The organism is Micromonospora arida (genome assembly GCF_042873195.1).
GTDB lineage: Bacteria > Actinomycetota > Actinomycetes > Mycobacteriales > Micromonosporaceae > Micromonospora > Micromonospora arida.
The window spans coordinates 57,489-170,930 of sequence record NZ_JBIALC010000006.1; the positions used below are offsets into that span (position 1 = coordinate 57,489).

Here is a 113,442-nt window from a genome sequence, read left to right on the forward strand (position 1 = left end):
TCACGCTGAGCACGAACAAGGCAGACGTGGAGGTCGAGCCGATGGACAGCGAACGTGACGTCCTGCCGGACGTCAACAGAGCCGACAACCTGGTTCAGATGAGGTTGACCTACGGCTGACGGTCGCCGGCTGCGTCGTACGCCACGGGGGCGTACGACGCGGCCGGCGCTCCGGTCACCAGGTGGGACGTTGCAGCAGCCCGACGAACTCGACCAGCAGGCGCTCCCGCAGCGCCGGCGGCGCGGCGTCGAGCAGCGTGTTCACCATCGCCATCCGCTCCGGCAGCGGCGCGCCATCGGTCTCGCCGCCCATGCCCAGCCCGGCGGCCAGGCCCGCGACCAGTTCCGGGGTCAGCGCGTCCGGGGTCAGCGACGCCGCCAGCGCCGTCAGTTCCGGTGGAAGGGCGACCGGACCGACCGCCTGGGCTGCGGCCACCGCGTCGGTCAGGTCCGGCCCGAACTCGGCGACCCGGGGCGCTACCGCGGCGGTCACCGTGAGGTGCACGCTGGCGGGCAGACCGTCGTACGACAGCTGGGGTTGGGTGTGCCAGCCCCGCGCGGTCAGCTCGTCGACCAGGACGAACAGGTCGGGGCCCCCCTCTGTGGCGGTGAAGCAGACGACTGTCGACTCCGGCTCGGCCATCAGCCGCAGCCCCTCGACGGCGCGAACCGCATCGGCCAGCCCGGCCACCGCGTCCCGGGTGATGGCGGTCAGCCGCAGGTAACCCTCGTCGCCGAGGTGCCGCAACGTGGCGTACGCGGCGGCGATCGGGCCGCCCGAGCGGGTGGAGGCGATCACTGGGTTGATCATGGTGTAGCCGGGCCAGTCGGCGTACGCGAAGTACTGCGGGGCGCGCAGCGAGGCGTCGCGGTGCAGCAGCACTGACACCCCCTTCGGCGCGTACGCGTACTTGTGCAGGTCGACCGAGATGGAGGTGACCCCGGGCACCGCGAAGTCGAACGGCGGCACCGGCTCCCCGAGCCGACGCAGGTACGGCAGGGTCCAGCCGCCGAAGCAGGCGTCCACGTGGCAGCGCACCCCGGCTTCGGCCGCGGCTGCCGCGATCTGCGTGACCGGGTCCACCACCCCGTGCGCGTACGACGGCGCGGAGCAGGCGACCAGCACCGTCTCCGGGCGGATCGCGGCGGCCATCGCGGCCGGGTCGGGACGCAGCGTCTCCGGGGAGACGGGCACGACGTCCAGCGCCACCCGTAGGTAGTGCGCTGCCTTGGCGAATGCCGCGTGCGCGCTCGACGGCACCACGATTCGGGGTGCGGCGATCTCGGGGTGGGCGTCCCGGGCCGTCTTGACGGCGAGGATCAGTGACTCGGTGCCGCCGCTGGTGACGCTGCCGACGACGTCCGGGGCGGTGGTCCCGGGGCCGGCGCCCAGCACCCGGCCGGCGGCGCCGACCAGCGCGTTCTCCATGGCCAGCAGGGACGGGAACGCGGTCGGGTCCAACCCGTTGACGTGCGCGCTCTCCTGGTGGGCGGCGGCGGCCAGCTCGTCCAGCCCGGGCACCGCCGGGTCGTAGACGTACGCGAACAGCCGTCCCCCGTGGGTGGGCGCGTCACTCGCCCGCAGCTTCCGCACCTCTTCCAGAACCCGTTCCGCCGAAACCCCGGTGGCGGAAAGCGCTCCAGCCTCAACCCTGCTCTCGTCGATCATGGGGTAACGGTGCCCTTCTCGTGGCGGTCAACGCTGTCGTCCCCCAGCACAACTCCAGGATCGACCAGGTCGCTGTGGGCGGTGAGGGTGTACTGGCGGAGCAGGAGGATCGGCGGGGCGATCAGCAGGGCCGGGATCAGCGTGAAACCGAGGAGGACGCCCAGCCTCGCCGTGTCGGACTGGGCCGCCGCCGAGCCGGTGTCGGAGGACACGTAGCCGGAGAGCTGGAGCACCAGTCCGTAGATACCGGGGCCGAGCGCCAGGCCGAAGGTCTCCCCGGCGGTCCACAGCCCGGTGAAGACGCCCGCCTGCCGTCGGCCGGTGCGCGCCGTCTCGTGCGCGATGCAGTCCGGCAACATCGCCAGTGCGAAGACCTGCTGTCCGGCGTACCCCACGCCGATCAGCGCGACCAGGAGATAGACGGCGACCGCCGGCAGCACCGGCGCGGCGACCAGGGCGAAGGCCCCGACGGCAAGGATCAGCGAGGCGACCACCAGGGCGGTGCGCTTGCCCAGCCGGGCACCGATCCGGCTCCAGATCGGCATCACCAGCAGCGCCGGCCCGACGAAGCAGACGAAGAGCAGGGTCGGTCCGCTCTCCTCGTCGCGCAGGATCTGCCCGGCGAAGTAGTTGACCCCGGCCAGGATCGTCGCCACCCCGGCGGACTGCACCACGAAGCAGATCAGCAGTGCCCGGAACGGGCGGTTGGCACCGGCCACGGCGAGCTGGGCGCGCAGCGTCGGCTCACTCTCGCCCACCGTGCCGGTCGGCGCGGACCGGGTGCCCAGGAACGCGCCGAGGGCGCCGAGGGCGATCAGCACCGCCACGAACAGGCCCATCCAGCGGTGCCCGGCCACACCGTCACCACCGGCGCTCACCACCAGCGGCGCGACCGCGCCGGAGACCAGGATGGCCAACGCCAGCACCGCGATCCGCCAGGTCATCAACCGGGTGCGCTCGGCGTAGTCGTCGGTCAGCTCTGCCGGCATCGCCACGTACGGCACCTGGAAGAAGGCGAACGCGGTGGCGGTGGCGAGGAAGGCGAACGCCACGTACGCCGCGGCGCCCGGACCGTTACCGAAGGGCGCGGCGAAGATCGACGCGAACAGCACGGCGAGCGCGAGGCCGGCGACGATCAGGTACGGCCGGCGGGCGCCCCACCGCGACCGGGTGCGGTCGGAGATCCGCCCGGCGACCGGGTTGACCAGCACGTCCCAGGCCTTGGGCAGCAGCACCAGCAGGGCGGCCAGCCCGGCGGCCACGCCCAGCGTGTCGGTCAGGTACGGCAGCAGCAGCAGACCGGGCACGGTGCCGAACGCGCCGGTCGCCAGGGAGCCGAGCGCATAGCCGGCGTGCACCCGTCGAGGCAGCGAGCCGGGGCCCGGCGGCGTTTTCATGGGCCCGAATGTTACTCACGTTGAGTCGGGGGTCACATCCCCTCATCCGGTGACCAACCCACCGGCCCGTCCCGGACAACCGCACAGTCGGGTAACCGGCAGCGGACCCCGCAACCACCTCCGCAGTCTCGGAGTGTTACCGGCGCCAAGGGCACTCCAGCCCGGCGCTGACGGGGGAGGGGCAGTGACAGCGATGATGGGGGCCCGCGCCAACGAGCCACCGGCGGCCCGGACGGCCGGTGCGGTGGTCGAGGAGACGATCACCTTCGACGACTTCTACCACGCGCACTTCGGCAGCGTGACCGCCCAACTGTGCGCGTACACCGGAGACCTGGGCCATGCCCAGGACCTGGCCCAGGAGGCGTTCTACCGAGCGCTCGCCCGCTGGGACCGGCTGATCCGCTACGACGACCCGGTCGCCTGGGTCCGGCAGGTCGCCTGGAACCTGGCCCGAAGCCGCTGGCGACGCCTGCGCACCGCCCGCAACCACCTGCTGCGGCAACGGCGCACCGAGGCCGAGGTGGCCGGCCCGACACCCGACCGGGTTGCCATCGACGCGGCGCTGGCCCAACTGCCCGCCAACCACCGCCGGGCGGTCATCCTGCACTACCTGGCCGACCTGTCGGTCAACCAGATCGCCGCCCAGGAAGGAGTGGCCGAGGGCACCGTGAAGTCCTGGTTGCACCGAGGTCGGACGGCCCTGGCCGGGCTGCTCGACGAGAACACCGAGGGGGTGTGCGATGTCTGACCTCGACCCGCGACTGCGCCAGCGGCTCGGCGCGTACCGCAATGACGTGATCAGCCATGTCGCCGGTCCCGGTCCCGACGAGGCCCGGCAGCTGCTGCGCCGACGGCGGCGGATGACGGCGGTGGCCGTGGCCGCCGCGGCTGTCGTGCTGGTGGTGGCTCCGGTCGTCGCCAACGCCGCGCTACGCGGTGACCGGAACCCGCCGGTGCCGGCGGAGTCCGTGCAACCGACCACCCCGCCGACCTCGGCACCGCCGACGCCCACACCGACCACGCCGCCGTCGGCGACCACGAGCACCCCGAACGCCCCGGACGGACAGATCAGTCGGGCCCAACTGCTCGCCACCCGGGTCGACCTGCCGAACTGGCCGCCGGGTGAGATGGAGGGCGGCTGCACCACCTCGAAGGTTCGGCTCAAGACCGACACGACGGACACCTACGTGTCGATGCTCACCGACGACGCGTTCGAACACGGTGACGTCGACGGTGACAGGGCCGTCGAGACCATCGCCGTCGTGGCCTGCCGGTACGGCGAGGCGTCGGCGAAGCAGGTGGTGGCCTTCGACCGGGATCGCGACGGCCACATCGTGACGCTGGGCCGTGTTGTCCGGACCGGCGACGGGTTCGACGACATTCGCGCGGTGGAAATCAACCGGAACGGGTCGGTCGAGGTGCGCGTGGCCGACATCGTGCCGTGCTGTGGCACACCGAGCTACCTGCGGCGAGAGCAGGTACGGACGTACCGGTGGGACGGGCAGCGATTCGGTCAGACCGACGGCCCCACGGCATTCGGCAAGGACCCCCGACTCACCGACCTACGGATGACCATGACGCACCAGCTCGTCGACGTTCCGGGGGCGGACACCCGACGCAAACTCACCACGGTCTTCACAGTGACCAACGCCGGGCCGGTCGACGCGGCCCAGGTCGCCTTCCACTCCATCGAGGGCGGCGAGCGGGCCGGCGGGGACTGGTCCCGGTGCGACCCGAACCCGGCGCCGCAGGCCGATCAACCGTCGTGCCTGCTGCCCGGGGTGCCGGTCGGTGAATCGCGTCGCTACACGTTCGTCCAGTTGGTGCCCGGCCGGCCGGGGCCTGACGCGATCACCCGGAGGTTCCTCGTCGTTCACTGCGACGCACAGGACCGCCATTGGCCCGACCTGAAACGGAACGACAACGAGGTGTCGTCCCCACTCCCACTCTGAACGACCGCACGGTGCCTCGCCCCGATCCCTGCCGGGGCGGGGCACCGTCGGTGCGGGGGCACGTCCCGGCCATCACGATCACGCCCGTCGGTGATCACAACCCCTCGTCAGGCGACCAGCCCGCCGCCGCGATGTCCACTCCCTCGCCGCGCAGCGGCACCCCCTCGGCCCGCAGTCGGGCCCGGGCCTCCCGCTCGTGCCCCGGCGGCAGTCGACCACCCGCGGTCACCACTCGATGCCAGGGCACCGAGCCACCGTGCCGGGCCATGATGTTGCCGACCAACCGGGCCGAGGCACGCCCCGAGCGTTCGGACAGGGCGTCGGCCACCCCGCCGTACGACATGACCCGGCCCTCCGGGATCCGCTCGACCAGGTCGAGCACCGCCTCGACGTACTCGTCTGGAGTCACAATCGGCCACCATATGGGAACGTCGCCGGGCGGTGCGGCCGTGACCACGCAGAATGGTCGGGTGCGCGACGCAGTCACGACGGCCCGGCGGGTCGTCGTCAAGATCGGATCCTCCTCGTTGACCACCGCCACCGGCGGGTTGGCCGACGAGCGCGTCGACACGCTGGTCGACACCCTCGGTCGGCTCACCGCCGAAGGGCGCGAGGTGGTGCTGGTCTCCTCCGGCGCCATCGCCGCCGGGCTCGCCCCGCTCGGGCTGTCCCGACGCCCGCGCGACCTGGCCACCCAGCAGGCCGCCGCCAGCGTCGGGCAGGGGCTACTGATCGGCCGGTACGCGGCCAGCTTCGCCCGCCACGGCCGCACCGTCGGGCAGGTGCTGCTCACCGTGGACGACGTGACCCGGCGAGCGCACTACCGCAACGCGTACCGGACGCTGCGCAAGCTGCTCGACCTGCGGGCGGTGCCGATCGTCAACGAGAACGACACGGTGGCCACCCAGGAGATCCGGTTCGGCGACAACGATCGGCTGGCCGCCCTGGTGGCCGCGCTGGTGCACGCCGACCTGCTGGTGCTCCTCTCCGACGTGGACGCGCTCTGGACCGGTGACCCCACCAACCCGCGCTCGACCCGGATCGCCGAGGTGCGCGACGACACGGACCTCGCCGGCATCACCATCGGCGGGGCCGGCCGGTCCGGCGTCGGCACCGGTGGCATGGTGACCAAGGTCGAGGCCGCCCGGATCGCCACCGGCTTCGGCATCCCTGTGGTGCTCACCGCCGCCGACCTGGCCACGCCGGCGCTGGCCGGCGAACCTGTCGGCACGCTCTTCCACCCGCAGCGGCGACGCCCGACGGCCCGGCTGTTCTGGCTGGCCCACGCCACCTCGCCCCGGGGGCGGCTGCACCTCGACCCGGGCGCGGTGGCCGCCGTCGTCGGGCGGCGCAAGTCGCTGCTCCCGGCCGGCATCACCGCCGTGGACGGCACGTTCACGGCCGGCGACCCGGTGGACCTGGTGGACACCGACGGCGCATCGGTCGCCCGAGGGCTGGTCAACTACGACGCGGTGGAGCTACCCGGGCTGCTCGGCCGCTCCACGTCCGAACTCGCCGCGGCGCTCGGCCCGGCGTACGAACGAGAGGTCGTCCACCGCGACGACCTGGTGCTGCTCTAAGGAGTCGACAATGAGTGAGCGTCAGCGAGCGAATCATCGAATCAGCGCGGTGGTGCCTCAGGGCGGCACGCAGCGCAGCGGAGTGCCGGCATGAGCGTGACCGAGCAGGCGCGACGGGCGAGGGACGCCGCCGCGGAGTTGGCCGTGGCCACGCGTACGGTCAAGGACGCCGCGCTGGTGGCGATGGCCGAGGCGCTGGTGTCGCGTACCCCGGAGATCCTGACCGCGAACGAGACGGACCTGGCGGCCGGCCGTGAGGCCGGGCTGAGCGCGGCCGTGCTGGACCGGCTCGCGCTCGACGCGGGTCGGGTGGCCGGCATCGCCGACGCGCTGCGTGAGATGGCCGCGTTGCCCGACCCGGTCGGCGAGGTGGTCCGCGGGTCCACCCTGCCCAACGGCCTGGAGCTGCGCCAGATCCGGGTGCCGTTCGGGGTGGTCGGCATCATCTACGAGGCGCGGCCCAACGTGACGGTGGACGCCGCCGGAATCTGCCTCAAGTCCGGTAACGCGGCGCTGCTGCGCGGGTCGTCGTCGGCTGCGCACTCGAACGCCGCGCTGGTAGCGGTGCTGCGTGACGCGGTCGCCGGGGCCGGTCTGCCCGCCGACGCGGTGCAGTTGCTCGACGCCAGCTCCCGTGACTCGGTCAAGGAGCTGATGCGCGCCCGGGGTCTCGTCGACGTGCTCATTCCGCGCGGTGGCGCGTCGCTGATCCGTACCGTGGTCGAGGAGTCGACAGTGCCGGTGATCGAGACCGGGGTGGGCAACTGCCACGTCTACGTCGACGCCGCCGCCGACCTGGCGAAGGCCGTCGCGGTGACGCTGAACGCCAAGACGCAACGCCTGTCCACCTGCAACACCGCCGAGTCGCTGCTCGTGCACGCAGGCATCGCCGATGCGTTCCTGCCGCCGGTGCTGGCCGCGTTCGCCGAGGCGGGGGTGACAGTGCACGGCTCACCCGAGGTGGCCGCCCACTCCGCCGCCGTGGTCCCGGCGACCGAGGAGGACTACGCCACCGAGTACCTGTCCGCCGACATCTCGGTGGCGGTGGTCGACTCGCTGGACGCGGCGGTCGCGCACATCCGCCGCTTCGGCACCGGGCACACCGAGGCGATCATCACGGACTCGGCGAGCGCGGCCCGCGACTTCGTCGCGAGAGTGGACGCGGCGGCGGTGATGGTGAACGCTTCGACCCGGTTCACCGACGGCGGCGAGTTCGGCTTCGGTGCGGAGATCGGCATCTCCACCCAGAAGCTGCACGCCCGCGGCCCGATGGGCCTGCCCGAGCTGACCAGCACCAAGTACGTCGTCACCGGCGACGGTCACGTGCGCTGAGGCTCTGGCCGCGCCCCCTCCCCCTCCCGCGATCTTGCAGTTTCTGTCCCGACATAAGGGGCATTTATTCGCGTATCCGCGACAGAAACTGCAAGATCGCCGAGGTCGGGCCGGGGCGAGGGCGGGGCCCCGGGGGCAGGGCGGGGGCCGGGCGGCTCAGCTGGGTGGTGCGGGGCGGGCGGCGCGGATCGCGGCCAGCGTGGCGTGCACGTCGAACTGGTGGCCGTCGTCGCTCTCCCAGCCGCCGTCGCTGCGCTGGGTCTCGGTCAGCCGGCGCAGCGCCCGCACCATGATCCAGTCCTGTGGGTCGACGCCGGCGCGGCGCAACGTGGCCGCCAGCCACGCCACGTCCCCGGAGGACATCTTCGGCATCCGCTCGGCGAGCACCACCTGGATCCGGGCGGACTCCTGGAACATCTCCTGCCGGTGCAGCACGGCCGCGCTCAGCCAACCGGCGGCGAGGTACGACGGCCAGCTACCGTCCGGGCGCAGCCGCGCGGCGAGCGAGTGGGCCGCCGCCTGCACCACCCCGGCGTACGCCCCACCGACCCGATGGTCCAGCGGACCCGAGGCCCGGGCGTCCAGGCCAGCGACGGTGAGCCAGAAGCCGGCGTTGGCCGACACGAGGAATCCGGCCTCCGGGTCGCCGGGACGGGCCCACTCCGGTGCCGAGTCGGCCAGCGACGCGTCCTCTTCCCAACCGCCGTCGGCCTGCTGCCGGGAGGCCAGCCAGTCCAGAGCGCGGCGGGCGGCGGGACGGCCGAGCGCACCCAGGTCGTCCAGCTCGACGAGCCGGAAGCAGGTGGCGTCGATCGAGGCGACCTCACCGCCCCAGGTGGCCGGCCAACCGCCGTCCGGTGACTGGCCGACCTCGGCAGTCTCCAGCAACTCGGCGGGCACGGCGGTGCCGTTGCGGAGCCAGGAGAGGCGGGCGCGTTCCACCGCATCCCCGTGCGCCACGACGAACCCGATCGCGGCTTCCAAGTCGACCACGGCGGAGACGCTACCTGCGCAGACGCGATGCCGCCTCAGAGAATCGGCCAGCCCGGAATGGCTGCGTCGCTCCGGCCGGACGGCCGCTCGGCGTCATCTGCGTCGATTTGCCGGGGCAGCCGCGTGGGCCACCCCGGCTCGATCGGTCAGTACGCGGGCAGCGACGGGTCGATCTGCTTGATCCAGGAGAGCACCCCGCCCTGCACGTGCACGGCATCCTTGAATCCGGCCGCCTTGAGCGCGGCGAGCGCCTCCGCCGAGCGGACGCCGGACTTGCAGTGCAGCACGATCTGCCGGTCCTGCGGCAGCTTCGCGAGGGCCTCACCGGAGATGATGTCGCCCTTGGGGATCAGGGTGGCGCCGGGGATCTGGACGATCTCGTACTCGGCCGGCTCGCGGACGTCGACGAGGAAGATGTCCTTGCCGGCGTCCTGCCACTCCTTGAGCTCCAGGGCGGTGATGGTCGAGTCGAGCGTCGCCTCCTGGGCCTCCTCGGAGACCGCGCCGCAGAAGTCCTCGTAGTCTTCCAGCAGGTCGGTGACCGTCGGGTTGTCGCCGCAGAGCGCGCAGTTCGGGTCATTGCGGACCTTGATCTTGCGGTATTCCATCTCCAGGGCGTCGTAGACCATGAGACGGCCGACCAGCGGCTCACCGATGCCGGTGAGCAGCTTGATCGCCTCGTTCACCTGGATCGAACCGATCGACGCGCAGAGCACCCCGAGCACGCCACCCTCGGCGCAGGAGGGAACCATGCCGGGCGGCGGCGGCTCCGGGTAGAGGCAGCGGTAGCAGGGGCCGTGCTCGGCCCAGAACACCGACGCCTGGCCGTCGAAGCGGTAGATCGACCCCCAGACGTACGGCTTACCCAGCAGCACCGCCGCGTCGTTCACCATGTAGCGGGTGGCGAAGTTGTCGGTGCCGTCGACGATCAGGTCGTACTGGGCGAAGATCTCGCGGACGTTCTCGCGGTCCAGCGCGGTGTTGTGGATCTCCACGTTGACCAGGGGGTTGATCTCGCGGATCGACGCGGCGGCCGACTCGGCCTTGGACCGGCCGATGTCGGAGACGCCGTGGATGACCTGGCGCTGGAGGTTCGACTCGTCGACGGTGTCGAAGTCGATGATGCCGAGCGTGCCGACCCCGGCCGCGGCGAGGTACAGCAGGGCGGGCGACCCGAGGCCACCGGCACCGACACAGAGCACCCGGGCGTTCTTCAGCCGCTTCTGGCCGGTCACCCCGACGTCCGGAATGATCAAGTGACGTGAGTAGCGGCGGATCTCGTCTACGGTCAGCTCGGCGGCGGGCTCGACGAGCGGGGGCAACGACACGGTGGACTCCCCGGGATCGGCGGTGTGACCGCGCCATTGTTGCTCGCGGGAGCCCTCCTCGGCCATGAGGGACGACACGTGGTCCGGTATGCGGGAGCGGGAATAACCGACGACCCGGTCGATCAGGGGACGATGTCCCCCGCGTAGCGACGACCGTCGAGGTACGGCCAGGCGTTGGCGACGCAGCCCTGAAGCCCGTACGTCTGCTGCTGCATCACCGGGGCGGGCTCCTCCGGGCCGGGGCACGCCTCGTGCTCCTCGCCGAACTCGTGGCCCACCTCGTGGTTGATGACGTAGGTCCGGTAGGTGTCCAGCGAAGCGCCGTAGTCGGGGACCGCCTCCATCCAGCGGGCCAGGTTGATGATGACCTGACCGGGCAGGCGACAGGAGGTGTAGCGCTCGGTGGTCAACCCACCCTCGGCGCACATCCGCTCGGACGTGACCGGGGTGGCCAGGTAGATGGTGAAGTCGGCGGCCCCGGCGTCGGCCACCCTTTGCACCCGCAGCTCATCGGACGCGATCCAACTGCGCGGGTCGGCCAGCACCTCGTCGACCCTGGCGGCGAACACGTCGACGTCCTGGCCGGTGCCTCGTTCGACGACGACCCGGTATCGGTGCAGCGGCCCGTCCGTGCCGTGCACGGGTGTCTCGCCGTCGGCTGCCGTGAAGCGTCCCGCTCCGACCGACGGATAGCCGGTGGGCGCCGGGTGCGCGGCCACCCCACCTCCGTGGCCCATGCCGCCCTGGGTGGTGGCCGGAGGCTCGGCCGGCGGCTCGCCGCCCCGGCTCACCGTCACCGCGATGGCGACCGCAAGCACGAGCACGCCGAGCAGCATGGTGCGACGACGACGCCGGTGCATCCGGACGAGCGCGGGACGCACGCCCGGCAACGCCGACCGGGGCTCGGGCGGCCGGGGCGGGCCGTAAGGGGACGACGGCGTCATAGGATCAAGCCTGCCAGATTATTCGGGCATTTCCCCGTTTTTATCGCTATTGACGCAAGACGCCTGATGGAGGGGTCAATGGCCGGCGTGTCAGGCCGATCAACTCAGCGAGCGGGACCGCTGTATCGACGCCCGTTCAGGTACGGCCACGGGTTGACCCGGCAGCCGTTGAGGAAGAGCGTCTGCTGCATCATCACCGGTGCCGGCCGGCCCGCGCCGGGGCAGCGCTCGTGCCGATGCCCGAGTTGGTGACCCACCTCGTGGTTGACCACGTACGTCCGGTAGACCGTCAACGGCACGTCGGCCGAGACGAAGTGCGGCACGGACAACCGCCACCGATCCAGGTTGATGATCACCTGACCGGGCGCCCGACAGGACGTGTACGGACGACCGTCGATCCGGATGTCCACCCCACCCTTCGCGCACATCCGACCCGCGGTGCGGGCGGTGGCCAGGTAGACGGTGAAGTCCCGAGGCGCAGCCCCCGGCACCTGCTGTAGCCGCAACCTGCCGCTGTCGACCCAACTGCCCGGCCCGGCGAGCGCCACCTCAACCGCCTGGGCGAACTCGGTGACGTCCTCGGCGCTGCCCGACTCCACCGCGACCCGGTAACGCCGCAGCTCACCCGCCCGACCCAGCACCGGGCCGGAGCGGGCGTCGTAGCCGAACCCGCCTGTGCCGGCGCTCGGAACCGCGCCGGGCACCCGCAACACCGGAGGCGGGCTGGACGGCACCGCGGCAGAGGGCGAAGGGTCGGGCGGCAGCGGCCCGGCCACCAGCGGCGGCGCGCTGATCTCCTCCGCGGCCAACCGGTCAGCGCCGGGATGCCCACCCGGCCCCTCGGCGATGACGGTCACCGCCGAGCCGACGGCCACCACCACCGCCACCAGTTGGGCGAACAGTGCGAAACGTCGCCGACGGCGAGCAGGATGGCGGGCTGAGCTGGGCATCCAGGTCAGCCTGCCAGATCAGACCGCCCCGCGGCGTCCTCCGTTTCGGCGAGCAGGCCGACCACCGCGCGGGCAACCAGCCGGGGAACCTCCAACTGCGCCACATGGCCGACGCCCTCGAGCATCATCAATCGGCTGTCCGGAATGACCCGGGCGGTCTGCGGCGCGACCCGCACGTCGACCAGACGGTCCTGCAGACCACCCACCACCAGGGTCGGTGCGCGTACCGCCTCGGCGAGGCGCCACAGCGACCCCGGCCCCGGCAGGTACGCCCGCAGGAAACTGGAGACCAGCCCACGGAACGTCCGGACGTACGCGGCGGCGTAGTGCTCGGCCTCGTACCGCACCCGGATCTCCTCCAGCGCCTCGGCCCGGCGCTGGTCGCAGATCCGGCTGAGGTCGGCGACGCAGGCCTCCAGCACCTGCTGGGCCATCACCTCGGGAGCAAGCTGGGTGAGGTGCCGGGCGACCAGCCGCTCACCTCGGGGAATGGCGAGCACCGGCAGCATCCGCCCCTGCAACGAGCGCCGGAAATCCAGGAACGGCAGCGCCGGGGAGATCAGGGTGAGGGTGCGGACCAGATCCGGCCGGAGCCCGGCGACCTGGACCGCGACCGCGCCACCCAGCGAGTTGCCGAACAAATGCACAGGCCCTCGACCGGAATGCTCGATCCAGCGGACGACCAGATCCGCGAAGGCCGGAATGGTGTAGCTCGGGCCCGGCTCGCTACGGCCGAAGCCGGGCAGGTCGATGGCCTGACCGTCCAGCCGGTCGGCGAGCAGCCCGGCCAGGTCGGTCCAGTTCTGCGACGACCCGCCCAACCCGTGCACGTACAGCGCCGGCTCCGCCCCGGCGGCGGTGGCCGGGGTGTCCCGGACGTACGTGACGCGGCCGTCGAGGCGGACTTCCCGGCCCGGCCACGGCGGCGGAACGCGATTGTCGGGGAGCAGGTGGTCCGGCCAGAGGGTGGCGCGTCTCATTGCTCCAGTCTGCCTCGAACCACTCAGGACAGCAGCGCCTCCAGCCGACGGTTGACCGCCGCCAGCGTCGCCCGGACCACCGCCTGACGCGGATCACCCGCGACCAGGGCCGACCCGGCGAGCTGCTCGACCCAGCCCTCGCAGACCAACAGCGCCACCACGGTGGCCACCTCGCAATTGCCGAACGGCACCACGGCTGCGTGTTCGACGAAACAGCGCCCCCGCTCGGCGTTCTCGGTACCGCGCAGCAACTCGTCCACCGCGGCCGCCGCCGCCACCGCGCAGAGCCGCAACACGTAGCCGTCCACCGCCGGCCCGGTGGCGTACCCGGAGGCGCTGTCGCCCCCGGCCAGCAGCCGGACCTCCACGTTCGCGTCCAGGCCGAAGGTGCTGACCTGCACATGGTCGATCACCACTCGGGGCCCCGGCGTACCGCCGGTCTCCAGTGGCCGGGACGGCGCCGACTCCGTCGTGGTCACCTGACCACCGGAGTACGACGTGCCCAGCGTCGCCGGGCTACCGGTCGCGGCGCCGGTCGGCGCGGACGAGACCGACCCGGGTTCCTCCACCGTGGCGCGCCCCCGGTGCGGAGCGTTCGACCGGCGACGGCGCGTCGGGTCCGTGCCGGTCCGCTGCTCCGGGCCGGCCGGCGGGGACTCGACCCGGCCGCCGGTCGGGCGGGCGACCGTCGGCGGCTCGGCCGACCGAACCTCGCCGGGATCGCGCGAAGCCGCGTTTCGAGTCTCCGGGGTACGCCGCTCGACGGGCTCGGCCGCGCGACGGCGAACCGGTGGGGGTGGAGTGCTGGGCAGGCCGGGCACGTTCTGCGGGGCCGCTGCCAACCCCATCCGCTCCTGGAGCAGCCGGGCCACCTGCCGGCTCACCTCGGCCGGGTCGGCGCCGTCGGCCAGGTCCAGTCGCAGACTGTGCGCTCCCGCCGGCGTACGGCGCAGAGCCGCGTCGCGGACACCGGCCACCTCCCGGACGGCATCCAGGATGGCGTTGACATCGAACCCCTCGGGGCGCTCGCGCAGGGGGGCTGGCTCGTCGTCCCGGCGCAGGTGAGTCGCGATGCGGGCGAGTTCCGGGGTTTCGGCTGGCGGCTCCACGGCTGGCGGCTCCGGCACGACGGGCACGTCCGGTTCCGCGGGGACGCGCTGCGGCAGCACCACCGCGCTCGCAGCCGACGGCCGGCCATCGTCGGCCGGCGACGTCGCGTCGGGTGCGGATCGGCGCGCCGCGTAGGCGGAGGCGGACACCGGTGCGGGCTGATCGCGGCGGCCGGAACCCTTCGTGGCGGTGGGCGGGACCGCTGCGGTGGCGTCAGTCGATGGCAAGCCGTTGACCGGAGCGGCCGGTGGGGGCGGCTCGACGGGTGACGGACCGGGCTCGGGTGTCGCCGGCCTGAGCCGGAACGGTGCGGTCGGTCGGACGTCGGGCCGGGACCGGCCGGGCGTCTCGCCTCCGTCGCCCCCGCCGGCGCTGGCCGACCGGCTGGCCGGCCATGACGGGCGCTCCACCGGGGTGGCCGGGAGCCGGCCCTCGGACCAGTCCGGCCGCTCGGCCTGGGAACTGCTCGCCGTCGGCGAACCGCCGGTCCAGGACGAGCGCTCGGCGACCAACGGGGGGCCTGCCGGAGCCGGTGGCGTGTCGGTCAGCGTGGGAGGTGGCCCGGCCGGAGCCGGAGGCGGGCCAGCGGGTGCCGGCGGTATCGCCTCGGCCGGTGCGGGCGGGTCGGCCGACGCCGGGCTGGAGGCCCACGAGGGCCGTGTCGGCGGGGAGCTGGCCGGTGCCGGATCGGCACCGGCGGCCCAGGACGGTCGCGTCGACGCCGCGCTGGTCGCGGGCGGTTCGGACCCGCCGGCCCAGGACGGCCGCACCGGCGGCACGCTGGTCGCCGCCTCGGACCCGCCGGCCCAGGACGGCCGCACCGGGGGCACGCTGGTCGGCGTCGGATCGGAACCTCCGGCCCAGGAGGGCCGCGCGGGCGATGCACTGGTGGGGTCGGGATCGGCGCCGCCAGCCCAGGACGGACGGTCGGGCCGGGGTCCGCCGGTCGCCCCGGACCCCGCCCACGACGGACGGTCAGCGGGCGGACCACTGGTCGGCGTCGCACCACCCGCCCACGACGGACGGTCGGCCGGTGGTGCACTGGTCGGTTTTGCGGGGCGTTCCGGGGTGGACTCGGATTCGCCCCGGCCGGGTTCGTACGCCCGGGGCGGATCGGCGCGTACCGGCTCGTACGGGCGCGGCACCTCGGCGCGCACCGGCTCGTACGGCTGGTGGGGTTCGCCGACCCAGTCCGGTGCCGACTCGTCCCGTGCTGTCGGGCCAGCCGGCTCGTCGTCCTGGCGGGACCAGGGCGGGGCCCACCCGCCACCCCAGCTCGGACGGTTCCAGCTCGGCCCCGACCAGTCGGGCTCGCTGGCCGTCGACTCCCCGGCCCGGTGCGTTTCGCCGGGACGGTGCGCGTCATCGCTGCGATGTGCCTCTGCCGGCCGGGAACCTTCGGCAGCGCGACCGGGCTCGCCCTCGTCGGCGGACGCGGCCGGGCCCGGGGTGCGTCCCGAGGTCGCCGCGGGCTCGGGCGCGAGCGGGTCCCGCCAGTCGCGTGGCGCGGTCGGACTCTCGTCGGCGGCCAGCCGCTCGCCGGTCGGCGCGTGGAAACCGGGCGGCACCTCGAAACCCGACGCCGCGGTGCCGACGGGCGGCACCTGGACGGCCGGCGGGGCCGAGGTGGGCAACCCGGGTTCGGCCCAGCGGGCACGGTGCGCGGCGGCCGGATCGACGGTGGAGTGTGGGGCGGGGCCCGGATCGGGCTCGACGGCAGCCTGCTCCGTCGGCGGTGCGGGACGTTGGGCGGGCACCACGAGCCGGTCGCCGGCCGCCCCGGGGCGACCCTCGGCGGGCAGCCCGGGCGGGGCGCTCACCGGCGTGGCGCGGCCCGCGGGCGCTTCGAGACCGGGGTGGTGGAAGCCGTTGACGTCGTCCGGGTGGTGCGCGCCGTTGACGTGGTGGCCGTTGGTGCGGGCCGGCGACTCGGGGTCACCCGAGCGCCCGACCAGCGGCGATGGCAGATCGCCGTGCCGTGTCGAGGAGGTCCGCCAGCCCGACGCGGGGTCGGGCTGCCAGCGCGGCGCCTCATCCCGGGCGTCCTCGCGGTCGGCGGCTCGAGGCCACCCACCCGCCGGAGGCGCCCACCCACTGACGGAACGGCTCGGGTCGTCGTGCTGACCCGCTCCGTCACCGTGCTCTCCCGGGGTGGCGGCTCCGGGTTGCCCTGTTTCACTCACCGCGCGCTCCTTGGTCGCCCCCGCTGAGGCTACCGTGTGCCGAGAGTGGCGATAAGTTACAGCGGCGGGCCATTTCCACGACCGAGGTCACGGGCCTCGCCCGGTCTGGGGGGAAAATGCCGGCTCGTACGGAGAACTCGGAGGATCCCATGACCGCTGCGGGGAACGGTGCACAGACCGCTGGCCGGCCCACCCGCCTGCCCCGCTCCGCGCGTCGTAAGCAGCTTCTCGCTGCGGCGCAGGAGGTGTTCGTCGCGCAGGGCTACCACGCCGCCGCGATGGACGACATCGCCGAGCGGGCCGGGGTCTCGAAGCCGGTGCTCTACCAACACTTTCCCGGAAAGATGGATCTCTACCTGGCGCTGCTCGACACGCACTGTGACGCCATCGTCGCTCAGGTGCAGGACGCGATGCGCGGTACCAGCGACAACAAGGAGCGGGTCAGCGCGTCGGTACGGGCGTACTTCGACTTCGTCGACCACGAGAGCGAGGCGTTCCGGCTCGTCTTCGAGTCGGATCTGCGCAACGACCCGGCCGTGCGGCAGCGGGTGGAGCGGGTCGAGCAGGGCTGCATCGCGGCGATCACCGACACCATCATCTCCGACACCGGGGTGAGCCGGGCGCACGCCGAGCTGCTCGCCTCCGGGCTGGTCGGCGCGGCGGAGACGGCCGCGCAGTTCTGGCTGGCCGGCGGCCGGCAGGTGCCGAAGGCCGAGGCCGAGGCGTTGGTGGCCGCGCTGTCGTGGCGGGGCATCGCGAGCTTCCCGCTGCAAGGTGAGTCAGCCTGACCGCCGGCCCCGTGATCGGATAGCCTTCGCAGGGCGGTTCTTTCGCCCCAGTTGAGGAGGCACAGTGGAGGTCAAGATCGGCGTGCAGTACGCGCCACGCGAGCTGGTAGTGGACAGCGCGCAGTCGCCGGCCGAGATCGAGCAGATCGTGACCGACGCCTTCGCCGGCAACGGCGGCACGCTCTCCCTGACCGACGAGAAGGGCCGGCGGGTCATCGTTCCGGTCGAGAAGGTCGCCTACGTCGAGATCGCCGAGGCGTCGTCCCGGGCGGTCGGGTTCACCGTCCGCTGACCGGTCCGGCCATCGCGGCAGGTCGGCAATCGGCCCACCTGCCGCAGGCCGGCACCGGCCGACCCGCCCGGGTGGTCAGTTGTTCAGCCCGGCGGCGGCCATCCGCGCGGTGTGCGCGGTGGTGAGCCTGCCGAAAAGCCCCGACACGTCGACCCGGCCGTCGCGTGCGATCAGCGCGGTGAGGGTGGCCCGCTCGGCGGCGACGCGGCCGGCCTGGGACAGCGCCTCGCCGACCAGCCGGCGGGCCCACATCGATAGCCGACCGGCCACCCGGGGGTCGTCGGCGACGGCCACCCGGATCTCCGCCGCGGCGAAGTCCGCGTACCGGGAGTCGTGCAGGACGTCCAGCACCAGCGCCCGGTCCGGTTCCTCCAGCGCATCGGCGATCTCGCGAACGAAGTCGTCGGTGATCGCGTCGCCCACGTACGCCTTGGTGACCACTTCCGCCCAGTCCCGTGGCTCGGTCGAATCGTGGTACGCCTGCAACGGCTCGACATAGGGCGCCATCGCATCCTCCGGCGGTACGCCCAACGCGGTGAGCCGGTCGGCGAGGCGCCGGTAGTTGGCGATTTCGGCAGCGGCCATCTCGTTCAGTGCGGCCCGGCGGCGCAGGTCCGGAGCGAGCCGGGCATCGCCCGCCATCCGCTCGAAGGCGAGCAGCTCACCGAAGGCGACCAGACCCAGCAGGTCGGCGTACGCGGAACCGGAGGCGGACACGAGCGGCAGGCTATCGTGTGCCGGCCCTCGCGCGTGTCCCGCGCACTTCGCCCCCCGGCCCAACTCCACCGTCAAGGTCGACGGGGTGAATGGCGCACAATAGGTGTGGCGTAGGTCACATTTACTTGCCCCGCGTGGCTGGTGACGGGCAGGGAATCGGGACGGGGGCATGCCTGTTCAGGTAACATGGAGCAGTTGCCGTGGGCGCCGATCTGATCGAAGCTCAGCCCGCGGCGCGCGTGCGGCCCGGTCCGGCTCGGCAATCTGCCGCCGACCGTGTGGCCCGCGTCATACCGAACGCGCCCTGAGGACATGACGGGCGCACCCACGAGAGGGCACCCCCACATCCACATGAGCGACCTGACTCAAGATTTGCTGGACGGCCAGGAACTGGCCCCCACCGCCCCGGTTCGACCGGAGGCCCCCACGTTCGCCGCACTCGGCGCCCGCGCCGAGACCGTCGAGGCCCTGGCCTCGGCCGGCATCACCCGCGCCTTCGCCATCCAGGAGTACGCGATCCCGATCGCGCTGCGCGGCGTCGACCTGATCGGTCAGGCGCCCACCGGCACCGGCAAGACCCTCGGCTTCGGCGTACCGCTGCTCGACCGGGTCTTCGCCCCGGGCGAGGGCAGCGACGGCGTCCCCCAGGCGCTGGTCGTCGTCCCCACCCGTGAGCTGGGCATCCAGGTCGCCAAGGATCTGGCCGCCGCAGGCCGGACGCGTGGCGTCCGGGTGCTGCCGATCTACGGCGGCGTGGCGTACGAGCCGCAGATCGACGCGCTGCGCAAGGGCGTCGAGATCCTGGTCGGCACGCCCGGCCGACTGATGGACCTGCAGAAGCAGAAGCACCTCCGGCTCGACCGGGTGCACGCACTCGTCCTCGACGAGGCCGACCGGATGCTCGACCTGGGCTTCCTCGACGACGTCGAGAAGATCCTGGCGATGCTTCCGGAAGACCGGCAGACGATGCTCTTCTCGGCCACCATGCCGGACCCGATCGTCACCCTGTCGCGACGCTTCCTGCGCCAGCCGATGACGATCCACGCCGGGCACACCGCCGAGACCGGCCCGTCGCCGCAGACGCAGCAGTTGGTCTACCGCACCCACTCGATGAACAAGGTCGAGGTGGTGGCGCGCATCCTCCAGGCGGAGGGGCGTGGGCTGACCATGATCTTCACGCGTACCAAGCGGGCCGCCGACCGGGTCGCCGAGGACCTCGACTTCCGCGGGTTCGCGGTCGCCGCGGTGCACGGTGACCTCGGCCAGGGCGCCCGCGAGCGGGCTCTGCGGGCCTTCCGGGCCGGCAAGATCGACATCCTGGTCGCCACCGACGTGGCGGCGCGTGGGCTGGACGTCACCGGCGTCACCCACGTCATCAACTACGACTGCCCGGAAGACCAGGACACCTACACCCACCGGATCGGTCGTACCGGCCGGGCCGGCGCGACGGGTGTCGCGGTGACCTTCGTCGACTGGGACGACATGCCGCGCTGGCGGATCATCGACAAGACCCTCGGTCTGGAGATGCCGGAGCCGCCGGAGACGTACCACACGTCGCCGCACCTCTACACCGACCTGCACATCTCCACCGAGGTCAGCGGCACCCTGCCCACGGCCGAGCGCACCCGGGCCGGGCTGTCCGCCGAGATCGAAGAGGATCTGGGTGGGACGACCCGCTCCCGCCGGGGCGACAGCGGTGGTCGGGGCCCCCGACGCGGCGAGAGCCGTGGTGAGGGTCGCGGCGAGCGCCGGGGCCGGGGCGATGGCCGCCGCGACCGCTCCGACGCCGGCACGCCGGCCGTCGCCGAGGCACCCGCGGTCGACGCCGCCGACGAAGGCACCCGTACCCCCCGCCGCCGGCGTCGCCGCCGGGCCGGCGAGGCGGTCGCGGCCGAGGCGACCGCGGTGATCTCCGCCGACGCCGGCCCCTCCGAGCCGGCCACCGCATCCGACGGCGAGGCGTCCAAGCCGCGCCGCCGACGCCGCCGCCGTGGTGGCGGTTCCGGTGCGGACGCCCCCGCCGAGGCGACCGCGGACTGACCACCAGCCACACCTGACATCCCCCGCACCGCCTCGCGCGGCGCGGGGGATGTTCCCTTCTCCCACCCCACCTGCCGAAGATGGAACGATGCCGCAACCACTGGACGCCGCCCTGACCGAGGTTCGGGCGCTGCTGCTCGACCCCGCGCTGACCCGGGCGGTCGCCGCCGGACGTCGACGCGGTCGCCGACCCACCGTTGAGCGGGCCGAGCTGCGGCCGGTGCGGCTCAAGGCCGGGCCCCGGATGCAGATCACCACGTCCGACGGTGCTCGCCCCTACACCCGCAACCTCGCCTCCGGTCCGGAAGCCGCTGCGGCGATCGACGAACTGCTCGCCGAGCCGTTCGGCAACTGGCACGTCGAGACGGCCGACGCGACCCTCCAACTGCGGGTGACCAAGTCCGGCGAGGCGCAGGTGCACCGGGCCGCGACGTCCCGTCCGGCGGCGACGCCCACCGGGAACGACCGGACGAAGGAATACCTGCTCGACCCCGGCGACCCGATCTTCGCCGAGATCGGCGGTTCGGCGGCCAAGCGCCGCCAGGTGGACGCGTTCCTGCGGGCCCTGGCCGCCACCCTGCCCGACGACCTGACCGGTCCGCTACGGGTGGTCGACCTCGGCTGCGGCAACGCCTACCTGACGTTCGCCGCGTACCGCTACCTGACGAGTCGGGGGCTCGACGTCCAGCTGGTCGGCGTGGACGTCCGGGAGGACCAGCGGCGGCGCAACACCGAGCTGGCGCAACGGCTGGGCTGGGCCGACCAGGTCAGCTTCGTGGCCGGGACGATCGCCGACGCCATCGTCGACCCCGCCCCCGACCTGGTGCTGGCGCTGCACGCCTGCGACACCGCCACCGACGAGGCGCTGGCCCGCGCGGTGCGCTGGGAGGCCCGCTGGGTGCTGGCCGCGCCGTGCTGCCACCACGATCTGGCGAAGCAGCTCCGCGCCCACCCCGCCCCGGCCCCGTACGAGCTGCTGACCCGACAGGGCATCCTGCGCGAGCGCTTCGCCGACGTACTCACCGACGCGCTGCGCGCCGGGCTGCTGCGGGTGCACGGGTACCGGACCGAGGTGGTGGAGTTCGTGGACTCGCAGCACACCCCGCGCAACCTGCTGATCCGCGCCCGTCGTACCGGTGCCGAGGCGACCGAGCCACAGCGCGCGGAGTACCGCGAGCTGGTGGACCAGTGGCAGGTCACTCCCCGGCTGGAGACCCTGCTGGCCATCGGAGAGACGCCCGTCTCCTAGCTGGCGTGGCCACCGTTGCGCTCGCTGGCACCACGGTCGAGGACCGACACCCGGTCGGGGGCGGGCCGCTGGGCGGCCCACTCACCGTCGCCCGGGTGCGGCCGGGAATGGTACGACCTTGCCCTCGGTCTCGGCGTTGCCGGCCGCCACGAACGCGTTCCAGGAGATGTCGACCAGCAGCTTCTTCACCTCGGCGTGCCGGATGGCGGCGTTGTGTTGCAACGCCATCCGGGCGCCGAGCAGGACCGCGACGAGCGTGGTGGTGATGGTGCCGGTGGCGACCAGCACCTCGAGACCGGTCGCGGAGTCGGTGCGGAGCACCAGGACCAGCAACCAGATCCAGAACGCGGCGGCGAAGACGCCGGCGTTGGCGACGAAGAAGAGGCTCACCGCACCGGGCAGGTACGGCTGGGGGCGGCTCGATTCGGCCATGGTGCTCCTCGGCAGTGATCCGGTCGGAGGCGGCAGGCGGCAGGCGACAGACGCGATGTCGGGACCGGCACCGAGCTTAATGGAAGAACGATGAAGATCGCTAAATGCAATTTTCGTTCTGCACACATGCTTCCGGAGAAAGTCTCGCCCACGGGACAGTTTGTGCGGTCAGTCAATTGTTTACAGCTCCGGGCGTACTACCCTCGGAAGGCGCATCGTCCCGGTGCTCCGGTGGGAGGGGAAGACACACAGGGATGGGATCCGCCGACGTATCACCGCAGATGGCCTTCGCCCGCTTCGTCCGGCGCGCCATCGATGACGCTCGCGACGAACGTGGCTGGACCGTGACTGATCTTGCCTCGCACACGGGCGTGGGCCGCTCCACCGTCTTCCGCTGGCTGGCCGGTGACTGGCAGGACTATCCCGAGTTGGCCAAGGTGCGCGGCTTCTGCGCCGCACTGGATCTGCCGGTCGCCGCCGCGTTCCGCGCGCTCGGGCTGCCCGACGCCGGCCCCATGCCCCGCCGCCGCCACGACGACGGCCCGGTCGAGGCCGACGTCCGGGCCATCCTGGACCGGCTGGCCGACCCCACGGTCCCCGCCGAGGAGAAGCACCACATCCGCGACCTGCTCCGCTACCTGGCCCGCCGCCCCATCCGCCGAGCCGGCTAAGGCGTGTCCTGCCGATCTGGCAGCGGCCGATCGTCGACGAGAGGCGCCGGGAACGTCATTCGCCCGATGCGCCGGTCGCGCCGTACCGTGCGGCGATGGTCTTGACTGCCTCGTCGACCACCTGCGCGATGCGTACGGCGCTCACCTCCCAGCCCGGCACGAGGAGCTTCGGCCAGAAGACGTAGTTGGAGATCATGCCCAGGAACTGGGTGGCTGCGACGTCCACGTCCTCAATCCGCACCGTTCCCGCCTCGTGCTCGGCGAGGAGGTAGCCGCGTACGGACTCGAAGTAGGGCATCTTCCCGTGCGAGAACTGCGCGTGGGCCAGTTCGGGGAACCGTGGCAGCTCGGCGATGACGATCCGGAACAGGTCGGTCATCTGGGGTCGGCTCAACAGCTCGGCGTAACGGCGACCGATGGCGCCGAGCCCGTCAACGACGTTGCCGGCCGGCGGAGGCTCCCCCTCGTCAGCGGTTGACCAGGACTCGGTGACGATGGCGTCGAACAGCGCGGCCTTGCTCGGGAACTGCTTGAACAAGGTGGCCCGCGAAACGCCCGAGCGCTCCGCTATCCGCGCCAGCGACGTCCGGTCGTAGCCCAACTCGAGGAACAGTGCGGTCGCGGCCGCCACGATCAGCGCGCGCTTCTCCTGGGCGACGCGCTGGTGGTACGTCGTCACAACCCTGCTCATGCACCGAGCATACGAGGTGAGTGGCTTGACTCACCATTGCCGCCGGCGTAGCGGGCAGTGGTGAGTCGCTCGGCTCACCATCGGCCGGCGTTCATCGCCGATGATCCCGGTCGGACACCCCCCGTGCCGAAGGAACATCTGATGAACCGCTTCGACAACCAGACCGTGCTCGTGACCGGCGGGACCGGCGGCCAGGGCTCGAGCCACGTACGCGCTTTTCACGCAGAGGGAGCGAACGTGGTGATCGGCGACATCGACGCCGAGCGCGGCGCCGCTCTCGCCGACGAACTCGGGCCCCGTGCTCGCTTCACCCGCCTCGACGTCACCGACGAGAGCTCGTGGTCCGCCGCTGTGCTGGCCGCCGAAGGCGCCTTCGGCGGCCTGAACGTGCTTGTCAACAATGCGGGTGTCCAGAACCCGCCGGTGCCGATCGAGAACACGGAACAGGCAACGTGGTCCCGCATCCTCGACATCAACCTCACGGGGACCTTCCTCGGCATCAAGGTCGCCGCCCCGGCTCTGCGCCGCGCCGCAGGGGGAGCCATCGTCAACATCGCCTCGACCATGGGCCTGGGCGGCACGGCTCACTACGCGCCCTACGTCGCCAGCAAATGGGCCGTACGAGGACTCACCCGGACGGCAGCGCTCGAACTCGGCCGCGACCACATCCGTGTGAACACCATCCACCCCGGCGTGATCTCGACACCCTTCGTCCTTGAACCGGCGGCTGGCGCCACCGCGGCGATCGCCGACTTCTACTCACCCGAGCCGTTCGCCATCCCCCGCCTCGGCGAGCCGACCGACGTCACCCGTCTTCTCCTCTTCCTCACGTCATCGGACGCGTCGTTCATCACCGGTTCCGAGTACGTCATCGACGGTGGGCTCCTCCTCGGTCCCGCTCTCCAGAGCGAGGCCGCATGAGCACTCCAGACACGACCGGATCGAACGAGTCCGACGCGCCTTTGTCCCACCTGCCCGATCCGATCCGGCGAGCCGTCGAGATCACACCCGCCGCGGGCACCAGGGAACGGATCATCGACATCACGACGCTGGGGCGTCGCACCGGCCGGCCACGCCGCATCGAGATCTTCTTCTACCGAGCCGCGGGCGCAACCTACCTGTGCAGCGGCGCCGGCGGCGCCGCGACCGACTGGCATCCTCCCGAGCGGCAATAGCTTCATGACGACCGGGGGGCCGGGGCCGAGGCCTAGGAGACGGTCAGGGTGAACTCGGCGGTTCGGACTTCGGCGTTCACCTGGAAGTCGAGATAGAGGCGGTAGCGGCCCGGGCCGGGGGTGGTCAACCAGAACTTGATCTGACCGTCCACCAGCTCGGTCTCCGGGTGCACGTGCAGATAGCCGAGGTCGCCCTCGCGCAACGCCACCAGATGCCCGTACGCCCCGAGGTACCGCTCCAGCGGGGCTGCGCCGCCAGCACCGTCGACCCGGAAGGTCAGCGGCACGGTCGCCCCCGGCTGCGGGGTGCCCTGGTAGCCGACGGTGAAGCCGTCCACGGTCGTCGAGGTGGCCGGCCCCGGCAGTGGACGGGGCCGGTAGTCGCCGGGTGCCACCAGGTCCGTGCCGAGGGTCACCGCGGTCTGCGCGCCGTTGTCGGCGACCACTGTGAAATCGGCGTACGCGCGCCAGAGGCCGGGCTGCCCGAGGGTCAGCGGCACCGACCAGGTGCCGTCCGCCGCCATGGTCGGGTGCAGATGCTGGTAACCGGTCAGGTCCCGCCGGACGACGATGAGGTGCATCGGCTTGTCGTGCACGATGGCGAACCGGGTCACCGGCCGACGTTGCGCGTCGCGCACCTGGAAGCGGAGCTGACCAGGGCGACCCGCCGTGAACTCGCTGGTCAGGGGCGTCAGGGTGAACCCGGCCGAGCTGACCGCCAGACCGCCCGGCTCGGTGGGCGCGCCCTGATCGGTGGTGATGGCACTGCCGTGGTTGTGCGGAGCGACGCCCGGTGGGTCGGTGTGCTCGGCGGCCAACGACGGGCTGCCGGTGGCGGCGCCTGTGGTGTTCAACCGGCCGAGGCCGAAGCCGAGCAGCACCGCCAGCACCAGCCCTCCGACGACCAGCGCCAGCCGGAGAGTGCTCCGGTCCGGCTCGGCGGGGCCCTGGTCAGCCATGGCCGACGCCCCGCGCCTGGCCGGCCTCGCCGCCAGCGGTCCTGCCCGCAACGGTGCGCGCACGGGTGACGGGCTGCTGGTCGGTCATGCCGCCCACGGTACCGCCGCGCCCGGCCGGGTCAGGCCGACGCCCGGACAGCGTGGCGACGATCGCACTCGACACCGCCCGGGAACTTTCCCACCCGACCGGCGTAGAGCGCGCCGCAGCGCCGGGCGACGGCACGGACGGCGGCGCGGACCCGAGCAGCGCCGAGGAGCAGCGTGAGGGCAGCGGGTCAGCCGGCCACGGCGAGGGCGAGCGGGAGCACGTCGGTCGCGCCGGCCCGGCGCAGGGCACGGGCCACCAGCGTCATCGTCCAGCCCGAGTCGATCAGGTCGTCGACGAGCAGCACCGGGCCGTCCAGCCCGGCCAGGGCCTCCGCCAGGTCGGTCGGCACGGTGAAGGTGTCGTGCAGCGCGCGTACCCGTTGGGCGCTGTTGCCGCGCGGCCCGGTCGGGCCGTCGGGGCCGGCCGCGGTGACCTCGCCGAGCAACGGCAGCCGGCCCACGGTGGCGATCCGCTCGGCCAGCGAGCCGAGCAGCCGGGGCCGCCGCCGGGAACCGACCGCGACCACCGCCACCGGCCGACGGGGCCACGGGGAGTCGCCGTGCGCCCACGCCTTCAGCACCTCCACGACCGCGTCGGCGACGTCGTCGGGCACCGGCGCGTCCGGCGCTTCCGGGCCGACGAGAGCGCGCAGCCGGCCACCCCAGCCCAGGTCGGAGAGGCGCCCGACGGCCCGGCCCGGCAGGGCCTGCTCCGCGGGGGCGATCCGGCCCTTGAGGGGTACGCCCACCGCGTCGAGCCCGGTCGGCCAGAGCTTCTTCGGCGCGATCTCCACGCCGGGTCGACCCAGGAAGGTCTGCGCGGCGGCGAGCGCGGCCGTCGACACGTCCGCGGCGAAGAGTGGGTCGGCGCACCTGTCGCATCGGCCGCAGTCAGCCGCCTCGGTGTCGTCCAGGCGTTCCCGTAGATACCGCATCCGGCAGTCGGACGTCGTCGCGTACTCCCGCATGGCCTGTTGCTCGACGGTGCGCGCCTCGGCGACGCGGCGCAACCGGGCCTCGTCGTAGACCCACGGCTCGCCGGTGGCAAGCCAACCACCGCGCACCCGGCGGACCGCGCCGTCCACGTCGAGCACCTTGAGCATCAGCTCCAACCGGGCCCGGCGCAGGTCGACGAGGGGTTCGAGGGCCTGGGTGGAGAGCGGGCGGTCGGTGTGCAGGGCGGCCAGCACGGCCCGGACCTGCTGCTCCGGTGGGAACGCCAGCGAGGCGAAGTAACGCCAGATCGCGGCGTCCTCGACGCCGGGTAGCAGCAGCACCTCGGCGTGCTCGACGGCGCGGCCCGCGCGGCCGACCTGCTGGTAGTACGCGATCGGCGAGGGTGGCGCGCCGAGGTGGACGACGAAGCCCAGGTCGGGCTTGTCGAAGCCCATGCCGAGGGCGCTGGTGGCGACCAACGCCTTGATCTTGTTGTCGAGCAGGTCCTGTTCGGCGGCCCGCCGGTCGGCGTCGTCGGACTGCCCGCTGTACGAGGCGACCGGGTAGCCCCGGGAGCGCAGGAACTCGGCCGTCTCCCCCGCTGCCGCCACGGTCAGCGTGTAGACGATGCCCGAGCCGGGCAGCTGGTCCAGGTGGTCGGCGAGCCAGGCCAACCGGTGCGCCGGGCTGGGCAGGTCGAGCACCCCGAGGCGCAGCGACTCGCGGTCCAGGGTGCCGCGCAGGATGAGGGCGTCGCCCAGCTGCTCGGCGACGTCCTGGGTGACCCGGGCGTTGGCGGTGGCGGTGGTCGCCAGCACGGGCGTGCGCTCGGGCAACTCGGCGAGGAACGTCCGCAGCCGCCGGTAGTCCGGCCGGAAGTCGTGCCCCCAGTCGGAGACGCAGTGCGCCTCGTCGACCACCAGCAGGCCGGTGGTCGCGGCCAACTTCGGTAGGACGCCGTCGCGGAAGTCCGGGTTGTTGAGGCGTTCCGGGCTGATCAGCAGCACGTCCACCCCGCCGGTCTGGATCTCGGCGGTGATCTCGTCCCACTCGTCGAGGTTCGCCGAGTTGATCGTGCGGGCCCGGATGCCGGCTCGCGCGGCGGCCTCGACCTGGTTGCGCATCAACGCCAGCAGCGGCGAGACGATGACGGTCGGCCCGGCCTGGTGGCCCTGCTCGCGGTCCCGGAGCAGGGCGGTGGCCACGAAGTAGACAGCCGACTTGCCCCAACCGGTGCGCTGGACGCAGAGCACCCGCCGCCGGTCGACGACCAGCGCCTCGATGGCACGCCACTGATCCTCGCGCAGCCGGGCGTGGTCACCGGCCAGCCGGCGCAGCACCGCCTCGGCCCGTTCCCGTACCGCTGCCCGCTCTGCTGTCTCCACCCGGCATTTCTACCAGCGCTGGACGCTTATCCCCCGGTACCCGCGGGAGGTTCGGGTCACGATCCCACCGGTGGCGGCGAAACGGGCACCGACGTCGGGGGCAGGAAGACCAGCAGCTCACGGAGGGGTTCGGTGGTGTTCGGAGGCAGCAGACAACGGCCCGCGAACTCTTCCATCGAGGCGTACGGGCCGCGCATCCAACGGTCCACCACGATCTGCCGGCACTGGTGCTCGGTCAGGCCGGGCAGCGTGGCGAGCACCTGCTCCGGGACGGCGTTGACATCGATCAGGCCGCCGTCGTCGAAGCTCCGGGCCAGGTCGGGTCGGCCGATGCTGAGCTCACCGCGCGCCGCCGGGTAGTGGTACAGCAGGTAGCGGGCGTGTTCCCGACGGACGCGCCGCTCGACGTCGACCTGATCGTCCGCGTTCACCCGCTGGCTGCCGGTGATCGCCGCCCAGAGGCCTCGACTGAGCAGGATCACGTGCACCGCGCCGACGACCCAGGTGATCAGCGCCAGGCCGAAGAACGAGAACGCCGTGACGCCCGGAACCTCGGCCTCCGGGTCCTCGACGTTGAGGAGGTTCACCTCGACGGTGATCAGGGCCAGGTAGCCGACGCCGGCGATGGCGAGGCGCCAGCTACGCCGCCAGACCGCGTACGCGAGGATCACGACCCAGGTGAGGCAGCCTCCGGAGAGCAGGACGAGTGCCGTACCGACGATCGTGGCAGCCCGGCTCGCCCAGCGCGGCGGCGACATCCTGGCGCGCTTCCCGCCATCCGGGGACGGCGGTGCGGTAACCAGGGTCGACAGGTTCGGCGGGGGGCCGTACACCGGGAACGGCTCCGGGGCGTGAGTCGACAGCGGCGGCGAGCTGACGGGTGGCGGGCCGGCCTGCGGCGGCACGGCCGCAGCTTCCGCTGTGAGCGGCGGCGGCAGCGCCCTGGTCGACGGATCGTCCGGTCGCGCTGGCACTGTCGTCGGCAACCCGGTGGGTGGCCCGGCGGCGGGCGATGTGGGGAGGGCCGGTGGCCCGGAGCTGGGCCTGGTTGGTTCGACGGCCGTCGACGGCAGTGACACGGCAGTGGGCGGCAGTAGCGCCGGATCGGCCCGCAGGACGCGGCGGTGCAGGTCCTGAAGAACATCGCCAGGCTCGATGCCGTACTCGTCGGACAACAGGCCACGAAAGTCCCGGTACTCGGCCAGCGCCTCGGCCTGCCGCCCGCTGCGATGCAGTGCCAACATCAACTGGTAACGCAGCCGCTCGCGCAGCGGAAACTCGGCGGTCAACTCCCGCAGCTCACCGACCATCTCCCCGTGCCCGCCCAGGCGTAGCTCCAGGTCGGCCCAGCTCTCCAGCGCGGTGGCCCGCAACTCCAGCCAACGCTGTCGGGCGGAGTCGAAGAACGGCCCGGCGAAGCCGCTGAACGGCTCGCCCTTCCACAACTCCAATGTGGTCTTCAGCTCGGTCACCGCCTCGGCCATCCGACCCTCGGCGCGGAGCCGCTCGGCCCGACGGATCCCCCGCTCGAATCTGAGGGCGTCGACCGCGTCCGGCCCGAGCCGGAGCTGATAACCGGCGTCGGTGAGCGTCAGCACCTGACCGGGGCTACGCGGAGTGCGCTCGGGCTCCAGCACCCGACGCAGCCCAGCGACATATTTCTGCACCACGTTCGCACCGTTGGCCGGCGGCTCCTCGGGCCACACGGCATCCACGATCTGCGTGGTGGTGACCGGACGGCCGCCAGAGAGCAGGAGCACGGCCAGGACGGCCCGTTGCTTGCCGGCCCCCAGGTCGAGATCCCGATCGCCGTGCCAGGCCCGCTGGGGCCCGAGAATCTCGAAGCGCAGCTCACCTGACATGCGAGTTCCCGCTCCTGACCCCCCACTGCCGGCGCCCCGTCAGTGCACCGCCGTCGAACCGCAGCATATCGGCAGTGGTTCGGCCGTACCGCCCGGCAGCATCTCTCCCGGCAGAAGCCAAGCACCGTCAAGGAAAGAGATTCTGTGATGACGAACGGAACCGGCCACACCGGCACCACCCGGCGGAAGTTCAGCACCCTGGTTGGCGTCATCGCCGCGACCACTCTGCTGGCCGGCTGCGGCCCGGATGCGTCCGGTCCCGCCGCTGGCGGCAGCCCGAGCCCAACCCCCACGCCGACGCCGAAGGAGGCACTGCTCGCCGCGGTGCCGGACGGCACCGAGGGTGCATTCCGGTTCACCGGCAAAGACTCCAGCTCGGACATCTCGGGTGTGGTGGACCCGGCCGCGAAGGGCATGGACCTCACCGCCGCGTACAAGGACCCGGAGCACGGGTTCACCACCCGGATGTCGTTCCTCCTGGTGAAGGAGCAGCTCTGGCTGAAGGTCAAGTTCACCGGCACCGAGGGGCTGACCGGGCTGCCGAAGCTGCCGAACCGCTGGATGGAACTGGACCGCGCCAAGCTGACCGATGGGGAAACGGCGCCGACGTACGAGGGCGCTGACGTCGGCAACGCCGGCCCGATCATCGAGGCCGCCACCTCGGTCGAGGCGAAGGACGACCGGACGTACACGGGAGTCGTCGACCTGACCAAGGGCCAGGCCGGCGAGGCCGTCGGCGAGGAGGAGGTGGCGGCCCTGGGTGCGGCGGCCGGGCAGGTCCCGTTCACGGCCGTCGTCGGCCCCGACGGCAACCTCGCCTCGCTCACCCTGGCCATCCCCGCCGCCGGCAAGGCAAAGGCCTGGAAGTACCTGGTGAAGTACGCCGACTACGGCTCGGCGCCAAAGCTCGCCGCGCCTTCCGGGAGCGCGGCGCAGGAGGCGCCGAAGGCGGCCTACGACATGCTCAACGGCTGATCACCAGGGGGTCGCGGCCACACGGGGGGCCGCGCCCCCCTACCCCCGTCGATCATGAAGTTGTCGCCGACCGGCATGGCGTGTCGTGGCAACAACTTCATGATCGACGGGGGTGTCGGGTGACGTCAGCGGCGTGGCGGGCGGAGGGCGCGGGTCAGGTGGGACAGGCGGGGGGCCAGGCTGGTCAGGCCTCCGGGGAAGAAGTAGACGGCCAGGATGAAGACAGTGCCCAGGACGAACAACGGCTGGCTCAGCGGACGGCTGAGGACGGCCGGCAGGTTGTCCACCGCGTCGCTCGTGCCGAACGCGGTCAGCCGGTGATCCAGGTACATGTAGAGGACACCACCGAGCACCGGACCCCACCGGGTACCCGGTCCGCCGAGCACCACCATGACCAGCAGCGACAGGGTCAGCTCGGAGGACGTGATGTGCGGCGACGCGCCGCCGACGATCAGGACGTAGACCACCCCGCCCGCCGACGCCAACCCGCCGGCCAGGGTGAACGCCACCAGCTTGTAGCGGTACGGGTCCAACCCGAGCACGCCGATCCGCCGCTCGTCGTCGCGCAGCCCGGCGAGCACCCGACCGGTCGGTGACCCGCTCACCCGGTGCACCACGAAGATCACCAGGGTCAGGTACGCCAGCGCCAACCAGTACAGGTTGACCGTGTTGGTGACCCCCACCAGCCCGGCGGGCAGCCCCGACACGTCCAGCGGCAGGCCCTCCTCGCCACCGGTGAGCCCTCCGAAGTCCCGGGCCACCAGGATCGCGCCCACCTGGGCGAAGGCCAGCGTGACCATGGCGAACGCGATGCCCACCGTCCGCAGCGCCACCGCGCCGAGCAGCGCGGCGAGGATGGTGCCGCCGGTGATGGTCAGCAGCGCCGCCTGCCACAGCGGCAGACCGGCCCGGGTGACCAGGATGTCGGTGCCGTAGACACCGGCGGCGAAGTACAGCGCGTGTCCGAAGGAGAGCATCCCGGTCCGGCCGAAGAGCAGGTCGTACCCGGCCGCCAGCCCACCGAAGATCAGGCAGATGGCGAGGATCTGCAGGGTTCCCGGTGAGTTGACCGGCCCCTCGAAGATCCCCGGCAGGGAGATCGTCGAGTACGGCAGGATCGCCAGCACGACCAGTGCGACCAGCGGCAGGAACGGGCGGACCCGGTGCCACCGCCCCCGTTGCGGACTCAGTTCGTCGGGCACCTGTGCGCGAGGCGCGTCGATCACCGTCATGCCGTTGCCACCTTTCCGGCGATGCCCTGCGGGCGCAGCAGCAGCACCACGGCCAGCAGCCCGACCACGCAGATGTCGCCCAGCCCGGACGTGCCGTAGTAGTTGACGAACTGCTGCACCAGCCCCACCACGACCGCCGCGTACGCGGAGCCGACCACCGAGCCCATCCCGCCGATCACCACCACGATGAACGCGAAGATCAGCAGCGAGCCGCCCTGCCCGGGCGAGACGGTGCCGAAGTAGACCCCGCCGAGCGCGCCGGCGAGCGCGGCGGCCGCCCCACCGATCGCGAAGACCAGGGTGAACGCCTTGCGGACGTCGATGCCCAGCGCGGTCACCATCTCCCGGTTCTCCACCCCGGCCCGGATCACCAGGCCGTACCGGGTCCACCGCAGGAACGCCAGGATCGCGCCGAGCACCAGCACTGCCGCGATGATCAGCAGCAGGCCGCCGTTGGGCACCTGCGCGCCGAAGATCCCGGTCACCTGCCGGGTCCAGTCCGGACGCGGGAACGGCCGGGCGTCCGCACCCCAGGTGGCCTGGAGCAACGCCACCCCGGCCAGCGACAGCCCGACGGTGACCAGCACCTGCTCGATGGTGCGGGAGTACAGCGGGCGGATCAGCACCAGCTCGACCAGGATCGCGACCAGCGTGCCGGCGGCCACCCCGAAGGCGACAGCGAACACGAAGCCGAACCCGTCCGGGCCGGCGCCCGGCAGGTTGCCCGCCGCCCACCAGGTGCCGTACGCGCCGACGCCGAGGAACAGCCCGTGCGCGAAGTTGAGCACGTCGGCCAGGCCGAAGACCAGGGACAGGCCGGAGGCGACCAGGAAGTACAGCGCCGCCAGGCCGAGCCCGGTCAACGCCAACAGGATCACGGTGCCCATCAGAGCTGGTCCTTCCCCGCCGTGGCGGCCCGGCCCGGCTCGACCGGGTGGTGCGACTCGCCGGTGCCGACGCCGAGCAGCGACTTGGTCAGCGCCGTCTCCAGCAGCAACTCACGGGCGTCACCGGTCCAGGCCACCTTGCCTGCGGCCAGCACCACCGCATCCTTGGCGAGCCGCCTGACCACTGCCAGGTTCTGCTCGACCAGCAGCACCGGCACCGACTCCGCGACCCGTTCCAACACCTCGGCCACCTCGGTCACCACCTTCGGCGCCAACCCCTTGGTCGGCTCGTCGACGAGCAGCAGCCGGTTGTCGTTGAGCAGCACCCGACCGATGGCGAGCATCTGCTGCTGCCCACCCGAGAGCGAACCGGCCCGTTGCCGTCCGCGCCGGTCCAGCTCTGGAAAGAGCGCGAAGACCTTGTCGTACGCCGGGGTGGTGCCGCGTCGCTCGGCGAGCCGCAGGTTCTCCGCGACGGTGAGCCCGGCGAACACGCAGCGGTCCTCGGGCACGTAGCCGAGCCCGCCGCGGACCAGCCGGTGCGTCGGCCGGGCCAGCAGACTCTGCGCGCCCATCCGGATGGTGCCGCGGACCTCCCCGGCGGGCGGGGTGAGGCCGACGATCGCGCGCAGCGTGGTGGTCTTGCCGACGCCGTTGCGACCGAGCAGGACGGTCACGCCGGTCGGGGCGACCGTGAAGGACACCCCCTGGAGGATGTGCAGCCCGGAGATCCGGACCGACAGCTCCTCCACCGTGAGAATGGGTTCCAGCTGAGCCGCTTCCGATCGCGACTGCGGGGCTCGCAAACCCGGCTCACTCCTCGCGCTCACAGCGACTCCCCCAGGTAGGCCTCTTGCACCGTGGGGTTGGCCATCACCGTCTCCGGGGTGTCGCAGGCCAGCAGCGCGCCGTGGTGCATGACGGCGATGCGGTCGGCCAGCTCCAGGATGACGTCCATGTGGTGTTCGACCATCAGCACCGCCCGGCCGCTGTCGCCGGTCAACGACTTGATGACGGCGACCAGCTCCGGCACGTCCTCGGCGCTGACCCCGGCCATCGGCTCGTCCAGCAGCATCACCCGCGGTTCACCGGCGAGCAGCAGGGCGATCTCCAGCTTGCGTTTCTCGCCGTGGGCCAGGGTGCCGGCGAGGGCCCCACCCCGGTGGGCGAGGCCGACCCGGTCGAGCGCCGCGTCGGCGGCGGCGGCGACCTCCCGGTCGGCCGCCGCCCGCCGCCACAGCGCCATCGAGCCCCCGCGGTGCGCCTGCACGGCGAGCCGGACGTTCTCCCGCACGCTGAGCGAGCCGAAGACCGAGGACGCCTGGAAGGTACGGCCCAGACCGAGGCGGGCCCGCCGGTGCGGCGGGAGGTCCCCGATGTCCTGCCCGTCCAGGACGATCCGGCCCTCGGTGGCCCGACGCAGGCCGGTGATCAGGTTGAACAGTGAGGTCTTACCGGCGCCGTTGGGCCCGATGACGCCCAGGAACTCCCCGGGCGCCAGATCGAGGTAGACGCTGTCGACGATGGCGACCTCACCGATCCGCCAGGTCAGACCGCGGGTGGCGAGCATGGTCAGCCCTTCATGGCCACGGCCGGCGGCGCGGTCTCGTCACCGGTGAGGCTCTTCTGCGCGGTCGCGGTGAACGCGGTGCCGCTGCCGGCCAGCTTGGCCTGGAACATCGGCTGGAGCAGCGCGTGGTCGGCGGCCCGGATGGTCATCTTGCCCTTGACCCCGTCGAAGCTCCAGCCCTCCAGGGCGGTGACCATCTTGTCGACGTCGTCCCCACCCTCCTGCGCGGCCCGAACCACCATCTGCGCGGCGGCGAAGCCGTCCGGGTGGAACAGGTCGATGGTGTTGACCTTGGCCTTCAGCGCCTTGCTGGCCTCGGTGTCGCTGGCACCGTCGAAGTAGTGCGACAGGAAGGAGATCTTCGCGCCGGCAGCACCGAAGGTCGGCCACGAGGCGCGGATGTCCAGGCCGGTGACGACAGTGGTGGACGAGAGGACGCCCTGCTGGTCGAGGGTCTGCCACATGGCCGGGGCGGTCGTTCCCGCCCACGCCACGAAGAGCAGGTCCGGCTTGGCGGCCTTGATCTGGCTGGCGAACGGGGTGAACTCGGTGGCACTGGCCGGGGCCCGGACGCTGCTCACGGTCGCGCCCGCACTGCCGATGACAGCCTTGACGGCGGCCTCGTTGGCGTCTCCGAACGCGCCGTCCTGGGCGAAGACCACGACCTTCTTGCCGCTGGGGTCTCCGATGAACGACTTGGCGGTCACCACATCCTGGTAGGACTGCCGACCGGAGCGGAAGGTGTACTTGTTCGCGCCGGTCACCGCGTCCGTGGCGGCCGGGCCGGAGATGAACAGCACCTTGTTCTGCGCCGCGATCGGCGCCACCTGGAGCGCCACACCGGAGGCGGTGGAGCCGGCGATGATCTTCGTGCCCTTGCCGATCAGGTCCTTCGCCGCGGAGACCGCCTTGGCCGGGTCGCCCGCGTCGTCGACCTCGGTCAGCTCGATCTTCCGGTCACCGACCTTGCCGGTGCCCTTGGTGGCGAAGTCCAGCCCCGCCTTGAACCCCTCGATGTACTGCTTTCCATAGCTGGCCAGGGCTCCCGACTGGGAGTACACCAGGCCGACCTTGACCGGCGCGGCACTGTCGCCGCCGCCGGTGGCGGTGTCCTGCGGGCTGCCACAGGCCGTGGCGGCCAGCGCCGCGGCCATCATCGTGGCGGCGGAGAGGAACGCCCGCCGCGTCGTCCGGACCGTCATTGCGACTCCACATGAGGACTCAGAGGGAGAGAACTTCTTCGTGACGGCTCACGCTAGAAGTGACGTCACCCACGAGCTATGTGGCGGAAACACACAAGTAACAGGAATGAGGTGGCCGGAGGTTACAACGGGCCGCACTACCAGCCGGGAGCCCACGCCCTCGATGGCCCGAACCCCCACGGACCGCCCGAGCGGTGTGTCGCCCCGCACCATTCGCCCGGTTCGGTCAGGGCCACCCCTTCAAGATCGTGCTCGATCCTGGTTGTAGTGGCCTCGGACGGGCGCGACACCACTACTTCCTGGATCGAGTGCGATCAGGAGTTGGTCGATGGCCGGCCGGCGGCTGAATCTCCGGAATGCCCGTTCCCACTCCAGGGCCGCGGGCGGACAGGAAGATTGTCTGGTGCGCCGGTTTTTCCGCAATCCCGTGCGGCTGGTGCCGTTCGCGTTCCTGGTACCGATCCTGCTCGGTGCCGGGCTGCTCATGACGCGCTGGGCGACCACTGAACACGTACGCCCACCCGTGGTCACCGCGCTCTTCACCTCCACCTCGGCCGTGTCGGTCACCGGCATGGCCATCACCGACACGCCGAACTACTGGTCCGGCTGGGGACTGCTGGTGATCACCCTGCTCACCCAGCTCGGCGGCCTCGGCATCCTCACCGTCGCGGCGTTGGTCATCCTGGTGGTCTCCAGCCAGCTCGGGTTGCGCAACCGGTTGCTGGTGCAGGCCGAGACGGGGGAGTTCGGCATCGGTGACGTGGGCCGGTTGCTCCGCCGGATCGCGCTGACCGTCTTCGCCTGCGAGGCGGTGATGACAGTGCTGGTCGCCGGTCGGCTCTGGCTGACCTACGACTACCCCTTCGGACGGGCCCTCTGGTCGGGCGTCTTCCACGCCGTGCAGGCGTTCAACAACGGCGGCTTCGCGCTCTACACCGACGGCCTGCTGGCCTTCAGCCGTGACCCGTGGGTGTCGCTGCCCCTGGCGATCGGCGCGATCATCGGCGGTCTCGGGTTTCCCGCGCTCTTCGAGGCGGTCCGCGAGTGGCGGCAGCCCACCCGCTGGGCGGTGGCGACGAAGTTGACCATCTGGGGCAGCGCGGCGCTGCTGCTGGTCGGCTTCGCCGGCCTGCTCGCCGCCGAGTGGACCAACGTGAGCACGATCGGCCAGTACGACGTACCCGGCAAGATCCTCGCGTCGTTCACCCAGATCGCGCTGAGCCGCACCGGCGGCTTCAGCGTCCTGAACATCGCCGCCCTCCAGGAGGAGAGCTATCCCCTGTTGATCGTGCTGATGTTCATCGGCGGCGGCAGCGCCAGCACGGCCGGTGGCATCAAGGTCTCCACGTTCTTCCTGCTGGCGTTCACCATCTGGGCGGAGTTGCGGGGCGAGCCCGACGTGACGATCGGGCACCGGCGGGTGGCCACCGCGAGCCAGCGGCAGGCGGTCACCGTGGCGCTGCTCAGCGTCGCGCTGGTGGCGGCCGGGACCATGCTGTTGCTGCTGCTCACCGAGGGCGTCCGCTTCGTCGCGGCCCTGTTCGAGATCACCTCGGCGTTCAGCACCACCGGTCTGACCATCGGTCTGGCCGCCGAACTGCCGGCCGGCGGCCAACTGGTGCTGACCGTGCTGATGTTCATCGGTCGGGTCGGGACGCTCACCCTGGGGTCGGCGATCGCACTGAACACCCGACGCCGGCTTTACCGCTATCCCCAGGAGCAACCCATTGTCGGCTAGGGCGTGTTTCGGAAGTGTCGGCCGGCCCGCACGTCGGAGACACGTCCTTGGAAGCAGGGAGGGCCGAGGTGTCGGCTAGACGGGCAGACAGCGGCGGCATCGTGGTGATCGGGCTGGGTCGATTCGGTTGCCACCTGGCCGGGTCGCTGGCCCGGATGAACCGCGAGGTGTTGGCCATCGACCGCAGCCCGGCGAAGGTGCAGCGCTGGTCGGCGCAGCTCGACCGGGTGGTTCAGGCCGACGCGACCGAGGAGGGGGCGCTGCGGCAGCTGGGCATCACCAGCTTCGGGCGGGCGGTGGTGGCCATCGGGGCTTCGGTGGAGGCGAGTGTGCTCACCGTGTTGGCACTGGTCGAGCTGGGTGTACCCGAGATCTGGGCGCGGGCCACCTCGCAGAAGCACGCCAAGATCCTGGCGTCGGTGGGCGCGCACCACGTGATCTTCCCGGAGGCGGAGACCGGGGACCGGGTCGCGCACCTGATCGTCAGCCGGTTGCTCGACTTCATCGAGTTCGACAACGACTTCGCCATCGCCACCGTCCGGGTGCCGGAGTCCCTGGTCGGGCGCACCCTGCTCGACCTGAAACCGGAGGAGCGCTTCGGGGTACGCGTGGTCGGCGCAAAGCTGCCGGGCGAACGCTTCCGGTACACCTCCGACGACACCACGCTTCCCCAGGGCGGGGTGCTCATCGTCGAGGGTGGGATCGACCAGGTGCAGCAATTCGCGGGGATGCGCTGACCTGCTCCGCAGGGGCGAGATCGATAGGGGCCGCCGGACCAACTGGTCCGACGGCCCCGAAGCATGGCGCCACGGTGTGGCCTGCTCACTTCCGGTGACCATGCGGCCCCTTGGTCACCTTCCCACTTTTCCCGGACCACCACCGGCGGCCTTCGCGGGCTTCGCCGGGGCCTTCGCAGGCTTCGGCGGCTTGGCCTTCGACGCGCCGCCGCCCGCGCCGGAGCCGCCGCGTGCCGTCGTCTTCTTCGGCGGGGCCTTCACCGTGGCGGCCTTGCTCGGCGGTGCCGTGGACGGCACGCTGCCGGCGACGCCGGAAACCCGGACCCCGCAGGTCGCCTCGCCGAGTCGGAACTCGACAGGCAACGGGTTCGCCCCGCTGTACTTACCCGTGAGGGTCACCTTCTCGGCCGCACCGGGGGCCAGCGTGGCGCGCTGGGCCGCCGGTCGGATCAGCACCGTGCTCCCCTGCTGGTGCACCGGCGCGGGCTCGGCCTTCGTCACCTTCTGCTGCCCGGGGAAGGTGAAGCTCATCGCCCAGTCCCGCAGCTCACGACCACCGGTGTTGGTCAAAGTCAGTTCGGCGGCGAACTCGGTGCCGGAGTCGGTGCGCAATGCGTACGCCACCTCGCAGGGCGCCGCCGCCGGCAGCCCCATCCGAGCCTCGGTCGTCGGCCGGTCCCCGCCACTGGCCGGGCTGCGCGAGGTGAACCCCCACATCGCCCCGGTGACCGCGATCAGCCCGACGGCGGCCACTCCGGCCTCGACCCGCCGACGCCGGGTCATCCGCTGCTGCGTCCGACGGTCCCGGTTGCGGGTCCGCGACAGCGGCAACGCGTCGGTCGCCGCCGACCAGGGCAGGATCGTGGTACGCGCACTGCCGAGCGTGGCCGCGTCCAGCGGCCCGGCGGCCGGGGAGACCGGCACCGCCGCGAGCATGCCGGCCGCCTCGGCGAGCGTCCGGGTCAGCTCGGCGGTGGCTGGCCGGTCGGCGGGCCGCTTGGCCAGGCAGCGTCCGATCAGGTCGGCCACAGCGTCGGGCAGCCCCGGGACGGTGGGCATCGGCTCCGGGTCGTTGTACATGTGGGCGCGCAGCATCTGGGTGGTCGTGCTGGCCAGCCACGGCAGTCGGCCGGTGAGCATCCGGTAGAGCAGCAGCCCAACGGCGTACACGTCGGTGGCCGGGGAGACCTGGCCGTTGTCCAGCCGCTCCGGGGCGAGGTACGCGGGAGTGCCCAACAGCGTGCCGTCCGGGCCTTTCTCACTCTCCCCGACGAGCGCGGAGATGCCGAAGTCGACCACCTTGACCCCGGTCGAGGTAAGCATGACGTTGCCCGGGGTGACGTCGCGGTGCACCACCCCGCGAGCGTGCGCGGTGGCCAGCGCCGAGCTGACCTCGGCGCCGATGGTCACCGCCTCCCGCCATGGCAGCCGGGTCTCCCGACCCAACCGGCTGGCCAGCGAAGCGCCGTCGACCAGCTCCATCACCACGTACGGCACGGTCAGACCGACCTGCTCGGACTCGCCGTAGTCGTACACGTTGGTGATGTTGGGGTGGCAGAGCCGCGCGGCGGCCTGCGCCTCGATCCGGATGCGGTGGCGGAAAGCCCGGTCACTGGCCAGCCGGGAGGCCAGCACCTTCACCGCGACCTGGCGGCCGAGCACCTCGTCGTAGCCACGCCAGACCACTGACATGCCGCCCGCGCCGAGCTGCTCGATGAGCCGGTACCGCTCATCGAGCAGTTGCGCGCCGTTTCGGTCCCCTCCACCCATGGTGAGCGATGTTGCCCAGGAACGGCCCGCCTACACCTGGGGGATCGGAATCGGTCAGAATTGTCACCCGATCAGGCGGTGGCCAGCAGTTGGTCCACCGGGGCGTAGTCGTCGGTCAACACCATCGCCCCGCCGACGAAGTCCGTCAGCGCCGCACCGGACAGCAGGCTGACCTTCGGGTCCACCTCGGCCAGCCGGGCCCGGACGGCTTCCAGCGGCAACGGCGCGTCGGAGCCGACGATGAGGAAGTTGGAGCCCTGCTCCTCGGCGAGCGCTTCCGGCGGCGCGATCAACGCGACGTGCCCGAACTCGGCGGCCACCGTGGCCAACTCGGCGCGGATGAACCGCAGCGGCGGGTAGTCGATCACGTTCTGCACGTACACGCCGCCGGGGCGGGTCACCCGCCGGACGTCGGCCGCCATCTCCCGGGTGGCCAGGTGCCAGGGCACCACCAGGTGCCCGAACGCATCACCGACCACCAGGTCACGGCTGTCGGTCGGCTCACCGGCGACCAGCATCCGGGCGTCACCCACCACCGCCCGCAGGTCCGCCCCCGGCCGTACGCCCAACTCCTGCTCACCCAACTCGACCAGCCCGCCGTCGATCTCGAACACCAGGTTGTCGGTGCCCGGCCGGGTCGCGGTCAGGTAGCGCGGCACGGTGAACCCACCGCCGCCCAGGTGCAGCGCGTCCAGGCGCTGACCGGCCGGCGCGGCGACGTCGCTGACCGCGCCGATCCACTTCGTGTACGCGTACTCCAGGTGTTTCGGGTCGGCGAGGTCCACGTACGAGTGCTGTGCGGAGTTGAGCAACAGCGTCCGCCCGCTGGGCCGGGCGGGATCCGCGGTGACGCGGGCGCAGTGGTACGCCGTCTCGATGTCGCACGGGTTGGGCGCCACTGTGGTCAGCCCCGCCCCGGCCAGGCCGAGCACTGCCAGCGCGGCCCGGGCCCGGGCCGGACCGGGCAGCTCGGTGGGCTCCTGCCGGCGCAGGTACCAGCCGAGGCCGATGCCGACCAGCCCGAGCGCGAGCGCCAGGGCCAGCAGGATGACGGTGCTGCGCAGCGCGGCGACCAGCACGAACCCGGTGAGCAGGGTTGCGGTGATGCCGCCCAGGGTGCCGATCCCGGAGAGTCGACCGACCACCTGGCCGGTGCGGCGCAGGTCGGCAAGCTGGAGTTTCACGACCAACGGGGTGACCGCGGCCAGCAGCGCGGCCGGCACGAACACCGCCAACGCGACCAGCAGCAGGATGCCGCTGGCCGCACCGCCGCGCAGCACCTCACCGGCGTACCGGACGACGGGCAGGGTGACCGCGGTGGCGATGCCGGCCAGCACCAACGCCGGTGCCAGCAGGCCCCGCGGGTTGCGCCGGTCGGCCAGCCAACCACCGGACCACGCCCCGTACGCGATCGCGGCGAGCGCGATGCCGATCACCGAGCTGGTCACCTGAAGGGTCACCCCGACGTACGGGCCGACCAGGCGGAGCGCGACGGTCTCCAGCACCAGCACGGCACCGCTGGAGAAGAAGACGAGGAAGGCGGCCAGGCCGTTGGGCAGCGCCCGGCCGGTGACCGGCACGGGCGGGGCCGGGGGTGCCGGTAGGGCCGCTACGTCGGACGGTGGGGAGCTCATCGTCGCGATGGTACGCAGCGAAGCTGGTGCTTCGGGTCAGTACATCGAGAGATGAACATGGTTCGTGTGGGACGCCGCCGGAGAGCCGCTTCCACTGTACGAGCGCCAACCGGTGCCGGGATGCCAGATCTGCCGGTACCAGATCACGTAGAGCACGCCCAGCCGGTCGGCGTTGCGCACGTGCCAGGCGGCCAGGCTGTCCCCGTACGCCTTGTCGCCGCCGGTCGCGTTCTTGTCCTCGAAGCCGTTCGTGGCGGCCGAGAAGTCGCAGGCCCGGCCCTTCGGATGCTCGCCGCTGCCACCGCTGCGCTTGCAGGAGACGTGCCGCTTGTAGCCGGCGGCCTGGGTCTGCTTGAGCGCGTTGAGGGTGCGCGGAGTGATGCACCCGGAGGTGGTCGGGTCCTTCACCGAGCAGGATTCCGACGGCCACGACCCGTCGGAGTTACGCGGCGCCGGCTTCGCCGAGGTGGAGCTGCCACCGCTGAAACCGTTGCTGCCGCCGGAGCTGACCTCGGCCAACGCGGCCTCGGCTTCCTTCTTCTTCTTCGCCATCACGGCGAGTTGCTTCTGCTGCTCGCGGACCTCGGCGTCGATGGCGACCTTGGCCTGCTGCGCCTGCTGCCGGGCTTCGGTGAGGTCACGCAGCCGCTTGCTGTCCCGCTGGGCCATCAGGTCGAGGTCGCCCGCGCGTTGCAGGAACGCCTCCGGCGTGGCGGTGTTGAGCAGCATCGAGACCGCGCTCAGCCGACCCACCCGGTACGACTGGGCGGCCACCTCGCCCACCTGGCTGCTGAGCCCGACCAGCCGACCCTCCAGCGTCGTCAGCTCGCCGGTCAGCGCCGTCTGGCGACGCTTGGAGTTGTCCAGCTTGGCCTTGGCCTCGATGTGACCCTTGGCGGTCAGCTCCAGCGCGTCCTGCAACTTCTTGCTGCCGCCCTCGCCAGGCTCCGCGTACGCGGGCACGGCGGCACCGCCGAGCACCAGCGCGACGGCGGCGAGCAGGGCGAACAGAGCGCGGCGACCGAGCCGCGGGCTGAGCCTGGTCCTGGGCACGAAAGCGTCCTTCCGTCGACCGCCGGCCCCCGATGAACACTGCACGGCGGCGCCGGTCGGCGGCCTGCTGGCGGAGACCGCCGGTCACGATACCGGATCGTGGGCCGGTGACCAGCCCGCTGGCCCTCGGGCTGCCTGGATGTCGACGGAGCGTCCCGACGTGGTCGCGCAGCGCGCGGATCAGGTGCTCAGGAGCGCGTCGCGCACCTCGGCCCAGACCTGCTCGTTGGCCGCGACGAGCAGACCGCGCCCGTCGTCGGCGGGGTGGTAGTCGATGCCGTCGAACCGGCGAGCGACACCCCCGGCGGCACGGACCAGCACGGTGCCCGGGGCGTGGTCCCAGGGCAGGGTGCGCCAGAAGAGGGCGAACTGCTGCTCGCCGGTGAGGATGTCCAGGTACTCCCGACCGGCGCAGTGCTGGCCGGGCAGTAGCTCACCGAGCCGCCGCCCGCCGGCGCGGACCTGGTCGCGGGTCTCCGGCGGCAGGAACCGGGTCATCGCCGCGCCGCGCAGCTCGCCGAGTGGCGGCACCGAGCCGGAGCCGTCCACCGGTCCACCGTTGAGCAGGGTGCCCTCGTCCGCCGAGCCGGCGGCGAGAGTGCCGGCGAGCGGGTCGAGGATCCAGCCGGCGGTCAGCCGGCCGTCGGTCAGCAGCGACACCATCAGGGCGAACGGCCGGCGACCGGCGGCGAAGTTGGCGGTCCCGTCGACCGGGTCGACCAGCCAGACGTCCCCGCTGTCGCGTAGGTGCCGCAGCAACCCCGGATCGTCGGCGACACCCTCCTCGCCGACCACCATCGAGCCCGGCCGCAGCCGGCGCAGCCCCGCCGAGAGCAGCTCCTCGGCCCGGCGGTCGGCGACAGTGACCACCTCGCCGGGCGCCTTCTCCGACACGTCATCGTCGTCGAGCTTGCGGAACAGCGGCAGCACGACCTGGTCGGCTGCCTCCCAGAGCAGGCCGCCGACGTCGTCCAACAGGGTGTCAGCCACGCGGCGGCAGCTTGACCACGCTGACGAAGAACTCGTCGATCTGACGGACCACCGAGATGAAGCGCTCGAAGTCCACTGGCTTGGTCACGTAGGCGTTCGCGTGCAACTGGTAGCTGCGCAGAATGTCCTCGTCGGCCTGCGAGGTGGTGAGCACCACCACCGGGATCCGGCGCAGGGCCTCGTCCTTCTTGATCTCTTCCAGCACCTCCCGGCCGTCGCGGCGGGGCAGGTTGAGGTCGAGCAGGATCAGATCCGGTGGCACCGCGTCGGCGTACTGGCCCTCCTGCCGCAGGTAGGCGAGCGCCTCGGCGCCGTCGGAGACGACGGTCAGCCGGTTCCGCAGCTTGTGTTCCTCGAACGCCTCCTGGGTCATCAGCACGTCACCCGGGTCGTCCTCGACGAGCAGGACCTCGATCGGGCTCTTGCCATCCGCCGGCGCGGTCATCCCACCGTCTCCCTCATGTCACCCGTTCTACCGCTTTCCAGCGTCTCGTCGGCCCGGTCCGGCTGGTCCGGCCCGTCGGCCTGTTCCGTCAGCGCTGCCGGAGCCTCGGTCGAAGGCGTCGTGTCGCCCACGGTCGGCGCGTTCGGCTCCTCCCCGGAATCGGCGGCGGCAGCCGCCGCGACGTCCTCGGGAAGTGCCGGCAGGGTGAACCGGATCGCGGTGCCCTCCGGCACGTCGGTGTCCACCCAGACGCGGCCGCCGTGGTACTCGACGATCTTCTTGACGATCGCCAACCCGATGCCGGTTCCCGGGTACGCGTCCTTCGAGTGCAGCCGCTGGAAGATCACGAAGATCTTGTCGGCGAACTCCGGCTCGATCCCGATGCCGTTGTCCTGGCAGGTGATCTCCCACTCGGCGCCCACCAGACGGGCCGAGACGTGCACCTTCGACGGCACGTCCGGGCGGCGGAATTTGATCGAGTTGCTGACCAGGTTGGCCAGCAGGTTGGTGAGCAGCGGTTCCTCACCCGAGATCACCGGCAGCTCGTCCCAGGTCAACTCGGCGTCCGCGTACTGCCGGGCGGCCTCGGTCTGGCCGGCCACGTCGCCCATCACCTTGTTGAGATCGACCTCGACGAAGCCGGTGGTGAGCCGCCCGATCCGGGAGAACGCGAGCAGGTCGTTGATCAGGCGCTGCATCCGTTGCGCGCCGTCCACCGCGAAGGCGATGTACTGATCGGCCCGCTCGTCGAGCTGCCCGGCGTAACGGCGCTGGAGCAGCTGGCAGAAGCTGGCGACCTTACGCAACGGCTCCTGCAGGTCGTGCGAGGCCACGTACGCGAACTGCTCCAGGTCACGGTTGGACCGGGTCAGCTCCTCGGCCTGCTTCTGGAGCTGGCTGTTGACCCACTCGATGCGCTCGCGGGCGGCCCGGACCTCGGCCAGGTCGGCGGCGATCTTCTGCCGCATCGCGTCCACGTCCTCGCCGAGCCGGATGAACTCCGGCGGGCCGACGGTGGCGATGCGGTGCTGGTAGTCGCCCTCGGCGACCTCGCGGACCTGGTTGGCGAGGCCGGTCAGTGGCCGAACCACCATCCGGTCCAGCGAGAGCAGCAGCACCGTACCGGCCACGACCACCACCAGGGCGGCCACGATCAGCAGGACGACCAGCACGTTGCTGCTGGTACGCACGTTGGTGGCGGTCTGCTCCCGGGCGGCCAGGACCTCCGCCTGGAGGTCGTTCACCGCCGAGCGCACCTCGTCGAACTGTTGCCGGGCCGCTTCGGTCACCAACGCCTGGCCGGCGGCGGTGCCGCTCTGCTCGGTGGTGGCGATCACCGGCTCCGCGACCGACCGTCGCCACTGCGTGACACGCTCCTCGACGGTCCGCAGCTCCTGGCTGATCGCTGGATAGTCGTCGAGCAGCGTCCGCATCGAGGCGATGACGCTCTGCTCCTGGGCCAGCCCTTCCTGGTAGGGGTTCAGGTCGTCCTGGTCACCGCTGACCGCGTACCCGCGGATCGCCGTCTCCTGGTCGAGCAGCGCGTTGAGCAGTTCCTGGGACTGCACCCGCAACGGGCCGGTCTCGTTCAGGACCGCGTCGATCTGGGTGCGGTTGCGGGCGGCCACCGCCGCTTCCGCGGCGGCCAGCCCGATCAGCAGGAAGCCCACGACGGTGAGCAGGGTGATCACCCGGCGGCGAAGACTCCAGCCGCCGACCACCGGCCTCACCGGCCACCGCCCCGGCTGACCAGCAGCATGGCCACGTCGTCGGCGAGCGGGCCACCGTTGAGCCGCTCGGCCCGCCCGACCAGCCAGGCCGGCAGCTCGGGCAGCGACACCGAGCGGTTGGCCGGCTCGTCCAGCAAGCCGCTGAGGCCCGGCACGTCGAGCCGTTCGTTGCCGGCACCCACCCGCCCCTCGATCAGGCCGTCGGTGTACATCAACAGGGACCAGTCATCGGTGTCGAACTCCAGGTCGTAGGCGATCGGCCGGCGAGGTCGTACGCCCAGCAGCAGGCCGCCGGGCGCGGGCACCGGGGCGACCCGGCCGCCGGAGAGCAGCAGCGGTGGCGGGTGCCCGGCCAGTCGAACGGTGGCCCGGTTGGCGTCCAGGTCCAGTCTGACGGAGGCCACCGTCGCGAAGATCTCCTGGAGGCGGCGCTCACTCATCAGCACCTGCTCCAGGGCGGGCAGCACCTCGTCGTCCGGCACCCGGGCGAGCACCAGGGCGCGCCAGGCCACCCGCAGCTCGACCCCGAGCGCGGCCTCGTCCACCCCGTGCCCACAGACGTCGCCGACGATCAGGTCGAGGCGGTCCGGGTGGGTCTGCACCACGTCGAAGAAGTCTCCGCCGATCAACGCGGCGTGCCGGCCCGGCCGGTAGAAGGTGTGCACCGCGACCTGGTCGGTCGTCATCAGCGGTTGGGGCAGCAGGCCGCGTTCGAGTCGGGCCGACTCGGCCTGGCGCAGCTCGACCTCGCGCAACCGGCGGGCGTTCTCGTCGGCGCGCTTACGCTCCACGGCGTAGCGCAGCGCCCGGGTCAGCAGCACCCCGTCGACCTGGCCCTTGACCAGGTAGTCCTGGGCACCCTCGGCGACCGCCACGACGCCCAGGTGCTCGTCCGTGCGGCCGGTCAGCACACAGACCGCGGCGCCGCTGGACATCTCCAACACCTGGCGCAGCCCGTCCAGCCCCTGCGCGTCGGGCAGGCCTAGATCGAGAAGGACGCAGTCGACGTCGCTGATCCGCTGCCGCGCCTCCCGGAGGCTGGTGGCGACCAGCAGGTCGATCATCGAGTTCGTCTCGGCGAGCAGCTCACCGACCAGGAAGGCGTCGCCCTCGTCGTCCTCGACCAGCAGCACCCGCAGCCGCTCGCCCGGCGGCAGGTTGGCGTGCCGCGCCAGGCCACCGTGCGGGTACGGCACAACTGGGGAACCGGCCAAGCCGGCCCCCCGGTGCGGCCGGGTCACCGCCGCCAGACGCGGGAGTTCGCTGGTGATGTCGGGCTCCTTCCGAGTGCCCTGCTGATCCTGTATTAGACAACGGTCGCACACAACACGATGCCTGCGGCGCGGGCGGGGATGGGGCGCATCACTGCTCGGCCGTGGACAAACCGGGCGGCTGATGGAGGCGGGACGTACCGGCCATCCCATCCGCGGCCCCCGACGGGCAGGATGATCCCACCCCAGGCCCCACCACCCCCCGAGGAGTTCCCGTGGGCGCACCCACCACCCCGGCCACGACGGGCACGCCGCCCCGTCCGATTCCGGGCGTACACCCTGCCAGCCGCGCGCTGACCCGGCCGCGTCGGCGGCTCGTGGCCGCCGCGGCGGCGCTGGTCGCGCTGGCCGCGGTCGGCGCCGGCAGTCTGCTCGACCTGCGCACCCCGGCACCGAAGCCGGCCGACGCGCCAGCCGACGCGTTCAGCGCCGGCCGCGCGTACGAGGACGTCCAGGTGATCGCCGCCCGGTCGCACGTCGCCGGCAGCCCGGCCAACGAACAGGTCCGCGCGCACCTGGAGCAGCAGTTGCGGGGGCTGGGCCTGGAGACCGAGGTGCAGGACACGGTGGCACCGGAGGCCGGTCAGCTCAGCGGGGCGGCGGGCGGGGCGACAGTGGCCCGGGTCCGCAACGTGGTGGCCCGGCTACCCGGCACCGACTCGACGGGTCGGGTCTTCCTGGTTTCCCACTACGACTCGGTACAGACCGGGCCTGGCGGCAACGACGACGCGGCCGGCACGTCGACCATCCTGGAGGTGGCCCGCGCGCTGAGCACCGGCCCCCGGCCGCGCAACGACATCGTCTTCGTGCTGACCGACGCCGAGGAGGCGTGCCTCTGCGGCGCCGCTGCGTTCGCCGCCAGCCATCCGCTGGCCGCCGACGGCGGTGTGGTGCTCAACCTGGAGGCGCGGGGATCCACCGGGCCGGTGATCATGTTCGAGACGTCCCGGAACAACGCGAAGTTGGTGGACATCTTCGGCCGGGCCGCCCCACACCCGGTTGGCACCTCGTTCGCGGTGGAGATCTATCGCGCGCTGCCCAACGACACCGATTTCACCGCCTTCCTCGATCAGAAGTTCGTCGGGCTGAACTCGGCGTACATCGACGGGGGCGCGATCTACCACACGCCGTTGGACACCCCGGCCGCCATGGACCGGGGCAGCCTCCAGCAGCACGGAGACAACGCATTGGGCCTGGCCCGGGAGTTCGGTGGCACCGACCTGACCGACCTGCGCTCCGGGCACGACGCCACCTACTTCCCCGTCCCCGGCGGGCTGGTCCGCTACCCGGGCTGGCTAACCCTGCCGCTGGCCCTGCTCGCGGTGGCCCTGGTTGCCGCCCTGGGCTGGCTGACCCGCCGGAGCGGCCGGGCCAGCACCGGCCGGCTGGCCGCCGGCTTCGCGCTGGCCCTGGTGCCGATCGTCGCCGCGCCGGTCGCCGCCCAACTGCTCTGGCTGGCCATCACCACGATCCGACCGGGGTACGCGGAGCTGCTCGACCCGTACCGGCCGATCTGGTACCGGCTGGCCGTCCTGGCGCTCGCCACCGCCATCCTGTTCACCTGGTACGCGCTGACCCGCCGCCGGATCGGCCCGGCCGCGCTCGCCGTCGGCGGGCTGGCCTGGCTGGCGCTGCTCGGGGTGCTGCTCGCCGTGGCGGTGCCGGGTGGGGCGTACCTCACCACACTGCCGGCGCTGGCCGGTGCCCTCGGCGGGCTGGTCGCGCTGCGTACCCGGCAGACCGGACCGTGGCCGGTGGTGGCGGTGACGGCCGCCGCGGCCGTGGGTGTGGTCATCCTGCTGCCCACCGTGGTGCTGCTCTTCCCCGCGCTGGGGATGGCCATGGGCGGGGTGGCCGCGCTGGTAGCGGTGCTGCTCGGCCTGGTCGCCCTGCCGGTGGTCGACCTGCTGCACCCGCAGGCCGGCGGCCAGCGTGGTCTGCTCGCGCTGCGGGCCCGGCGGCTCGCGGTGCTGCCGGCCGGCGCCACCGCCGTGGCGGCGGTGGTGCTCGCCGGAGTCGGCCTGGGTGTCGACCGCTTCGACGCCGCCCACCCGGTGCCGACCCACCTGATGTACGCCATGGACGCCGGCACCGGCCAGGCCCGTTGGCTCAGCCACGAGAGCGACCCGCAGCCGTGGACCGACGGTTACGTGGACGGGGTCACCGACGTCGGCGACGACTTCCCCGGGCTCGGCGACGCTGAGCTGCGAGCCGGCCCCGCGCAGGCGGCGAACCTTCCGGCACCGAAGCTGGAGGTGGTGGCCGACGCCACCGCCGGTGGCGAACGCACACTGCGGCTGCGGCTCACCCCGCAGCGGGTCGCCCGGATCGCCACACTGCACGTCGACACGTCGACCGCCACGGTGCTGCGCGCCGAGGTGGCGGGCCGGTCGGTGCCGGTGGAGCCCCGGGACGGCAAGTGGGGCTTCGGGCTGGTGTTCCACGCCCCGCCGGCCGAGGGCATCGAGGTCACGTTGACAGTGCGGCCGATCGCCGGGCAGGTGGCGCTGCGGGCGATGGACGCCAGTGACGGGCTGGACGCGCTGCCCGGCTTCCGCCCCCGGCCGCCGGCCGTCGGTGTCGTCGGATCGCACAGCTCGGAGATGCTGGCGGTCGCCCGCACCTATCCCCTCTGAGGTGAGAAGGGTGGTCCGGCGGGAGCGTTCTTCCGCCGGACCACCCTTTCCGGTCAGCCCACCGGTTCGGGTTGGCCGGAACCGATCCGATGCCAGCGATTGCCGTCGTGGTCGGTGAAGGTGAGGTCCACCAGAACGGTGTCGGCCGGGCGGAGCCGGTGCTCCGCCGCGACGGTGACGAAGAGGTCGTGCACGTCGCGGCCGGGGATCCGCCGGACCTGTTTCGCCGGGGCCAGCCCGACCGGCGGGGCGTCCGGGTCCTCGGGCGGGGCGAGTCGAGCCAGCACCACCACGTCCAGCACCGGGGCGTCGCTCTCGTTGGCCACTGCGACCCGCAGCACCGAGGTGCCGCGAATCTCGGCCACCGCCGAGACCAGCCGAGCCTGGGTGGCCCGGACCCGTAGATCGTCGTTGCGGCGGGCGCGGATTTCCCGCCGCAATCCGAGGTAGACGAAGAGCACGCTGGCTATTGAGCCGACCGCGCCGAACCAGTCCGGCACGGAACCCCAGTCGACGACGTCCTGGATTGGCGACCAGTTCATAGGTCCATCGTGGATCCCCGTGTCGAGTGCCGCGCACGGCGGATCGGCCGGAATCAGCAGCGAATTGGGAATTCCGGCACTGATTTTGGTCAGCCGGGCAGCCTAAACGGAGAGTGTGCAACCCGGTACGGGATGGATACGCTTGCGGTCGACATGGTGCGGGCGGCAATCCCTCCGACTGTCCATCAGATGGACAGGATCTTTCGCCGCCGCCCCATTGTGAATTCGCCACCGAAGGGGGACCGCATTGACTGCGGACGTTCCACCCGAGGATGCCGGCGTGACTCGGCCTGCCTACGACCGGCCGAGTCGTGTCTCCGTCGACCCACCGCTCGGGCGACTGGACAGCCCGCTGCACGGGCGCGACGACCTGATCGACGAGATCGTCCAGCCGGGGGAAACTGCCGGGGGCCGGCCCTCGGTGCACATCCTGTGCGGCATGGGCGGCTCCGGCAAGAGCCACGTCGCGCTGGAGATCGCCCGCCGGGGCCGGGCCGACGGCCGGACGGTCTGGTGGGTGCAGGCCGGGCGGCTCAACTCCGGGATGCGGGAGGTGGTCAGCCAACTGGGCGCGTCGGAGACCCAGGTCGACCAGGCGTGGGCTGGGATGATCAGCGCCACCGACCTGGTGTGGCGCTACCTCAACCAGGCCGCGCAACCCTGGTTGTTGATCTTCGACAGTGCGGACGAGCCCGCCAGCCTCGGCCCCACCGACGGAGTGCTCGCCGACGGCACCGGCTGGCTGCGCAGCCCGGAAGCCGACGACGGCATGGTCATCGTGACCAGCCGGGACGGCAACCGGGCCACCTGGGGCACCTGGTCGAGGCTGCACCAGGTGCGTCCACTCGACGCCGACGCTGGCGCGCAGGTGCTGATCGACCGCGCCGGCGACCAGGCCGGCGGCCTGGCCGACGCCCGGGAGCTCGCCCGCGAGTTGGGCGGGCTGCCCCTCGCCCTGCGCGCCGCCGGTAACTACCTGCGGTCGGTCAACGCCAGCCCGGTCTGGCGCGGCTCGTCCACCATCACCACCTTCGCCGACTACCGGACGGCGGTGCAGCGTCGGTTCCGATCACCGCGCGACGCCGCCGACGTGGACCTCGACGAGTCCCTCGGCCTGGAGATCGTCCGCGAGGTCGACGACATCTCACTGGACCTGCTGGCCCGCCGCCAGCTCCAACAGAGCCGGCCACTGCTCAACGTGCTGGCCTGCCTGAGCGTCTCCCCGGTGCCCTACGAGGTGGTGCTCAAGCCGGCCATCCTGGCCGAGTCACCACTCTTCAAGGGACTCACCAGCCGGCAGCGGGTAAAGGTACTGGAGGGCATCGGCAACCTGGCCCTGGTCGACTTCGACGTCCAGGAGGAGGTCACCGACCCGGCGTTCGCGCACGTGCTCTCGCTGCACCCGCTGGTGCACGCGATGTTCCGCGACCGCGACGAGGTGCGTGAGCAGATCGCCGAATACCACGGGCTGGTCATGAAGCTGCTGCTCGCCGCCACCGAGGGGCAGAACCCGGACGACTCCGCAGCCTGGACCAACTGGGACGTGCTGGTGCCGCACCTGGTCGAGGCCGTGCGGGAATACCTCGTGCCGCAGAAACACAAGCACGACCCCGAGACGGTACGCCGCGCGCTGGAGCTGACCCGACTCACCGCCCGCTACCTCATCGCGGTCGGCCTACCCGGCTCGGCCTTCGACATCCTCGACCCGATCGTGCGCGGTTGCGCCGCGTACGACCACGACCTGGACCGACCGCAGGTGCTGGCGCTGCGCCACGAGCTGGGGCGCACCTGGTTGGAGCGCAACCAGCCGGAGATGGCCGACCGGGTGCTCCGTGAGGTGATCGCGGACCGCACCAGGGTGCTGGGCAGCGACGATGCCGACACCCTCGCCAGCCGCCACAAGCTCACCAAGGCGATCATGGCGCAGCGGCAGTGGCCCGAGGCCGAGTTGGAGCTGCGGCAGATCGTCGCCGCCGAGGACCAGGTACGCGGCCCGGAACACTGGGACACCATGATCGTGCGGCACAGCCTGGCGCTGGCGGTGCTGGCCCAGCAACGGGCGCCCGAGGCCGAGGAGATGCTGCACGCCATCCTGGAGGTCCGCTACCGGTTGTGGCCACTCAACCAACCGGAGACCTGGCAGGCTCGGCACACGCTGGCCCGCTGCATGCAGGCGCAGGGCCGGCTCGCCGAGGCGGAGGCCGAACTGCGGGCCACCCTGGCCACCGTGGAACCCCGGCACGCCGACCGCAGCGAGGTGCTCGCCATCCGGTCCACCCTGGGCCTGGTGCTGCTGCTCGAGGAGCAGGTCGACGCGGCGATCGAGGTGTACGAGCAGTTGCTGGCCGACCGCCGGCGACTCCTCGGCGACACCCACCTGGACACCCTCCAGGTGGAGCACGCGCTGCGCCGGCTGCGAAACGGCGACTGAACGGTCAGTCCGACGCGGCCGGCGGTGCGGCTGATCAGTGCGGCGCGGCCGGGCCCAGGTCACTCGGGTCGGTGTTGCCACCGCAGATGATCACGGCTACCCGCTCCCCCGGCTGCGGCACGTACGCGCCGCCGACCAGCGCGGCCAGCGCGGCCGCGCCACCCAACTCGGCCGCGACCCGCAGCTCCGACCAGAGCAACCGGCGCGCCCGCACCAGGTCCTCGTCGCGGACCAGCACGGACACCACCTCGGTCCGGCGGGCGGTGTCGAAGGCGATCTCACCGATCCGCCGGGCACCCAGCGAATCGGTGGCGATGCCACCCACCTCGATGTCGACCGGCCGGCCCGCCTTCAAGGCCGAATGCAGGGTGGGGATCTGCTCGGGTTCGACCGCCACGACGCGTACCGACCCACCGAACCAACTGGCGATGCCGGACACCAACCCGCCGCCGCCGACCGCCACCAGCACGGTGTCGATCCCGTCCACCTGCCGCTCCAGCTCCCGGCCGACGGTGCCCTGACCGGCCACCACCTCCGGCTGGTCGTACGCGTGCACGACCAGCGCGCCGGTCTCTGCGGCCCGCTGGGTGCTCGCGGCCAGGGCCTCGGCGTAGTGCTGGCCGACCTGGCGCACCTGGGCGCCCAACCCGGCCAACCGCTGCACCTTCACCGGTGAGGCGGTGACCGGCACGAAGACCTCCGCCGGCACCCCCAACGACCGGGCGGCATACGCGACCGCGAGGCCATGGTTGCCACCCGACGCGGCGATCACCCCGGCCGACGGCAACGCCCCTTGGAGCATCCGGTTGAACGCGCCGCGCGGCTTGAACGAGCCGGTGTGCTGGTGCAGCTCCAACTTGAGGCTGAGCTGCCCAGGCACACCCAGATCGGCACCGTCGACGGCGATGACCGGGGTTTCCCGGACCCGCCCCTCGACGAGTGCCGCAGCCGCCTCGACGTCGCTTCTGTCCACCATGGGGAAACGCCCTTCACTACGACCAGAGGGCCAGTCGGCCATCGTCGGTGAGCCCGACAAAACATCCTATGGAGATCCGTCGACCATCCGACGCCTGACGCACCGTGTGATAGTGCCGCGGATCGAACAGAAAGCCCTCCCCGAGCGTGGGGCGCAACGTCAAAGACTGCGTGCCGGCGGCCACCGCCTCGTCGAAGCCGTACCCGCCGGGGATCCGCAGCGGCTCGTCGTCCGGCTGCCAGCGCCGCCGCCACAGCACGGTCTCACCGCCGGCCGGTGGCACCAGGATGTAGATGTTGAACGCCAACTGGGCCACCACCTCGCCGTCGAGCAGCCGGCCCGCGTACTCCCGTACCGCGTCGTCGAAGTGCACCTGGAGCCCCGCGTTGATCTCGCGGACGACGCCGACGTGCATCTCCCGACCCTGCCGCCGCCCGGGTGCCACATCGGGCCAGGCACCGCGGAACGCGGCCAGGCACAGGTCCCGGGGTGAGTCCGACAGGCCCAGCGTGGACCAGCTCTTCTCGGCCGCGCCGGCCGCGTCCCAGTAGTCCTCGCGGAGTTCGCCGGCGGACCGATGATCGTTGATGGCCGGGCCGAACTTGGCGACGACGGGAAAGACCCGGCTCTCGTCGTAGCGGTCCATCGGCGCGTTGGCGAGGGCGGCGGTGATCGCCTGGCAGCGGGCCGCGGAGAGCAACCCCGGCACCCGGACGGCGGCCAGCCGCCCCGCGATGAGCCCGGCGACGTCCGCTCGGGTGATCGATTCTGATTCGACGGCGACGAACAAGGGATCGGTCCTGCTCGAATGCTGCACGGCGGTCCTCCCGTAACGAAGATCCCTCACCGGACTTGTCGCGCCCCCGATCCGCGCACCGTGCAATGTACAAACCGCAGGCAAGGCGAGGTATCCACAGTTCCGGGCGAGTTGGCACGGCCACCGCTACCATCGGCGCAACCGGGGTACGCGACACCGAACCGTACGGCGGAACCTTTCCACCGATCAGGGAATGGTGACGATTCTCGGCGTGACGCATGATGCGACTAGTTCGAACGCTGACAAGGAGTTCGAGATGGCAGGCGCCGGCCCGACGGATCTTGACATGCACGTCGACCGCCTGGAAATGGCGCGTCGAATAGCCCGGGAAATGATCGAGTCCGACCATCAGGCCTTGGAGCTCTCCGTCCGGCAACGCCCACAGTGCTGGTCCCGACGCCCCGCCGGCCACGGCACCCGCGCCGACGCCCTCACGGGCTGACCCTGACCCCCTCCGGCGCACCCTCAGTGATCAAGTGCTGAAAAGTAGGTTGCGAGCGGTCCCGGGACCTACTTTCCATCACATGATCACGACAGTGTTCACAGGGCGAGCGGGACGGGTTGGGTTGGCACTCCGTCAGCGATCAATGCGGCCAACGGCGTGGCGAGGTCGCGGGGCGAGAACAGTTCCGGGCCGACGTACTCCCTGATCTCCGGCAGCGACCACCAACGCCAGCCGGTGACGTGCTCGGCGGCGAGTTCCTCATCGCTCATCGCACCGCGTGGCGTGAACGACGCGGTCCGAACGAGGAAGTAGTCGTTCACGACGCCATCGTGGCCGGGCGCGTGCCCGGGGGCGACAATCTCTTGGCGCCAGACCTGAGGCGGGTCGACATCGAGAGCAAGACCGGCCTCTTCGTGCAGCTCTCGCCGTAGGGCTGCCAGCGGTGTCTCGCCGTCTTCGAGGCCACCCCCGGGAGTGATCCACACAACGATCGTGCCAGCCGGATCGGGAATGGCGAGTCGTAGCAACAGAACACGGTCGTCCTCATCGACGACGATCGCACGCGCCGATCGCCGCAGGTTAACCGTAGACATCAGGACACCCTACGGGTCAGCGATCACCGTCGACGCCCGCGAGTCGTGGTGCACCTCCGCACGCTGACCGCTCCTGCGGGTCACCGCGGTCCTCCGCTGTATGTAGCGTGCGGGAATGACAAGGAGCGAGCGCATCGCGGACCAACTGGATCGGCACTGGCAGAAGAACCTGCGTTCGCGGCTGCACGGTCTTGCCGATGAGGAGTACTTCTGGGAGCCGGTGCGTGGCTGCTGGAGCATCCGCCCACGGGGCACGTCGGCCGCACCGATGTCGGCGGGTTCGGGGGAATGGACGATGGACTCCGCGTCCCCTGACCCGGTGCCGGCGCCGGTGACCACGATTGCCTGGCGGCTGGCACACATCATCGTTTCCTGCCTGGGCTATCGGGTCGGATGGCACTTCGGCGGCCAGGACGTCGACTCCCAGACATTCGCCTACGCGGGAACCGCCGACGAGGCACTGAACCAGCTCGATGAGATGTATGGGAGATGGAACGCCGGGGTCCGCGAGCTTTCCGACGCCGACCTGGAAAATCCGCCTGCGGTGGGTCCCGAGCGGTTCCCGATGGAGGGCATCGTCCTGCACGTCAACAGGGAGCTGATCCATCACGGCGCCGAGATCTCCCTACTGCGCGACCTCTACCGCTGGCAGGGCGAAGCCCCGCACCGCGATGCATGAACCGACATGCACCGAGGACAACTGGCTCGATGGCCCCGTGACCATGTGGTGGAGCCAAGCCGACGCCTCCAGTTACCGCTTTTGGCTGCAACAGGCGGGACTGACAATCAGCGCCGAGGATTTCGTCCCGGAGGGCGGCAGCGGGAAAGGCCTTCAATCTCGCTCTCCTCGCGTCCATCCACGCCCATAACGGCGAGCCCGATCGCGCCAGCGTCATCGGGGCCAAAGCCCTCACGCTGACCTCTCAACTGCGATCAGCCCGAGCCGTCCGGTACCTACGCGACCTGCAAACCGAACTCACAGCGCACCGCCGCCGGCCAGCCGTTCGGCACTTCATCAACCATGTCGACGTGACCCTCGGTCAACGCCGCTGACTACAGCTCACCCCGGGCTTTGCGCGCGACCAGTTCCAACACCGCGATCACCGTGCCGGATCCCACGATCTCACCCCGAGATACGAGGTCCCGCGCTTCCGTCAACGGCATCCAGACCACTCGCTCGGCCTCGTTGACGTCCATCGGCGAACCGATATGTGTCGCCTCGCGCGCAAGGAACAAAAGATTCTCGGCGTCCGCGGTCGCCACCCACGGCTGGAACGACAGCATCGGCTCCACCGCACCCGGACGCCACCCGGTCTCCTCCTCGACCTCCCGGACCGCACAGCTCGCCGGCTGCTCGCCGTCATCGACATAACCCCCGGGCAACTCCCACACCCACCTGTCGAACACGAACCGGTGCCGCCGCATCAGCAGCAGGCGCTCCTGCTCGTCAAGCACGGCGACCATGGCTGACCGGGGCGCCCGGATCACGTACTGCTCGAAACGGACCCCGTCCGGCAGCTCCACGTCGGCGATGCTCAACCGCGCCCGCCGGCTGCCGTCCACCACCCGCTCACCGTGAATCGTCCACCGCGTCGACTCGGTAACCTGCTCCTCCGTCACCCACCCAGTATCCGACCACTGGCACGGACGCATTGCTGGGCCTCGACACGAAGATTCAGCTCCAGACGGCAGGTCAAGGCCTGTCGGGCGCTACTTCCAACGGAAGTGGACGAAGAGGCGGCCGAAGTTCTTCGAGTCCTTCTCGACCCGGTGGTAGAGCTGCTTGACGTCCTTCTGGTCGAGGAACCGCAGCACCCGCTTCTTGAGCTGGCCAGACCCCTTGCCGGGGATGATCTCGACGAGGGTGGCCTTCTTCGCCACCGCCTCGTCCATGATCCCGCGCAACGCCCGGTCGATGTCCTGGCCCTTGTTGAAGATCTCGTGCAGGTCCAGCTTGAGCTTCATGCCGCAGCCCCCGGCCGGTCAGGTCCCATGTCCGCCATCCTAGGCATGTCCGGCAGGTCGCCCGCCAGACGACGAAGGGGCGGCCCCGAAGGGCCGCCCCGCACACGTCACCGGGTCAGGCTCAGCGCCTGCCGCCGAGGCGGGTCTCCACCCGCTCCAGCGCGGTCCGGTAGTCGTCGTTGGCCGCGTACATCGCGGCGGCGATCCGCAGGTGCCGCAGCGCGTCGGTGTGTCGGTTCAGCCGCTCCAGGGTCCGACCGAGCACGTGGTGCGCGTAGTGGTCGCTCGGGTCCCGCTCGACCAGCTCGCGCAGATGCTCCTCGGCCCGGTTGAGCTGGGCCGACTGGAAGTACGCCCGGGCCAGCAGTTGCCGGACCGCCGCGTTGCCGGGCTCGGCGTCGATGATCGGCTCCAGCAGTCGGGCTGCCCCACTGGGGTCACCGGTTTCGAAGAACATGGTCGCCCGCCGGTAGTCCGCCAGAAGATCCATCTGCCACCTCCTCGGGTCGCACCGTCACCTGTTCCGACGCTGGCACAACACCGGAAGTTTGGCGACTGTTCCCGGGGTCGAGATCAGGTCACTTCCGGCCGGCGAAGGCCGCCGAAGAGGCGTCGAACGGTCAGGTGCGGGCGTTCCGGCGTCCGGCGGAAAGTTCCCAGGCGCGGACACCGCCGACGATTCCGGCGGTGTTCGGCACCACCACCACGTCGTCGCCCATCCGGGCCAGTTGCTCGGGCCGGATCAGTCGGGAGTTGCCCCCACCCAGGTAGAGCCGGTCCCAGCGGAACACCGGGCGAAGCCCGTCCACCACCTGCCGGATCCGGCGGGACCAGAAGGCGTCGCCGAGCCGCCGCCGCTCCGGCTCGCCGACGTACGTGTCGTAGGTCGTGCCCCAGCGCACCGGCGCGTGCGACAACTCCAGGTGCGGTGCGAGCACCCCGCCGTCGAAGAGCGCGCTGCCCAGCCCCGTCCCCAGGGTCAGCACCAGCTCGCAGCCGGTGCCGGCGACGACGCCGGCCCCGTGCACCTCGGCGTCGTTGAGCACCAGCGCCGGCACCCCGAACGCGTCGGCGAGCGCGCCGCGCGCGTCCCAGCCGGACCACTCGGCGAGCAGGTCGGGATCGACCCGACTGCGGGGGCCGCTGCGGGTCACGTAGTGGGGCGTGCTCACTACCACTCCGTGCCGGATCATCCCGGGTACGCCGACCGTGAGCCGGTCCGCCGTTGGCAGGCGCCCGCCGAGATCCAGCAGGGTCCGGACAAACAGCGCGGGCGGCAACGGGTACGGGGTGGGCACCCGCAACGGCCGGGCCCGCATCGTTCCCGCCTCGTCGAGCACGGACGCCTTGATGCCCCCGCCGCCACAGTCGATCGCCAGTGTGGTCACCACGTCGTTGAGTCTGCCCGCTGCTGGCCGGTCGTATGCGGGCGGCCGGATAGGCTGCCGTCCTGATGAGCGCCACGATGATCGTCAAGGACCTGGCCGCCGGACACGGCGACCGCCCGCTCTTCGCCGGATTGGACCTGGTGGTCGCCCCCGGCGACGTGGTCGGGCTGGTCGGGCCGAACGGGGCCGGCAAGTCGACGCTGCTGCGTACCCTCGCCGGGTTGTTGCCGGTCGAGGCCGGCAGCGTGCGGCTCAGCCCGCCCACCGCGAGCGTCGGACACCTGCCGCAGGAGCCGGAGCGGCGGCCGGGCGAGACGGTACGGGACTTCCTGGCCCGCAGGACCGGGGTGACCGCCGCGCAGGCGGCGTTGGACGCGGCGACCGAGGCGCTGACCGCCGGTGCGGCGGGCGCCGACGACGCGTACGGCGACGCGCTGGAGCGCTGGCTCGCCCTCGGCGGCGCGGACCTCGACGAGCGCGCCGAGCAGGTGAGCGCCGACCTGGGGCTCGCGGTCGACCTGGACCACCCGACGACCGGGCTCTCCGGCGGTCAGGCGGCCCGGGCCGGGCTCGCGTCGCTGCTGCTCAGCCGGTACGACGTGTTCCTGCTCGACGAGCCGACCAACGACCTGGACCTGGCCGGGTTGGAGCGGCTGGAGGAGTTCGTCACCGGGCTGCGGGCCGGCACGGTGCTGGTCAGCCACGACCGGGAGTTCCTCACCCGAACGGTGACCCGGGTGCTGGAGCTGGACCTGCCGCAGCAGCAGGTCAATCACTTCGGCGGCGGGTACGCGGCCTACCTGGAGGAGCGCGACGTGGCCCGCCGGCACGCCCGCGCGGACTTCGAGGAGTACGCCGACACCAAGGCCGGGCTGGAGGCTCGGGCACGCACCCAGCGTGGATGGATGGAGAAGGGCGTGCGCAACGCCCGCCGCAAGGCCACCGACAACGACAAGATCGGCCGCAAGTTCCGCAGCGAGTCGAGCGAGAAGCAGGCCGCCAAGGCCAAGCAGACCGAACGGCTGATCGAACGGCTCGACGTGGTCGAGGAGCCCCGCAAGGAGTGGGAGCTGCGGATGGAGATCGCCGCCGCGCCCCGCGCCGGTGCCGTCGTGGCCACGCTGCGGGGAGCCGTGGTACGCCGTGGTGGCTTCACCCTCGGCCCGGTCGACCTCCAGATCGACTGGGCGGACCGGGTCGCGGTGACCGGGGCGAACGGCTCGGGTAAGTCCACCCTGTTGGCCGCGCTGCTGGGCCGGCTGCCGCTGGACGCCGGCACCGCCTCGCTCGGGCCCGGCGTGGTGGTCGGCGAGGTGGATCAGGCCCGCGGGCTGTTCCTCGGCGACGTACCGCTGATCGACGCGTTCGAGGCGGCCGTACCCCACCTGTCGCCGGCGGACGCGCGGACCCTGCTGGCCAAGTTCGGACTGCGGGCGGCGCACGTGCCCCGACCGGCGGCCACCCTCTCGCCCGGTGAGCGGACCCGGGCCGCGCTGGCCCTGCTCCAGGGCCGTGGGGTCAATCTGCTGGTGCTGGACGAGCCCACCAACCACCTGGACCTGCCCGCCATCGAGCAGCTCGAATCGGCACTGGCCAGCTATCCCGGAACGCTGCTGCTGGTCACCCACGACCGGCGGATGCTGGCCGCCATCGAGACCAACCGGCGACTGCGGGTCGACGCCGGGCGGATCGCCGAGGATTGATCCGTGCCCGCGGGTCGGCGCGGGGTGAGAATGACGCCATGCTCAAGTGGGAGTACGCCCTGCTGGTCCGCCGCCGCCAGGCCGCGACCAACGACCTCGGCTGGGAGGTCGTCTTCGTCTGGTACGGCCCGGACGGCTCGATGGTCGACGTGACGCCGTACGGCGACACCTCGCTGGCCCACCTGAACCGGGCCGGTGACCAGGGCTGGGAGTTGGTCGCGATGAGCGAGGACCCGTCCCTGCCCGGCAACCACGAACTGCACCGCTATCACCTCAAGCGGCCGAAGCCCGCCGACCCGCCACCCCGTCAGCGGATGCGCGGTGGCCGCCGTACCCTCTCGGGCTGACCCGACCCGATCCGGCGCGGTGCCGTGACGACGAGGCTGGCGGCCGTTCGCGGCTCGGCCCGTGCCGGCGGTGTTCACTTCGAGCGTGATGCCACACAGTCATCTTGATGCCTGTGTGGCATCACGACGATTGCGATCCTGCTTCGCATCCTGCGACACGCCCATGGCCCGCCGCGCCGGAGCAGGCGACGAGGCGGACGAGCGGGGCATACCGGGCGCGATTGCGGGTATCGCGCGGCGGGAGGTGGCCCGGATGGTCGCTTTGACACAGACTCCGCCCTCAGCCGACCGGCTGCGGGCGATCGACGATTTCCTCGCGCAGGCGTGGGCGGACCAGGTCCGCCACGATGATCGGTTGCGGGACCTGGCGGTCGAGGTGCGGTTCGACCGGGGGGTGGCCCATCTGAGCGGCGACGTGGCCGATCCCGCCCAGCTACGGCTGGTGCGGGACCTGGTGGGGCGGCTGGCCGGGGTCTACGGCGTCTGGTGCCGGGTCGGCATCGGCGGGCGGGCGCCCGTGGTGGTGGACCTCGGTTGTGGGCCGACCAAGCAGTGGTCGAGCAACCTGGGGCTGGACATCTACCCGGCGCCCGGCGTGAACGCCGTGGCGGACCTCTCCGGCTCGCTGCCGCTCGCCGACAACTCGGTGGACGTCCTCTTCGCGGTGCACATCCTGGAGCACCTGATCGACTTCCTGCCGCTGGTCGACGAGTGTCATCGGGTGCTCCGCCCCGGTGGGGTGCTGCACGTGATGAGCCCCTGGTGGGGGCATGTGAACGCGGTGGCCGACCCGACCCACGTCCGGCTGATGGACGTGCAGACGTTCAAGGGGATCTGCCAGCTGCGGCCACCGGGCACGCCTCGTTGGTACCCACTGCACGCGGGCTGCGACGGCGCCTCGATCTTCGCCGACCTGACGCCCCTCCCCCCGGACGCCGACCCCGCACCCCAGTCCCACCTGGCCCGCTTCTTCGACTAGCGGGTCTGGGTGGACTCGCGGAACACCAGGCGGTAGGGAGCCCGGAGTTCCCGGGCGGGGACGGTGGGGTCACCGCCCAGGCGGTCGGCGAGGAGTTGGATGGCCAGGCGGGCGACCTGCTCCTTGTCCGGGGCGACGGTGCTCAGGGTCGGGGTGGCGAACCTGCCGTCCTCGATGTCGTCGAAGCCGGCCACCGCCACGTCCTCGGGCACCCTCAGGCCGGCCTCGTGCAGCGCCCGCAGGGCACCGAGGGCCAGCGTGTCGTTGAAGCAGAAGACGGCGTCGGGGCGTACGCCGGAGGTGAGCAGGCCCCGCACCGCGGCCGCGCCGTCGGCGCGGTGCCAGGCCGACGCGGACGCCACCAGGGTCTGGTCGTAGCCGAGGCCGGCGGCGCGCAGCGCGTCGCGGTAGCCGGCCAGGCGCAGCCGGGCGCTGGCACCCTCGTCGGTGCGCTGCGCGCCGACGGCCGCGATCCGGCGGCGGCCCAACTGGATCAGGTGGCTGGTGATCTCCCCGGCCGCTGCCACGTTGTCGATCACCACTCGATCCGCCCGGCAGTGTTCGATCCGCTCGCCGAGCAGCACCATCGGGGTGCCGTCCAGACCGGCCAGGTCCGCCGCGGTGAGCGCCAACGGACTGAGGATGAGCCCGTCGATCAGGTGGTCGGTGATACCGGAGGCGAGCACCCGTTCCTGGTCACGCCGGCCGCCGGTCTGGTCGACCAGCACCGTCCAGCCGTGCTCGGCGGCGGCGCTGACCACGTGACGGGCCAGCTCGGCGAAGTACGGGATGTCCAGTTCCGGAACCGCCAGCGCGATCACGCCGGTGCGTCCCTTGCGGAGGTGACGGGCGGAGAGGTTGGGCCGGTAGTTGAGTTCGACGATCGCCTCCTCGACCCGGGCACGGGTGTCCGGTCGCACGTGCACGTGGCCGTTCACGACGTTGGAGACGGTCTTGACGGAGACGCCGGCCCGTTCGGCCACGTCCTTGAGTCTGTGTCGCACGCCGCAACCTCCCCGAGGTGACGGGCGCACCATACCGTCAGCAACTTCTCTGCGACGGCGCACAAGCGATGGAGGAAGGGCCCCTGCGGTCGCAAGGGGCCCTTCCTCCATCCCGTCGGATCAGCTGTCGGCGCTCGGCTCCCGAGGCGCCGGGGCGACGGCGGGCTCGTGCTGGGCCAGCCGGTTACGGCGGTGGCCGTAGCCGAAGTAGATCAACGCGCCGAGCAGCATCCAGGCCAGGAACCGCAGCCAGGTCTCCACCGACAGGTTGAGCATCAGGTAGAAGCAGGCCAACGCCGAGACGATCGGCAACACCGGTGAGAACGGCACCCGGAACGGCCGCTCCAGGTCCGGCCGCTTGCGGCGCAGGATCGGCACCGCCACCGACACGAGGACGAACGCGCAGAGCGCGCCGATGCTGACCAGGTCCGCCAGCGCGGACAGCGGCAGGAAGCCGGCCAGCAGCGCGACCGCCACCGTCATGATCGCCGAGATCCGGTACGGGGTGCCCCAGCGCGGGTGCACCTTCGCGATCGAGGGCGGGATCAACCCGTCCCGGGCGATGGCGAAGCCGATCCGGCCCATCGCCACCAGGTCGACCAGGATGACGCTGGTCAGGCCCGCGACCGCGGCGATGGAGACCAGCACGGCCGCCCAGCCCGCGCCGACCGACTCGAAGGCCGACGCGATCGGGGCGCCCCGGTCGATCTCGGTGTACGGCACCATCCCGACCACCACCAGCGAGACGCCGATGTAGAGCACCGTGGAGATCAGCAGCGTGCCGAGCAGACCCAGGGTGAGGTCCCGCTTGGGCTTCCTCGTCTCCTCGCCCAGGTTGGCCACGGCCTCGAAGCCGGTGTACGCGAAGAAGACCACGGCGGCGGCGCTGAGCACCCCGACGAAGCCGAAGACCGACGGCTCCAGCCCGAAGAGCGCCTGCGTGACCGGCTGCTTGATGCCGTCGTCGCCGCTCCCGGCGGGCTCGGCCGGCGGGATGAACGGGGTGAGGTTGGCGGCCTTGACGAAGAACAGCCCGGCCACCACCACGAAGACGCAGATGGCCACCTTGACCAGCACCAGCAGGTTGGTGATCCGCGCGGATTCCCGGATACCGACGATCGCCACGATGCCGAGGATCAGCACGATGGCGATGGCGCCCACGTTGACCGTGCTGCCCTCCTCACCGAACCAGCGGGTCGGCAGGTCGAGCAGTTCGGCAAGGTAGCCGGACCAGCCTCGGGCCACCACGGCGGCGCCGAGCGCGAACTCCAGCAGCAGGTCCCAGCCGATGATCCAGGCGACGATCTCGCCCATCGTGGCGTACGCGTAGGTGTAGGCGCTGCCGGCGGTCGGCACGCTGGAGGCCAACTCGGCGTAGCAGAGGGCGGCGAGCAGGGCCACCACGCCGGCGATGGCGAAGGAGATCACCACGCCCGGCCCGGCGCTGTCCCGGGCCTCGATCCCGGTGAGCGTGAAGATGCCGGTGCCGATCACGATGCCGATGCCGAAGCCGGTGAGGTCGGTCGCGCCGAGCCGTCGCTTCAGCCCCAACTGGCCGTCGCTGCCGTCCGCCTCACCCTGGGCTATCACGTCCTTGATTGGTTTTGTGCGCAGCACGGACACCCGGTCACCCCTCCCACCGTGCGACCACCTCCGTGGCGGCCGGTGACCGCCGTTGCTACCCACCGGTGCGATTGATCAACCACGAACTCTTGCGGCGATGGCCAGACTGTGAAAATTTCCTACCAGCAACGCGGACATCGACGGCGAATCTTGCCGTGCACCGTGTGAAACATCCGGGAGCCCCAACGGAGGGACAGACCGCATGAAAGCCACCCGACTCGGAGTCGCCGGGCTGGTCGCAGCCCTGCTCGGCACGTTCGTCAGCGCCACCCCCGCGAGCGCCGCACCCAGCGCGGCCGACACCACCAGCACCGCCACCTGCGCCACCGACCCGGCCACCCCGAAACGGCAGTTCCGGGCCATGTGGATCTCCTCGGTGGTCAACATCGACTGGCCCAGCAAGGCGTCCCAGACCAACCCGGACCGCATCGCGGCCCAGCAGGCCGAGTACCGCGAACTGCTCGACCTGGCCGGGCGACTGCACCACAACGCCGTCGTGGTGCAGGTCCGGCCCACCGCCGACGCGCTCTGGCCCTCGCCGTACGAGCCCTGGTCGGAATACCTGACCGGGATACGCGGCCAGGACCCGGGCTGGGACCCACTGGCCTTCCTGGTCGACGAGTCGCACAAGCGCAACCTGGAATTCCACGCCTGGTTCAACCCGTACCGCGTCTCCATGCCGGCCCCCGGCGGCGCCGGCGCGGACCTGACCCAGCTCGCCCCGGGCCACCCGGCCCAGCAGCACCCCGACTGGACCTTCGCCTACCCACCGGCCGGCGTGGCCGGCAGCCGGCTCTACTACAACCCCGGGATTCCCGAGGTCCGCGAGTTCGTCCAGACCGCCATGATGGACGCCGTCAAGCGGTACGACATCGACGGTGTCCACTTCGACGACTACTTCTACCCCTACCCCAGCGGCACCTACCAGGTGCCGGACGACGCGACCTTCGCGGCCCACAACCGGGGCTTCACCGACCGGGCCGACTGGCGGCGGGACAACATCAACCTGCTGATCCAGGAGATGAACGGCAAGATCAAGGCGGCGAAGCCGTGGGTGAAGTTCGGTGTCAGCCCGTTCGGCATCTGGCGCAACAAAACCGCCGACCCGCTCGGTTCGGACACCACCGGCAGCCAGTCGTACGACATCATCTCCGCCGACACCCGCAAGTGGATCAAGCAGGAGTGGATCGACTACGTGGTGCCGCAGCTCTACTGGTACATCGGCCAGTACCCGGCCGCCGACTACGCGCGCCTCGTGCCGTGGTGGGCCGAGACGGTGCGCGGCACCCGCGTGCAGCTCTACATCGGCCAGGCCGACTACAAGAGCGGCGATCCGGCGTACGGGCCGTACTGGCAGAACCCGCGTGAGCTGTCCGACCACCTGACGCTCAACCGGTCGTACCCGGAGGTGCAGGGCAACGTGCACTTCTCCGCCGTGCAGGTGCGCGCCAACCGGCTCGGCGCCACCGACATCTACGCGGCCGAGCACTACTCCCGCCCGGCGCTGGCGCCGGCCATGCCCCACCTCCCGGCGCGGCCGCTGCTCTTCCCGGTGGTCACCAAGGCGACCCGGCAGGCCGACGGTGTCCGGCTCACCTGGCGCCAGCCCGCCGACGGCGTCGGCCCGCTCGGCACCGCCACCTCGTACGCGATCTACCGGTTCGACGGCACCACGCTGCCCGGCCGGTGCGCCACGGCCGACGCCGCGCACCTGGTCGACACCGTCCGGGCCACGCCCGGCAACACCCAGTCCTGGGTGGACACCTCGGCCGAGCCCGGTCGGCGCTACACCTACCAGCTGACCGCAGTGGACCGGTCGGCCAACGAGAGCCCCGCCAGCCCGCCGGCATTCGTCCTGCGCTGACCGTCTCTCTGGATGCCCCGGACGCCTCGCGCGTCCGGGGCATTCGTCTGTTTCGACGTATGTCACCAATAGTTGGCGATGCGCATACCGCCTAGTTGATCAGCTGATCGACACTCATCGACATCCGGTAACCCGCCGGTAACTTCCGTCCCACCCGCTCACCCCCGCGGAGGTAACCCGTGCCCCGACGTCTCGCCACCCTGATCGCCTCGGGCGCGTTAGCGCTGCTCGCCACCCTCGCCATCGCCTCCCCCGCCGCCGCCGTCACCCCCGCCCAGAAGCTCTCCGTACTGTCCAGCTGGACCCAGACCAGCGCGTCCAGCTACAACTCGTGGAACAACGCCCGGGTCAACCGGGCACCCTGGGCCGAGTACAACTTCAACTGGTCCACCGACTACTGCTCGTCCAGCCCGGACAACCCGCTCGGGTTCACCTTCAACCTGGGCTGCTACCGGCACGACTTCGGCTACCGCAACTACAAGGCGGTCGGCCAGTTCTCCGCCAACAAGTCCCGCCTCGACAGCGCCTTCTACGAGGACCTGAAGCGCGTCTGCACCACGTACAACTCGGTCGTCCGACCGGCCTGCTACAGCCTGGCCTGGACCTATTACCAGGCGGTCAGCATCTTCGGTTCGGTAGCGGCCGTCCAGCAGGCCGACATCGACCGCGCCGCCCGAATGAAGGCCCAAGCCGAAGCCAACGCCGCAGCAACCCACTAACCCCACCCCACCCCACCCCACCAAGCCCAAGCCCAAGCCCAAGCCCACGCGATCTTGCACTTTCGGTTGCCGGTTTGCCGCTTTGGCACCGTTATCTCACCGCAGAAAGTGCAAGATCGCTGGGGCAGGGGGGCTGGGGCAGGGGGGCTGGGGCGGGGCGGGGCGGGGAGGGGGGAGGGCGCGCTGGGCGCGGGGGTGGGGGGGTTAGGCGCGTTCGGTTCGGGTGGCTGGGTGGCGGTCGGGGTCGGCGGGACGGCGGGGGGTCGGTTGGGACAGGCCGGTGCTGAAGCGGGTCGAGTCCGCCGCCAGGTCCGGATGTTCCACGTCGAGTGCCAGCGCCGCGGCCTCGTCCAGCCCCAGCTCCGCACCCTCGCCGTACGCGTCGTCGAAGGCCGCGTCGCCCAGCACCGCGCGCAACTCCCCCTGCTGCTCGGCCCAGTAACCGCCGAAGATGCCAGGCGTGGCACGCATGCTCGCCCGGGTGGCCTGCGCTGCCCCGAACAGGCGGGCGGCGGTCAACCGCTCCCCGCCGATCGCGCAGCGCACCGCGACCGCGTTCAAGGTGTCGCACGCCCGCCCGTGGTAGCCGTGGCCCATCCGGGAGCGCAGCGCCACCAGCAGATGCTCGTGTGCGGCGATCACGTCGCCGCGGGCCAACGCGACCATGCCGAGCAGCATGTCCACCGAACGCCGACCCCGCTCCACGGGACGGGCCGCCTCCACCGGACGGACCGCGCCCAGCAGTTCCGCCGCCTCCTCCAGGGCGCCCCGCCGCCAGAGCAGCTCGGCCAGGCTGAACACCGCGAACAGCGCCTCGCCGACCACGTCCTGCCCGTGCGCCCAGTCGATGACCTCCCGGCACACCCGCTCGGCCTCGACGAACTGCCCCATGTCCACGAGCGGCGCGGCCCTGCCGGCGAGCACCCGGGCCAGCAACCCGGCGTCGCCGGCCTGCCGCGCCGCCGCCTCCGCCCGCTGGGAGTAGCGCAGCTCCTCGGCGAACTCGCCGTCGGCGCTGGCATGCAGCGAATGCATGTGGTACGCCGCCGCCATCTCCGCCTCCGGGATCCGCTCCCCCGTCTCGGCGATCCGTCCGTACAGCCGGAACAGCCACAGCCGCCCCTCGCGGGCCAGGCCCCGCTCCAGCCACCACTGGTCCAGCCCACCCGCCAGACCGAGACCGGCTCGGGCGCTGCCTCCGGTGGCGCACCACCGCAGCGCGGCGCGCAGCTCCCCGGCCAGTGGATCGAGGGCATACAACGACAGCGTCACCGGCCGGCCGTCCTGGCCCAGGTGGGCCCGGTCCAACGCGTGCGCCGACCAGGCCACGTGCCGGTCCCGAGCGGCCTGCTCCTCGCCCGCCTCGGCCAACCGCCGCGCCGCGTACGCCCGGATGGGGTCGAGCATCCGGTAGGTGCTGCCGGAGGCACGCGGCTCGGCCAACACCATCGACTTGTCCACCAGGACCGAGAGCGGGTCCAGCGGATCGTCACCCAGCAGCCACTCCACAGTCGCCAGATCCACCGGGCCGGCGAAGACCGCCAACCACCGCAGCAGGCGGGCGGCCCGGGGCCCCAGCGTCCGGTAGGACCAGGTGACGGTGGCCTGCATGGTCAGATGCCGTTCGGTGGCCGAGCGCTGCACCGCTCGGCTCGCCGGCGTGGGCGGTGACGCCCCGGCCGCCGCGGCCACCAGGTCCACGGTGTCCTGCTGGTTGCCGGACCAGCCCCGCTCCACCGGCGGCGGATCCGGGTCCTCCCGGCCGGCGTCCAGGGTGCCGAGGACATCGTCCAGCCGCTCGGCGAGCTGGCCGACGGAGAGCACCCGCAGCCGGGCGGCGGCCAGCTCGATGGCGAGCGGCAGACCGTCCAACCGCTGCACGACCCGACGCAGGTCGGCGGACTCGGCCGGGTCGGGCTGTCGACCACCGCGCGCCGCCGCCGTACGGTCCAGCAGCAGCGCCACCGCGTCGCTCTCCGCACCGTCCGCGCGCGGGTCCACCGAGAGCGGCGGAATCCGCCACACCACCTCGCCGGGCAGGCTGAACGACTCACGACTGGTGGCCAGCACCCGTACGCCACCCCCGCCGGACAACAGCCGCGCGATCACCTCCGCGCAGGCGGCCGGTTGGGTGTCGCAGGTGTCCAGTACGACCAACATCCGGCGGCCGGCCGCGTACTCGACGAGGGTGTCCAGCATCGGTCGGCCGGGCTCGGGACGCAGGCCGAGCACGGCGGCGATGGCGAACGCCACCAACCCCGGGTCGGTCACCGAAGCGATGTCGACGAACCAGACCCCGTCCGGGTACGCCTCGACAACTCCGCTGGCCAACTCCACCGCGAGCCGGGTCTTGCCCGCGCCGCCCGCGCCCAGCACGGTGACCAGGCGGTGCTGACGCACCAGCAGGCCCAACTCGATGCGCTCGGCCTGCCGGCCGACGAACGAGGTCACCTGGGTGGGCAGGTTGTGCGCCACCGCGTCAGCGGTGCGGGGCCGGGGGAACTGCCGCTCCAGACCCGGGGCGACCAGTTGGAACAGTCGTTCCCGGTCATCGAAGCCGCGCAGTCGGTGCAGGCCCAGGTCGAGCAGGGTCGCACCCGGCGGCATTGGCTCGGCCCGACGTGCGGTGGACGCTGTGCAGAGCACCTGCCCGCCGTGCGCGGCGGCCGCCACCCGGGCAGCCCGGTGCACCTCGGGGCTGGCGTACTCGCCGTCGCGTGGCTCGGCATAGCCGGTGTGCAGGCCCATCCGAACCCGGGGCGCGGCCTCGGAGGTGGGCCAGTCGTGGCTGGACAGTGCTCGCTGGGCGGTCAGGCACGCGGTCATCGCCGCGGCCGCTTCCTCGAAGGCCAGGAAGAACGAGTCGCCCTCGGTCAGCAGCTCCGCGCCACCCGTGCTGGCCAGCGTGCAGCGCAGGAGCCGTCGATGCTCAGCGAGCACCGGGCGGTAGTCCGGGCCGAGCAGCTGAGCCAGCCGGGTCGAGCCCTCGATATCGGTGAATACGAAGGTCACCCAACCGCTCGGGAGCTGGATCCGTGGCGACATGCGAGGAACCTCCGCCCGTGACGTCGGGTTCATGCTGCCTGAGTCCGAGCGATCACACATCGTGAGAACGGCTGGGCAAGTGCCGCCTCAACGTGCCACTCGGACCCGCTCCCGGCAAGGCTGGCCCACCATGCGGCGGCGAATTGGCCCGATCAGCAGCCGCAGGCGCCGCCGCAGCAGCCACCACCACCAGCGGCGGGTGCCGGGGCACCACCGCTGCGGCCGGTGACCGCGACCGCGGAAAGAAGCTTGACCGTGTCGGCGTGTCCCTGAGGGCAGCTGGCCGGCTCACCTGCCGCCGCCATCGAACGGTTGACCTCGAAGGTGTCGCCGCAGGCGCGGCAGCGGAACTCGTACCGGGGCATGGCACCCAGGGTACGTGGATCTGGCGGTTCGCGGAGCATGGGTGATACTCGACAGGTGGTGGACGGCGAGGACGACACGCGTGTGCAACCGTTACGACCGGCCGCGCCGCTGGACGGGCCGCTCGAAGGCTCAGGGGCCGCGCCCGACCCGGTGCGCAAGCTGCCCCGCCCCCGCCGCCCCTGGCTGAGCGGGCGTTCCGCGGGTGCGCCGACCACGCCACCGGCCACCACGCCAGCTCCGCCCGCGGCCAAGCCCACCGCGGCCGACGCCGCCGGGTCCGAACCGGACGCGAGCGCCACCGGCACGAAAATCCCAGCCGAACCCGTCCCAACCGCTGGCCCAGCGACCGCCCCCCAGACCGAGGCACCCACGGCCGAGGCCGCGAAGGCCGAGACCGGTAAAGCCGAGGACCTCACGGCCGACGCTGCGAAACCCGAGGATCAGAAGGCCGACGCCGCGGAGGCCGACGCCGCGGAGGCCGACGCCGCGGAGGCCGACGCCGCGGAGGCCGACGCCACGAAAGCCGAGGACCCGAAGGCGGATGGCAGCGCCAGTGACCCGGGCGCGCCGAAGTCAGCCGGCGCGTCGAGCGCCGACACGCCAGCCGACGACGCGAAGACCGATGCCGCAGGTCCGGCGAAGACCACTGTGGATGAGATCCCGGCCGTGCCGGCGTCCTACCCGGTCCGCCGCCGGCGGCGGGTGCAGTTCGCGCACGCGGTACGTCTGCCACCGCGCCGGGCAGCGGCCGCCGCGGCCCAGGCGACCCGCGCCTGGGCGCGCCGGCCCAGCGGTCGGCTGACCCTGCCCGGCGTCTTCCTGCTGGCGCTGGTGGCCGCGACCGCCGCGGCGGGAGCGCTGCTCGTACCGGCCGCGATCCGCTCACCGCGCCCGGTCGCGGTCGATGCCTCGGCCTCGCCGACCGGGGTCGCACCGCCGGGGGTGCCGTCCGGCCTGCCGACCAGCCCGCTGCCCACCGGGCCGCTGCCGACCCTCCCGCTGCCCACCGGCGGGTTGCCCGGCAACGGGCTGCCGACCGGGTCGGTGATCGGTGGCCGACCGTCGGACGCCCTGGCCGGCTGGGCGCAGCAGGTCGGTGCCAAGGTCGGCGTCCCGGCGGTCGCCATGCAGGCGTACGGCTACGCCGAGCTGGTGCTCGCCCAGACCAACCGCAGCTGTGCGCTGAGCTGGACCACGCTGGCCGCGATCGGAAAGGTCGAATCGGATCACGGCTCGACCAACGGGGCGCGGTTGGGGCAGGACGGCAAGGCGGTACCCAACATCTTCGGGCAGCCGCTGGACGGCAAGGACGGTCGGATGCGGATCATCGACACCGACCGTGGGGCGCTCGACGGGGACGCAACCCTCGACCGCGCCATCGGGCCGATGCAGTTCATCCCGACCACCTGGCAGGAGATCGGCGCGGACGCGGACAACGACGGCCGCAAGGACCCGCACGACCTGGACGACGCCGCCCTGGCAGCGGGAAACTACCTCTGCAAGGGCGGCCGGAACCTGAGCATTGCGGGCGACTGGTGGAACGCGATCCTCTCCTACAACGACGTACGGCGGTACGCCCAGAACGTCTACGACACCGCGAACCGGTACGGACGGGCCAGTCGGCCATGAAGTGATCGTCTCGATACGTTGGAGAACTGGACACTTCCCCCGGGCCTCTGTTAGCGGCAAGCTAGACGGGTGATGGTGCGCGAGTGGGACCCCAGGACCGCGTCGTCCGCCGAGATCGCGTCGCTGTTGGCCACGCTGAACGCGGTCCTGGCGGCCGATCTGCCGCAGGATCCGCCCTGGCGGGAGGCTTCGCTGCGGGAGTACCTCGCCGAGGTGATGCCCGGCGAGCGGCGGATCTCCTGGATCGCCCAGGCCGAGCCGACCGACCCGGGCGACCCGGGCGCGGTGATCGGCCAGGTGCACGTACTCCTTCTGGGTGACATCGGCGTGCTCGAGGTGCTGGTGCACCCGTCCGCCCGGCGCACCGGCCTCGGCCGTGACCTGGTGCTGCGCGCCGCGCGCCGGGTCTACCAGGAGGGCTTCCGGTCGATCGGGGTCGAGGTTGTCGGCGACACGCCGGCGGTCGGGTTCTACGAGTCGCTCGGCTTCACCCGGGAGTACGTGGAGACGCGCAGCGTGCTCGACCTGACCGCGGTGGACTGGGCCGAGCTGGCCGAGATGGCCACCGGCATCAGCGCGGGCTACCAGCTGGAGTTCTTCCCGGGCGGGCCGCCGGACGACCTGATCGATGCGTACGCGCGGGCCAAGGCCGAGGTGCGCGACGTCGACGACGGTGAGCTGCGCCCCAGCTCCTACGACCCGGAGCGGCTGCGGGACAGCCTCGACACGCTGCACCGGCGGGGCATGAAGCCGTACATCGTTCTCGCCCGGCACGAGCAGAGCGGCGAGGTGGCCGGTCTGACCGAGGTGGTGGTGCCGGCGCAGCACCCGACCCGCGCCGACCAGTACGACACGATCGTCGCGCAGGATCACCGGGGTTACGGCATCGATCGGGCGATCAAGGCCCGGATGCTGCTGGAGCTGCGCTCCGCCGAACCGGAGCTGATCGAGGTGCAGACCTGGAACGCGCAGGCCAACGAGGCGATGTTGAAGGTCAACGCGGAGCTGGGCTACCGCCCCGACCGGGACTGGTGCGAATACAGCGTCGACGTCGCTGAGCTGGTGCACCGCCTCGATCCGCCGCGCTGAGAAATTCACGAAAGTGTCCATTAGGGGATGGACGGTGGACAGTCGCGCACCTTAACGTGCGTTGACCCCCATCCACCCATCGTGGAGGCCCTATGCGCCCGCGCCGCTCTATCGCCGCGCTCGCGACCGCCACCGCCGCCGTGACCGTCACGGCGCTCGGCGTCGCACCCACCGCGGCCAGCGCCGCACCCACCGACCTGTTCATCTCGGAGTACGTCGAGGGTTCGTCGAACAACAAGGCGATCGAGCTGTTCAACGGCACGGGCGCCGCCGTCGACCTGACGGCCGGTGGCTACCAGTTGCAGCTCTACTTCAACGGCTCCACCACGGCCACCACGATCGCCTTGACCGGCAGCGTGGCGGCCGGCGACGCGTTCGTGTTCGCCAGCGCCTCGGCCGGGGCCGCCATCCTCGCCCAGGCCGACCAGACCAGCGGGGCGAGCCTCTTCAACGGTGACGACGCGATCGTGCTGCGCCGGGGCACCACGGTGCTCGACTCGATCGGCCAGGTGGGCGTCGACCCGGGCACCGAGTGGGGCGCCGGCGTCACCAGCACCGCGGACAACACCCTGCGCCGACTGCCGAACGTGACCGCCGGTGACACCGACCCTTCGGACGCGTTCGACCCCGCCACGCAGTGGGCCGGCTTCCCCGTCGACACGTTCGACGGGCTGGGCGCGCACACCGTGGACGGCGGTGGCCCGGTCGACGTGCCGGCCACGCTGACGTGTGGCGGGCCGCTGGTCACCGCCGCCGGCACGGCCGCGAGCCGCGAGGTGAGCGCCGCCGACCCCGACGACACGATCGTCGACCTGGCGGTGACCGCGATCAGCCCGAGCCCGACCTCCGGCTCGATCACCCGTACCGCGTTCACCCCCGCCGACGGGGTGGGCGGCACCGCCCGCGCCACGGTCGGCGTGAGCGCCGACCTCGCCGCCGGGGCGTACACCGTCACCCTCACCGCGACCGACGCGGGCGGTGGCACCGCGAGCTGCGCGCTGGCCGTGCAGGTGACCCGGGAGCTGACCGTCGGCGAGGTGCAGGGTCCGACCACCGACACCGAGTCCGGTCCGAGCGACCGGTCACCGCTCGCACCGGCGAGCGGCAACGGCACGAGCAGCACGCTGTACGACGTACGCGGCGTGATCACCCAGTTGACCCTGGCCCGCACCTCGGCCGGGGCGGAGCAGCACGGCTTCTTCCTGCAGAGCCGCGTTGGTGACACCGACGGCGACCCGACCAGCTCCGACGGCATCTTCGTGTTCATGGGCACGTTCACCTCGCTGATCGGCGGTTACGTGCCGACGGTCGGCGACGAGGTCGTGCTGCGGGCCCGGGTGTCGGAGTACTACAACTTCACTCAGCTCTCCGGCGCGTCGCTGGTCCGCCGGATCGGCGGTGGGCTGGTCGTGGACACCGCGGTCGCGGTGACCGACGCGGTGCCGCCGGCCGTGCTGACCGACGCGCAGCGCTTCTGGGAGCGGCACGAGGGTTCCCGGATGCGGGTACGCGCTGGCAGCGGCGCGGTGAGCGGCCGGGACGTCTTCTCCTCCACGGCCGACGCGGAGCTGTGGGTGGTCGACCGCGACGACCCGCTGCTGGACCGCGCCGACCCGTACTCCCGGCGGGTCTTCCGCGATTCGCACCCACTGGACAACGACCCGACCCGCCGCTTCGACGACGGCAACGGTCAGCGGACGCTGCTCGGCAGCATGGGCGTGAAGGCCACCGCCGGGGACAGCGCCGCGCTGCTCCCACCGGCGCACACCTTCGACACGCTGCGGGCGGACGCGGTGGGCGGGGTCTACTACTCGTTCGAGAAGTACGGCGTCCAGGTCGAGCGGGCGGAGTTCGCCGCCGGGGCCGACCCGTCGAAGAACAACCCGCCCAAGCCGGCCGAGCGGTCGCAGGAGGCGGCCGTGGCCACCTACAACGTGGAGAACCTGTACGACTACCGCGACGACCCGTTCGACGGCTGCGACTTCGCCGGTAACGACGGCTGCGTGGGCGTCTCCCCGCCGTTCGACTACGTCCCGGGCAGCGAGGCGGAGTACCGCGAGCAACTGGCCGCGCTCGCCGACCAGATCGTCAAGGACCTGCACGCACCGGACGTGATCCTGGTGCAGGAGGCCGAGGACCAGGACATCTGCACGATCTCCGGGGCGGCGCTGAGCTGCGGCGACACCAACAACGCCGATGGCGCTCCGGACAGCATCCAGGAGTTGGCGCTGACGGTCGCGGCGGCCGGTGGGCCCGCGTACGCCGCCGCCTATGACCGGACCGGCGCGGACGCCCGCGGTATCACCGCAGCCTTCCTGTACCGCACGGACCGGGTGTCGCTGGCGGCCGCGACGGCGGCGGACCCGCTGCTGGGGTCGGCACCGACCGTTCAGTATCGGGCTGCGGGGCTGCCGTCCAACGCCGACGTGCAGAACCCGAAGGCCCTCAACGCGGTGTTGCCGGCGGATGTGGACACCTCGACCGGTCGGGACGGGAGCAACGTCTTCACCCGTGCTCCGCAGTTGGGCAAGTTCAGCGTGGCCGCGGCGCCCGGCGCGACCGAGCGGTTCACCCTGTACGCCCTCAGCAACCACTACTCCTCCGGCCCGGACAGCCGGGTCGGTCAGCGGCGGGAGCAGGCGCGTTACGGCGCGGCCATCGTCACCGCGATCGAGGCGGCCGACCAGACCGCCCGGGTGGTCTACGGCGGGGACCTGAACGTGTTCCCCCGCCCGGACGACCCCATTGCGACGGGTGACCAGCCCACGCCGTCGGACCAGCTCGCCCCGCTCTACGAGGCGGGCCTGCACAACCTGTGGGACAACCTCGTGGCGGACGTGCCGGCCTCGGCCTACTCGTACAGCTTCGAGGGGCAGGCGCAGACACTCGACCACCTGTTCGTGAACGACGCGTTCTACGGCGACCTGGTGCAGGTGCGGGCGGCGCACATCAACGCCGACTGGCCGGCAGAGTTCGCCGGTGACGGGTCACGCGGTTCCAGTGACCACGACCCGCAGGTGGCCAGGTTCCGGTCCCGAGCGTCGTTGACCGTGGCCGACACGGCGGTGGCCGAGGGCAACCAGGGCACCCGGCAGCTCACCTTCACCGCCACCGTGTCTCGGCCGCTGTCCCAGTCGGTGCTGCTCTGCGCCGCCACCGTCGGCCTCACGGCGCAGGCAGGCTCGGACTTCGAACCGTACGCCGGCTGCAAGGTGTTGCCCGCCGGGCAGACGTCGGTGGCATTCCCGGTGTCGGTACGCGGTGACCGCAAGCGGGAGGCGGACGAGAAGTTGACGCTGCTGGTGGCCGGCGTGCCCGGCCTGCGGTTGGCTGATCCACTCGCGACCGGAACGATCACCAACGACGACTGATCACGGAACGTGGTCGACGATGGCCCGCCGGACCCGCTCGGGACGGCGGGCCCTCGTCTCTCCTCCTCAGCGGTACCGCCAGAGCTGTGGCGGCGGTGGATCGCCGCGGTGCCTGGCTACCCGCACCTCCCATTGGCTGCGCCGACGCATCGCGTCCCGGACCTCCCGATTGCGGTAGAACGTCTCGGGCGGGCGGGCCAGCCCGTAGATGTCCGCCCACCACTCCCCCGGCTCGGGGTCGAGGATGGTGTCCAGATGCGACGGGTAGCGGCGCCCCGCACCGTCGCGCGTGTCTTCCCAGTCCCGCATCGGCCTGAGCACCCGGCCGAACTCGTCGGCGACGGCCAGCCGACATCCGACGACCCCGACTATCCGGCGGAGCAGCTCAATGCTCGGAACAGTCCGACCGGCCTCGATGCGGCCGATGGTCGCGTGGTGCACCCTCGCCCACCGGGCCAGCTCACGTTGACTCAGGTCGGCGTGACGACGGACCGCCCGGACGATGCCAACGACCGGCCATGGGGTGTCGGAGGGCTCGCTGAGTATGACTTTGCGCTGCGCGATGCTGGGGCTCGAACCGTCGGGGATCCAGTTGCCGGCGCTGGTTGCTCCTGCGCCCAGGGGTGTCGGTGAGTCGGCCATACCGCCACCGTCCCGGCTCGCCCCGTTCCTCGCAGTCCCGTTTGGCAGGCCTGTGGACAACGGAAGGACCTGTGGACAACCGGGCGTCCGTCACCGCGGGAAACGTGGCTCTCGCACGTCGCCGAAATCGTGGGCATTGAGCAGCACGTCCTCACCGCGGACGAGCAGGGGGCCAACCCCTGGCCCTTCCCCTTTGCTCTGCACCCCGATAAGCACCGGTCGCGGTCCGTAGCCGTCGCATCCGCGGGTGCAGAGCAAAGGCAAGCATGGAGGCGTCGGGCCCAGCGTCCGCCACGCGAGGCGGCGTGGGACCCAGGGAACCGCCACGCAAGGCGGCGTCGGGCCCACGGAACCGCCACGCAAGGCGGCGTCGGGCCCAGGGAACCGATGGCCGCCGGGCAGCGATCGTCAGTAGCGCTGGCGGAGCAGGCCGGCGGCCTCGACGGCCCAGTAGGTGAGGATGACCTGCGCACCAGCCCGCTTGATCGAGGTGAGCGTCTCCAGCATCACCCGCTCGCGGTCGATCCAGCCGTTCGCGGCGGCCGCCTCGACCATCGCGTACTCCCCGGAGACCTGGTAGGCGGCGACCGGGACGTCCACCGCGGCCCGCACCGCCGACACCACGTCGAGGTAGGGCAGTGCCGGCTTGACCATCACCAGGTCGGCGCCCTCGGCGACGTCGAGCGCGACCTCGCGCAGTGACTCCCGCAGATTGGCCGGGTCCTGCTGGTAGGTGCGTCGGTCGCCCTCCAGCGCCGACTCCACCGCCTCCCGGAACGGGCCGTAGAAGGCGGACGCGTACTTCACCGCGTACGCCAGCACGGAGACGTCCTGGTAGCCGGCGTCGTCGAGGGCCCGGCGTACCACGCCGACCTGGCCGTCCATCATCCCGGACGGCCCGACCATGCCGACCCCGGCGGCGGCCTGGGCCACCGCCATCTCGGCGTACGCGGCCAGGGTGGAGTCGTTGTCGACCTCACCGTCGGGGGTGAGCAGCCCACAGTGCCCGTGCGAGGTGAACTCGTCGAGGCACAGGTCGCTCATCACCACCGTGGCGTCGCCCACCTCGGCCACCACGTCACGGACGGCGACGTTGAGGATGCCGTTCGGGTCGATGCCGCCGAAGCCGGTCGGGTCCCGCTGCTCCGGCACGCCGAAGAGCATGATCCCGCCGACACCGGCCTGGACCGCCTCGACCGCCGCCTTGCGCAGCGAGTCCCGGGAGTGCTGGAGCACCCCCGGGAGCGACCCGATGGCGCGGGGCTCGGTGAGCCCCTCCTTGACGAACATCGGCACGACCAGTTCGGCCGGGTCGACCCGGGTCTCGGACACCAGCCGGCGGACCGCCGGGTTGCGGCGCAGCCGGCGGGGCCGGATCTCGGGGTACGACATGGCAGGCCCTCCTCGAACGACTACCGGAAGCGCAGAGCGGTCGGGCCCTGCACCTTCGAGCCACGGCGCTGCTTGGCCGGCATCGCTGCCAGCTTCTCCCGCAGCTCGACGGCGTAGGCGGCGAGCGCCTCCACCAGGTCGGGCACCGAGGCGTGCGGCGGCTGGACGTCGACGCGCAGGCCGAACTCCGTCGCGGTCTCCGCCGTCTTGGGCCCAATGACGGCAACAACGGTCCGGGCGTGCGGCTTCCCGGCGATGCCGACCAGGTTGCGCACGGTGGAGGACGAGGTGAAGAGCACCGCGTCGAACCCGCCCGACTTGATCGCGTCGCGGATCTCGGCGGGCGGCGGAGCGGCCCGCACCGTCCGGTACGCGGTCACGTCGTCGACCTCCCAGCCGCGCTCGGTGAGCCCGGCGGCGAGCGTCTCGGTGGCGATGTCGGCGCGCGGCAGCAGCACCCGGCCCACCGGGTCGAGGATCTCGTCGTGCGGCGAGAACTCGGCCAGCAGACCGTCCGAGGACTGCTCCCCGGCGGGGATCAGCTCCGGCTGGATGCCGAACGCGCGGACCGCGTCCGCGGTGGCCTCACCGATGCAGGCGATCTTGACGCCGCCGAAGTGCCGGGCGTCGAGGCCGTGCTCGGCGAACTTCTCCCAGACCGCGCGGACCGCGTTCACCGACGTGAAGATGACCCAGGCGTACCGGCCGTCGACCAGGCCCTTGACCGCCCGCTCCATCTGCGCCGGGGTGCGCGGCGGCTCGACCGCGATGGTCGGCACCTCGCACGGGATCGCCCCGTACGCGCGCAGCCGCGCGCTCATCGCGCCGGCCTGCTCCTTGGTCCGGGGTACGAGCACCTTCCAGCCGTACAGCGGGCGGTTCTCCCACCAGCTCAGCTTGTCGCGCTGCCCCACGCCGACACCGACGGTGAGCACCACCCGGCCGGTGAAACCGAGCGCGGCGGCCACGAAGCTGTCAACGGTCGACGTGGTCGTGTACTGGGTCTCGCCGGTGCCGTCGCCGGTCACCCCGACGCCGGTGGTGCCGTCGACCCCGGCGGCGAGCAGCCCGTCGCGGACGGCGGCGAGGTCACCGGCGTCCACGGCGAGCGCGAGCGAACCCCGGCCGACGGCCGTGGCCAACGCCTCGAAGTCCAGCGCACTGACGTCCTCGACGTCGGCGGCCGTACGCACACCCGGCAGCGGGACCCCGGCGTAGGTGGCCACACCCTCGGCCTGGCCGACGCCGGGCACCACCTCGAAGTGGGCGGCGGTGCGGGCCACCGCCTGCACCTCCTTGACCACCGAGTCGTGCCCGAACGGGTCGCCGGCGACCAGGTGCACCGCGTTGAGCCCGGAGCGGGCCGCGGAGATCAGCACCTTCGCCACGTCCCCCGGCGCGCCCTCGGCCGGGGTGAACTCGGCATCTTCCCTGGCCTCGGCGCGAACGACGGTGAGCAACGACTCCGGGACTCCCCGGTCGTAGATCACCTGGTCGGCGTCGACCAGGGCGTCGTGGGCCCGACGGGTCAGCAGGCCCGGGTCGCCGGGGCCAGCCCCGACGAACGCGATACGGCCGACGGGCTTACGGGTGCGGGTCATTCTGTGCTCCCAAATTGCTGGGTCCCCGGGCCGGTGTGTCCTTCGTGGCCGAGGATCGAGTCGGCGCCGAGGTCGAGGAGTTCGGCGGCGAGTGCCTTACCGATCTCCGCCGCGTCGGCGGGCGTTCCGGTGCGGGACAGCCGGAGGTCACGAGTGCCGTCCGGGCTGATCACCGCCCCGCGCAGGTAGATCTCATCGCCGGTCTCGCCTTCGGCGAGTTCGGCATAGGCGGCGACGGGTGCGCTGCACCCGGCCTCCAGGGTTGCCAGAAACGCACGTTCCGCGGTGACCGCGGCACGCGACGGTGCGTGGTCGAGCACGGCGAGCAGCTCGACCAGGTCCTGGTCGTCGACCCGGCACTCCACTGCCAACGCACCCTGAGCGGGAGCGGGCAGCATGAGCATCGGGTCCAGCGACTCGGTGATCACGTCGAGCCGGCCGAGTCGGGCCAGACCGGCCCGGGCCAGGACGACGGCGTCCAGGTCGGCCTCGGGGCCGAGCACCCGCCCCAGGCGGGTGTCGACGTTGCCGCGGATCGGGGTGACCTCCAGTTGCAGGCCGAGGGCGTGCAACTGGGCGATCCGACGCAGCGCTCCGGTGCCCACGGTGGCCCCGGGCGGCAGCTCGGCGAGCGTTCGGCCGTCGCGGGCCACCAACGCGTCGCGCGGGTCCTGCCGGGCCGGTACCGCCGCGATGTGCAGCCCACCGGCGGCGGCCGTGGGCAGATCCTTGTACGAGTGCACCGCGAAGTCGATCGTCCCGGCGGTCAGCGCGTCACGCAGGGCGGAGACGAACACCCCGACGCCCAGCCGGTGCACCGGCGCGTTGGAGCGGTCGCCCGCGGTGACCACCTCGACCAGCTCGACGGGGCGGCCGGTGGCGGCGGTCACCGCCTCGGCGACCTGGCCGGACTGGGCCATCGCCAGGGCGCTGCCCCGGGTGCCGAGGCGCAGGGGGGCGGTCATCGCGCACCTCCGGTGGGTGGGGTGGGCTCGGCGGCGTCGGCTCCGGACACCGGGTCGGTGCCGGGGAACGCCATGCCGAGGTCGGGGGTCAGCACGTCCGGGACGGTGTCCACCGGCGAGGTCTGCGGCACTTCGAGGTCGAAAAGCTCGCGCAGCAGTGCCGCGTACTGGTCGCCGCCGGGCTCCGCGGCCAACTGGCGGACCTTGACGGTGGGCTGGTGCAGCAGCCGCTGCACGACCCGGTGCACAGTGCGGGCCACCTCGGCCCGCAGGTCGTCGCCGAGGTCGGGGCGACGCTGGGCCAGTCGGCGCAGCTCCGCGGTGACCACGTCGTCGGCCCGGCCGCGCAGCGCGGCCACGGTGGGTGCCACGTCGGCGCCGCGCAGCCAGGTGAGGAAGCCCTCCACCTCGCCGAGGACGATGCGTTCGACAGCTGCGGCGTCGGCAGCCGCCGGACCGTCGGCGAGCAGCGTCGCCATCCGGTCGATGTCGATCACCTCGACGCCGGGCAGCTCGGCGACGCCCTCCTCGACGTCGCGCGGAACGGCAAGGTCGAGCAGGACCAGCGGACCCCGGGACTGGTCGCGGTCGGCCAGCGCCGCGGTGACCACCGACCGGGTGAGGACCGGTTCGGTGGACGCGGTGGCGGCCACTACGATGTCCACTGTGGAGAGGGTGTCGGCCAGCTCGGTCATCGGCGCTGCAGTCGCCCCGTACGACTCGGCGAGCCGGACGGCCCGGTCGGCGCCCCGATTGCTGACTGTGAGCGGCCCGGCGCCCAGCCGGGACAGCGTGGCTACCCCGAGCGAACCCATCGCACCGGCGCCGACCACCAGGGCCGGGTGGCCGACGAGGTCGCCGTCGAGGTGCCCGGCGGCCAGCTCCAGGGCGGCGGTGACGACGCTCTGGCCGGCCCGGTCGATGCCGGTCTCGGCGTGGGCCCGCTTGCCGACCCGCAGCGCCTGCTGCATCAGCTCGTGCAGGAGCCGGCCGGCCGAGTCGGCGCCGGTGGCCCAGTGGTACGCGTCACGCAACTGGCCGAGGATCTGTGCCTCGCCCACCACCATCGAGTCCAGACCGGTGGCGACCCGGAAGACGTGATCCACAGCCGCGGTGTCGTAGTGCACGTACAGGTGGCTGGCGAGCGCGGTCGGCGAGCTGCCGGCCTGCTCGGCCAGCACGGCGCAGACGTCGCCGAGCCCACCGTGGAAACCGGACACGGCGGCGTACACCTCCACCCGGTTGCAGGTGGAGACGATCACCGCCTCGGAAACGTACGGCTGGGCGACCAGGCGGTCCAGTGTTCGGGTCAGGTCGGCGGGGGGCACGGCCAGCTGCTCCAGCGTGGCGACCGGGGCGGTCCGGTAGGACGCGCCGACGACGAGCAGTTTCACGTGCCGATCGCCTCCTGGGTGTCGGTGGCCGCGAACCCGCCCGGCAGGGCGGTGAGAGCGGTGCCGCCGGTGGCGGGCAGCGCGGTCAGCGACGCCTTGCGGTGCTCGTGGAAGGACAGAATCTGCAGCTCGATGGCGAGGTCGACCTTGCGCACGTCGACCCCCTCCGGAACCGAGAGTACGCACGGCGCGAAGTTGAGGATGCTCGTCACGCCCACGGCGACCAGTTGGTCGGCGACCTGCTGGGCGGCGGCGGCCGGGGTGGCGATCACGCCGATCGCGAGGGATTCCTCCGCGGCGACCGTCGGCAGGTCGTCAACATGCCGGACCACCAGGCCGTTGATCTCCTCACCGACTCGAGAGGGATCGGCGTCGAGCAGTGCGGCGATCCGGAAGCCCCGGCTGGCGAAGCCGTCGTAGCCGGCCAGAGCGTGACCGAGATTACCCACGCCGACCAGGGCGACCGCCCGGCGTTGGGTGAGCCCGAGCACATACTCGATCTGCTCGATCAGCAGCGCGACGTCGTAGCCGACGCCCCGGGTGCCGTACGAGCCGAGGTGGGAGAGGTCCTTGCGGAGCTTGGCGGAGTTGACCCCGGCGGCGGCGGAGAGACCCTCGCTGGAGACCGTCTCGTGCCCGGCGTCGGCGAGGTTGTGCAGCGCGCGCAGGTACTCCGGGAGCCGAGCGACGGTCGCCTCGGGCAGATCCGGGAGCGCCGGTACGGCACCGGCGCGGCCGGGCGCGCCTGGGTGACGGTGCTGACTCATGAGACTCCGTGCGGTGCGATCCTCGGCCAACTCCGCTGGTCGGCCGTTTGTGGACTCCCGCTGGCGACCGAGGTTGCCGGCTGTGCTAGCAGGGCGCGTCGGAGTCACAGCGTAGGCGCTTGTGAAGACGTGCACAAATCGCGATCTTGTCGCTGCGTGGCGCGACCTCACCAGCCCCTCCATTCCACAAGATCGATTGAACGGCCTGGTCCGCTCACCGCCAGGGCGATTATTGCTCAATCCCGACTTCTCTGACCAATCCCGCGCCGACCCCGCCCAGGGGTTGTCCCGGCGGTGGTAGAGGCGGCGCCAGCGGTGGTAGGGACAGCACTACGGAGGAGAGGCGGGGTTTCGGGATGGGGACACCGAGCCCAGATGCCTAGCCTTTGAGCATGACCGCCGTTGCCGCCACCAGCGACCGACCGACGCTGGCACCGAGCATCCCCCGCCAGCTCTTCGTCGACTCCGGGTACGTGGTGCTCGGTCTGCCCCTGGCGGTGGCCAGCTTCGTCGTCCTCATCGTCGGCCTCGCGGTCGGCATCGGCCTGGTGGTCACGGTGATCGGCCTGCCGATCCTCAGCGGCACTCTCTACGCCGCCCGAGGGCTGGCCGACGTCGAGCGGCTGCGGCTGCCCGCGGTGCTCCACCAACCCCGGATCCGGCCGCACTACCGGCTGCCCGAGGTGGGCGCGAACGCCTGGCGGCGGATCTTCGTGCCGATGCGGGACGCCCAGTCCTGGCTCGACCTGGCACACGGCATCCTGCGGCTGATCGCGGCAGTGGGCACCTTCGTGGTGACGCTGGCCTGGTGGGCGGCGGCGATCGCCGGCTCGCTCTACTGGGCGTACGACTGGGCCCTGCCCCGGGCCGATGGCGAGGGCGACCAGGACCTGGCGCAGTTGCTCGGCCTGGGCGACTCGACCACCGCCCGGATCGGCCTGTACACCGCGCTCGGGGTGTTCTTCCTGATCACCCTGCCGATCGTGGTGCGGGGCTGCGCACTGCTCCAGGCCAGCTTCGCCAAGGCGATGCTGACCGGGGTGGCCGAGATGCGCGACCGGATCACCGTGCTGGAGGAGCAGAAGCGGGCCGCCGTGTCCGCCGAGGCCTCCGCGCTACGCCGGTTGGAACGTGACATCCACGACGGCCCCCAGCAGCGCCTGGTCCGGCTGGCGATGGACCTCAGCCGGGCCCGGATGCAGCTCGCCTCGGACCCGGAGGCGGCCGGCCACACCATCGACGAGGCCGTCGCCCAGACCCGGGACACGCTGGCCGAGCTGCGGGCGCTCTCCCGGGGCATCGCGCCGCCGATCCTGGTCGACCGGGGTCTGCCCAGCGCTCTGGCCGCGATCGCCGGCCGCGGGCTGATCCCGATCGAGCTCCAGGTGGACCCGCAGCTCGGCACCCCGGCCGGACGGCTCGACCCGGCGGTGGAGAACACCGCGTACTTCGTGGTGTCCGAGGCGCTGACCAACGTCGCCAAGCACAGCCGGGCCACCGAGGCCACCGTGGCCGTGGCCCGGAAGGGCACCCACCTGCAGGTGCGGGTGGGCGACGACGGGCAGGGCGGCGCGCACCTGGCGAAGGGGCACGGGCTCGCCGGCATCGCCGACCGGGTCCGGGCCGCCGGTGGCGAACTGGTGGTGGTCAGCCCGACCGGCGGCCCCACCGAGATCCGCGCCGAGCTGCCGCTGTGAGCGGTTCGGCACCGCGCCGAGCCCGTACGGCGGGCCGGACGTGGTAGACAACACAGCCATGCGCATCGTGATCGCCGACGACGCCGTCCTGCTCCGCGAGGGGCTGGTCCGGCTGCTGACCGAGAGCGGGCACCAGGTGGTGGCCGCCGTCGGGGACGGTGACGCCCTGGTCGAGGCGGTGGTCGAGCACCGGCCCGACGTGTCGATCGTCGACGTCCGGATGCCGCCGTCGCACACCGACGAGGGGTTGCGGGCCGCGGTGGAGGCCCGCCGGCTGGTGCCGCGTACCCCGATCCTGGTGCTCTCCCAGTACGTCGAGGTGTCGTACGCCGATGATCTGCTCGCCACCACCGGCGGCGCCGGCGGCGGGATCGGTTACCTGCTCAAGGACCGGGTGGCCGCGATAGACGAGTTCCTGGACGCGCTGCGGCGGGTGGCGGGCGGCGGCACGGTGCTCGACCCGGAGGTGGTCGGTCAGCTCTTCGCCCGGCGTCGCCGGGACGACCCGCTGCGCGAGCTGACCCCCCGCGAGCGCGAGGTGCTCGCCCTGATGGCCGAGGGACGCTCGAACACCGCCATCGCGCGCGCCCTGGTGGTCAGCGACGGCGCGGTGGAGAAGCACGTACGCAACATCTTCACCAAGCTCACCCTGCCGCCGGACACCGAACAGCACCGGCGGGTGCTGGCCGTCCTCACCTATCTGCGGAACTGACCTCCCGGGCCAGGGCCACCGCGTCGGTGAGGGTGTCCGCCACCGGGTGACCGGAGGCGCGCAGCCGGGCCGGGTCGGTGAACCCGCCGGTGTAGAGCACGGCACGGCCACCCACCGCGAGCGCCGCGTCCGCGTCGTCGATGGAGTCGCCGATCAGCACCACCGAGGCGCCGTCCATGCCCAGTTCGGCCAGGTGCTGCTGGAGCGACTCGGCCTTCTGGCCGCCGCCGACAGTGGCCCGCAGCCCGTCGACGCGGGTGAAGTGGCCGGTCAACCCGTGCGTGTGCACGGTCGGGACCAGCTCCTCGTGGAACCACATGGAGAGCAGGCTCTGGCTGCCCGGCCAGGCCGCCATCGCGGCGCGCGCGTCGGCGGCCAGCTCGCAGGTGGTCAGCCCGGTGCGGTACGCGTCGTGGAAGATCTTGTCCAGTCGGCCGAACTCGTCGTCGTCCACGGCCTGCCCCAGCACCTCGGCGTAGTACTCGGCGATCGGCCTGCGGAACCGCACCCGGTGCTCGTCCAGGGTGACCGTCGGCCCGCCCAGGCTCGCGAACACGACATTGGTGGCGGACACCACCAGGCTGAGGTCGTTGAGCAGGGTGCCGTTCCAGTCCCAGACGAGGTGCGGGGGCGCAGAGGTCATCAGAGCACCATAGGCACCCGTCAGAGCTGCGGCGTGGTCAGGTCCCGCAGCAGCCGGTCCTCCTCGACCCGCCAGTAGCCGTGCTCCTTGCCGTCGAGCATCACCACCGGCAGCCGGTCCCCGTACTCCCGCTCCAGCCCCTCGTCGCCGGTGACGTCCCACTCGACCCACTTGTCGCCGGTGACCGCGACCACCCGGTCGAGCGCCGCCTTGGCGTCGTCGCACAGGTGGCAGCCGGGTCGGGTGATCAGGGCGAGTCGGGCGTCACTGGCCATCGGTTACCTCCGTGCGGTCGGTCGGCGTCGCCGACCGGAGCTGGGTCTTGCGTACCTTGCCGATCGCCGAGTGCGGCAGGGCGTCGACGAACTCGACAGCGGTCGGGCACTTGAACCGGGCCAGGTTCCGTGCGCAGTGGGCGAGCAACTCCTCGCTGGTCACCGGTCGGCCCTGCACCGGCACCACGTACGCCCGCACAGTCTCGCCGGTCCGCGGGTGCGGCACACCCAGTACCGCCGACTCGATCACCCCGGGGTGCCCGGCGAGCACCAGCTCGACCTCGTGCGGATAGACGTTGAAACCGTTGACCAGGATCAACTCGCCGAGCCGGTCGACCAGGAAGAGGTCGCCGTCCTCGTCGGCGTACGCGATGTCACCGGTGCCCCACCAACCCTCGGTGTCCGGGCCGCCCCGACCGTCAGGCCAGTAGCCGGTGAAGAGGTTCGGGCCGGACACGACGATCTGCCCCGGGTCGGTGCCTGGCGCCACGTCGGAGATGTCCAGCTCGTCCGGGTCGTCGTCGGCGGGGACCGCCAGCCCGTCGCGCCACAGGTCCGTCCCGTCGGCGCCGACCAGGCGTAGCCGCACCCCGGGCAGCGGCCGGCCGATCGAACCCGGCTTGGCCACGCCGCCGACGAGGGTGGAGGTGAGCACCGGCGCGGTCTCGGTGAGGCCGTACCCGATGTGCACCTGATGCCCGGTGACCTCCGTGAAGCGCGCCGCGACCGCGGGTTCGAGCGGTGCCGCGCCGCAGACCGCCACCCGCACCGACGCGGTCGCCGCGCGGGCCGTGGCCGCGCCGGCCCAGGTCAGGAACATCGACGGTACGCCGACCAGCACGCTGACCCGGTGCCGCGCGATCTCGTCCAACCCCGCCGTCGGGCCCGGCTCGTCGAGCAGCACACCGGTCGCGCCGTGGTGCACGACCGCGCCGAGCCCCGAGTTGAGCCCGTACGCGTGGAACAGCGGCAACGCCAGGAGAACAGTGTCGGTCGGCCCGACCACCGGCGGTTCGATCTCCGCGACCTGTTCGTGGTTGGCGAGCAGCGCCTGGTGCGAGAGCATCGCCCCCTTGGGTCGCCCCTCGGTGCCGGAGGTGTAGAGCAGTACAGCCAGGTCGGAGCCGCCGCGTCGAGGGCGGGGTGCCGCTCCGGGCGCCTCGGCGGTCGGTGGCGTGCCGTGCACCGAAGCGAGCGCGGGCAGCTCGGCGGCCACGTCGGCGACCAGGCCTCGAACGTGGTCGGTGGCGATGAGCACCGACGCGCCGGAGTCGGCCAGCACGTGCCGTAGCTCCGGGGCGGTGAGGTCGGGGTTGACCGGCACGGTGACCAGCCCGGCGCGGAGGGCGCCGAGCCAGGCGATCACGAAGTCCGGTGTGTTGGGCAGCGCGATGGCGACGCGTGGCGGCGTACCGCCGGGGTCGGTGGGTGGCGCGGCGGCGGACAGGCCGCGGGCGGCGGCGTCCACCGCGGCGTCCAGTTCGGACCAGCTCACTGTGTGCTCACGCCAGTGCAGCGCGGGTCGGTCGGCGCGGTCGAGAGCCGCGCGGCGGACGCGGTCGGCGAGGTTCGGCGCGGGGCTTTCCGAGGCGTCCTGCACGGTGATCGAGTCTGGCACAGCGGACGGCGACGGGCCACGCCCGATGACTGGGGCACGCCCGGAGGACGACACCGCGAAAGTCCCGTTCACAGGACTGTCCGGTGTGCCACCGGCGATCCGATCAGGTCCTGTCGATGGGACGTGCGACGCTGACCATGGGCAGTTCGGCGGCCGCCGTCCGGCCGCCCGGCACGGCGGGTCAACCGAACGGGCGGCGCGCCTCCGACCTGGGGATCCATCTTGGAACACCAGGCCGACGGAAAGTCAATCGCACACGACGGACAACCGGTCCGCCATCGGTGCGGCGGAGCGGGAAATACTTCCGCCTTGTGTAACGGACTTGCCACGCGCGGGTGACGTTGGCCCTATCATCACTCGGGTCGGCTCACCCCATTTGCCGTGAGTCGACACCCCTCAGCCCGAGGAGGCCCCCGTGCCTGTGAGCGCATTGGACCAGCACCTCCAGGGGATTTGCCGCCCGTCGGCAACTCCCGTGACCGTCCTGCCCGACCGGTCACCCGGTCGGTCCGCCCCGACGAGACCCAGACCGGCCCGCCCGGCGACCGACGGGACGGGGGCAACGCGGTGACCACCTTCGGTTACGCGGAACGCCCGGTCGGCCTGACCGGTCAACCCGCCCGCTCCCACGTCAACGAGCGGCCGGCGGCCCGTGCTCCATCGGACGAACAGCACGGCGGCGTCGTGCGGGGTGACGGCGCGGCGCAGCGGATCCGCAGCCGGCCTCACCACAACGAGCCGCCCCCGCGACCCGCGGTGCCCGGCGGAAACGCGAAGCCGGCCGGCGGCCGGGTCGCCGTACCGTCCCGACCCACCATGCCTGTGCAGGGTCGTCGGGTAAGCGACACACCGGCGGTCACCACCGACCCGGCGGCGGGTGAGACAGCGGTGATCCCGGCGGTGCCGGCCACCACCGCGACCACCCCGACCGGTTTCCCGAGCCGCCCGGACCCGTCCGACCCGGCAACCGAGGTCTGGACGCTGATCGAGCGGGCCCAGGCCGGCGAGTCCGAGGCGTTCGGTCTGATCTACGACCGTTACGTGGACACCGTCTTCCGGTTCGTCTACTTCCGGGTCGGCAACCGGCAACTCGCCGAGGATCTCACCTCGGACACCTTCCTGCGCGCGCTCAAGCGGATCGGCAGCTTCACCTGGCAGGGCCGCGACCTCGGCGCCTGGCTGGTGACGATCGCCCGCAACCTCGTCGCGGACCACTTCAAGTCGGGCCGGTACCGGCTGGAGGTCACCACCGGCGACGTGCTCGACGCCGACCGGGAGGACCGCGGCCCGGAGGGCAGCCCGGAGGCGGCGGTGGTGGAGCACATCACCAACGTCGCGCTCCTCACCGCGGTGAAGCAGCTCAACCCAGAGCAGCAGGAGTGCATCGTGCTCCGCTTCCTCCAGGGCTTCTCGGTCGCCGAGACGGCCCGCGCGATGGGCAAGAACGAGGGAGCGATCAAGGCCCTCCAGTACCGCGCCGTCCGCGCCCTGGCCCGGCTGCTGCCCGACGGCTTCCAGCCGTAGTTTGTTACGGCGGGACCGACGGGCGTCGATCAGCGTCCGCGCAGCTCAAAGTCGGTCCCGCCCGGTGATGACCATCACTTTCTGTAATTTCCGCTCCGTCAGGCCCGTAACCCGTGCCCGGTCCGCCGCGTTTCTCCGGGTGCGACCGGTGGATGTCCCGGCAGGCCCGGGTCACCGAGGTCCGACCGGCATGCCGGCGGCACCTCACCTCCGTGGTGTCACACTGCCGCCCGGTCGCTGGCAACGACGGCGGCCGACCGGCCGTGACCAGCGAGAGGAGGTGCCTGCGGTGGACAACACCCTCTTCTCCCGCCGGCGCGCGGAGCGCTTCGCGCAGCTTCTCGACGAGGCCAACGGCGCTCGACGACACCACGTGCGATCCCGGGTGGACGGCCAACTGGCGCCGCTCGTCGCAGTGGGTCAGCGGCTCAGCGTCGACCCCCCGGCTGTCGAGGTGGACCAGGACTTCCGTACCGGCCTGCGGGCGATGCTGCTCGCAACCGCCGAGCGGGAAGGGCTGGGCAGCACACCAGCGGCGGTCAGCGAACCGGCCGCCACGACCACCCGCGGGCGGCTGCTGCCGGCGGTCACCGCACGGCGGGCCCGAGCCCGGGGCGCGATCCTGGTCGGCATCGCCGCCGGGGCCATCGCCGTCTCCGGGATCTCCGCCGCCAGCGAGAACGCGGTGCCCGGTGACGCGCTGTACGGCATGAAGCGCTCCACCGAACGGGCACAGCTCGCTCTGGCCAGCTCCGACATCAGCAGGGGCCAGCTCTTCCTGGACTTCGCCCGGACCAGAGTCGGCGAAGCCGCCAAGCTGCGCGGTGACCGGATCGGCTACAGCGCCGTCCTCGACGACATGGACGCCGACAGCCGGCAGGGAGTTCGCCTGCTGACCTCGGCCGCTGTGCAGCGGGCCGAGCCGGGCAGCCTGGACACTCTCAACACCTTCGTGTCGAGCCAGCGCCGGGCGGTACGCGGTCTGCTCGACGGGACCACCCGGGTGGACCGGGAACGGACCCAGCGGTCGCTGGTGTTGCTGGACAGCATCCGGGAACGCTCGGACGACCTGCGCGCGGCGATCGCCTGCGGCCTGCCGGCACCGACCGCGAGCGACGCCCTCGGGCCGAACCCGAGCACCTGCCCCGGGGCCCGCTGACCCGCGTCCCCATACCGCACGTCCGACCGGCCGCGCCACAGTTCGCTGTGTGCCCGGCCGGTCGCCCGTCTTCGGCGGATACCCTCGCTGGGGAGCATCCGTCGTACCGGTGAGGAAGGGATTCGCGTGGCGCGTAGCCGTAAGGTGACGGTCAGCACCGACGCCGAGGGGCACACCGCGGCCTGGGCCGAGACCGACCTGGCCCCGGTCAGCGCACCCGACCCGACCGCCGCGGCGTTCTTCGACGTGGACAACACGATGATGCAGGGCGCGTCGATCTACTGGTTCGCCCGTGGTCTCGCCTCCCGGAACTACGTGACAACCGCCGACCTGGCCCGATTCGCCTGGCAGCAGCTCCGCTTCCGGCTGCTGGCCCGGGAGCACGCCGGTGACATGTCGCTGGCCAAGGAGGCGGCGCTGGCCTTCGTCCAGGGCTGGCGGGTCACCGAGGTCGAACACCTCGCCGAGGAGATCTTCGACGAGATGATGGCCCCCCGGATCTGGGCCGGCACCCACCAGCTCGCTCAGCGTCATCTGGATGCCGGTCAGCGGGTCTGGCTGGTCAGCGCCGCCCCCGTCGAGATCGGCCGGGTGATCGCCGCCCGGCTCGGCCTGACCGGTGCCATCGGCACGGTGGCCGAGGTGCTGGACGGGGCGTACACCGGGCGGTTGGTGGGTGACCTGATGCACGGGCCGGCCAAGGCTGAGGCGGTCACCCAGCTCGCCGCCGTGGAGGGGCTCGACCTGGTCCGCTGCGCGGCCTACAGCGATTCGGCGAACGACCTGCCGCTGCTCTGCGCGGTGGGCCGGGCGGTGGCCGTCAACCCGGACGGCGCCCTGCTGCGGCAGGCCCGCCAGCACGGCTGGGAGGTGCGGGACTTCCGCACCGGCCGTCGAGCGGCCAAGATCGCCGTACCGTCGACCGCGGCCGCCGGCCTGGTCGCGGGCGCGGTCACCGCCGGCCTGGCCCTACAGCGCCGCCGCCGCGCCGGCTGACTTCACGCGCCGCGCCGCGCCGGCCTGGTTCAGGGGCCGAACGGGTCGGGCCGTCGTTCCAGCAGCGTGTGCAGGGTCTGTTGGATGGTCTCCCGCACCTGGTCGGCGAGGTTGAAGACCACCAGCGGGTCGTCCGCCGAGTCGGTCAGGTGGGCGGTGGGGATCGGCGGGCAGAACTCGATCAGCCACTTGCTGGGCAGCGGCACCATGCCCAGTGGGCCGAGCAGCGGGAACGTCGGCGTGACCGGGAAGTAGGGCAACTTCAGCAGCCGCGCCAGGGGCTTGATGTCGGCGAGCATCGGGTAGATCTCCTCGCCGCCGACGATGGCGACGGGCACGATCGGGGTGCCGGTGCGCAGCGCCGCCGAGACGAACCCGCCCCGCCCGAAGCGTTGCAGCTTGTAACGGTCGGCGTAGAGCTTGCCGATGCCCTTGAAGCCCTCGGGGAACACGCCGACCAGATCGCCGCCGCCGAGCAGCCGCTCGGCGTCCGGGTTGCAGGCCACCGTGCCGCCGGTCTTGCGGGCCAACTCGGAGACCACCGGCATCCGGAAGACCAGGTCGGCGCCGAGCAGCCGCAGGTAGCGGTGGGCGGGATGCTTGTCGTGCAGCGCCGCCGAGAGGATCAGGGCGTCCAGTGCCACCGTCCCGGAGTGGTTGCCGACCACCAGGGCGGGCCCGTCCACGGGGACGTGCTCCACCCCACTGACCTCGGTGCGGAACCAGTCCCGGTAGAGCAGCCGCAGCAGCGGGTGGAAGACCGCGTCGGTCAACTCCGAGTCGAACCCGAACTCGTCGACCTCGTAGTCACCGGAGAGCCGCCGGCGCAGGAACGCCAACCCGTTCGCGACCTTGCGGTCCCAGTGGTCCCCGGGCCGGTCCGACACCGCCGGCTCGGTGCCGCCGGTCAACCCGGCGTCGACCTCGCCGGCAGGTTTCGCGGTCGGCGATGCGCTTGACGCGAGCGGTGCGGTCGGGGTCGGAGTTGAGGCCGGCGGTGTGATCGAGGCCGGCGGTTCCGTCGGGGTCGGCGCGGCCTGCGCGGCCGGTCGATGTCCGTTGCGCCGCGCCGGCTCCGCGTCCGGCGCGGGCACCTGCTGCGGTACGTCGAAACGCCCGACCGACTGCGGGTCGCGCCCCTCCTCCGGCCCACTCATGATGCCGCCTCGGTTCGCGACTGCGGGGCTCGCAAGACCGGCTCACTCCTCGCGCTCACGATGACCGCTCCCGGATCGCTGAGCGGACCTGCCGGATGCCGTCCAGGACGAGTTGCTCGGCGGCGGCCAACTGACCCCGGGTGACCACCACCCCACCGTGATGGGCCCGGATGAAGTCCTCGAACGCCTCGGCCGTCGACCGGGGAGTGAAGCCGTACTCCTGCTCGAGCCGGCTGGTGTCGACCACCCGGCCGTGCACGAAGAGGTCGACCTGGTCCAGGCCGTAGCTGCCGAAGCCCATGCTGCGGGCCAGTGCGGCGGCCCCGGACAGACCCGGCTCCAGCACCGGGACGGCCACCCGTCCGGCGCGTCGGATCGCCTGGGACAGCGACAGCACACCGGGGCCGGCGACGTTGTACGTGCCGGGATGGTCCTCCACGATCGACCGGTGCAGCACCTCCAACGCGTCGTCGAAGTGCAGGAACTGCAGGCGGGGGTCACGGCCGAAGACGGTCGGCACGAACGGCTGCGAGAAGTAGCGGGTCAGCGTGGTGTCTGCGGTCGAGCCGATGAACGGGGCGAAGCGCAGCACCGTGGCGGTGACGTCGGACCGACGGCGGCGGAAGCCGCGCACGTACCCCTCGAGGTCGAGGATGTCGCGGCCGAAACCGCCGCGCGGCACCTCGCGGGGTTCGGTCTCCTCGGTGAAGACCGCCGGGTCCCGGAACGAGACCCCGTAGGCGGCGGTCGACGAGCGGACCACGAGCTTGCGCAGTCGGGGCGCCCGCTGGCAGGCGGCGAGCATCTGCATGCTGCCGATGACGTTCTGGTCCTTCATCCCGGACCGGCCACCGTGCTGCGGGTCGGGTGAGGTGACAAGCGCGAGGTGCACCACCGCGTCGACGTCCAGGTCGGCGAGGAGGCCACCCAGGGAACCGCTGTCGACGCGGATCCGTTCGACCCGGTCCAGCAGGTCGGTGAACTCGATGCCGGAGTCCGGTGCGTCGACCCCGATGACCCGTTCGATGCGCGGGTCGGCGGCCAGTCGGGCCGCCACGTGGGCTCCCAGGTAACGGCCCACTCCGGTGACGACGACGACCCCCGGAGCACCTGAGGTGCCACCGGGGGTCATCTGACGCACCTATGCCGGCAGGATGGACCGAGCCGGGACGACCACGGCCTGATCACCTGAGCCTCCGGAGGTCGACAGTTTGGCAAGTGACGCCGAACGCCGGGCGCTCGGACGGGCCGGGAGTGCTCCGGCGCAACATGCGCCGCCGGCCTGTCCGGTGAGCCCGGCGGCGATCACTTGCCGAGACGGCGACGCTGGACGCGGGTCTTGCGCAGCAGCTTGCGGTGCTTCTTCTTAGCCATGCGCTTACGGCGCTTCTTGACCACCGAGCCCATACGACAGCCTTTCGATACAACGTGCGGGGCGGACCGGATGACACCACGCAGGTGGCGACGGCGACCGCTTGCGGACAACGGACCGGACCAGTCTCGGCGGCGGGGCGCACCGGTGGGGTCTCGGTCGGGTTCCAGGGTAGCCGCAGGGCGTCAGCCGGACCAACGCGCCCCCGTCGCGGCCGCCTCTGGCGCACGACCGCGGGGCGCGCGAGCTCACTCCTCACGCCCACCGATGCCGGTCAGCCGACGATCGGAGGGTGAGGCGGTGGCTCAGGCGGTCTCCTGAAAGGCGCCCCGGAGATATTCGTGCACCGCATGCTCAGGCACCCGGAACGACCGGCCGACCCGGACGGCGGTGAGCTCACCGCTGTGCACCAGGCGATAGACAGTCATCTTTGACACCCGCATGACCGTCGCCACCTCCGCAACGGTCAGGAACTTGACCTCCGACAGCCGTCCGTCGGACTGTGACCCGGCCATGGCTCACCGACCCATCCCATGCCCGGCGCGTGCCAACCCGACGGATGCTCCGGGCCGGGCCGACGACGCGCGTGTTACCAGTACGGTAGCGGGACGGTTGTGACCGGCGCGATCCCTTCCTGCAACTGATCATGCTTCGGTGGCCGGTTCACCCGATCCGTGCTCCCGGTATCCGCCCGTGCGTGTCGGCCGTCCGGTTGTTCCGGCGCTGCTCATTCGGTGCGCAGCGCGACCACCGGGTCGAGCCGGCCGGCGCGCTGCGCGGGAACCACCCCGAAGACGATGCCCACCACCGCCGACACGCCGAAGGCAAGCGCCAACGACCACCAGGTGATCGCGGCCGGAATCGGCGACAGCGCGTCGACCAGCAGGGCGGTTCCCACGCCCAGCGCCATCCCGGTGAGCCCGCCGATCGTGGTGAGCAGCACCGCCTCCAGCAGGAACTGCACGCCGATGTCGCGGGGACGTGCGCCGACGGCCTTGCGCAGCCCGATCTCCCGGGTCCGCTCCCGGACGCTGACCAGCATGATGTTGGAGACGCCGACACCGCCGACGAGCAGCGAGATGCCGGCGATGGCCGCCAGCACGCCAGTGAGGACACCGAGGATGTCGCCGAGCACGCCGAGGATCTGCTGCTGGGTTACGGCGCTGAACTCGGTGTCCGGGTGGCGGCGGTTCAGCTCGGCGACGATCCGTTCGCCCAGCTCGTCGATCCGCTCCCGGTCCGGTGCCTTCACCGCGATGCCGTCGACCCGCTGGGTGCCCCAGAGTCGTTGCGCGGCGGTCACCGGCACGTGCACCTCGTCGTCCCGGTCGACGCCGAGGCTCTGCCCGAGGGGCGCGAAGACTCCGATCACTCGGAACCGCACCCCGGCCAGCGCCACCTGCTGGCCGAGCGGGTCCCGGTCGGGGAAGAGCGCACGCGCGACCGAGTCGCCGAGCACCGCCACCCGTCGGCTGGTGTCCACGTCGGTGGCGGTGAGGTAGCGTCCCCGCGCCAGCGAGCGGGTGAACACCGCCGGGGTCGTTTCCAGGACGCCCTGCACGGTGGTGAAGTCGGAACGGGCGCCGGCCCGCGCGGTCGCCCCGGAGGCGACGGTGACCGCCACCCGATCCGGGTCGCCGACCACCCGGGTGACGGCGTCCACGTCCTTGAGGGTCAGCGGCGAGACGACCGGCGCGTTGCCCACCTCGATCCGGCCGGGGACGACCAGCAGCAGGTTGGAGCCGAGGCCCTCGACCTGTTGCTCGACCTTCTGCTTGGTGCCGGTGCCGATGGCCACCAGCAGCACCACCGAGGCCACCCCGATGATCACTCCGAGCATGGTCAGCGCGCTACGCAGCCGGTTCGCCCGCAGTGCGTCCAGCGCCACCCGCCACGCCTCGGCGACTCTCACGCCGTACCTCCGGGCCGCTCGACCTCGCGCGGAAGGCGCCCGGTGGCTCCGGCGGCGCCACCGGAGCCACCGGACGGGTGCCCCGGACCGCTTCCGGACGCGGACCGGGGCTCCGCGCTGGGAGCGGGGACCAGTGTCGCAGGTCGACCGTGATCAACGGACGGCGGTCGATCATGAGCGGAGCGCGGGTCGGCGCTGTCCGCCACGACCACCCCGTCGCGCATGGTGATCCGGCGGTGGGCGCGGGCAGCCACCTCCTGGTCGTGGGTGACCATCACCAGCGCCACCCCCGACTCCGCGTTCAGTTGTTCCAACAGCTCCAGCACGGCGGCGCCGGTGACGCTGTCCAGGTTGCCGGTGGGTTCGTCGGCCAGCAGCACCGTCGGCTCGGTGACCAGCGCGCGGGCGATCGCCACCCGCTGCTGCTCACCGCCGGACATCTGGTTGGGCCGGTGATCCAGCCGGTGCCCGAGGCCGACCCGGCCCAGCATCGCCGCCGCCCGCTCCCGCCGCTGCCGGGCCGACACCCCCCGGTAGACCAGTGGCAACGCCACGTTCTCCACCGCCGAGGTACGCGGCAACAGGTGGAACGCCTGGAAGACGAAGCCGATGGTCTCGTTGCGCAGGGTCGCCATCTCCGGTGGGGCGAGGGCGTTGACGTCCCGCCCGCCGATCACCAGCCGGCCACCGGTGGGCCGGTCCAGCCCGCCGAGGAGGTGCATGAGGGTGGACTTGCCCGAGCCGGACGGGCCGACCAGGGCCACGTAGTCCCCCGGCTGCACGGTGAGCGACACCCCGCGCAGCGCCTCCACCGACACCCCGTCGAGCTGGTACGTCCGGGACACGTCCACCGCCTCGATGGCCGGAACCCGCTCCCCTGCCGGCCGATCTGCGACGGCGGGTTCGGTCACCGGACTTCCTGGCCGTCGCGGACCTGGTCGGCGCCGCGCACCACGATCCGGTCGCCGGGCTGCACGCCGTTGAGGATCTGCACGAGGTCGGACCCCTGGACGCCCACGGTCACCGGCGCCCGGCCCGCCTTGCCGTCCCGGACCACCCAGACCGCGTCCCGGCCGTCGGCGGAGAACACCGCCGACGCGGGGACGGTCACCGCGTCGACGGCCTCACGTACCCGCAGGTGCACGATCGCGTTCATGCCGGGGCGGGGCGTCGGGGCCGGCTCGTCCTCGGCCAGCTTTCCGGCGCCCAGCGCCAGGCGGACCCGGTAGGTGACCCCGCCCTGCGCGGAGTTGGTGGGCAGCACGTCGACCGAGCGGACGGTGGCGTCGTAGCTGGCGCCGGTGACGGCGTCCAACTCGACGGTGGCCGGCACGCCGGCCTTGACCAGCAGCACGTCGGTCTCGTCCACCTCGGCGAGCAGACCCAACTGCCCGGTGTCCACAACGGTCAGGACCGGGGTGCCGGCGGTGACCTGACCACCGACCGCGACGGCGTCGTCCACGCCGGCCGGCGGCCCACCCTGGCTGGGGGCCAGCACGGACGGGTCGAGGCCAGCGCCACCGGCCTGCTCCAACAGCCCGGCCAGACCAGCGTTCGCGCCACCGCCGGCCCGGGTGCCGCCGGGCTGCACCACCCCGGCGATCGGGGCACGCAGGGTCAGCGCGTCGACTGTCGCCTTCGCCAGGTCGTACGCCTGCTGGGCCTGGAGCCGTTGCGCCGCGGAGAGCGCGCCGACGGCGGAACTCAACCCGTTGATCCCCCGCTGCACGGAGCGGACCGCCTGGTCGGCGCTGCGCGCGGCGGCAGCGTACTGGCGTTGCGCGGACGTCACCTGGGTGAGCAGCGCGTCGCGCAGTTGCGGGTCGGCGATCTTCTCGGCGGCCTTCCGGGCCGCGTCGAACGCCTCGTCGGCGGCCTTGTCGGTGCCGCGCCGGCTGCTGGTCAGGCTGCCCGCTCCGACACCCCGGCCGGCGCGCTTCGCGGCGGCCAGCGCCTCCTTGGCCTGACGGAGACGCTGTTGTGCGCTCGGCGAGTCGACCACGGCCAGCACCTGACCGCGCTTGACCCGCTGTCCAGGTTGGACGCGCAGGCTGGCCAGGGTGCCGTCGGCGGGAGCGGTGAGGGTGGCGGCGGCGCGGGCGGTCACCGTGGCGGGTGCGTCGATCACCTCGGTGACCGGGTTACGGGCGGCCGACGCCAGCGCGAGATCGGGGCCTTCGTCGCCGCAGGAGGCGGCGGTGGTGGCGGTGAGGACGGCGACGGCGGTCAGGGCGATGAGCAGGCGGGGCCGCATGGTGCTGGCGGGCCGTGACGACTGGGGACGGCGCACCCCATCGATGGTACGGCGCACCGCCGCACCGCCTGCGCGCTGCGTCAGCCGGCGGTGGCGCGGACGTACGCCACGCACTCGTCGTGCAGCGTCGACCACTGCTCACCGAACGCCTTCTCGGAGGCCGCTTCGATGGTCCTGCCGTCGTGCACCACGGTCTTGAAGAAGGTGAGCAGCCGCAGCGGCCCGTACCGGTCGACGAGGTGCCGGACGGCCAGGTAGCCGATGCCGTAGCTGCCGGCGACCCGTTCGGCGGAGGCATCGTCGGCGGGGTTGACGCCCTCCAACTTGCCGTCCCAGCCACCCCGGACCATCTTGCGCACGTCGGCGATCCCCTCGTACCGGTCGACCGCCTGGCCGCCGGCACCGGCGAACTCGGCCAGGCCCTCGACCAACCACCAGGTGAGCTTGCCCGGGTAGCCGCGCTCCGGCAACGACGCCGCGTGGGTCAGCTCGTGCCGGAGCAGGTCGTCGGTGCCGCTGTTGGAGAGCCCTTCGGCGTTGAGCACCACCTCGTGGTGACCGCCGCCCACGGTGACCGCGTAACCGCCGGTCCATTCCGGGCGCTCCCCGCCGTACCAACGCTGCCACTCGGTGCGCCCGGCGTAGAAGATCCGGTATCGGTCCGGCGGTGAGCCGGTCACCGCGTACCCGTCGGCGACCTTCGCCGCCGACTCGGCCTGTGCGAGCAGGCCGGGCAGCTTGCCGCGCAGCGCCGGGGTGGTGGCGACGATGGTCCGCGCGCCGACGGCGACCGCCAGGTCGCTGATCTCCCACGGTCGGGTGCCGGTCTCCACCGACTTGGATTCCTCCATGGCGACCATCCGGGGCTGGTCGCCGTTCTCCCGCCACCGGGTGCCGATCAGCACGGGGCTGGGCCGGCAGTTCGGCGTGACGAAGCAGTACTGGAAGCGCACCAGCAGCCGCCACTCGCCGGGCTTGCCGATGATCGGCACGGGCAGGCCACTCGGCTCGGCCCGCCAGCCGGTCACCTTGAGCTCGCGTAGTGCGGCGAAGCGTCGGCGCAGGTCGTTGTGGGCGGCGGGATCGGCGACGGCGAGGAACCCGGCGCGGTCGCCGCCGAGGAGTGCCGCGGACTGCCGGTGGAGCTGGGCGGTGATCCGGTCGGACAGCGCGCGGGCCACGGCGGTGGCCGGGTCGTCGGCCGCCGAGGAGCCGACCCGGCTGACAGTGGGGCGCGAACCTGTCTCCCGGATCACTCCGACGACGAGCGCCGCCGGCAGGCCGCAGCCCAGCAGCAGGAGGACCACCACGAGCACCGTCCACAGCGGCCAGAGCCGCCGTGGTGCTGGCTGCTGCACCTCGTCAATCACCCGCCGAAGGGTACGACCACTACCTGGATGCGGCGAGGCCGCCCCGGGCCGATCCCTCACCCGCCGGTGCGCGGCCAGGAGCGGAACGAGATGTCCATGCTCGCGACCAACTGGTGGTACGAGCGATCGACGTCACGGGGCAGACCGAAGCCGCCCGCGGCCTCCAGGGTCACGAAGCCGTGCAGGGCGCTGCGCAGCGCGCGGGTCGCGTCCACGGCATCGTCACCGGTGAGCCCGTACCCGCGCAGCACCGCGAAGATGGCACCGACGGCGCGTTCGCCCGCCTCGACGTGTTCCGGGTCGGCCGGGTCTGGCACCCGCTGCGTGGCCGGGTAACGGCCGGGGTGTCGGAGGGCGTAGTCACGGTAGGCGTCCGCCATGGCCCGGAGCGCGTCGCCACCGGAGCGGCCGACGGCGGCGGTGGTCATCTCGGTGGCCAGCTCGGCGGTGGCCAGGGCGGCCAGTTTCTGGGCCAACGCGTCCGCCCCCCGCACGTGCTTGTAGAGGCTGGGCAGCGCCACCCCGAGCCGGCTGGCGAGCGCGGCGAGGGTGAGCTGCTGGAAGCCGACCTCGTCGGCCAGCCGGGCCGCCTCCCGTACGACGGTCTGCTGGTTGAGGCCGACCCTAGGCACCGGCGCACACCGCCAGGAAGCCGAGCAGTTCCTCGGCGGTGCGTTGCGGCCGGTCGGCGTGCGGGTAGTGACCGGACTCCTCGATCATCCGGGCCTCGGCGGTGCCGAAGAGCCGCCGGGCGGCCCGCGCCTCGGCTCCCGGGTCGGGGAAGTCCGGGTCCTTGGACCCCATCAGCACCAGGACCGGTTGCCGCACCTGCGGCGCGCGGGCGGTCCAGTGCGGCTCGGCCGGTGCGATCAAACCGCGCGTCGCGGCCATCCGACCGGGCTCGCGCAGGTTGGCCACCATCGAGCGGCGGTACGCGGCGTCGTCGGCGGGTCGGTGCACCGGGAACAGGGTGTTGTGGAACATCCCGAACAGTCGAGGGTTGTGCAGCACGGACCACATCGCCATCCGCAACAGCGGGTTGAGCTTCGGCTGACCGACGAACGCGCCGATCTGCACGATGCCGGTGACCATCTCGGGTGCGTCGGTGGCGGCGAAGACCACCGCCGCAGCGGCGGACGAGCTGCCGACCAGCACGGCCGGACCGGCGTCGAGGTCGCGGACCACGGCCAGCAGGTCCGCGCCGACCTCTGCTGGGGCGTACGTGGGCCAGCCGGCGCTGGACTCGCCGTGCCCCCGGACGTCGACCGAGGCGACCCGGTGACCGGCGGCCACCAGTAGCGGCACGAGGTGCCGGAAGCTCGCCCTGTTCTCACCCATGCCGTGCGCGAGGACCACCAACGGCCCTTCGCCCTGCACCTCGTACGCGATGTGTCCGCCGTCCCGCCGCACCTGGCTAGTTGTCATAGCTTTAAAGCTAAGCTACTTAGCCAACGTTGGCAAGCCGGATACCGGAAACGGGCCGGCAGCAACCCGAGGGGTCGCCGCCGGCCCGTTTCGCCGAACCGGAGGAACTACTTCTTGGAGATCAGGGCACGGCCGAAGAAGACCAGGTTGGCGGGGCGCTCGGCGAGCCGGCGCATCAGGTAGCCGTACCACTCGTCGCCGTACGGGACGTAGGTGCGCACGGTGTAGCCCTCGCCGGCCAACCGGGCCTGCTCCTCCGGGCGGATGCCGTAGAGCATCTGGAACTCGAAGCGCTCCGGCCCCCGGTCGAACCACCGGGCCCGGTCCTCACCGATGGCGATCATCCGCGGGTCGTGGGTGGCCAGCATCGGGTAACCGTCGCCGGACATCAGGATGTTCATGCAGCGCACGTACGACTTGTCCACCTCGCGGGCCGACTGGTACGCCACCGACTCCGGCTCCTTGTAGGCACCCTTGCACAGCCGCACCCGCGACCCGGCCGAGGAGAGCTCCCGGCAGTCCGACTCGGTCCGCCGCAGGTACGCCTGGAGCACCGCGCCGGTCGACGGGAAGTCCTTGCGCAGCCGGCTCAGCACCTCCAACGTCGAGTCGGTGGTGGTGTGGTCCTCCATGTCCAGGGTGACAGTGGTGCCCGCCGCGTCGGCCGCCGCGCAGATCGCCCGCGCGTTGTCGTACGCCAACTGCTCGTCGAACATCTGGCCGAGGGCGGAGAGCTTCACGCTCACCTCGGCGGCCGGGGTGAGCCCAGCGGCGCCGAGCATCTTCAGCAGTTTCAGGTACTCGTCCCGGGTGGCGGTGGCCTGCTCGGGGCGGACAGTGTCCTCACCGAGGTGGTCGAGGGTGACCGCGAGGCCGTCGTCGACGAGCCCGCGGGTCGCGCGCAACGCGTCGTCTGTGGCGGCGCCGGCGACGAACCGGCGGACGACGTCCCGGGTGTACGGGGCAGTCGCGACGAGCCGCTCGACCTGGGATGACCGGGAGGCGGCGAGGATGACGGAACGGAGCATGAGCCGAGCGTAACGCCCCTGCCAGGGACCCCGCCGAGGGGCGGCCGGGCCACCTCGGCCCGGGGGCGGGGCGGCGGCAGTGGCGTCGATCGGCTACAACGATGCCGTGGACCAACGCCCCCGCCGCCGACTCCGCTCGGCCTCCGTGCAGCTCGGCGCGCTCACCGCTCTCGCGCTCGCCCTCTCCGGCTGCAACATGACCTCGGACGACGACGATGACGACGACTGCGCCCTCGGGCCGGTCGGCGGCGGCGACACCGTCGCGCTGGCGATGCGGGTCACCGACCCGGCCGCCGGTCGCACCGCCCCGGAGCCCACCACCACCGCCGCCCTGCCCGAACGCGGTGGTTTCGGCACCCACCTCGCCGCCTGCGGCGGCTGACGTGCGCCGCGAGACGGTCACGCCGCGCACCGACTGGGACGCCACCATCCGGTCGCAGGGGCTGGTCTACGTCGACACCGAGCTGCCCGACGGCGGGATCATGTCGTACTGGGACGAGACCGCCGCGTACGCCTTCGACCTGGACGAGGTGCTGCGGCTGGAGGAGGCCACCGAGGAGCTGCACCGGATGTCGGTGGCCGCCGCCGAGCACGTGGTGGCGCAGCGCCGGTACGCCGAGTTCGGCATCCCGGAATGGGCGGCCGAGGCGGTGGCCCGGTCGCTGCGGGAGGCGCCACCGACCCTGTACGGGCGCTTCGACCTCGCGTACGACGGCACCTGGCCTCCAAAGATGTTGGAGTACAACGCGGACACCCCCACCGCGTTGGTCGAGGCGAGCATCATCCAGTGGTACTGGCTGGAGCAGACCCGGCCGGAGCTGGACCAGTGGAACAGCCTGCACGAGCGGCTGGTCGGCGCCTGGGCCAAGATCGGGGCGGGGCTGCACGACCCCCGGGTGCACGTGCTCTGGTCGAACGAGGAGGAGTCCGGCGAGGACCACATGACCGCCGGCTACCTCGCCGAAACCGCCCGGCAGGCCGGCCTGAGCGTCGAACTTCAACCCATCCAGGAGATCGGCTGGGACGGCCGACGCTTCGTCGACGCCGACGACAACCCGGTGACCACCTGCTTCAAGCTCTACCCGTGGGAGTGGATGCTGGCCGAGCCGTACGGGCCGGCTGCCCTGGCCCCGGGCACCCCGACCACCTGGATCGAGCCGGCCTGGAAGCTGCTGCTCTCCAACAAGGCGCTGCTCGCGGTCCTCTGGGAGCTGTACCCCGGCCACGAATACCTGCTCCCGGCGTACCTCGACTCGCCGCGGGGCATGCCGGAGTACGTCGCCAAGCCACTGCTCGGCCGCGAGGGCGGATCGGTACGCATCGTCACCGCCGATGAGGAGATCACCAACCCGGGGATCTACGGCGACGAGGGCTGGTGCTACCAGGAGTTCCGGGCGTTACCGCAGTTCGCCGGCAACCGGATGGTGCTGGGCAGCTGGATCGTCGACGGCGAATCGGCCGGCGTGGGTGTGCGGGAAAGCGCGAGTCTGATCACCGACGGCTACGCGCGGTTCCTGCCGCACTACATCGACGCGCCGCGCACCCGCTGAGTCGTCTACCGTTGGGGGCGTGAACTTCGACGCGTACGCCCGGACCGGCGTTGACCTGGTCAACGCCCGCCTGGACGACCTCGACGACCTGCGGGCCCTCTTCCCCGACGAGAACGCCTGGATGCGCGACGAGGTCGCGGACCGGGACGTGGCGATTTTCCGCCGGGCGCAGAAACGGTTGCGCGACGTCTTCGAGTACGGCACCTCGGGGCGGGACGCCCAGGCGGTCACCGAGCTGAACGCGCTGCTCGAGGCGTTCCCGGTGCAGCCGCGCATCTCCGGGCACGACTCCAGCGACTGGCACATGCACGTGACCAGTCGGGGTGCCTCGGTCAGTGCCGAATATCTGGCCGGCGCGGCCTGGGGGCTGTCGGTCTGGCTGTGCGAGTACGGCAGCGCCCGGTTCGGGGTCTGCGCCGACGAGCGGTGCGGCAACGTCTACCTGGACACGTCGTCCAACTGCTGCCGGCGGTTCTGCTCGGAGCGCTGCGCCACCCGCTCGCACGTCGCCGCGCACCGCGCGCGCAAGCGGGCGGCGGTCGGCGAGCAGGTGACGGTCGCCCAGCAGCCGACCTCCACCGCCGATTCCCTCTCAGCGGTCAGCTGAACCCGCCACCGCCCGTCCTGGGCCGACGGCTCAGGCGTCGACCGGTGACGGCGCGGTCAGGTGCTGGCGGGCGAACTCCAGCGCGGCGCGCAGGTCCGCTTCGCGCACCGCGCGGCTCTTCGCGCCCCGGGTGGCGACCTCCACCGCCACCGACCCGGTGAAACCCCGGCCGGCCAGCGAGGAGAGCAGCTCCCCGCAGGGCTGGGTGCCCCGCCCGGGCACCAGGTGCTCGTCGCGGCCCTCACCGGTGCCGTCACCGAGGTGCACGTGCGCCAGCCCGGCGCCCATCCGGTCGGCCATCTCCAGCGGGTCGCTGTGCGAGGCCGCGCAGTGCGACAGATCCAGGGTGTACGACGCGTAGCCGGCGTCGGTCGGATCCCACCCGGGCACGTACGGGACGAACTGCCGGCCCGCCATCCGCACCGGGTACATGTTCTCCACCGCGAAACGCAGCCCGGGGAACCGGTCCGCGACGGTGGCCAGACCCTCGGCGAAGTTGCGCGCGTAGTCGCGCTGCCAGGTGAACGGTGGGTGCACCACGACGGTCGGCGCGCCCAGCGTCTCGGCCAGCTCGGCGGCCTTGCGCAGGCGCTCCCACGGGTCCGGGCTCCACACCCGCTGGGTGACCAGCAGGCAGGGCGCGTGCACCGAGAGCACCGGCACGTCGTAGTGCGTGGAGAGGCCGCGCAGCGCGCCCGTGTCCTGGCTGACCACGTCGGTCCAGACCATCACCTCGACGCCGTCGTAGCCGAGCGCCGCGGCCAGTTGGAACGCCGCCGCGGTCGGCTCGGGAAAGACCGACGAGCTGGACAGGAGCACGGGAACGCGGGAAGTCACATCAGCCAGCGTAGCCCGGCAGCGCCGGGGGCATCGTGACGAGCGCCGGCAAACCGACCGAAAACGGCCGCCGGATCAGATCGGCTCCAGTTGATCCAGTCGGCGGAGGATGACACCCTCCCGCAGCGCCCACGGGCAGATGTCCAGCGAGTCCAGATCCAGGCGGCGCATCACCGCCTCGGCGACCACGGCACCGGCCAGCAACTGGTGGGCCCGGCCCGCGCTGACCCCCTCCAGCTCCATCAACTGCGCCGGTGGGATGTGTCGGATGAAGCCGATGACCTGCCGCAGGCCGGCCCGGGTCAGGCTGCGTCGCACCCACAGCCCGGAACCGGACGGGGCCGCCCCGGCCAGTCGGGCCAGGGTGCGGAACGTCTTCGAGGTGGCCACCGCCCGCCCCCAGCCCACCTCCGTCATCTGGTCGACGACCTTGTCCAGCCGGCCGTCCACGTACTCCCGGAGCTTGTCGACGGCCTCCGCCGACGGCGGGGCCGCACTGGCCGGATCGACCCGCAGCCGCTCGCGGGTCAGTCGACCGGCCCCGAGTGGCAGGGAGACCGCGACGTCCGGGTCCTCGTCGATGCCGGCGGCGATCTCCAACGAGCCGCCACCGATGTCGAGCACCAGCAGCCGGCCCGCCGACCAGCCGAACCACCGCCGTACGGCCAGGAACGTCATCCGCGCCTCGTCCGCCCCGGACAGCACCGCCAGGCGTACGCCGGTCTCGTCCCGGACCCGGGCCAGCACCTCGGCCGCGTTGGTGGCGTCGCGCACCGCGGACGTGGCGAAAGCGATCAGGTCGTCGGCCGCCAACCCGGTGGCCGCCGCCTTGGCCATGCCGACGGCCTTGACCAGGCCATCCGCGCCCGCCTCGGTCAGCGCGCCGTCGGGGCCGATCTGCTCGGCCAGCCGGAGCACCACCTTCTCGGAGTGCGCCGGCCACGGGTGGGCGCCGTGGTGCGCGTCCACCACGAGGAGGTGCACCGTGTTGGATCCGACGTCGAGGACACCCAGTCGCATGGTGAAGACCCTAGGCGCAACACGTTTGCGCGGCTCACCGGCCTGCGGACGTGACCGCGCGTACGCTGGGCCGAGTGACAATGGAGCTCCGTGTGCTGGTGGACGACCCGGGTGACCCGCGCAGTCGCGAGGTGCCCCTGGACTTCCCTCGGGAGTGGATCGAGTTCGCCGACCCGGCCGACGAGACGCACCTGATCCGGGCCGACCTGACCTGGCTGCTCTCCCGCTGGACCTGCATCTTCGGCAAGGGCTGCCACGGCATCATCGCTGGCCGGGCCTCCGACGGTTGCTGCTCGCACGGGGCGTTCTTCACCGACTCGGACGACGAGAAGCGGGTCCGCAACGCCGTCAAGCGGCTCACCCCGGAGACCTGGCAGCACTTCCGGCGCGGGTTCAAGAACTGGACCGACGAGGACACCATCGACGGCAAGAACCCGGCCCGCCGCACCGCCACTCAGGGCGCCGAGGGCCCGTGCGTGTTCCTCAACGACGCCGACTTCGCCGGCGGTGGCGGTTGCGCCCTGCACGCCCAGGCGCTGCGCGACGGGGTGCACCCGTTGGAATACAAGCCGGACGTCTGTTGGCAGCTGCCGATCCGCCGCGATCAGGACTGGGTGAAGCGACCGGACAACTCCAAGGTGCTGGTCTCCACCCTGTCCGAGTTCGACCGGCGGGGCTGGGGAGCCGGCGGGCACGACCTGGACTGGTGGTGCACCTCGTCGACGGACGCGCATGTCGGCGCCGAGCCGATGTACCTGTCGTACTCCCCGGAGCTGACCGCCCTGATCGGCGCTGCCGCGTACGAGCGGCTGGCCGAGCTGTGCGCGGCCCGGACGAAGCAGGGCATGATCGCCCCGCACCCCGCCGACCAACTCTAGCGGATCTTGGTAGCACTCCGGCGGCCGTCGCTCAGCGCAGGGCCTCGTCGACAAGCGTGCGAGCGCTGCGCTGGGCCGCGTCGGCGATCAGGGGGTCGCCGTCCAGCACACCGGCGGCGAGCCCGCCGTCCAGCAGCAGGGTGAGCTGCCGGGCGAGCAGTTCCGGGTCGGCCGCGCCGGCCTGGCGGGCCAGCTCGGTCACCCAGGCGCGGACCACGGTCTTGTGCTCGACCGTCCGGGCGTGCACCGGCCCAGCGGCGGACGACTCGGCTGCGGTGTTGATGAACGCGCAGCCGTGGTAGCCCTCCCGGCGACAGGCGCCGGTCAGCGCGTCGAACATCCCAACCAGTTGGGCGCGTGGCTCGTCGCCGGCATCCCGGGCCGCGGACCGCAACGCGCCGAACCACGCCTGGTCGACCCGATCGAGGTACGCCAGCACGAGGTCGTCCTTGCGCGGGAAGTGCTTGTAGAGCGTCGCCTTGGCCACGCCCGACTCGGCGATCACCGTGTCCACCCCCACGCCGCGCGGCCCGTGCGCGTAGAAGAGCCGGAACGCGGTGTCCAGGATCCGGTCCCTGGCCGAGCCGGCCGGAGTGCGGGGCGCGGGCATCGGTGCTCCCTAGTTCTGCTGATGACAGCCCTGATCCTATAGACGGCTTCGTCTAGGGAGGCGGTGCCCTCGGCTTCGGCGACCCCCGCGAGGGCCGCGCGACTATGGCACGACGGCCTCGCGACGGCCTCACGACGGCCTCGCGACGACCTCACGACGACCTCGCGGACGAGGGGCGGGACATGGGTCGGGGGCGCTTTGGAGCTGAATCGCTTGTGACATCAGCGGAAGACACCGGCCGGCGACGGCGGGATGACTCGTTTGTGACATCAGCTCCAAAGGACTGCCAACCGCACTGCCGCCCCTCCGGGCGTCCAGAGCGGGCTGCACGCCGACACCTCTGCGATTCGACAAAGGGCAGTGGTAGACAGACCTGTCTGTTAGCCTGCTTGCGATCGGCACGAGCGATGTCGCGGCCATCCGGGCCGGCGACCACGCCCACTGGGCGGCGCAGCACCCCGAGGTCGGCCTGGCGACCCTCGCCGAAGCCGCAAGCGGCACCGAGCTGGTGGTGAACGCCACAAACGGCAACGGCTCGCTCCCCGCACTGGCCGCGGCCGGCGCACCGAACCTGGCCGGCAAGGTTCTGCTCGACAGTGTCTTCGTCTCCGGCGACGACGCGGAGGCCAAGCGGATCGTCAGCGGGCTGCTCGTCAGCTTCGGCCACACCGACGTGATCGACCTCGGCGACCTTTCCACCGCGCGGGGCACCGAGATGCTGCTGCCGCTCTGGTTGCGGCTCTACGGTCGACTCGACACCGTCAACTTCAACATCAAGGTCGTCCGCTGACCGAGCGGGAACAGCCCGAAGGGGGCCTGCGCCGAACGCAAACCCCCTTCGGGTACGCCGATCACGGCTCGAACTTGTAGCCCAGACCCCGCACGGTCACGATGAAGCGCGGCGCGGACGGCTCCGGCTCGATCTTGGAGCGCAGACGCTTGACGTGCACGTCCAGCGTCTTGGTGTCACCGACGTAGTCGGCGCCCCAGACCCGGTCGATGAGCTGACCGCGGGTGAGCACCCGGCCCGCGTTGCGCAGGAGCAGCTCCAGCAGTTCGAATTCCTTCAGCGGCAGCTGTACGGCTCCGCCGTCGACGGTCACCACGTGCCGCTCGATGTCCATCCGCACCGGCCCGGCGGCCAGCGTCGGCAAGCCCGCCTCGGCCACCTCCGGGCTCTGCCGGCGCAGCACCGCCCGGATCCGGGCGACCAGTTCCCGCGGCGAGTACGGCTTCGTGACGTAGTCGTCGGCGCCGATCTCCAGCCCGACCACCTTGTCGATCTCGCTGTCCCGGGCGGTGACCATGATGATCGGCACGGCGGAGCGCTGCCGCAACTGCCGGCAGACCTCGGTCCCAGACATCTCGGGCAACATCAGGTCGAGCAGCACGATGTCGGCGCCGGTCCGGTCGAACTCGGTGAGGGCGTCGGTGCCGGTCGCGGCGACCGAAACCTCAAAGCCCTCCTTACGGAGCATGTACGACAAGGCGTCGGAGAACGACTCCTCGTCCTCGACCACGAGAACGCGGCTCAACGGGGATTTCCTTTCCATCTGCTGTCAGACCTGCCGTAGCCCAGTCGGACCGGACTCGATCCCAACCGGCGGCAGTGTCGCCAGGAGGTCATCCGGTGGACTGGCGGGCAGCCGGAGGGTGAACGTCGATCCACCACCAAGAGTGCTCGACACCTCGACCCGTCCGCCATGGTTGCTCGCAATGTGTTTCACGATCGCCAGACCGAGCCCGGTGCCGCCGGTGGCACGCGAGCGGGCCTGGTCGGCCCGGTAGAACCGCTCGAAGATCCGGTCGACGTCGGTGGGGGCGATACCGATGCCCTGGTCGGCGACGGCGATCTCGACGTGCTCGTCGTCGCCGCGGAGGGTCACCCGAACCGTGGTGTCCTCGCCCGAGTAGTTGATGGCGTTCTCCACCAGGTTCGCCACCGCCGTGGCGAGTTGGGAGTCGCTGCCGTACGCGGTGAGACCACGCGCCCCGTCCACGGTCACCGCGACACCCCGGGCGGAGGCCGTGGTGCGGGTCCGGTCGACCACCTCGGCGATCACCCAGTCCAGCGCGACCGGCTCCGGTGGCGGCTGCGGCTCAGCCCCCTGCAACCGGGTCAGCTCCAGCAACTCCTGCACCAGTCGACCCAGCCGGGTCGACTCGTGCTGGATCCGTTCGGCGAACCGGCGGGCGGCCACCAGGTCCTCGGAGAGGTCGGGTACCGCGGCGTCGGCCGGCTCGGTCGCGTCCAGCAACGCCTCGGCGAGCAGTTGCAGGGCCCCGATCGGGGTCTTCAGCTCGTGGCTCACGTTGGCCACGAAGTCGCGTCGTACCCGGGTCAGCCGGTGCGACTCGGTCACGTCGACCGCCTCGACCGCGACGAAGCCGTTGCCGAGACCCATCGCCCGCAGGTGCACGCCGAGCGGGTTCTCCCCCGCGCTGTCGCGACCCCGGGGCAGGTCCAGCTCGATCTCGCGTCGCACGCCGGTGCGTCGCACCTGGCCGGCGAGGGTACGGATCAGCGGGTGCGCGGCGATTGAGCCGGGGGTGCTGCCGGTACGCAGCAGCCCCATCGCGCGGGCGGCCGGGTTGATCAGCACGGGGACGTCGTCGTTGTCCAGAACCACGACACCGGCCCGGAGTGAGTCGATCGTCCGGCGGCCGAGCCCGGCCTGCTGCTCGTCGGCTATCGCGGGCCTCCCCCTGCTCCAGCGGAAGCGGACGCTCCCCGTCGACGTGGAGTGACCGTCCCGCCTCGGCAGGAACCGGGGCAGCAGCAGACCGGCGGCCATCCCGGCCACCAACGCCAGGGCCACCACGACCGCCACCGCCCACTCCACCCGGCGATCGTAGGGTCATTGTTAACCTGGCTACCACACAGAACGGGACGAACTACCCTCACTTACGGAAGTGTTCACCCGCACGTCTGGCGTCGTTCACCGTGGTTCATCCGGGATCCGTCCACGCGCCCTACCGTTGGCGTCGCACCTGCTCAACCCCCTGCGCCGGCACCCGTCGGCGGCGACCGACCACAGGACGTGATGATGCGCGACGAGTTCCGGGCCGACCTCCAGATCGTCAGCCAACTGCTGGTGGACATGGCGGAGGGCGTCCGCGCCGCCATGCGCCAGGCCACCCGGGCCCTGCTCACCGCCGACCGGCAGGCCGCCGAGACGGTCATCGAGCGGGACGCCGAGATCGACGACCTCTACCGGCACGTCGAGGAGCGGGTCTGTGACCTGCTCGCCCGACAGGCGCCGGTCGCCTCCGACCTCCGGGCGATGATCACCGCGCTGCACGTGGCCGCTGATCTGGAACGGATGGGTGACCTCGCCGAGCACGTGGCGAAGACCGCGCTGCGCCGGCACCCCTCCCCCGCCGTCCCGGCAGAGCTGCGGACGGTCTTCACCGAGATGTCCGAGATCGCCGACCGGATGGCCGTGAAGATCGGTTCGGTGCTGGCGAAGCCCGACGCCGACCTCGCCGGCGAACTGGACCGCGACGACGACACCATGGACGAGCTGCACAAGAACCTGTTCGCCGTACTGCTCGGCGACGACTGGCCGTACGGGGTGGAGACGGCGATCGACGCCACCCTGCTGGGCCGCTTCTACGAGCGCTTCGCCGACCACGCGGTCAACGCCGGCGAGCACGTGATCTACCTGATCACCGGGGAGAGCGCGCCCAGCAGTAACTGACTGCGCGGAAGGGGCCCCTCGTCATCGCTCTCCGCGATGACGAGGGGCCCCTTCTCTGGTGGCTCAGCGCCCCTGGTTGGCCACTGCCGCAGCGGCTGCCTTCGCAGCTGTCGGATCGAGGTAGGTGCCGCCCAGAGTGAGCGGGCGCAGCTGCGGGTCGAGGTCGTAGCGCAGCGGGATGCCCGTCGGGATGTTCAGCTTGGCGATCGCCTCGTCGGAGATCTGGTCGAGGTGCTTGACGAGGGCGCGCAGCGAGTTGCCGTGCGCGGCCACCAGCACCGTCCGGCCGGCCAGGATGTCCGGCACGATCGAGTCGTACCAGTAGGGCAGCATCCGGTCGACGACGTCCTTGAGGCACTCGGTGCGCGGCATCAGCTCGGTCGGCAGCAGCGCGTAGCGCGGGTCACCCACCTGCGACCACTCGTCGTTGTCGTCGATGGGCGGCGGGGGCGTGTCGTACGACCGGCGCCAGAGCATGAACTGCTCCTCGCCGTACTCGTCGAGGGTCTGCTTCTTGTCCTTGCCCTGCAGGGCGCCGTAGTGGCGCTCGTTGAGCCGCCACGACCGGCGCACGGCGATCCAGTGCCGGTCGGCGGCGTTGAGCGCCAGTTCGGCGGTGCGGATCGCCCGGCGCATCAGGCTGGTGTGCACGACGTCCGGCAGCAGGCTGTGCTCGCGCATCAACTCGCCGCCGCGCCTCGCCTCGCCCTCGCCCTTCTCGGTCAGGTCGACGTCCACCCAGCCGGTGAAGAGGTTCTTGGCATTCCAGTCGCTCTCACCGTGTCGCAGCAGGACCAGCGTCCCGACGGTGGGCCCTTCGCTCGCAGTCATGCCGATCATCCTGCCTCAACCGCGGAGGGGACACGCGGGCAGCCGTCGTGACGACCACCACGTGAAAAAGCGGATGACCAGCGGATCCGCCCGCCACTAGGGTTGTAAGGCGCAACAGTCACATCGGTCATTACTTGCAAGCGGGGGAACCACGTGCGGACGATGCGGAGCTGGTTCCGGGACACCACCGGCGGCCTACCGACCACCTTCTGGTACCTGTGGTCCGGCACCCTGATCAACCGGCTTGGCTCGTTCGTCCTCGTCTTCCTCGCCATCTACCTGACACAGGAACGTGGCTTCTCGGCCTCGCAGGCCGGCCTGGTGATCGGCCTCTGGGGTGTCGGCGGGGCGTTCGGCACGACCGCCGGCGGCACTCTGGCCGACCGGTGGGGCCGCCGGCCGACACTGCTCACCGCCCACGTGGGCGCGGCGGCCATGATGCTCGGGCTCGGGCTGGCCCGGGATCTCTGGGCGGTTGCGCTGGGCGCGCTGCTGCTCGGCATGTTCGCCGAGGCGGCCCGGCCCGCGTTCGGGGCGATGATGATCGACGTGGTGCCGGCGAAGGACCGGCTGCGCGCCTTCTCACTCAACTACTGGGCGATCAACCTGGGCTTCGCCTGCGCGGCCGTCCTCGCCGGCCTCGCCGCACAGGCCGACTACCTGCTGCTGTTCGTGGTCGACGCGGCCACCATGCTGATCACCGCACTGATCATCTTCAGCAAGGTGCCGGAGACCCGACAGGCCGGCCCCGCCACCGCCGTCACGGCAGCAGCGGCTCCGCGCGGCGCGCTGCGCACGATCCTCAGCGACCGGGTCTACCTCGGCTTCGTGGCACTCAACCTGTTCGCCGCGCTGGTGTTCCTCCAGCACATCTCGATGCTGCCGATCGCGATGGGCGACGACGGTCTGAGCCCGGCCACCTACGGCTCGGTGATCGCACTCAACGGCATCCTCATCGTGGTCGGCCAGCTCTTCGTGCCCCGGCTGATCCGGGGTCGGAGCCGCTCGCACGTGCTCGCGCTGGCGTCCGTGGTGATG

104 protein-coding genes and 1 pseudogene (2 of these 105 running past the window's edge) are annotated in these 113,442 nt (G+C 72.0%); 40 read left to right on the forward strand and 65 right to left on the reverse strand.

Translation table 11 applies throughout. From position 1 onward, the window contains the following. Positions 1-119, forward strand: partial view of a hypothetical protein gene (locus tag ACFYP0_RS19070; protein ID WP_355499058.1) — the 3' end only. Its footprint begins 1,090 nt before the window's first position; the window shows 119 of its 1,209 coding nt (coding positions 1,091-1,209); its start codon lies off the left edge, out of view; the stop codon is at positions 117-119. Positions 120-174: 55 nt separating this feature from the next. On the opposite strand, the gene ACFYP0_RS19075 is transcribed toward ACFYP0_RS19070, so the two are convergent. Then, positions 175-1,668 carry a pyridoxal phosphate-dependent decarboxylase family protein gene (locus ACFYP0_RS19075; RefSeq protein WP_386996952.1) on the reverse strand — a complete coding sequence of 498 codons (1,494 nt, stop codon included), beginning with the start codon at positions 1,666-1,668 and terminating at the stop codon, positions 175-177. Continuing rightward, positions 1,665-3,065, reverse strand: a complete 1,401-nt coding sequence (locus ACFYP0_RS19080; protein WP_386996954.1) for an MFS transporter — start codon at positions 3,063-3,065, stop codon at positions 1,665-1,667. Before ACFYP0_RS19080 ends, ACFYP0_RS19075 begins: the two co-directional genes overlap by 4 nt. A 193-nt stretch (positions 3,066-3,258) precedes the next feature. Between ACFYP0_RS19080 and ACFYP0_RS19085 the strand changes: the two genes are divergently transcribed. Together ACFYP0_RS19085 and ACFYP0_RS19090 are read left to right on the forward strand one after the other, a co-directional pair. Then, complete coding sequence (locus ACFYP0_RS19085) at positions 3,259-3,813, forward strand: SigE family RNA polymerase sigma factor (protein ID WP_386997212.1); 555 nt, start codon at positions 3,259-3,261, stop codon at positions 3,811-3,813. Further along, on the forward strand, positions 3,806-5,017 hold the full coding sequence (locus tag ACFYP0_RS19090) for a hypothetical protein (protein WP_386996956.1): 1,212 nt from the start codon (positions 3,806-3,808) through the stop codon (positions 5,015-5,017). Before ACFYP0_RS19085 ends, ACFYP0_RS19090 begins: the two co-directional genes overlap by 8 nt. 94 nt (positions 5,018-5,111) lie before the next feature. Here the strand turns inward: ACFYP0_RS19090 and ACFYP0_RS19095 are convergent, their stop codons facing one another. Next, the gene (locus tag ACFYP0_RS19095) at positions 5,112-5,426 is read right to left on the reverse strand and encodes an MGMT family protein (protein ID WP_386996958.1); all 315 of its coding nucleotides are present in this window, start codon (positions 5,424-5,426) and stop codon (positions 5,112-5,114) included. 13 nt (positions 5,427-5,439) lie between these two features. Between ACFYP0_RS19095 and proB the strand changes: the two genes are divergently transcribed. Both proB and ACFYP0_RS19105 read left to right on the forward strand, forming a co-directional pair. Then, the gene (gene proB / locus ACFYP0_RS19100) at positions 5,440-6,597 is read left to right on the forward strand and encodes a glutamate 5-kinase (RefSeq protein ID WP_386996960.1); all 1,158 of its coding nucleotides are present in this window, start codon (positions 5,440-5,442) and stop codon (positions 6,595-6,597) included. A 90-nt stretch (positions 6,598-6,687) separates the two neighbouring features. Beyond that, entirely contained in the window at positions 6,688-7,929 is a 1,242-nt protein-coding gene (locus tag ACFYP0_RS19105; RefSeq protein WP_355499075.1) for a glutamate-5-semialdehyde dehydrogenase, read from the forward strand. A gap of 156 nt (positions 7,930-8,085) precedes the next feature. Here the strand turns inward: ACFYP0_RS19105 and ACFYP0_RS19110 are convergent, their stop codons facing one another. The 6 genes from ACFYP0_RS19110 to ACFYP0_RS19135 all read right to left on the reverse strand — a co-directional run bounded on the left by ACFYP0_RS19110 (position 8,086) and on the right by ACFYP0_RS19135 (position 15,064). Further along, a complete protein-coding gene (locus tag ACFYP0_RS19110; RefSeq protein ID WP_386997214.1) occupies positions 8,086-8,973 on the reverse strand; it encodes a prenyltransferase/squalene oxidase repeat-containing protein in 888 nt (295 codons plus the stop codon). Positions 8,974-9,068: 95 nt separating this feature from the next. After that, a complete protein-coding gene (gene moeZ, locus ACFYP0_RS19115; protein ID WP_355499182.1) occupies positions 9,069-10,316 on the reverse strand; it encodes an adenylyltransferase/sulfurtransferase MoeZ in 1,248 nt (415 codons plus the stop codon). Positions 10,317-10,372: 56 nt separating this feature from the next. After that, positions 10,373-11,194, reverse strand: a complete 822-nt coding sequence (locus tag ACFYP0_RS19120; RefSeq protein ID WP_355499077.1) for a DUF3152 domain-containing protein — start codon at positions 11,192-11,194, stop codon at positions 10,373-10,375. A 104-nt stretch (positions 11,195-11,298) separates the two neighbouring features. After that, the gene (locus tag ACFYP0_RS19125) at positions 11,299-12,144 is read right to left on the reverse strand and encodes a DUF3152 domain-containing protein (protein WP_355499079.1); all 846 of its coding nucleotides are present in this window, start codon (positions 12,142-12,144) and stop codon (positions 11,299-11,301) included. Between the two features lie 5 nt (positions 12,145-12,149). Next, a complete protein-coding gene (locus ACFYP0_RS19130; RefSeq protein ID WP_355499082.1) occupies positions 12,150-13,124 on the reverse strand; it encodes an alpha/beta fold hydrolase in 975 nt (324 codons plus the stop codon). Between the two features lie 23 nt (positions 13,125-13,147). Beyond that, positions 13,148-15,064 carry a hypothetical protein gene (locus ACFYP0_RS19135; protein ID WP_386997216.1) on the reverse strand — a complete coding sequence of 639 codons (1,917 nt, stop codon included), beginning with the start codon at positions 15,062-15,064 and terminating at the stop codon, positions 13,148-13,150. Positions 15,065-16,566: 1,502 nt separating this feature from the next. Between ACFYP0_RS19135 and ACFYP0_RS19140 the strand changes: the two genes are divergently transcribed. Both ACFYP0_RS19140 and ACFYP0_RS19145 read left to right on the forward strand, forming a co-directional pair. After that, entirely contained in the window at positions 16,567-17,205 is a 639-nt protein-coding gene (locus ACFYP0_RS19140; protein WP_030489514.1) for a TetR/AcrR family transcriptional regulator, read from the forward strand. A 64-nt stretch (positions 17,206-17,269) separates the two neighbouring features. Next, complete coding sequence (locus tag ACFYP0_RS19145; RefSeq protein ID WP_088950288.1) at positions 17,270-17,497, forward strand: DUF3107 domain-containing protein; 228 nt, start codon at positions 17,270-17,272, stop codon at positions 17,495-17,497. A gap of 75 nt (positions 17,498-17,572) precedes the next feature. Here ACFYP0_RS19145 and ACFYP0_RS19150 read toward each other — a convergent pair whose 3' ends face one another. Beyond that, the gene (locus ACFYP0_RS19150; protein WP_355499085.1) at positions 17,573-18,214 is read right to left on the reverse strand and encodes a ferritin-like fold-containing protein; all 642 of its coding nucleotides are present in this window, start codon (positions 18,212-18,214) and stop codon (positions 17,573-17,575) included. 351 nt (positions 18,215-18,565) lie between these two features. Here ACFYP0_RS19150 and ACFYP0_RS19155 point away from each other — a divergent pair, with 351 nt between their 5' ends. After that, positions 18,566-20,254, forward strand: coding sequence for a DEAD/DEAH box helicase (locus tag ACFYP0_RS19155; protein WP_355499088.1), 1,689 nt, complete (start codon positions 18,566-18,568; stop codon positions 20,252-20,254). Between the two features lie 88 nt (positions 20,255-20,342). After that, complete coding sequence (locus tag ACFYP0_RS19160) at positions 20,343-21,503, forward strand: class I SAM-dependent methyltransferase (protein ID WP_355499091.1); 1,161 nt, start codon at positions 20,343-20,345, stop codon at positions 21,501-21,503. An 81-nt stretch (positions 21,504-21,584) separates the two neighbouring features. Here the strand turns inward: ACFYP0_RS19160 and ACFYP0_RS19165 are convergent, their stop codons facing one another. After that, complete coding sequence (locus ACFYP0_RS19165) at positions 21,585-21,935, reverse strand: hypothetical protein (protein WP_355499094.1); 351 nt, start codon at positions 21,933-21,935, stop codon at positions 21,585-21,587. Between the two features lie 254 nt (positions 21,936-22,189). Here ACFYP0_RS19165 and ACFYP0_RS19170 point away from each other — a divergent pair, with 254 nt between their 5' ends. Beyond that, on the forward strand, positions 22,190-22,606 hold the full coding sequence (locus ACFYP0_RS19170; RefSeq protein WP_124857495.1) for a helix-turn-helix domain-containing protein: 417 nt from the start codon (positions 22,190-22,192) through the stop codon (positions 22,604-22,606). Between the two features lie 55 nt (positions 22,607-22,661). Here the strand turns inward: ACFYP0_RS19170 and ACFYP0_RS19175 are convergent, their stop codons facing one another. Further along, positions 22,662-23,297 (reverse strand): TetR/AcrR family transcriptional regulator, encoded by a 636-nt coding sequence (locus ACFYP0_RS19175; protein ID WP_355499097.1) that lies wholly within the window; start codon positions 23,295-23,297, stop codon positions 22,662-22,664. A 141-nt stretch (positions 23,298-23,438) separates the two neighbouring features. Here ACFYP0_RS19175 and ACFYP0_RS19180 point away from each other — a divergent pair, with 141 nt between their 5' ends. Further along, complete coding sequence (locus tag ACFYP0_RS19180; protein ID WP_355499100.1) at positions 23,439-24,218, forward strand: SDR family oxidoreductase; 780 nt, start codon at positions 23,439-23,441, stop codon at positions 24,216-24,218. Continuing rightward, positions 24,215-24,472 carry a hypothetical protein gene (locus ACFYP0_RS19185; protein ID WP_355499103.1) on the forward strand — a complete coding sequence of 86 codons (258 nt, stop codon included), beginning with the start codon at positions 24,215-24,217 and terminating at the stop codon, positions 24,470-24,472. The genes ACFYP0_RS19180 and ACFYP0_RS19185 overlap by 4 nt, the downstream gene beginning before the upstream one ends. 32 nt (positions 24,473-24,504) lie before the next feature. Here the strand turns inward: ACFYP0_RS19185 and ACFYP0_RS19190 are convergent, their stop codons facing one another. The 3 genes from ACFYP0_RS19190 to ACFYP0_RS19200 all read right to left on the reverse strand — a co-directional run bounded on the left by ACFYP0_RS19190 (position 24,505) and on the right by ACFYP0_RS19200 (position 29,701). Further along, a complete protein-coding gene (locus tag ACFYP0_RS19190) occupies positions 24,505-25,431 on the reverse strand; it encodes a hypothetical protein (protein ID WP_386996967.1) in 927 nt (308 codons plus the stop codon). 275 nt (positions 25,432-25,706) lie between these two features. Beyond that, on the reverse strand, positions 25,707-27,839 hold the full coding sequence (locus tag ACFYP0_RS19195; protein WP_386996969.1) for a RecQ family ATP-dependent DNA helicase: 2,133 nt from the start codon (positions 27,837-27,839) through the stop codon (positions 25,707-25,709). A gap of 56 nt (positions 27,840-27,895) precedes the next feature. Then, entirely contained in the window at positions 27,896-29,701 is a 1,806-nt protein-coding gene (locus tag ACFYP0_RS19200) for a BTAD domain-containing putative transcriptional regulator (RefSeq protein WP_355499109.1), read from the reverse strand. Between the two features lie 147 nt (positions 29,702-29,848). Here ACFYP0_RS19200 and ACFYP0_RS19205 point away from each other — a divergent pair, with 147 nt between their 5' ends. Then, a complete protein-coding gene (locus ACFYP0_RS19205; protein ID WP_355499112.1) occupies positions 29,849-30,676 on the forward strand; it encodes a hypothetical protein in 828 nt (275 codons plus the stop codon). A 125-nt stretch (positions 30,677-30,801) separates the two neighbouring features. On the opposite strand, the gene ACFYP0_RS19210 is transcribed toward ACFYP0_RS19205, so the two are convergent. The 5 genes from ACFYP0_RS19210 to ACFYP0_RS19230 all read right to left on the reverse strand — a co-directional run bounded on the left by ACFYP0_RS19210 (position 30,802) and on the right by ACFYP0_RS19230 (position 35,567). Beyond that, positions 30,802-31,908, reverse strand: a complete 1,107-nt coding sequence (locus tag ACFYP0_RS19210) for a branched-chain amino acid ABC transporter permease (RefSeq protein ID WP_386996972.1) — start codon at positions 31,906-31,908, stop codon at positions 30,802-30,804. After that, a complete protein-coding gene (locus ACFYP0_RS19215) occupies positions 31,905-32,795 on the reverse strand; it encodes a branched-chain amino acid ABC transporter permease (protein WP_091402581.1) in 891 nt (296 codons plus the stop codon). Before ACFYP0_RS19215 ends, ACFYP0_RS19210 begins: the two co-directional genes overlap by 4 nt. Continuing rightward, positions 32,795-33,547, reverse strand: a complete 753-nt coding sequence (locus ACFYP0_RS19220; protein WP_386996974.1) for an ABC transporter ATP-binding protein — start codon at positions 33,545-33,547, stop codon at positions 32,795-32,797. Before ACFYP0_RS19220 ends, ACFYP0_RS19215 begins: the two co-directional genes overlap by 1 nt. Positions 33,548-33,621: 74 nt before the next feature. Further along, positions 33,622-34,365 (reverse strand): ABC transporter ATP-binding protein, encoded by a 744-nt coding sequence (locus ACFYP0_RS19225; RefSeq protein WP_386996976.1) that lies wholly within the window; start codon positions 34,363-34,365, stop codon positions 33,622-33,624. 2 nt (positions 34,366-34,367) lie between these two features. Next, the gene (locus tag ACFYP0_RS19230; protein ID WP_355499121.1) at positions 34,368-35,567 is read right to left on the reverse strand and encodes a substrate-binding domain-containing protein; all 1,200 of its coding nucleotides are present in this window, start codon (positions 35,565-35,567) and stop codon (positions 34,368-34,370) included. 403 nt (positions 35,568-35,970) lie between these two features. Here ACFYP0_RS19230 and ACFYP0_RS19235 point away from each other — a divergent pair, with 403 nt between their 5' ends. Together ACFYP0_RS19235 and ACFYP0_RS19240 are read left to right on the forward strand one after the other, a co-directional pair. Beyond that, entirely contained in the window at positions 35,971-37,305 is a 1,335-nt protein-coding gene (locus ACFYP0_RS19235; RefSeq protein WP_386996979.1) for a TrkH family potassium uptake protein, read from the forward strand. Between the two features lie 68 nt (positions 37,306-37,373). Beyond that, entirely contained in the window at positions 37,374-38,042 is a 669-nt protein-coding gene (locus tag ACFYP0_RS19240; protein ID WP_386996981.1) for a potassium channel family protein, read from the forward strand. Between the two features lie 114 nt (positions 38,043-38,156). On the opposite strand, the gene ACFYP0_RS19245 is transcribed toward ACFYP0_RS19240, so the two are convergent. From ACFYP0_RS19245 to ACFYP0_RS19275, 7 genes are all read right to left on the reverse strand, one after another. Next, entirely contained in the window at positions 38,157-39,812 is a 1,656-nt protein-coding gene (locus tag ACFYP0_RS19245; RefSeq protein ID WP_386996983.1) for a protein kinase domain-containing protein, read from the reverse strand. A gap of 71 nt (positions 39,813-39,883) precedes the next feature. Next, positions 39,884-41,446 (reverse strand): fused MFS/spermidine synthase, encoded by a 1,563-nt coding sequence (locus tag ACFYP0_RS19250; RefSeq protein WP_386996985.1) that lies wholly within the window; start codon positions 41,444-41,446, stop codon positions 39,884-39,886. A gap of 36 nt (positions 41,447-41,482) precedes the next feature. Continuing rightward, positions 41,483-42,499, reverse strand: a complete 1,017-nt coding sequence (locus ACFYP0_RS19255) for a coiled-coil domain-containing protein (protein WP_124859562.1) — start codon at positions 42,497-42,499, stop codon at positions 41,483-41,485. Between the two features lie 180 nt (positions 42,500-42,679). Then, positions 42,680-43,489 carry an inositol monophosphatase family protein gene (locus tag ACFYP0_RS19260; RefSeq protein ID WP_355499137.1) on the reverse strand — a complete coding sequence of 270 codons (810 nt, stop codon included), beginning with the start codon at positions 43,487-43,489 and terminating at the stop codon, positions 42,680-42,682. After that, positions 43,482-43,934, reverse strand: coding sequence for a response regulator (locus tag ACFYP0_RS19265; protein WP_124859566.1), 453 nt, complete (start codon positions 43,932-43,934; stop codon positions 43,482-43,484). The genes ACFYP0_RS19260 and ACFYP0_RS19265 overlap by 8 nt, the downstream gene beginning before the upstream one ends. Continuing rightward, positions 43,931-45,664 (reverse strand): sensor histidine kinase, encoded by a 1,734-nt coding sequence (locus ACFYP0_RS19270; protein ID WP_355499140.1) that lies wholly within the window; start codon positions 45,662-45,664, stop codon positions 43,931-43,933. The genes ACFYP0_RS19265 and ACFYP0_RS19270 overlap by 4 nt, the downstream gene beginning before the upstream one ends. Then, entirely contained in the window at positions 45,661-46,860 is a 1,200-nt protein-coding gene (locus tag ACFYP0_RS19275) for a PP2C family protein-serine/threonine phosphatase (RefSeq protein ID WP_355499188.1), read from the reverse strand. Before ACFYP0_RS19275 ends, ACFYP0_RS19270 begins: the two co-directional genes overlap by 4 nt. A gap of 290 nt (positions 46,861-47,150) precedes the next feature. Between ACFYP0_RS19275 and ACFYP0_RS19280 the strand changes: the two genes are divergently transcribed. Continuing rightward, positions 47,151-49,571 carry a M28 family peptidase gene (locus tag ACFYP0_RS19280; RefSeq protein ID WP_386996989.1) on the forward strand — a complete coding sequence of 807 codons (2,421 nt, stop codon included), beginning with the start codon at positions 47,151-47,153 and terminating at the stop codon, positions 49,569-49,571. Between the two features lie 53 nt (positions 49,572-49,624). Here the strand turns inward: ACFYP0_RS19280 and ACFYP0_RS19285 are convergent, their stop codons facing one another. Beyond that, positions 49,625-50,113, reverse strand: coding sequence for a hypothetical protein (locus ACFYP0_RS19285; RefSeq protein WP_355499143.1), 489 nt, complete (start codon positions 50,111-50,113; stop codon positions 49,625-49,627). A gap of 280 nt (positions 50,114-50,393) precedes the next feature. Between ACFYP0_RS19285 and ACFYP0_RS19290 the strand changes: the two genes are divergently transcribed. Further along, positions 50,394-52,544 (forward strand): tetratricopeptide repeat protein, encoded by a 2,151-nt coding sequence (locus tag ACFYP0_RS19290; RefSeq protein ID WP_355499146.1) that lies wholly within the window; start codon positions 50,394-50,396, stop codon positions 52,542-52,544. A 34-nt stretch (positions 52,545-52,578) separates the two neighbouring features. On the opposite strand, the gene ACFYP0_RS19295 is transcribed toward ACFYP0_RS19290, so the two are convergent. Together ACFYP0_RS19295 and ACFYP0_RS19300 are read right to left on the reverse strand one after the other, a co-directional pair. Next, complete coding sequence (locus tag ACFYP0_RS19295) at positions 52,579-53,520, reverse strand: threonine/serine dehydratase (RefSeq protein WP_355499148.1); 942 nt, start codon at positions 53,518-53,520, stop codon at positions 52,579-52,581. Positions 53,521-53,536: 16 nt separating this feature from the next. Next, entirely contained in the window at positions 53,537-54,337 is an 801-nt protein-coding gene (locus ACFYP0_RS19300; protein ID WP_386996992.1) for a hypothetical protein, read from the reverse strand. Between the two features lie 193 nt (positions 54,338-54,530). On the opposite strand from ACFYP0_RS19300, the gene ACFYP0_RS19305 reads away from it, so the two are divergent. Continuing rightward, the gene (locus ACFYP0_RS19305) at positions 54,531-54,779 is read left to right on the forward strand and encodes a hypothetical protein (RefSeq protein WP_355499154.1); all 249 of its coding nucleotides are present in this window, start codon (positions 54,531-54,533) and stop codon (positions 54,777-54,779) included. A 98-nt stretch (positions 54,780-54,877) separates the two neighbouring features. Here ACFYP0_RS19305 and ACFYP0_RS19310 read toward each other — a convergent pair whose 3' ends face one another. Continuing rightward, a complete protein-coding gene (locus ACFYP0_RS19310; RefSeq protein WP_386996994.1) occupies positions 54,878-55,375 on the reverse strand; it encodes an NUDIX hydrolase in 498 nt (165 codons plus the stop codon). Between the two features lie 115 nt (positions 55,376-55,490). On the opposite strand from ACFYP0_RS19310, the gene ACFYP0_RS19315 reads away from it, so the two are divergent. Together ACFYP0_RS19315 and ACFYP0_RS19320 are read left to right on the forward strand one after the other, a co-directional pair. Next, the gene (locus ACFYP0_RS19315; RefSeq protein WP_386996996.1) at positions 55,491-56,054 is read left to right on the forward strand and encodes a DinB family protein; all 564 of its coding nucleotides are present in this window, start codon (positions 55,491-55,493) and stop codon (positions 56,052-56,054) included. Positions 56,055-56,185: 131 nt separating this feature from the next. Next, positions 56,186-56,428 (forward strand): annotated as a pseudogene (locus tag ACFYP0_RS19320) (XRE family transcriptional regulator); the annotation flags it as partial. On the opposite strand, the gene ACFYP0_RS19325 reads toward ACFYP0_RS19320, so the two are convergent. The 4 genes from ACFYP0_RS19325 to ACFYP0_RS19340 all read right to left on the reverse strand — a co-directional run bounded on the left by ACFYP0_RS19325 (position 56,429) and on the right by ACFYP0_RS19340 (position 58,731). Next, the gene (locus ACFYP0_RS19325) at positions 56,429-56,995 is read right to left on the reverse strand and encodes an NUDIX hydrolase (protein WP_386996998.1); all 567 of its coding nucleotides are present in this window, start codon (positions 56,993-56,995) and stop codon (positions 56,429-56,431) included. Between the two features lie 90 nt (positions 56,996-57,085). After that, the gene (locus ACFYP0_RS19330) at positions 57,086-57,340 is read right to left on the reverse strand and encodes a Smr/MutS family protein (protein WP_007465523.1); all 255 of its coding nucleotides are present in this window, start codon (positions 57,338-57,340) and stop codon (positions 57,086-57,088) included. A gap of 121 nt (positions 57,341-57,461) precedes the next feature. Beyond that, complete coding sequence (locus ACFYP0_RS19335) at positions 57,462-57,830, reverse strand: tetratricopeptide repeat protein (protein WP_112584722.1); 369 nt, start codon at positions 57,828-57,830, stop codon at positions 57,462-57,464. A 130-nt stretch (positions 57,831-57,960) separates the two neighbouring features. Next, complete coding sequence (locus ACFYP0_RS19340; RefSeq protein WP_124860484.1) at positions 57,961-58,731, reverse strand: ROK family protein; 771 nt, start codon at positions 58,729-58,731, stop codon at positions 57,961-57,963. A gap of 62 nt (positions 58,732-58,793) precedes the next feature. On the opposite strand from ACFYP0_RS19340, the gene ACFYP0_RS19345 reads away from it, so the two are divergent. The 3 genes from ACFYP0_RS19345 (at position 58,794) to ACFYP0_RS19355 (ending at position 61,757) form a co-directional block, all read left to right on the forward strand. After that, positions 58,794-60,431, forward strand: a complete 1,638-nt coding sequence (locus ACFYP0_RS19345; RefSeq protein ID WP_355499433.1) for an ABC-F family ATP-binding cassette domain-containing protein — start codon at positions 58,794-58,796, stop codon at positions 60,429-60,431. Positions 60,432-60,469: 38 nt separating this feature from the next. Continuing rightward, positions 60,470-60,778, forward strand: coding sequence for a hypothetical protein (locus tag ACFYP0_RS19350; protein WP_124822832.1), 309 nt, complete (start codon positions 60,470-60,472; stop codon positions 60,776-60,778). 253 nt (positions 60,779-61,031) lie between these two features. Beyond that, entirely contained in the window at positions 61,032-61,757 is a 726-nt protein-coding gene (locus ACFYP0_RS19355) for a methyltransferase domain-containing protein (RefSeq protein ID WP_355499430.1), read from the forward strand. Here ACFYP0_RS19355 and ACFYP0_RS19360 read toward each other — a convergent pair. Further along, positions 61,754-62,761, reverse strand: coding sequence for a LacI family DNA-binding transcriptional regulator (locus ACFYP0_RS19360; RefSeq protein WP_356979199.1), 1,008 nt, complete (start codon positions 62,759-62,761; stop codon positions 61,754-61,756). The two genes, ACFYP0_RS19355 and ACFYP0_RS19360, sit on opposite strands and share 4 nt — an antisense overlap. Before the next feature lie 120 nt (positions 62,762-62,881). Further along, positions 62,882-64,384: an amino acid permease gene (locus tag ACFYP0_RS19365; protein ID WP_355499428.1), complete on the reverse strand. Its 1,503-nt coding sequence runs from the start codon at positions 64,382-64,384 to the stop codon at positions 62,882-62,884. Between the two features lie 202 nt (positions 64,385-64,586). Between ACFYP0_RS19365 and ACFYP0_RS19370 the strand changes: the two genes are divergently transcribed. Further along, complete coding sequence (locus ACFYP0_RS19370; protein ID WP_356979201.1) at positions 64,587-66,248, forward strand: glycoside hydrolase family 10 protein; 1,662 nt, start codon at positions 64,587-64,589, stop codon at positions 66,246-66,248. A gap of 179 nt (positions 66,249-66,427) precedes the next feature. Further along, positions 66,428-66,967, forward strand: coding sequence for a phospholipase (locus ACFYP0_RS19375; RefSeq protein ID WP_356979203.1), 540 nt, complete (start codon positions 66,428-66,430; stop codon positions 66,965-66,967). Between the two features lie 204 nt (positions 66,968-67,171). On the opposite strand, the gene ACFYP0_RS19380 is transcribed toward ACFYP0_RS19375, so the two are convergent. Both ACFYP0_RS19380 and ACFYP0_RS19385 read right to left on the reverse strand, forming a co-directional pair. Next, positions 67,172-70,012: an ATP-binding protein gene (locus ACFYP0_RS19380; protein WP_356979205.1), complete on the reverse strand. Its 2,841-nt coding sequence runs from the start codon at positions 70,010-70,012 to the stop codon at positions 67,172-67,174. Between the two features lie 152 nt (positions 70,013-70,164). After that, complete coding sequence (locus ACFYP0_RS19385) at positions 70,165-70,377, reverse strand: FmdB family zinc ribbon protein (RefSeq protein WP_112674337.1); 213 nt, start codon at positions 70,375-70,377, stop codon at positions 70,165-70,167. Between the two features lie 37 nt (positions 70,378-70,414). Here ACFYP0_RS19385 and ACFYP0_RS19390 point away from each other — a divergent pair, with 37 nt between their 5' ends. The 3 genes from ACFYP0_RS19390 to ACFYP0_RS19400 all read left to right on the forward strand — a co-directional run bounded on the left by ACFYP0_RS19390 (position 70,415) and on the right by ACFYP0_RS19400 (position 76,467). Then, positions 70,415-72,007, forward strand: a complete 1,593-nt coding sequence (locus ACFYP0_RS19390) for a lytic transglycosylase domain-containing protein (RefSeq protein WP_356979207.1) — start codon at positions 70,415-70,417, stop codon at positions 72,005-72,007. A gap of 72 nt (positions 72,008-72,079) precedes the next feature. Beyond that, positions 72,080-73,096 carry a GNAT family N-acetyltransferase gene (locus ACFYP0_RS19395; RefSeq protein ID WP_355499461.1) on the forward strand — a complete coding sequence of 339 codons (1,017 nt, stop codon included), beginning with the start codon at positions 72,080-72,082 and terminating at the stop codon, positions 73,094-73,096. Between the two features lie 92 nt (positions 73,097-73,188). Beyond that, the gene (locus tag ACFYP0_RS19400) at positions 73,189-76,467 is read left to right on the forward strand and encodes a lamin tail domain-containing protein (RefSeq protein WP_356979209.1); all 3,279 of its coding nucleotides are present in this window, start codon (positions 73,189-73,191) and stop codon (positions 76,465-76,467) included. Between the two features lie 66 nt (positions 76,468-76,533). Here ACFYP0_RS19400 and ACFYP0_RS19405 read toward each other — a convergent pair whose 3' ends face one another. The 6 genes from ACFYP0_RS19405 to ACFYP0_RS19430 form a co-directional block, all read right to left on the reverse strand. Continuing rightward, positions 76,534-77,109 (reverse strand): helix-turn-helix transcriptional regulator, encoded by a 576-nt coding sequence (locus ACFYP0_RS19405; RefSeq protein WP_356979211.1) that lies wholly within the window; start codon positions 77,107-77,109, stop codon positions 76,534-76,536. Between the two features lie 408 nt (positions 77,110-77,517). After that, positions 77,518-78,501 carry a porphobilinogen synthase gene (gene hemB / locus ACFYP0_RS19410; protein ID WP_355499410.1) on the reverse strand — a complete coding sequence of 328 codons (984 nt, stop codon included), beginning with the start codon at positions 78,499-78,501 and terminating at the stop codon, positions 77,518-77,520. A 20-nt stretch (positions 78,502-78,521) separates the two neighbouring features. Further along, positions 78,522-80,102, reverse strand: a complete 1,581-nt coding sequence (locus ACFYP0_RS19415; RefSeq protein WP_124853665.1) for a bifunctional uroporphyrinogen-III C-methyltransferase/uroporphyrinogen-III synthase — start codon at positions 80,100-80,102, stop codon at positions 78,522-78,524. After that, positions 80,099-81,067, reverse strand: coding sequence for a hydroxymethylbilane synthase (hemC, locus tag ACFYP0_RS19420; RefSeq protein ID WP_112605225.1), 969 nt, complete (start codon positions 81,065-81,067; stop codon positions 80,099-80,101). Before hemC ends, ACFYP0_RS19415 begins: the two co-directional genes overlap by 4 nt. Continuing rightward, positions 81,064-82,461 carry a glutamyl-tRNA reductase gene (locus tag ACFYP0_RS19425; protein ID WP_386997006.1) on the reverse strand — a complete coding sequence of 466 codons (1,398 nt, stop codon included), beginning with the start codon at positions 82,459-82,461 and terminating at the stop codon, positions 81,064-81,066. The genes hemC and ACFYP0_RS19425 overlap by 4 nt, the downstream gene beginning before the upstream one ends. Further along, complete coding sequence (locus ACFYP0_RS19430) at positions 82,458-83,228, reverse strand: redox-sensing transcriptional repressor Rex (RefSeq protein WP_091402715.1); 771 nt, start codon at positions 83,226-83,228, stop codon at positions 82,458-82,460. Before ACFYP0_RS19430 ends, ACFYP0_RS19425 begins: the two co-directional genes overlap by 4 nt. A gap of 392 nt (positions 83,229-83,620) precedes the next feature. Here ACFYP0_RS19430 and ACFYP0_RS19435 point away from each other — a divergent pair, with 392 nt between their 5' ends. Both ACFYP0_RS19435 and ACFYP0_RS19440 read left to right on the forward strand, forming a co-directional pair. Then, positions 83,621-84,925 (forward strand): sensor histidine kinase, encoded by a 1,305-nt coding sequence (locus ACFYP0_RS19435; protein ID WP_386997008.1) that lies wholly within the window; start codon positions 83,621-83,623, stop codon positions 84,923-84,925. A gap of 58 nt (positions 84,926-84,983) precedes the next feature. Then, a complete protein-coding gene (locus tag ACFYP0_RS19440) occupies positions 84,984-85,637 on the forward strand; it encodes a response regulator transcription factor (protein ID WP_030329744.1) in 654 nt (217 codons plus the stop codon). Here the strand turns inward: ACFYP0_RS19440 and ACFYP0_RS19445 are convergent. From ACFYP0_RS19445 to ACFYP0_RS19455, 3 genes are read right to left on the reverse strand one after another with little or no spacing between them, the layout of a single operon-like run. Continuing rightward, the gene (locus ACFYP0_RS19445) at positions 85,618-86,280 is read right to left on the reverse strand and encodes an HAD family hydrolase (RefSeq protein WP_124853669.1); all 663 of its coding nucleotides are present in this window, start codon (positions 86,278-86,280) and stop codon (positions 85,618-85,620) included. The genes ACFYP0_RS19440 and ACFYP0_RS19445 overlap by 20 nt on opposite strands. 20 nt (positions 86,281-86,300) lie before the next feature. Beyond that, a complete protein-coding gene (locus ACFYP0_RS19450; protein ID WP_030490173.1) occupies positions 86,301-86,555 on the reverse strand; it encodes a glutaredoxin family protein in 255 nt (84 codons plus the stop codon). Beyond that, a complete protein-coding gene (locus tag ACFYP0_RS19455; protein WP_386997012.1) occupies positions 86,545-88,155 on the reverse strand; it encodes an AMP-binding protein in 1,611 nt (536 codons plus the stop codon). Before ACFYP0_RS19455 ends, ACFYP0_RS19450 begins: the two co-directional genes overlap by 11 nt. A gap of 585 nt (positions 88,156-88,740) precedes the next feature. Between ACFYP0_RS19455 and ACFYP0_RS19460 the strand changes: the two genes are divergently transcribed. The 3 genes from ACFYP0_RS19460 to ACFYP0_RS19470 all read left to right on the forward strand — a co-directional run bounded on the left by ACFYP0_RS19460 (position 88,741) and on the right by ACFYP0_RS19470 (position 91,852). Beyond that, entirely contained in the window at positions 88,741-89,697 is a 957-nt protein-coding gene (locus ACFYP0_RS19460) for an ECF subfamily RNA polymerase sigma factor, BldN family (protein ID WP_091403551.1), read from the forward strand. A gap of 289 nt (positions 89,698-89,986) precedes the next feature. Next, positions 89,987-90,856: a DUF5667 domain-containing protein gene (locus ACFYP0_RS19465; protein ID WP_356979222.1), complete on the forward strand. Its 870-nt coding sequence runs from the start codon at positions 89,987-89,989 to the stop codon at positions 90,854-90,856. Between the two features lie 126 nt (positions 90,857-90,982). Further along, the gene (locus tag ACFYP0_RS19470; RefSeq protein ID WP_386997015.1) at positions 90,983-91,852 is read left to right on the forward strand and encodes an HAD family hydrolase; all 870 of its coding nucleotides are present in this window, start codon (positions 90,983-90,985) and stop codon (positions 91,850-91,852) included. A 29-nt stretch (positions 91,853-91,881) separates the two neighbouring features. On the opposite strand, the gene ACFYP0_RS19475 is transcribed toward ACFYP0_RS19470, so the two are convergent. From ACFYP0_RS19475 to ACFYP0_RS19525, 11 genes are all read right to left on the reverse strand, one after another. Continuing rightward, positions 91,882-92,763: a lysophospholipid acyltransferase family protein gene (locus ACFYP0_RS19475; RefSeq protein WP_112584240.1), complete on the reverse strand. Its 882-nt coding sequence runs from the start codon at positions 92,761-92,763 to the stop codon at positions 91,882-91,884. A 301-nt stretch (positions 92,764-93,064) separates the two neighbouring features. Then, positions 93,065-94,141 (reverse strand): NAD-dependent epimerase/dehydratase family protein, encoded by a 1,077-nt coding sequence (locus tag ACFYP0_RS19480; protein ID WP_355499392.1) that lies wholly within the window; start codon positions 94,139-94,141, stop codon positions 93,065-93,067. A gap of 173 nt (positions 94,142-94,314) precedes the next feature. Then, positions 94,315-94,416 carry a 30S ribosomal protein bS22 gene (locus tag ACFYP0_RS19485; protein WP_007465623.1) on the reverse strand — a complete coding sequence of 34 codons (102 nt, stop codon included), beginning with the start codon at positions 94,414-94,416 and terminating at the stop codon, positions 94,315-94,317. Between the two features lie 270 nt (positions 94,417-94,686). Beyond that, complete coding sequence (locus ACFYP0_RS19490; RefSeq protein WP_007465625.1) at positions 94,687-94,896, reverse strand: helix-turn-helix domain-containing protein; 210 nt, start codon at positions 94,894-94,896, stop codon at positions 94,687-94,689. A 212-nt stretch (positions 94,897-95,108) separates the two neighbouring features. After that, positions 95,109-96,293, reverse strand: a complete 1,185-nt coding sequence (locus tag ACFYP0_RS19495; RefSeq protein ID WP_355499389.1) for an ABC transporter permease — start codon at positions 96,291-96,293, stop codon at positions 95,109-95,111. Beyond that, positions 96,290-97,204 (reverse strand): ABC transporter ATP-binding protein, encoded by a 915-nt coding sequence (locus ACFYP0_RS19500; protein ID WP_355499386.1) that lies wholly within the window; start codon positions 97,202-97,204, stop codon positions 96,290-96,292. Before ACFYP0_RS19500 ends, ACFYP0_RS19495 begins: the two co-directional genes overlap by 4 nt. Continuing rightward, complete coding sequence (locus tag ACFYP0_RS19505) at positions 97,201-98,547, reverse strand: efflux RND transporter periplasmic adaptor subunit (RefSeq protein ID WP_386997219.1); 1,347 nt, start codon at positions 98,545-98,547, stop codon at positions 97,201-97,203. The genes ACFYP0_RS19500 and ACFYP0_RS19505 overlap by 4 nt, the downstream gene beginning before the upstream one ends. 80 nt (positions 98,548-98,627) lie before the next feature. Further along, positions 98,628-99,917, reverse strand: a complete 1,290-nt coding sequence (locus ACFYP0_RS19510) for a hypothetical protein (protein WP_124853673.1) — start codon at positions 99,915-99,917, stop codon at positions 98,628-98,630. Between the two features lie 56 nt (positions 99,918-99,973). Next, positions 99,974-100,549 (reverse strand): TetR/AcrR family transcriptional regulator, encoded by a 576-nt coding sequence (locus ACFYP0_RS19515; RefSeq protein ID WP_124853674.1) that lies wholly within the window; start codon positions 100,547-100,549, stop codon positions 99,974-99,976. Continuing rightward, on the reverse strand, positions 100,542-101,342 hold the full coding sequence (locus ACFYP0_RS19520; RefSeq protein WP_356979226.1) for an alpha/beta fold hydrolase: 801 nt from the start codon (positions 101,340-101,342) through the stop codon (positions 100,542-100,544). Before ACFYP0_RS19520 ends, ACFYP0_RS19515 begins: the two co-directional genes overlap by 8 nt. 107 nt (positions 101,343-101,449) lie before the next feature. Then, a complete protein-coding gene (locus ACFYP0_RS19525; protein ID WP_091402747.1) occupies positions 101,450-102,370 on the reverse strand; it encodes a proline dehydrogenase family protein in 921 nt (306 codons plus the stop codon). Between the two features lie 106 nt (positions 102,371-102,476). Between ACFYP0_RS19525 and ACFYP0_RS19530 the strand changes: the two genes are divergently transcribed. From ACFYP0_RS19530 to ACFYP0_RS19540, 3 genes are read left to right on the forward strand one after another with little or no spacing between them, the layout of a single operon-like run. Continuing rightward, positions 102,477-102,752 carry a hypothetical protein gene (locus ACFYP0_RS19530; RefSeq protein WP_355499374.1) on the forward strand — a complete coding sequence of 92 codons (276 nt, stop codon included), beginning with the start codon at positions 102,477-102,479 and terminating at the stop codon, positions 102,750-102,752. Position 102,753: 1 nt separating this feature from the next. Next, positions 102,754-103,920 (forward strand): glutathionylspermidine synthase family protein, encoded by a 1,167-nt coding sequence (locus tag ACFYP0_RS19535; RefSeq protein ID WP_124853677.1) that lies wholly within the window; start codon positions 102,754-102,756, stop codon positions 103,918-103,920. Between the two features lie 19 nt (positions 103,921-103,939). Then, the gene (locus tag ACFYP0_RS19540; protein WP_355499371.1) at positions 103,940-104,527 is read left to right on the forward strand and encodes a CGNR zinc finger domain-containing protein; all 588 of its coding nucleotides are present in this window, start codon (positions 103,940-103,942) and stop codon (positions 104,525-104,527) included. A gap of 30 nt (positions 104,528-104,557) precedes the next feature. Here ACFYP0_RS19540 and ACFYP0_RS19545 read toward each other — a convergent pair whose 3' ends face one another. Next, positions 104,558-105,364 carry a sugar phosphate isomerase/epimerase family protein gene (locus tag ACFYP0_RS19545; RefSeq protein ID WP_124853679.1) on the reverse strand — a complete coding sequence of 269 codons (807 nt, stop codon included), beginning with the start codon at positions 105,362-105,364 and terminating at the stop codon, positions 104,558-104,560. Positions 105,365-105,439: 75 nt separating this feature from the next. Continuing rightward, positions 105,440-106,384, reverse strand: coding sequence for a Ppx/GppA phosphatase family protein (locus tag ACFYP0_RS19550; protein WP_112584229.1), 945 nt, complete (start codon positions 106,382-106,384; stop codon positions 105,440-105,442). An 80-nt stretch (positions 106,385-106,464) separates the two neighbouring features. Between ACFYP0_RS19550 and ACFYP0_RS19555 the strand changes: the two genes are divergently transcribed. Next, the gene (locus tag ACFYP0_RS19555) at positions 106,465-107,262 is read left to right on the forward strand and encodes a hypothetical protein (RefSeq protein WP_355499455.1); all 798 of its coding nucleotides are present in this window, start codon (positions 106,465-106,467) and stop codon (positions 107,260-107,262) included. A gap of 31 nt (positions 107,263-107,293) precedes the next feature. Here ACFYP0_RS19555 and ACFYP0_RS19560 read toward each other — a convergent pair whose 3' ends face one another. Next, positions 107,294-107,872: a TetR/AcrR family transcriptional regulator gene (locus ACFYP0_RS19560; RefSeq protein ID WP_355499367.1), complete on the reverse strand. Its 579-nt coding sequence runs from the start codon at positions 107,870-107,872 to the stop codon at positions 107,294-107,296. 511 nt (positions 107,873-108,383) lie between these two features. On the opposite strand from ACFYP0_RS19560, the gene ACFYP0_RS19565 reads away from it, so the two are divergent. Then, entirely contained in the window at positions 108,384-108,662 is a 279-nt protein-coding gene (locus ACFYP0_RS19565) for a hypothetical protein (protein ID WP_355499365.1), read from the forward strand. Between the two features lie 61 nt (positions 108,663-108,723). Here ACFYP0_RS19565 and ACFYP0_RS19570 read toward each other — a convergent pair whose 3' ends face one another. Together ACFYP0_RS19570 and ACFYP0_RS19575 are read right to left on the reverse strand one after the other, a co-directional pair. After that, on the reverse strand, positions 108,724-109,407 hold the full coding sequence (locus ACFYP0_RS19570) for a response regulator transcription factor (RefSeq protein WP_355499362.1): 684 nt from the start codon (positions 109,405-109,407) through the stop codon (positions 108,724-108,726). A gap of 24 nt (positions 109,408-109,431) precedes the next feature. After that, the gene (locus ACFYP0_RS19575) at positions 109,432-110,715 is read right to left on the reverse strand and encodes a sensor histidine kinase (RefSeq protein WP_355499359.1); all 1,284 of its coding nucleotides are present in this window, start codon (positions 110,713-110,715) and stop codon (positions 109,432-109,434) included. 204 nt (positions 110,716-110,919) lie between these two features. Between ACFYP0_RS19575 and phoU the strand changes: the two genes are divergently transcribed. Continuing rightward, entirely contained in the window at positions 110,920-111,573 is a 654-nt protein-coding gene (phoU, locus tag ACFYP0_RS19580) for a phosphate signaling complex protein PhoU (RefSeq protein ID WP_355499356.1), read from the forward strand. Positions 111,574-111,636: 63 nt separating this feature from the next. Here phoU and ACFYP0_RS19585 read toward each other — a convergent pair whose 3' ends face one another. Continuing rightward, on the reverse strand, positions 111,637-112,404 hold the full coding sequence (locus tag ACFYP0_RS19585) for a phosphoglyceromutase (RefSeq protein ID WP_124853683.1): 768 nt from the start codon (positions 112,402-112,404) through the stop codon (positions 111,637-111,639). Positions 112,405-112,557: 153 nt separating this feature from the next. On the opposite strand from ACFYP0_RS19585, the gene ACFYP0_RS19590 reads away from it, so the two are divergent. Beyond that, a protein-coding gene (locus ACFYP0_RS19590; protein ID WP_124853684.1) for an MDR family MFS transporter crosses the window boundary here: on the forward strand, positions 112,558-113,442 show its 5' portion. The gene runs 396 nt beyond the window's last position; the window shows 885 of its 1,281 coding nt (coding positions 1-885); the start codon lies at positions 112,558-112,560; its stop codon lies beyond the right edge, outside the window.

What these genes read in the sequence shown, in the direction of transcription:
- ACFYP0_RS19075 (WP_386996952.1), bottom strand. Translation starts at nt 1,668, where the DNA reads ATGATCGACGAGAGCAGGGTTGAGGCTGGAGCGCTTTCCGCCACCGGG.
- ACFYP0_RS19080 (WP_386996954.1), bottom strand. Translation starts at nt 3,065, where the DNA reads ATGAAAACGCCGCCGGGCCCCGGCTCGCTGCCTCGACGGGTGCACGCC.
- ACFYP0_RS19085 (WP_386997212.1), top strand. Translation starts at nt 3,259, where the DNA reads ATGATGGGGGCCCGCGCCAACGAGCCACCGGCGGCCCGGACGGCCGGT.
- ACFYP0_RS19090 (WP_386996956.1), top strand. Translation starts at nt 3,806, where the DNA reads ATGTCTGACCTCGACCCGCGACTGCGCCAGCGGCTCGGCGCGTACCGC.
- proB (WP_386996960.1), top strand. Translation starts at nt 5,440, where the DNA reads ATGGGAACGTCGCCGGGCGGTGCGGCCGTGACCACGCAGAATGGTCGG.
- ACFYP0_RS19105 (WP_355499075.1), top strand. Translation starts at nt 6,688, where the DNA reads ATGAGCGTGACCGAGCAGGCGCGACGGGCGAGGGACGCCGCCGCGGAG.
- moeZ (WP_355499182.1), bottom strand. Translation starts at nt 10,316, where the DNA reads ATGGCCGAGGAGGGCTCCCGCGAGCAACAATGGCGCGGTCACACCGCC.
- ACFYP0_RS19120 (WP_355499077.1), bottom strand. Translation starts at nt 11,194, where the DNA reads ATGACGCCGTCGTCCCCTTACGGCCCGCCCCGGCCGCCCGAGCCCCGG.
- ACFYP0_RS19125 (WP_355499079.1), bottom strand. Translation starts at nt 12,144, where the DNA reads ATGCCCAGCTCAGCCCGCCATCCTGCTCGCCGTCGGCGACGTTTCGCA.
- ACFYP0_RS19130 (WP_355499082.1), bottom strand. Translation starts at nt 13,124, where the DNA reads ATGAGACGCGCCACCCTCTGGCCGGACCACCTGCTCCCCGACAATCGC.
- ACFYP0_RS19140 (WP_030489514.1), top strand. Translation starts at nt 16,567, where the DNA reads ATGACCGCTGCGGGGAACGGTGCACAGACCGCTGGCCGGCCCACCCGC.
- ACFYP0_RS19155 (WP_355499088.1), top strand. Translation starts at nt 18,566, where the DNA reads ATGAGCGACCTGACTCAAGATTTGCTGGACGGCCAGGAACTGGCCCCC.
- ACFYP0_RS19160 (WP_355499091.1), top strand. Translation starts at nt 20,343, where the DNA reads ATGCCGCAACCACTGGACGCCGCCCTGACCGAGGTTCGGGCGCTGCTG.
- ACFYP0_RS19165 (WP_355499094.1), bottom strand. Translation starts at nt 21,935, where the DNA reads ATGGCCGAATCGAGCCGCCCCCAGCCGTACCTGCCCGGTGCGGTGAGC.
- ACFYP0_RS19170 (WP_124857495.1), top strand. Translation starts at nt 22,190, where the DNA reads ATGGGATCCGCCGACGTATCACCGCAGATGGCCTTCGCCCGCTTCGTC.
- ACFYP0_RS19175 (WP_355499097.1), bottom strand. Translation starts at nt 23,297, where the DNA reads ATGAGCAGGGTTGTGACGACGTACCACCAGCGCGTCGCCCAGGAGAAG.
- ACFYP0_RS19180 (WP_355499100.1), top strand. Translation starts at nt 23,439, where the DNA reads ATGAACCGCTTCGACAACCAGACCGTGCTCGTGACCGGCGGGACCGGC.
- ACFYP0_RS19185 (WP_355499103.1), top strand. Translation starts at nt 24,215, where the DNA reads ATGAGCACTCCAGACACGACCGGATCGAACGAGTCCGACGCGCCTTTG.
- ACFYP0_RS19190 (WP_386996967.1), bottom strand. Translation starts at nt 25,431, where the DNA reads ATGGCTGACCAGGGCCCCGCCGAGCCGGACCGGAGCACTCTCCGGCTG.
- ACFYP0_RS19200 (WP_355499109.1), bottom strand. Translation starts at nt 29,701, where the DNA reads ATGTCAGGTGAGCTGCGCTTCGAGATTCTCGGGCCCCAGCGGGCCTGG.
- ACFYP0_RS19205 (WP_355499112.1), top strand. Translation starts at nt 29,849, where the DNA reads ATGACGAACGGAACCGGCCACACCGGCACCACCCGGCGGAAGTTCAGC.
- ACFYP0_RS19210 (WP_386996972.1), bottom strand. Translation starts at nt 31,908, where the DNA reads ATGACGGTGATCGACGCGCCTCGCGCACAGGTGCCCGACGAACTGAGT.
- ACFYP0_RS19215 (WP_091402581.1), bottom strand. Translation starts at nt 32,795, where the DNA reads ATGGGCACCGTGATCCTGTTGGCGTTGACCGGGCTCGGCCTGGCGGCG.
- ACFYP0_RS19225 (WP_386996976.1), bottom strand. Translation starts at nt 34,365, where the DNA reads ATGCTCGCCACCCGCGGTCTGACCTGGCGGATCGGTGAGGTCGCCATC.
- ACFYP0_RS19230 (WP_355499121.1), bottom strand. Translation starts at nt 35,567, where the DNA reads ATGACGGTCCGGACGACGCGGCGGGCGTTCCTCTCCGCCGCCACGATG.
- ACFYP0_RS19245 (WP_386996983.1), bottom strand. Translation starts at nt 39,812, where the DNA reads ATGGGTGGAGGGGACCGAAACGGCGCGCAACTGCTCGATGAGCGGTAC.
- ACFYP0_RS19250 (WP_386996985.1), bottom strand. Translation starts at nt 41,446, where the DNA reads ATGAGCTCCCCACCGTCCGACGTAGCGGCCCTACCGGCACCCCCGGCC.
- ACFYP0_RS19265 (WP_124859566.1), bottom strand. Translation starts at nt 43,934, where the DNA reads ATGACCGCGCCGGCGGATGGCAAGAGCCCGATCGAGGTCCTGCTCGTC.
- ACFYP0_RS19285 (WP_355499143.1), bottom strand. Translation starts at nt 50,113, where the DNA reads ATGAACTGGTCGCCAATCCAGGACGTCGTCGACTGGGGTTCCGTGCCG.
- ACFYP0_RS19295 (WP_355499148.1), bottom strand. Translation starts at nt 53,520, where the DNA reads ATGGTGGACAGAAGCGACGTCGAGGCGGCTGCGGCACTCGTCGAGGGG.
- ACFYP0_RS19305 (WP_355499154.1), top strand. Translation starts at nt 54,531, where the DNA reads ATGGTGACGATTCTCGGCGTGACGCATGATGCGACTAGTTCGAACGCT.
- ACFYP0_RS19310 (WP_386996994.1), bottom strand. Translation starts at nt 55,375, where the DNA reads ATGTCTACGGTTAACCTGCGGCGATCGGCGCGTGCGATCGTCGTCGAT.
- ACFYP0_RS19315 (WP_386996996.1), top strand. Translation starts at nt 55,491, where the DNA reads ATGACAAGGAGCGAGCGCATCGCGGACCAACTGGATCGGCACTGGCAG.
- ACFYP0_RS19330 (WP_007465523.1), bottom strand. Translation starts at nt 57,340, where the DNA reads ATGAAGCTCAAGCTGGACCTGCACGAGATCTTCAACAAGGGCCAGGAC.
- ACFYP0_RS19335 (WP_112584722.1), bottom strand. Translation starts at nt 57,830, where the DNA reads ATGGATCTTCTGGCGGACTACCGGCGGGCGACCATGTTCTTCGAAACC.
- ACFYP0_RS19345 (WP_355499433.1), top strand. Translation starts at nt 58,794, where the DNA reads ATGAGCGCCACGATGATCGTCAAGGACCTGGCCGCCGGACACGGCGAC.
- ACFYP0_RS19350 (WP_124822832.1), top strand. Translation starts at nt 60,470, where the DNA reads ATGCTCAAGTGGGAGTACGCCCTGCTGGTCCGCCGCCGCCAGGCCGCG.
- ACFYP0_RS19355 (WP_355499430.1), top strand. Translation starts at nt 61,032, where the DNA reads ATGGTCGCTTTGACACAGACTCCGCCCTCAGCCGACCGGCTGCGGGCG.
- ACFYP0_RS19370 (WP_356979201.1), top strand. Translation starts at nt 64,587, where the DNA reads ATGAAAGCCACCCGACTCGGAGTCGCCGGGCTGGTCGCAGCCCTGCTC.
- ACFYP0_RS19380 (WP_356979205.1), bottom strand. Translation starts at nt 70,012, where the DNA reads ATGTCGCCACGGATCCAGCTCCCGAGCGGTTGGGTGACCTTCGTATTC.
- ACFYP0_RS19385 (WP_112674337.1), bottom strand. Translation starts at nt 70,377, where the DNA reads ATGCCCCGGTACGAGTTCCGCTGCCGCGCCTGCGGCGACACCTTCGAG.
- ACFYP0_RS19390 (WP_356979207.1), top strand. Translation starts at nt 70,415, where the DNA reads ATGGGTGATACTCGACAGGTGGTGGACGGCGAGGACGACACGCGTGTG.
- ACFYP0_RS19395 (WP_355499461.1), top strand. Translation starts at nt 72,080, where the DNA reads ATGGTGCGCGAGTGGGACCCCAGGACCGCGTCGTCCGCCGAGATCGCG.
- ACFYP0_RS19400 (WP_356979209.1), top strand. Translation starts at nt 73,189, where the DNA reads ATGCGCCCGCGCCGCTCTATCGCCGCGCTCGCGACCGCCACCGCCGCC.
- ACFYP0_RS19405 (WP_356979211.1), bottom strand. Translation starts at nt 77,109, where the DNA reads ATGGCCGACTCACCGACACCCCTGGGCGCAGGAGCAACCAGCGCCGGC.
- hemB (WP_355499410.1), bottom strand. Translation starts at nt 78,501, where the DNA reads ATGTCGTACCCCGAGATCCGGCCCCGCCGGCTGCGCCGCAACCCGGCG.
- ACFYP0_RS19415 (WP_124853665.1), bottom strand. Translation starts at nt 80,102, where the DNA reads ATGACCCGCACCCGTAAGCCCGTCGGCCGTATCGCGTTCGTCGGGGCT.
- hemC (WP_112605225.1), bottom strand. Translation starts at nt 81,067, where the DNA reads ATGACCGCCCCCCTGCGCCTCGGCACCCGGGGCAGCGCCCTGGCGATG.
- ACFYP0_RS19430 (WP_091402715.1), bottom strand. Translation starts at nt 83,228, where the DNA reads ATGAGTCAGCACCGTCACCCAGGCGCGCCCGGCCGCGCCGGTGCCGTA.
- ACFYP0_RS19435 (WP_386997008.1), top strand. Translation starts at nt 83,621, where the DNA reads ATGACCGCCGTTGCCGCCACCAGCGACCGACCGACGCTGGCACCGAGC.
- ACFYP0_RS19440 (WP_030329744.1), top strand. Translation starts at nt 84,984, where the DNA reads ATGCGCATCGTGATCGCCGACGACGCCGTCCTGCTCCGCGAGGGGCTG.
- ACFYP0_RS19445 (WP_124853669.1), bottom strand. Translation starts at nt 86,280, where the DNA reads ATGACCTCTGCGCCCCCGCACCTCGTCTGGGACTGGAACGGCACCCTG.
- ACFYP0_RS19450 (WP_030490173.1), bottom strand. Translation starts at nt 86,555, where the DNA reads ATGGCCAGTGACGCCCGACTCGCCCTGATCACCCGACCCGGCTGCCAC.
- ACFYP0_RS19480 (WP_355499392.1), bottom strand. Translation starts at nt 94,141, where the DNA reads ATGACCCCCGGTGGCACCTCAGGTGCTCCGGGGGTCGTCGTCGTCACC.
- ACFYP0_RS19485 (WP_007465623.1), bottom strand. Translation starts at nt 94,416, where the DNA reads ATGGGCTCGGTGGTCAAGAAGCGCCGTAAGCGCATGGCTAAGAAGAAG.
- ACFYP0_RS19490 (WP_007465625.1), bottom strand. Translation starts at nt 94,896, where the DNA reads ATGGCCGGGTCACAGTCCGACGGACGGCTGTCGGAGGTCAAGTTCCTG.
- ACFYP0_RS19505 (WP_386997219.1), bottom strand. Translation starts at nt 98,547, where the DNA reads ATGCGGCCCCGCCTGCTCATCGCCCTGACCGCCGTCGCCGTCCTCACC.
- ACFYP0_RS19520 (WP_356979226.1), bottom strand. Translation starts at nt 101,342, where the DNA reads ATGACAACTAGCCAGGTGCGGCGGGACGGCGGACACATCGCGTACGAG.
- ACFYP0_RS19525 (WP_091402747.1), bottom strand. Translation starts at nt 102,370, where the DNA reads ATGCTCCGTTCCGTCATCCTCGCCGCCTCCCGGTCATCCCAGGTCGAG.
- ACFYP0_RS19550 (WP_112584229.1), bottom strand. Translation starts at nt 106,384, where the DNA reads ATGCGACTGGGTGTCCTCGACGTCGGATCCAACACGGTGCACCTCCTC.
- ACFYP0_RS19555 (WP_355499455.1), top strand. Translation starts at nt 106,465, where the DNA reads ATGGAGCTCCGTGTGCTGGTGGACGACCCGGGTGACCCGCGCAGTCGC.
- ACFYP0_RS19560 (WP_355499367.1), bottom strand. Translation starts at nt 107,872, where the DNA reads ATGCCCGCGCCCCGCACTCCGGCCGGCTCGGCCAGGGACCGGATCCTG.
- phoU (WP_355499356.1), top strand. Translation starts at nt 110,920, where the DNA reads ATGCGCGACGAGTTCCGGGCCGACCTCCAGATCGTCAGCCAACTGCTG.
- ACFYP0_RS19585 (WP_124853683.1), bottom strand. Translation starts at nt 112,404, where the DNA reads ATGACTGCGAGCGAAGGGCCCACCGTCGGGACGCTGGTCCTGCTGCGA.